Origin of the sequence: Methanooceanicella nereidis (assembly GCF_021023085.1) — an archaeon.
Lineage (GTDB): Archaea > Halobacteriota > Methanocellia > Methanocellales > Methanocellaceae > Methanooceanicella > Methanooceanicella nereidis.
Map to the genome: position 1 here is coordinate 1 of NZ_PGCK01000007.1, position 114,150 is coordinate 114,150.

The 114,150-nt window shown below is 45.6% G+C and carries 120 protein-coding genes and 1 tRNA gene (1 of these 121 only partly in view); 58 read left to right on the plus strand and 63 right to left on the minus strand.

Annotated elements, in window-relative coordinates; translation table 11 throughout:
* Positions 1-969 precede the first annotated feature (969 nt).
* Positions 970-1,854: a hypothetical protein gene (locus CUJ83_RS08980; protein WP_230741967.1), complete on the minus strand. Its 885-nt coding sequence runs from the start codon at positions 1,852-1,854 to the stop codon at positions 970-972.
* Positions 1,855-2,026: 172 nt separating this feature from the next.
* Between CUJ83_RS08980 and CUJ83_RS08985 the strand changes: the two genes are divergently transcribed.
* The 3 genes from CUJ83_RS08985 (at position 2,027) to CUJ83_RS08995 (ending at position 4,165) form a co-directional block, all read left to right on the plus strand.
* Positions 2,027-2,317: a DUF211 domain-containing protein gene (locus tag CUJ83_RS08985; RefSeq protein WP_230742163.1), complete on the plus strand. Its 291-nt coding sequence runs from the start codon at positions 2,027-2,029 to the stop codon at positions 2,315-2,317.
* Positions 2,318-2,357: 40 nt separating this feature from the next.
* Positions 2,358-2,888, plus strand: a complete 531-nt coding sequence (locus tag CUJ83_RS08990; RefSeq protein ID WP_230741968.1) for a VIT1/CCC1 transporter family protein — start codon at positions 2,358-2,360, stop codon at positions 2,886-2,888.
* A 314-nt stretch (positions 2,889-3,202) separates the two neighbouring features.
* A complete protein-coding gene (locus tag CUJ83_RS08995; protein WP_230741969.1) occupies positions 3,203-4,165 on the plus strand; it encodes a replication factor C small subunit in 963 nt (320 codons plus the stop codon).
* A gap of 87 nt (positions 4,166-4,252) precedes the next feature.
* Here the strand turns inward: CUJ83_RS08995 and CUJ83_RS09000 are convergent, their stop codons facing one another.
* Together CUJ83_RS09000 and CUJ83_RS09005 are read right to left on the minus strand one after the other, a co-directional pair.
* A complete protein-coding gene (locus CUJ83_RS09000) occupies positions 4,253-6,184 on the minus strand; it encodes a transglutaminase domain-containing protein (protein WP_230741970.1) in 1,932 nt (643 codons plus the stop codon).
* Positions 6,185-6,222: 38 nt separating this feature from the next.
* Positions 6,223-6,708, minus strand: a complete 486-nt coding sequence (locus CUJ83_RS09005; protein ID WP_230741971.1) for a hypothetical protein — start codon at positions 6,706-6,708, stop codon at positions 6,223-6,225.
* Positions 6,709-6,928: 220 nt separating this feature from the next.
* Between CUJ83_RS09005 and CUJ83_RS09010 the strand changes: the two genes are divergently transcribed.
* Together CUJ83_RS09010 and CUJ83_RS09015 are read left to right on the plus strand one after the other, a co-directional pair.
* Complete coding sequence (locus CUJ83_RS09010; protein WP_230741972.1) at positions 6,929-7,183, plus strand: hypothetical protein; 255 nt, start codon at positions 6,929-6,931, stop codon at positions 7,181-7,183.
* Between the two features lie 265 nt (positions 7,184-7,448).
* On the plus strand, positions 7,449-7,826 hold the full coding sequence (locus tag CUJ83_RS09015) for a 30S ribosomal protein S8e (RefSeq protein WP_230741973.1): 378 nt from the start codon (positions 7,449-7,451) through the stop codon (positions 7,824-7,826).
* Between the two features lie 94 nt (positions 7,827-7,920).
* On the opposite strand, the gene CUJ83_RS09020 is transcribed toward CUJ83_RS09015, so the two are convergent.
* Entirely contained in the window at positions 7,921-8,748 is an 828-nt protein-coding gene (locus CUJ83_RS09020) for a hypothetical protein (protein ID WP_230741974.1), read from the minus strand.
* A gap of 81 nt (positions 8,749-8,829) precedes the next feature.
* Positions 8,830-9,699 (minus strand): archaeosortase A, encoded by an 870-nt coding sequence (gene artA, locus CUJ83_RS09025; protein WP_230741975.1) that lies wholly within the window; start codon positions 9,697-9,699, stop codon positions 8,830-8,832.
* A 201-nt stretch (positions 9,700-9,900) separates the two neighbouring features.
* Here artA and CUJ83_RS09030 point away from each other — a divergent pair, with 201 nt between their 5' ends.
* Positions 9,901-12,078, plus strand: a complete 2,178-nt coding sequence (locus tag CUJ83_RS09030; RefSeq protein WP_230741976.1) for a PAS domain S-box protein — start codon at positions 9,901-9,903, stop codon at positions 12,076-12,078.
* Position 12,079: 1 nt separating this feature from the next.
* Here the strand turns inward: CUJ83_RS09030 and thiE are convergent, their stop codons facing one another.
* The 3 genes from thiE to CUJ83_RS09045 all read right to left on the minus strand — a co-directional run bounded on the left by thiE (position 12,080) and on the right by CUJ83_RS09045 (position 14,967).
* Positions 12,080-12,706: a thiamine phosphate synthase gene (gene thiE / locus CUJ83_RS09035; protein ID WP_230741977.1), complete on the minus strand. Its 627-nt coding sequence runs from the start codon at positions 12,704-12,706 to the stop codon at positions 12,080-12,082.
* 3 nt (positions 12,707-12,709) lie between these two features.
* Positions 12,710-13,510 (minus strand): hydroxyethylthiazole kinase, encoded by an 801-nt coding sequence (thiM, locus tag CUJ83_RS09040; RefSeq protein WP_230741978.1) that lies wholly within the window; start codon positions 13,508-13,510, stop codon positions 12,710-12,712.
* Positions 13,511-13,608: 98 nt separating this feature from the next.
* A complete protein-coding gene (locus CUJ83_RS09045) occupies positions 13,609-14,967 on the minus strand; it encodes a glycerate kinase type-2 family protein (protein ID WP_230741979.1) in 1,359 nt (452 codons plus the stop codon).
* Between the two features lie 118 nt (positions 14,968-15,085).
* Here CUJ83_RS09045 and CUJ83_RS09050 point away from each other — a divergent pair, with 118 nt between their 5' ends.
* A complete protein-coding gene (locus CUJ83_RS09050; protein WP_230741980.1) occupies positions 15,086-16,402 on the plus strand; it encodes an alkaline phosphatase family protein in 1,317 nt (438 codons plus the stop codon).
* An 8-nt stretch (positions 16,403-16,410) separates the two neighbouring features.
* Here the strand turns inward: CUJ83_RS09050 and CUJ83_RS09055 are convergent, their stop codons facing one another.
* Entirely contained in the window at positions 16,411-17,244 is an 834-nt protein-coding gene (locus tag CUJ83_RS09055; RefSeq protein WP_230741981.1) for a 2-amino-3,7-dideoxy-D-threo-hept-6-ulosonate synthase, read from the minus strand.
* A gap of 365 nt (positions 17,245-17,609) precedes the next feature.
* On the opposite strand from CUJ83_RS09055, the gene CUJ83_RS09060 reads away from it, so the two are divergent.
* Complete coding sequence (locus CUJ83_RS09060; protein WP_230741982.1) at positions 17,610-18,992, plus strand: rhodanese-like domain-containing protein; 1,383 nt, start codon at positions 17,610-17,612, stop codon at positions 18,990-18,992.
* A 336-nt stretch (positions 18,993-19,328) separates the two neighbouring features.
* On the opposite strand, the gene CUJ83_RS09065 is transcribed toward CUJ83_RS09060, so the two are convergent.
* Both CUJ83_RS09065 and CUJ83_RS09070 read right to left on the minus strand, forming a co-directional pair.
* Complete coding sequence (locus CUJ83_RS09065) at positions 19,329-19,616, minus strand: phosphoribosyl-ATP diphosphatase (protein ID WP_230741983.1); 288 nt, start codon at positions 19,614-19,616, stop codon at positions 19,329-19,331.
* A 1-nt stretch (position 19,617) separates the two neighbouring features.
* Positions 19,618-20,457, minus strand: a complete 840-nt coding sequence (locus CUJ83_RS09070; protein WP_230741984.1) for a CBS domain-containing ParB/RepB/Spo0J family partition protein — start codon at positions 20,455-20,457, stop codon at positions 19,618-19,620.
* A 99-nt stretch (positions 20,458-20,556) separates the two neighbouring features.
* Here CUJ83_RS09070 and CUJ83_RS09075 point away from each other — a divergent pair, with 99 nt between their 5' ends.
* A complete protein-coding gene (locus tag CUJ83_RS09075) occupies positions 20,557-20,823 on the plus strand; it encodes a YhbY family RNA-binding protein (RefSeq protein ID WP_230741985.1) in 267 nt (88 codons plus the stop codon).
* 1,129 nt (positions 20,824-21,952) lie between these two features.
* Here CUJ83_RS09075 and CUJ83_RS09080 read toward each other — a convergent pair.
* The 3 genes from CUJ83_RS09080 to CUJ83_RS09090 all read right to left on the minus strand — a co-directional run bounded on the left by CUJ83_RS09080 (position 21,953) and on the right by CUJ83_RS09090 (position 23,934).
* Complete coding sequence (locus CUJ83_RS09080) at positions 21,953-22,567, minus strand: cyclase family protein (protein WP_230741986.1); 615 nt, start codon at positions 22,565-22,567, stop codon at positions 21,953-21,955.
* Entirely contained in the window at positions 22,568-23,518 is a 951-nt protein-coding gene (locus tag CUJ83_RS09085) for a carbohydrate kinase family protein (protein WP_230741987.1), read from the minus strand.
* 245 nt (positions 23,519-23,763) lie between these two features.
* Positions 23,764-23,934, minus strand: coding sequence for a hypothetical protein (locus tag CUJ83_RS09090; RefSeq protein ID WP_230741988.1), 171 nt, complete (start codon positions 23,932-23,934; stop codon positions 23,764-23,766).
* A gap of 225 nt (positions 23,935-24,159) precedes the next feature.
* On the opposite strand from CUJ83_RS09090, the gene CUJ83_RS09095 reads away from it, so the two are divergent.
* Positions 24,160-24,789, plus strand: a complete 630-nt coding sequence (locus tag CUJ83_RS09095; protein ID WP_230741989.1) for a hypothetical protein — start codon at positions 24,160-24,162, stop codon at positions 24,787-24,789.
* Positions 24,790-24,792: 3 nt separating this feature from the next.
* On the opposite strand, the gene CUJ83_RS09100 is transcribed toward CUJ83_RS09095, so the two are convergent.
* The 3 genes from CUJ83_RS09100 to CUJ83_RS15705 form a co-directional block, all read right to left on the minus strand.
* Positions 24,793-25,002, minus strand: a complete 210-nt coding sequence (locus CUJ83_RS09100; RefSeq protein ID WP_230741990.1) for a hypothetical protein — start codon at positions 25,000-25,002, stop codon at positions 24,793-24,795.
* Between the two features lie 341 nt (positions 25,003-25,343).
* Complete coding sequence (locus CUJ83_RS09105) at positions 25,344-26,375, minus strand: Coenzyme F420 hydrogenase/dehydrogenase, beta subunit C-terminal domain (protein ID WP_230741991.1); 1,032 nt, start codon at positions 26,373-26,375, stop codon at positions 25,344-25,346.
* Between the two features lie 314 nt (positions 26,376-26,689).
* Entirely contained in the window at positions 26,690-26,821 is a 132-nt protein-coding gene (locus CUJ83_RS15705; protein ID WP_255668461.1) for a hypothetical protein, read from the minus strand.
* Between the two features lie 343 nt (positions 26,822-27,164).
* Between CUJ83_RS15705 and CUJ83_RS09110 the strand changes: the two genes are divergently transcribed.
* The 11 genes from CUJ83_RS09110 (at position 27,165) to CUJ83_RS09160 (ending at position 36,479) form a co-directional block, all read left to right on the plus strand.
* A complete protein-coding gene (locus CUJ83_RS09110; protein ID WP_230741992.1) occupies positions 27,165-27,815 on the plus strand; it encodes a LysE family translocator in 651 nt (216 codons plus the stop codon).
* A gap of 82 nt (positions 27,816-27,897) precedes the next feature.
* Complete coding sequence (locus CUJ83_RS09115) at positions 27,898-28,533, plus strand: class I SAM-dependent methyltransferase (protein ID WP_230741993.1); 636 nt, start codon at positions 27,898-27,900, stop codon at positions 28,531-28,533.
* Between the two features lie 68 nt (positions 28,534-28,601).
* The gene (locus CUJ83_RS09120; RefSeq protein ID WP_230742164.1) at positions 28,602-29,492 is read left to right on the plus strand and encodes a PhzF family phenazine biosynthesis protein; all 891 of its coding nucleotides are present in this window, start codon (positions 28,602-28,604) and stop codon (positions 29,490-29,492) included.
* On the plus strand, positions 29,492-29,947 hold the full coding sequence (locus tag CUJ83_RS09125) for a C-GCAxxG-C-C family protein (RefSeq protein WP_230741994.1): 456 nt from the start codon (positions 29,492-29,494) through the stop codon (positions 29,945-29,947). The genes CUJ83_RS09120 and CUJ83_RS09125 overlap by 1 nt, the downstream gene beginning before the upstream one ends.
* An 88-nt stretch (positions 29,948-30,035) precedes the next feature.
* Complete coding sequence (locus CUJ83_RS09130) at positions 30,036-30,725, plus strand: type 1 glutamine amidotransferase (RefSeq protein WP_230741995.1); 690 nt, start codon at positions 30,036-30,038, stop codon at positions 30,723-30,725.
* A gap of 171 nt (positions 30,726-30,896) precedes the next feature.
* The gene (locus CUJ83_RS09135) at positions 30,897-32,078 is read left to right on the plus strand and encodes an aminotransferase-like domain-containing protein (RefSeq protein WP_230741996.1); all 1,182 of its coding nucleotides are present in this window, start codon (positions 30,897-30,899) and stop codon (positions 32,076-32,078) included.
* Positions 32,079-32,141: 63 nt separating this feature from the next.
* Entirely contained in the window at positions 32,142-32,747 is a 606-nt protein-coding gene (locus CUJ83_RS09140; RefSeq protein WP_230741997.1) for a transglutaminase-like domain-containing protein, read from the plus strand.
* A gap of 185 nt (positions 32,748-32,932) precedes the next feature.
* Positions 32,933-33,469: a hypothetical protein gene (locus CUJ83_RS09145; RefSeq protein WP_230741998.1), complete on the plus strand. Its 537-nt coding sequence runs from the start codon at positions 32,933-32,935 to the stop codon at positions 33,467-33,469.
* Between the two features lie 682 nt (positions 33,470-34,151).
* On the plus strand, positions 34,152-34,538 hold the full coding sequence (locus tag CUJ83_RS09150) for an ACT domain-containing protein (protein ID WP_230741999.1): 387 nt from the start codon (positions 34,152-34,154) through the stop codon (positions 34,536-34,538).
* A gap of 100 nt (positions 34,539-34,638) precedes the next feature.
* Complete coding sequence (locus CUJ83_RS09155) at positions 34,639-35,811, plus strand: amidohydrolase (protein WP_230742000.1); 1,173 nt, start codon at positions 34,639-34,641, stop codon at positions 35,809-35,811.
* Positions 35,808-36,479, plus strand: coding sequence for a diphthine--ammonia ligase (locus CUJ83_RS09160; protein WP_230742001.1), 672 nt, complete (start codon positions 35,808-35,810; stop codon positions 36,477-36,479). The genes CUJ83_RS09155 and CUJ83_RS09160 overlap by 4 nt, the downstream gene beginning before the upstream one ends.
* A 93-nt stretch (positions 36,480-36,572) precedes the next feature.
* Here the strand turns inward: CUJ83_RS09160 and CUJ83_RS09165 are convergent, their stop codons facing one another.
* The 4 genes from CUJ83_RS09165 to CUJ83_RS09180 form a co-directional block, all read right to left on the minus strand.
* A complete protein-coding gene (locus CUJ83_RS09165; protein ID WP_230742002.1) occupies positions 36,573-36,752 on the minus strand; it encodes a hypothetical protein in 180 nt (59 codons plus the stop codon).
* Positions 36,753-36,849: 97 nt separating this feature from the next.
* Entirely contained in the window at positions 36,850-37,728 is an 879-nt protein-coding gene (gene map / locus CUJ83_RS09170; protein WP_230742003.1) for a type II methionyl aminopeptidase, read from the minus strand.
* 5 nt (positions 37,729-37,733) lie between these two features.
* A complete protein-coding gene (locus tag CUJ83_RS09175; protein ID WP_230742004.1) occupies positions 37,734-38,891 on the minus strand; it encodes a M24 family metallopeptidase in 1,158 nt (385 codons plus the stop codon).
* 92 nt (positions 38,892-38,983) lie between these two features.
* The gene (locus CUJ83_RS09180) at positions 38,984-40,084 is read right to left on the minus strand and encodes a DUF7345 domain-containing protein (RefSeq protein WP_230742005.1); all 1,101 of its coding nucleotides are present in this window, start codon (positions 40,082-40,084) and stop codon (positions 38,984-38,986) included.
* Positions 40,085-40,264: 180 nt separating this feature from the next.
* Here CUJ83_RS09180 and CUJ83_RS09185 point away from each other — a divergent pair, with 180 nt between their 5' ends.
* Positions 40,265-41,863 (plus strand): tRNA uridine(34) 5-carboxymethylaminomethyl modification radical SAM/GNAT enzyme Elp3, encoded by a 1,599-nt coding sequence (locus tag CUJ83_RS09185; protein WP_230742006.1) that lies wholly within the window; start codon positions 40,265-40,267, stop codon positions 41,861-41,863.
* 67 nt (positions 41,864-41,930) lie between these two features.
* On the plus strand, positions 41,931-43,856 hold the full coding sequence (locus tag CUJ83_RS09190; RefSeq protein WP_230742007.1) for a tetratricopeptide repeat protein: 1,926 nt from the start codon (positions 41,931-41,933) through the stop codon (positions 43,854-43,856).
* 273 nt (positions 43,857-44,129) lie between these two features.
* Here the strand turns inward: CUJ83_RS09190 and CUJ83_RS09195 are convergent, their stop codons facing one another.
* Positions 44,130-44,549 carry a secondary thiamine-phosphate synthase enzyme YjbQ gene (locus tag CUJ83_RS09195; protein WP_230742008.1) on the minus strand — a complete coding sequence of 140 codons (420 nt, stop codon included), beginning with the start codon at positions 44,547-44,549 and terminating at the stop codon, positions 44,130-44,132.
* 439 nt (positions 44,550-44,988) lie between these two features.
* On the opposite strand from CUJ83_RS09195, the gene CUJ83_RS09200 reads away from it, so the two are divergent.
* Positions 44,989-46,947 (plus strand): phosphoadenosine phosphosulfate reductase domain-containing protein, encoded by a 1,959-nt coding sequence (locus CUJ83_RS09200; RefSeq protein WP_230742009.1) that lies wholly within the window; start codon positions 44,989-44,991, stop codon positions 46,945-46,947.
* Between the two features lie 195 nt (positions 46,948-47,142).
* Here CUJ83_RS09200 and CUJ83_RS09205 read toward each other — a convergent pair whose 3' ends face one another.
* Entirely contained in the window at positions 47,143-47,334 is a 192-nt protein-coding gene (locus CUJ83_RS09205; protein ID WP_230742010.1) for a hypothetical protein, read from the minus strand.
* 72 nt (positions 47,335-47,406) lie between these two features.
* Between CUJ83_RS09205 and CUJ83_RS09210 the strand changes: the two genes are divergently transcribed.
* On the plus strand, positions 47,407-47,907 hold the full coding sequence (locus CUJ83_RS09210; protein ID WP_230742011.1) for a pyruvoyl-dependent arginine decarboxylase: 501 nt from the start codon (positions 47,407-47,409) through the stop codon (positions 47,905-47,907).
* 15 nt (positions 47,908-47,922) lie between these two features.
* Positions 47,923-48,429: a hypothetical protein gene (locus CUJ83_RS09215; RefSeq protein WP_230742012.1), complete on the plus strand. Its 507-nt coding sequence runs from the start codon at positions 47,923-47,925 to the stop codon at positions 48,427-48,429.
* 107 nt (positions 48,430-48,536) lie between these two features.
* Here CUJ83_RS09215 and CUJ83_RS15710 read toward each other — a convergent pair whose 3' ends face one another.
* Both CUJ83_RS15710 and CUJ83_RS09225 read right to left on the minus strand, forming a co-directional pair.
* Positions 48,537-49,472, minus strand: a complete 936-nt coding sequence (locus CUJ83_RS15710) for a phosphatase PAP2 family protein (RefSeq protein WP_255668462.1) — start codon at positions 49,470-49,472, stop codon at positions 48,537-48,539.
* Positions 49,473-49,795: 323 nt separating this feature from the next.
* Complete coding sequence (locus CUJ83_RS09225) at positions 49,796-50,509, minus strand: dihydromethanopterin reductase (acceptor) (RefSeq protein ID WP_230742013.1); 714 nt, start codon at positions 50,507-50,509, stop codon at positions 49,796-49,798.
* A 125-nt stretch (positions 50,510-50,634) separates the two neighbouring features.
* Between CUJ83_RS09225 and CUJ83_RS09230 the strand changes: the two genes are divergently transcribed.
* Entirely contained in the window at positions 50,635-51,369 is a 735-nt protein-coding gene (locus tag CUJ83_RS09230; protein ID WP_230742014.1) for a hypothetical protein, read from the plus strand.
* Positions 51,370-51,399: 30 nt separating this feature from the next.
* On the opposite strand, the gene CUJ83_RS09235 is transcribed toward CUJ83_RS09230, so the two are convergent.
* From CUJ83_RS09235 to ahcY, 5 genes are read right to left on the minus strand one after another with little or no spacing between them, the layout of a single operon-like run.
* Positions 51,400-52,209 carry an inositol monophosphatase family protein gene (locus CUJ83_RS09235; protein WP_230742015.1) on the minus strand — a complete coding sequence of 270 codons (810 nt, stop codon included), beginning with the start codon at positions 52,207-52,209 and terminating at the stop codon, positions 51,400-51,402.
* Positions 52,196-52,753 (minus strand): adenylyl-sulfate kinase, encoded by a 558-nt coding sequence (locus CUJ83_RS09240; protein WP_230742016.1) that lies wholly within the window; start codon positions 52,751-52,753, stop codon positions 52,196-52,198. The genes CUJ83_RS09235 and CUJ83_RS09240 overlap by 14 nt, the downstream gene beginning before the upstream one ends.
* 1 nt (position 52,754) lies before the next feature.
* Complete coding sequence (locus CUJ83_RS09245) at positions 52,755-53,846, minus strand: phosphotransferase (RefSeq protein WP_230742017.1); 1,092 nt, start codon at positions 53,844-53,846, stop codon at positions 52,755-52,757.
* A gap of 30 nt (positions 53,847-53,876) precedes the next feature.
* On the minus strand, positions 53,877-54,782 hold the full coding sequence (locus CUJ83_RS09250) for a PfkB family carbohydrate kinase (protein ID WP_230742018.1): 906 nt from the start codon (positions 54,780-54,782) through the stop codon (positions 53,877-53,879).
* Between the two features lie 16 nt (positions 54,783-54,798).
* Complete coding sequence (gene ahcY / locus CUJ83_RS09255; RefSeq protein WP_230742019.1) at positions 54,799-56,061, minus strand: adenosylhomocysteinase; 1,263 nt, start codon at positions 56,059-56,061, stop codon at positions 54,799-54,801.
* Positions 56,062-56,298: 237 nt separating this feature from the next.
* On the opposite strand from ahcY, the gene CUJ83_RS09260 reads away from it, so the two are divergent.
* Positions 56,299-56,772 (plus strand): Lrp/AsnC family transcriptional regulator, encoded by a 474-nt coding sequence (locus CUJ83_RS09260; RefSeq protein WP_230742020.1) that lies wholly within the window; start codon positions 56,299-56,301, stop codon positions 56,770-56,772.
* Positions 56,773-56,797: 25 nt separating this feature from the next.
* Here the strand turns inward: CUJ83_RS09260 and CUJ83_RS09265 are convergent, their stop codons facing one another.
* The 4 genes from CUJ83_RS09265 to CUJ83_RS09280 form a co-directional block, all read right to left on the minus strand.
* Positions 56,798-57,478: a metal-dependent hydrolase gene (locus CUJ83_RS09265; protein WP_230742021.1), complete on the minus strand. Its 681-nt coding sequence runs from the start codon at positions 57,476-57,478 to the stop codon at positions 56,798-56,800.
* Between the two features lie 70 nt (positions 57,479-57,548).
* The gene (locus CUJ83_RS09270) at positions 57,549-58,739 is read right to left on the minus strand and encodes a DUF362 domain-containing protein (RefSeq protein WP_230742022.1); all 1,191 of its coding nucleotides are present in this window, start codon (positions 58,737-58,739) and stop codon (positions 57,549-57,551) included.
* Positions 58,736-58,948 (minus strand): hypothetical protein, encoded by a 213-nt coding sequence (locus tag CUJ83_RS09275; protein WP_230742023.1) that lies wholly within the window; start codon positions 58,946-58,948, stop codon positions 58,736-58,738. Before CUJ83_RS09275 ends, CUJ83_RS09270 begins: the two co-directional genes overlap by 4 nt.
* A 647-nt stretch (positions 58,949-59,595) precedes the next feature.
* A complete protein-coding gene (locus CUJ83_RS09280; RefSeq protein WP_230742024.1) occupies positions 59,596-60,297 on the minus strand; it encodes an RAD55 family ATPase in 702 nt (233 codons plus the stop codon).
* Positions 60,298-60,607: 310 nt separating this feature from the next.
* Here CUJ83_RS09280 and CUJ83_RS09285 point away from each other — a divergent pair, with 310 nt between their 5' ends.
* From CUJ83_RS09285 to CUJ83_RS09315, 7 genes are all read left to right on the plus strand, one after another.
* Positions 60,608-61,750 (plus strand): pyridoxal-phosphate-dependent aminotransferase family protein, encoded by a 1,143-nt coding sequence (locus CUJ83_RS09285; protein ID WP_230742025.1) that lies wholly within the window; start codon positions 60,608-60,610, stop codon positions 61,748-61,750.
* A 36-nt stretch (positions 61,751-61,786) separates the two neighbouring features.
* Entirely contained in the window at positions 61,787-62,251 is a 465-nt protein-coding gene (ribC, locus tag CUJ83_RS09290; RefSeq protein ID WP_230742026.1) for a riboflavin synthase, read from the plus strand.
* 44 nt (positions 62,252-62,295) lie between these two features.
* The gene (gene ribH / locus CUJ83_RS09295) at positions 62,296-62,724 is read left to right on the plus strand and encodes a 6,7-dimethyl-8-ribityllumazine synthase (protein ID WP_230742027.1); all 429 of its coding nucleotides are present in this window, start codon (positions 62,296-62,298) and stop codon (positions 62,722-62,724) included.
* Between the two features lie 14 nt (positions 62,725-62,738).
* A complete protein-coding gene (locus tag CUJ83_RS09300) occupies positions 62,739-63,866 on the plus strand; it encodes a pyridoxal phosphate-dependent aminotransferase (protein ID WP_230742028.1) in 1,128 nt (375 codons plus the stop codon).
* A gap of 65 nt (positions 63,867-63,931) precedes the next feature.
* Positions 63,932-64,552, plus strand: a complete 621-nt coding sequence (locus CUJ83_RS09305; RefSeq protein ID WP_230742029.1) for an endonuclease III domain-containing protein — start codon at positions 63,932-63,934, stop codon at positions 64,550-64,552.
* A 524-nt stretch (positions 64,553-65,076) separates the two neighbouring features.
* Positions 65,077-66,297 (plus strand): MFS transporter, encoded by a 1,221-nt coding sequence (locus tag CUJ83_RS09310; RefSeq protein ID WP_230742030.1) that lies wholly within the window; start codon positions 65,077-65,079, stop codon positions 66,295-66,297.
* A gap of 62 nt (positions 66,298-66,359) precedes the next feature.
* Positions 66,360-66,875, plus strand: coding sequence for a Mut7-C RNAse domain-containing protein (locus CUJ83_RS09315; protein ID WP_230742031.1), 516 nt, complete (start codon positions 66,360-66,362; stop codon positions 66,873-66,875).
* A 43-nt stretch (positions 66,876-66,918) separates the two neighbouring features.
* Here CUJ83_RS09315 and CUJ83_RS09320 read toward each other — a convergent pair whose 3' ends face one another.
* A complete protein-coding gene (locus tag CUJ83_RS09320; RefSeq protein ID WP_230742032.1) occupies positions 66,919-67,431 on the minus strand; it encodes a PadR family transcriptional regulator in 513 nt (170 codons plus the stop codon).
* Between the two features lie 235 nt (positions 67,432-67,666).
* Between CUJ83_RS09320 and CUJ83_RS09325 the strand changes: the two genes are divergently transcribed.
* Genes CUJ83_RS09325 through CUJ83_RS09340 form a run of 4 tightly spaced genes read left to right on the plus strand, consistent with a single transcriptional unit; the run spans position 67,667 to position 71,394 of the window.
* Positions 67,667-68,461 (plus strand): 2-amino-3,7-dideoxy-D-threo-hept-6-ulosonate synthase, encoded by a 795-nt coding sequence (locus CUJ83_RS09325; RefSeq protein WP_230742033.1) that lies wholly within the window; start codon positions 67,667-67,669, stop codon positions 68,459-68,461.
* The gene (locus tag CUJ83_RS09330; protein WP_230742034.1) at positions 68,458-69,588 is read left to right on the plus strand and encodes a 3-dehydroquinate synthase II; all 1,131 of its coding nucleotides are present in this window, start codon (positions 68,458-68,460) and stop codon (positions 69,586-69,588) included. Before CUJ83_RS09325 ends, CUJ83_RS09330 begins: the two co-directional genes overlap by 4 nt.
* Positions 69,589-69,632: 44 nt before the next feature.
* Entirely contained in the window at positions 69,633-70,592 is a 960-nt protein-coding gene (locus tag CUJ83_RS09335) for an alpha/beta hydrolase (protein ID WP_230742035.1), read from the plus strand.
* 4 nt (positions 70,593-70,596) lie between these two features.
* Positions 70,597-71,394, plus strand: a complete 798-nt coding sequence (locus CUJ83_RS09340) for a prenyltransferase/squalene oxidase repeat-containing protein (protein ID WP_230742036.1) — start codon at positions 70,597-70,599, stop codon at positions 71,392-71,394.
* A 232-nt stretch (positions 71,395-71,626) separates the two neighbouring features.
* Here CUJ83_RS09340 and CUJ83_RS09345 read toward each other — a convergent pair.
* A tRNA-Gln gene (locus tag CUJ83_RS09345) sits at positions 71,627-71,699 on the minus strand.
* Between the two features lie 280 nt (positions 71,700-71,979).
* Here CUJ83_RS09345 and lipA point away from each other — a divergent pair.
* The 5 genes from lipA to CUJ83_RS09370 are packed head-to-tail and all read left to right on the plus strand — an operon-like array spanning position 71,980 to position 77,726.
* Positions 71,980-72,876, plus strand: a complete 897-nt coding sequence (gene lipA, locus CUJ83_RS09350; protein WP_230742037.1) for a lipoyl synthase — start codon at positions 71,980-71,982, stop codon at positions 72,874-72,876.
* Between the two features lie 3 nt (positions 72,877-72,879).
* The gene (gene pdhA / locus CUJ83_RS09355; protein ID WP_230742038.1) at positions 72,880-73,962 is read left to right on the plus strand and encodes a pyruvate dehydrogenase (acetyl-transferring) E1 component subunit alpha; all 1,083 of its coding nucleotides are present in this window, start codon (positions 72,880-72,882) and stop codon (positions 73,960-73,962) included.
* 1 nt (position 73,963) lies between these two features.
* On the plus strand, positions 73,964-74,941 hold the full coding sequence (locus CUJ83_RS09360) for an alpha-ketoacid dehydrogenase subunit beta (RefSeq protein ID WP_230742039.1): 978 nt from the start codon (positions 73,964-73,966) through the stop codon (positions 74,939-74,941).
* A 15-nt stretch (positions 74,942-74,956) separates the two neighbouring features.
* Complete coding sequence (locus tag CUJ83_RS09365; protein ID WP_230742040.1) at positions 74,957-76,321, plus strand: dihydrolipoamide acetyltransferase family protein; 1,365 nt, start codon at positions 74,957-74,959, stop codon at positions 76,319-76,321.
* 1 nt (position 76,322) lies between these two features.
* The gene (locus CUJ83_RS09370; protein ID WP_230742041.1) at positions 76,323-77,726 is read left to right on the plus strand and encodes a dihydrolipoyl dehydrogenase family protein; all 1,404 of its coding nucleotides are present in this window, start codon (positions 76,323-76,325) and stop codon (positions 77,724-77,726) included.
* A gap of 20 nt (positions 77,727-77,746) precedes the next feature.
* On the opposite strand, the gene CUJ83_RS09375 is transcribed toward CUJ83_RS09370, so the two are convergent.
* From CUJ83_RS09375 to CUJ83_RS09385, 3 genes are read right to left on the minus strand one after another with little or no spacing between them, the layout of a single operon-like run.
* Positions 77,747-78,442, minus strand: coding sequence for a lipoate--protein ligase family protein (locus tag CUJ83_RS09375; RefSeq protein WP_230742042.1), 696 nt, complete (start codon positions 78,440-78,442; stop codon positions 77,747-77,749).
* A 22-nt stretch (positions 78,443-78,464) separates the two neighbouring features.
* Positions 78,465-78,758, minus strand: a complete 294-nt coding sequence (locus CUJ83_RS09380) for a hypothetical protein (protein ID WP_230742043.1) — start codon at positions 78,756-78,758, stop codon at positions 78,465-78,467.
* A gap of 10 nt (positions 78,759-78,768) precedes the next feature.
* Positions 78,769-79,122, minus strand: coding sequence for a rhodanese-like domain-containing protein (locus tag CUJ83_RS09385; RefSeq protein ID WP_230742044.1), 354 nt, complete (start codon positions 79,120-79,122; stop codon positions 78,769-78,771).
* Positions 79,123-79,409: 287 nt separating this feature from the next.
* On the opposite strand from CUJ83_RS09385, the gene CUJ83_RS09390 reads away from it, so the two are divergent.
* Positions 79,410-79,871 (plus strand): hypothetical protein, encoded by a 462-nt coding sequence (locus CUJ83_RS09390; RefSeq protein WP_230742045.1) that lies wholly within the window; start codon positions 79,410-79,412, stop codon positions 79,869-79,871.
* A gap of 56 nt (positions 79,872-79,927) precedes the next feature.
* On the opposite strand, the gene CUJ83_RS09395 is transcribed toward CUJ83_RS09390, so the two are convergent.
* Positions 79,928-81,637: an AMP-binding protein gene (locus CUJ83_RS09395; RefSeq protein WP_230742046.1), complete on the minus strand. Its 1,710-nt coding sequence runs from the start codon at positions 81,635-81,637 to the stop codon at positions 79,928-79,930.
* Between the two features lie 464 nt (positions 81,638-82,101).
* On the opposite strand from CUJ83_RS09395, the gene CUJ83_RS09400 reads away from it, so the two are divergent.
* A complete protein-coding gene (locus tag CUJ83_RS09400) occupies positions 82,102-83,466 on the plus strand; it encodes a phenylacetate--CoA ligase family protein (protein WP_230742047.1) in 1,365 nt (454 codons plus the stop codon).
* Between the two features lie 66 nt (positions 83,467-83,532).
* Here CUJ83_RS09400 and CUJ83_RS09405 read toward each other — a convergent pair whose 3' ends face one another.
* From CUJ83_RS09405 to CUJ83_RS09430, 6 genes are all read right to left on the minus strand, one after another.
* Positions 83,533-83,928 (minus strand): hypothetical protein, encoded by a 396-nt coding sequence (locus CUJ83_RS09405; RefSeq protein ID WP_230742048.1) that lies wholly within the window; start codon positions 83,926-83,928, stop codon positions 83,533-83,535.
* A 716-nt stretch (positions 83,929-84,644) separates the two neighbouring features.
* Complete coding sequence (locus CUJ83_RS09410; protein WP_369424099.1) at positions 84,645-84,881, minus strand: 4Fe-4S binding protein; 237 nt, start codon at positions 84,879-84,881, stop codon at positions 84,645-84,647.
* A 74-nt stretch (positions 84,882-84,955) separates the two neighbouring features.
* Entirely contained in the window at positions 84,956-85,489 is a 534-nt protein-coding gene (locus CUJ83_RS09415; RefSeq protein WP_230742050.1) for a 2-oxoacid:acceptor oxidoreductase subunit gamma family protein, read from the minus strand.
* Positions 85,489-86,586, minus strand: a complete 1,098-nt coding sequence (gene porA / locus CUJ83_RS09420; RefSeq protein WP_230742051.1) for a pyruvate ferredoxin oxidoreductase — start codon at positions 86,584-86,586, stop codon at positions 85,489-85,491. The genes CUJ83_RS09415 and porA overlap by 1 nt, the downstream gene beginning before the upstream one ends.
* Positions 86,586-87,443 (minus strand): thiamine pyrophosphate-dependent enzyme, encoded by an 858-nt coding sequence (locus CUJ83_RS09425; RefSeq protein ID WP_230742052.1) that lies wholly within the window; start codon positions 87,441-87,443, stop codon positions 86,586-86,588. Before CUJ83_RS09425 ends, porA begins: the two co-directional genes overlap by 1 nt.
* 362 nt (positions 87,444-87,805) lie before the next feature.
* Positions 87,806-88,102 (minus strand): nucleoside triphosphate pyrophosphohydrolase, encoded by a 297-nt coding sequence (locus CUJ83_RS09430; protein WP_230742053.1) that lies wholly within the window; start codon positions 88,100-88,102, stop codon positions 87,806-87,808.
* A 115-nt stretch (positions 88,103-88,217) separates the two neighbouring features.
* Here CUJ83_RS09430 and CUJ83_RS09435 point away from each other — a divergent pair, with 115 nt between their 5' ends.
* The 3 genes from CUJ83_RS09435 to CUJ83_RS09445 all read left to right on the plus strand — a co-directional run bounded on the left by CUJ83_RS09435 (position 88,218) and on the right by CUJ83_RS09445 (position 89,376).
* Positions 88,218-88,676 (plus strand): flavodoxin domain-containing protein, encoded by a 459-nt coding sequence (locus CUJ83_RS09435; protein WP_230742054.1) that lies wholly within the window; start codon positions 88,218-88,220, stop codon positions 88,674-88,676.
* 67 nt (positions 88,677-88,743) lie between these two features.
* Positions 88,744-88,977 carry an LSM domain-containing protein gene (locus tag CUJ83_RS09440; RefSeq protein WP_230742055.1) on the plus strand — a complete coding sequence of 78 codons (234 nt, stop codon included), beginning with the start codon at positions 88,744-88,746 and terminating at the stop codon, positions 88,975-88,977.
* A 24-nt stretch (positions 88,978-89,001) separates the two neighbouring features.
* Positions 89,002-89,376: a helix-turn-helix transcriptional regulator gene (locus CUJ83_RS09445; protein ID WP_230742056.1), complete on the plus strand. Its 375-nt coding sequence runs from the start codon at positions 89,002-89,004 to the stop codon at positions 89,374-89,376.
* Between the two features lie 336 nt (positions 89,377-89,712).
* Here CUJ83_RS09445 and CUJ83_RS09450 read toward each other — a convergent pair whose 3' ends face one another.
* The 9 genes from CUJ83_RS09450 to CUJ83_RS09490 form a co-directional block, all read right to left on the minus strand.
* Positions 89,713-90,069 (minus strand): hypothetical protein, encoded by a 357-nt coding sequence (locus tag CUJ83_RS09450; protein ID WP_230742057.1) that lies wholly within the window; start codon positions 90,067-90,069, stop codon positions 89,713-89,715.
* Positions 90,066-90,413, minus strand: a complete 348-nt coding sequence (locus CUJ83_RS09455; protein ID WP_230742058.1) for a hypothetical protein — start codon at positions 90,411-90,413, stop codon at positions 90,066-90,068. The genes CUJ83_RS09450 and CUJ83_RS09455 overlap by 4 nt, the downstream gene beginning before the upstream one ends.
* Before the next feature lie 122 nt (positions 90,414-90,535).
* The gene (locus CUJ83_RS09460) at positions 90,536-92,107 is read right to left on the minus strand and encodes an ATP-binding protein (RefSeq protein WP_230742059.1); all 1,572 of its coding nucleotides are present in this window, start codon (positions 92,105-92,107) and stop codon (positions 90,536-90,538) included.
* Positions 92,104-92,643 carry a DUF8166 family protein gene (locus CUJ83_RS09465; protein ID WP_230742060.1) on the minus strand — a complete coding sequence of 180 codons (540 nt, stop codon included), beginning with the start codon at positions 92,641-92,643 and terminating at the stop codon, positions 92,104-92,106. Before CUJ83_RS09465 ends, CUJ83_RS09460 begins: the two co-directional genes overlap by 4 nt.
* Positions 92,640-93,692 (minus strand): DNA double-strand break repair nuclease NurA, encoded by a 1,053-nt coding sequence (locus CUJ83_RS09470; protein WP_230742061.1) that lies wholly within the window; start codon positions 93,690-93,692, stop codon positions 92,640-92,642. Before CUJ83_RS09470 ends, CUJ83_RS09465 begins: the two co-directional genes overlap by 4 nt.
* A 110-nt stretch (positions 93,693-93,802) precedes the next feature.
* Entirely contained in the window at positions 93,803-96,160 is a 2,358-nt protein-coding gene (locus CUJ83_RS09475; protein WP_230742062.1) for an AAA family ATPase, read from the minus strand.
* Complete coding sequence (locus tag CUJ83_RS09480; protein WP_230742063.1) at positions 96,136-97,470, minus strand: metallophosphoesterase family protein; 1,335 nt, start codon at positions 97,468-97,470, stop codon at positions 96,136-96,138. Before CUJ83_RS09480 ends, CUJ83_RS09475 begins: the two co-directional genes overlap by 25 nt.
* Before the next feature lie 68 nt (positions 97,471-97,538).
* Entirely contained in the window at positions 97,539-98,090 is a 552-nt protein-coding gene (locus CUJ83_RS09485) for a hypothetical protein (protein ID WP_230742064.1), read from the minus strand.
* A 10-nt stretch (positions 98,091-98,100) separates the two neighbouring features.
* Positions 98,101-98,667, minus strand: a complete 567-nt coding sequence (locus CUJ83_RS09490) for a hypothetical protein (protein ID WP_230742065.1) — start codon at positions 98,665-98,667, stop codon at positions 98,101-98,103.
* A gap of 125 nt (positions 98,668-98,792) precedes the next feature.
* Between CUJ83_RS09490 and CUJ83_RS09495 the strand changes: the two genes are divergently transcribed.
* The 3 genes from CUJ83_RS09495 (at position 98,793) to CUJ83_RS09505 (ending at position 100,575) form a co-directional block, all read left to right on the plus strand.
* Positions 98,793-99,830 carry a hypothetical protein gene (locus CUJ83_RS09495; RefSeq protein ID WP_230742066.1) on the plus strand — a complete coding sequence of 346 codons (1,038 nt, stop codon included), beginning with the start codon at positions 98,793-98,795 and terminating at the stop codon, positions 99,828-99,830.
* A gap of 114 nt (positions 99,831-99,944) precedes the next feature.
* Positions 99,945-100,250 (plus strand): hypothetical protein, encoded by a 306-nt coding sequence (locus tag CUJ83_RS09500; RefSeq protein WP_230742067.1) that lies wholly within the window; start codon positions 99,945-99,947, stop codon positions 100,248-100,250.
* 178 nt (positions 100,251-100,428) lie between these two features.
* The gene (locus CUJ83_RS09505) at positions 100,429-100,575 is read left to right on the plus strand and encodes a hypothetical protein (protein WP_230742068.1); all 147 of its coding nucleotides are present in this window, start codon (positions 100,429-100,431) and stop codon (positions 100,573-100,575) included.
* A gap of 45 nt (positions 100,576-100,620) precedes the next feature.
* On the opposite strand, the gene CUJ83_RS09510 is transcribed toward CUJ83_RS09505, so the two are convergent.
* Together CUJ83_RS09510 and CUJ83_RS09515 are read right to left on the minus strand one after the other, a co-directional pair.
* A complete protein-coding gene (locus CUJ83_RS09510; RefSeq protein WP_230742069.1) occupies positions 100,621-101,199 on the minus strand; it encodes a DUF998 domain-containing protein in 579 nt (192 codons plus the stop codon).
* Between the two features lie 164 nt (positions 101,200-101,363).
* On the minus strand, positions 101,364-101,921 hold the full coding sequence (locus tag CUJ83_RS09515; RefSeq protein WP_230742070.1) for a DJ-1/PfpI family protein: 558 nt from the start codon (positions 101,919-101,921) through the stop codon (positions 101,364-101,366).
* Between the two features lie 128 nt (positions 101,922-102,049).
* Here CUJ83_RS09515 and CUJ83_RS09520 point away from each other — a divergent pair, with 128 nt between their 5' ends.
* The 3 genes from CUJ83_RS09520 to CUJ83_RS09530 all read left to right on the plus strand — a co-directional run bounded on the left by CUJ83_RS09520 (position 102,050) and on the right by CUJ83_RS09530 (position 105,317).
* Positions 102,050-102,619, plus strand: coding sequence for a flavodoxin family protein (locus CUJ83_RS09520; protein ID WP_230742071.1), 570 nt, complete (start codon positions 102,050-102,052; stop codon positions 102,617-102,619).
* 89 nt (positions 102,620-102,708) lie between these two features.
* Entirely contained in the window at positions 102,709-104,397 is a 1,689-nt protein-coding gene (gene ade, locus CUJ83_RS09525; RefSeq protein WP_230742072.1) for an adenine deaminase, read from the plus strand.
* A gap of 38 nt (positions 104,398-104,435) precedes the next feature.
* A complete protein-coding gene (locus CUJ83_RS09530; RefSeq protein WP_230742073.1) occupies positions 104,436-105,317 on the plus strand; it encodes a methionine synthase in 882 nt (293 codons plus the stop codon).
* A gap of 75 nt (positions 105,318-105,392) precedes the next feature.
* On the opposite strand, the gene CUJ83_RS09535 is transcribed toward CUJ83_RS09530, so the two are convergent.
* The 3 genes from CUJ83_RS09535 to CUJ83_RS09545 are packed head-to-tail and all read right to left on the minus strand — an operon-like array spanning position 105,393 to position 110,220.
* Positions 105,393-107,285 (minus strand): PAS domain S-box protein, encoded by a 1,893-nt coding sequence (locus tag CUJ83_RS09535; RefSeq protein WP_230742074.1) that lies wholly within the window; start codon positions 107,283-107,285, stop codon positions 105,393-105,395.
* A gap of 49 nt (positions 107,286-107,334) precedes the next feature.
* On the minus strand, positions 107,335-109,638 hold the full coding sequence (locus CUJ83_RS09540; RefSeq protein ID WP_230742075.1) for a CheR family methyltransferase: 2,304 nt from the start codon (positions 109,636-109,638) through the stop codon (positions 107,335-107,337).
* On the minus strand, positions 109,639-110,220 hold the full coding sequence (locus tag CUJ83_RS09545) for a chemotaxis protein CheB (protein WP_230742076.1): 582 nt from the start codon (positions 110,218-110,220) through the stop codon (positions 109,639-109,641). It lies immediately after the preceding gene.
* Positions 110,221-110,535: 315 nt separating this feature from the next.
* Here CUJ83_RS09545 and CUJ83_RS09550 point away from each other — a divergent pair, with 315 nt between their 5' ends.
* Both CUJ83_RS09550 and CUJ83_RS15715 read left to right on the plus strand, forming a co-directional pair.
* Positions 110,536-110,967, plus strand: coding sequence for a YbaN family protein (locus CUJ83_RS09550; RefSeq protein ID WP_230742077.1), 432 nt, complete (start codon positions 110,536-110,538; stop codon positions 110,965-110,967).
* A gap of 37 nt (positions 110,968-111,004) precedes the next feature.
* Entirely contained in the window at positions 111,005-111,139 is a 135-nt protein-coding gene (locus tag CUJ83_RS15715) for a hypothetical protein (RefSeq protein ID WP_255668473.1), read from the plus strand.
* Positions 111,140-111,201: 62 nt separating this feature from the next.
* On the opposite strand, the gene CUJ83_RS09555 is transcribed toward CUJ83_RS15715, so the two are convergent.
* The 3 genes from CUJ83_RS09555 to CUJ83_RS09560 all read right to left on the minus strand — a co-directional run bounded on the left by CUJ83_RS09555 (position 111,202) and on the right by CUJ83_RS09560 (position 113,434).
* Positions 111,202-111,759 (minus strand): hypothetical protein, encoded by a 558-nt coding sequence (locus CUJ83_RS09555; RefSeq protein WP_230742078.1) that lies wholly within the window; start codon positions 111,757-111,759, stop codon positions 111,202-111,204.
* Positions 111,756-111,878, minus strand: coding sequence for a hypothetical protein (locus tag CUJ83_RS15720; RefSeq protein ID WP_255668474.1), 123 nt, complete (start codon positions 111,876-111,878; stop codon positions 111,756-111,758). The genes CUJ83_RS09555 and CUJ83_RS15720 overlap by 4 nt, the downstream gene beginning before the upstream one ends.
* Positions 111,879-112,009: 131 nt before the next feature.
* Positions 112,010-113,434 carry an NCS2 family permease gene (locus CUJ83_RS09560; protein WP_369424101.1) on the minus strand — a complete coding sequence of 475 codons (1,425 nt, stop codon included), beginning with the start codon at positions 113,432-113,434 and terminating at the stop codon, positions 112,010-112,012.
* Between the two features lie 412 nt (positions 113,435-113,846).
* Here CUJ83_RS09560 and CUJ83_RS09565 point away from each other — a divergent pair, with 412 nt between their 5' ends.
* Positions 113,847-114,150, plus strand: the 5' portion of a protein-coding gene (locus CUJ83_RS09565; RefSeq protein ID WP_230742080.1) for a DUF5683 domain-containing protein. The gene runs 5 nt beyond the window's last position; only the first 304 of its 309 coding nucleotides appear in the window; its start codon is at positions 113,847-113,849; its stop codon lies off the right edge, out of view.

Sequence of the window (114,150 nt, forward strand, 5' to 3'; positions counted from 1 at the left end):
GGAAGGCAAACCCTCAGAGATATAAACACTTTTTAATCCCATAAAAAGAAAAATATCTCAACACAAGAGGAAAACGCCTTCCAACAAAAACACCGAACAACCACTCACACACCAACGGAACTACTGGAGCCCCTTGTGCGTGCCCATGGAAAACTTATGGATGGTCTTTTTAAAAATTATCATATAACATCCGTTCTGAGATCGATGTTCTGGTGTTGTGCTTTTCGGATGGCAGGTAGACACATAACCTCACAGAATCACAGAAACACAAAAATTTTTATATGATTTTTTAAGGTCACGAAAACCCTAAGAATTTACTCACTAAATCACGAAGGGCTCCAGTATCACCGTCAACGCGCTAAAGTCTCAAATGCTCGGCTTAATGCTCGAAGTGCCCTAATCCACTAACGCTAAAACAAGACCCGAACATTCTCCAAGGGCACGAAGGTTTAATATCCCGGTTTGTGTATCCCTGATCCATCAACAAGAGTATATCGATCATGTAAGCGTCAACCGTGCAATCAGACCTTCGTGCCCCTTGGAGAATGTTCGGGTCTTGTTTTAGCGTTGGTGACTTAGAGAGGTTAGTGCGTTGGGCCGAGCGTTAGAGGTGTTAGAGCGTTGACGGTGATACTGGAGCCTTTGTGATTTAGTGAGTAAATTCTTAGTGCTTTTTGAGCTCTTAAAATATCATATAAAAAAATTTTTGTGTTTCCGTGTTTCTGTGAGGTTATGTGTCTACCTGCCATCCGACAGGCACAACCATAAAAAACTTCATCTCAAAGACCGGGTAGTTACGACACGTTCTTTCATTATTAAAACCTGAGCAAGAACCCGCTCATCAAAGATTTCATGGTGAAAGTTCAGCGGTCCTTATTCGACTTTGTGCGCTTTGTGGTGAAAGCTAGTGTTCTATTGTGTCCTTTCGTGATGAATAAGTGAACAGGATCTTTAACTTCAATCGCATCCTCATCGGAACATTTTTCTATATACCTTTAATCCGGCATATGCCACCGTCACTATCGCTATGACGATCAGCACGGTGTTAGTCATAGGGGTGGGCATCGGTACCGATTCTTTTTCGGTATTATCAGAAGGCTGCACTGTAGCTCCGGAATTTGTCATCCCCGTGACGTACGGGACAGGCGTGGCAGCATCATCTATAAAATCACGTATTATGATGTCCCTGGTCAGCTCTTTTTCTATGCCATTAAATACGATGCTGCCAGTGTAACCATTCTTCTCGGCCACTATGTCGAATTTGCCTGTGCCGAGCGGGATGCCTTCTATAGAATATGTGCCCATGGGGGCGTTCGTGCCGTTACTTGAGTAAAACGGCTCTCCGTCACCTATATAGGAAGCCCATGTGCCGTCCTGAGAGTATACCTTAATGCTGGCATTAAGGATAGTATTCGATCTGTCGTCTATGACATAACCGTTTATTGATCCCATATCTGTGATATTGATGTTCGTGCTTGTCATATGACGATCGGCAGAAGCCGTGATCTGTATAAGCAGTGGCAGATCTTTTCCAGAAATCTCATATCCGTCGGCAAGTTTCACAGATGCAAACGCCGAGCCGGTATCATCCGTTATGATCATCAGCCTGTCGACCGAAATGGCATTTTCGTCCTTAAGCACTTTTAAAAAGATAGGCACATCGGCCATATTTACCCTTTCGTTTCCGTTCATCAGGGTCACTGTGATCGTAAGGTTGTCATCCATGCCAGCCCTCAGGCAGGGCTGAGACGTATGGATGGCTAATTTATTATAGGCATTATCATCAGCTATGGCATTGGCGCTTAGTATAAGGATGGCCAAAAAACCAATTATTACCGGTACCGACTTATTCATTCTATCCCCTGCACTGACTCCATAAGTTATTAACTTTCTGACTCTTAAATTTAAGTATGGATTTTTGGATTTTTTATTAGAATAATTACTAGTTCATAGCAAAAGTGATATACTGTCATAATCAAGTATAAAGAATATAAATTAAATTCTAAAATTAAATGAATTGATAGATATGACGGGTATAAAGAGACTTGTCCTTGATGTTCTTAAGCCGCACCAGCCAACGATACTGGAACTGGCAAAGTCTTTGTCAAAATTGAACCATGTCACTGGCGTCAATCTTAGCCTCTATGAGGTCGACTCGCAGACCGAGAACATTAAGATTACTATAGAGGGAACGAACATAGATTTTGACGAGATCGAAAAGACTATCGAGGACATGGGTGCAGTGATACACAGCGTCGATGAGGTGGCCGCCGGAATAAAGCTGGTGGAAGAGGTTGAGACGCTTCAGGATAGATAGGCCATTATTTTATCCGGATAAACTATAAACCAGGATAGACATGAATGATGATAGTGAGATAGGCAGGTACTTTATTCTGGGGAGCATTGACGGGCTGCTTGCCGTCCTCGGTATTATCGTAGGCGTGTCCACGACCAGCGCAAATGCTACCATAATAATAAAAGCAGCCCTCGGAGGCGGCATAGCATTATGCCTGACCAATGGCATCGGAACATACCTTGCGGAAACTGCAGTTCAGTATGGTAAGATATCTGCAGTGGAAAAGGCCATTTTACAGGACCTGAGACATACTAAGATCGAACAGATCGCGAGGCGCAAGATCATCCGGGACTCTATTATCCATGGCGGCGCCAGCCTTATAGGGGCTATCGTCCCGATAACTCCTTTTTTACTCTTAGACAGGGGAATAGCGGTTTATGTGTCGGTAATATTGTCGCTTCTGGCACTGGTATTTTTAGGGGGATATTCAGGCAGGATATCAAAACAGAGTTATCTTAGGTCGATAATTCGTATGGTGTCTCTGGGTGCGTTGATCGTGCTGATCTGCAGCCTTCTCGGGGTAAGCGGATGATAATATCCATGCGCGATCTCATCTTTTAATGCTGTGCGTCATAGGCCTATCTGTTTATAATGTGAATAGGATCATGTCATGTTTTCCCTATCAGCGCATCATATCACTTTACAGCGTGCCTGATAGTCATCGTTCGCGATCATATGCGGCAATTTTCATGGGATCAAACGAGCTAATGACCTGCTGTTCTTCTCATTTTTTTATTAATTTTCGGGACAAACTAAAATCATGGACTGGAAAAATTTCATAGAAGATGAGATATAAAATAAGATATAAAACGTAGTACCGCTATATACAACGTGGAAGTATCATAGATGGCAGAAGATGAGATTTGGACGGAAAAGTATAGGCCCAAAACGCTCGATGAAGTGGTCGGGCATGAACAGATCGTAAAAAGGCTAAAATCATATGTCAAGTCCGGAAATCTGCCTCACTTATTGTTCTCCGGTCCTCCCGGCGTGGGTAAGACCGCGTGCTCTATCGCTATCGCGAAAGAGCTATTCGGCGATACGTGGCAAAGCAATTTTACAGAGCTGAACGCATCGGATGAAAGAGGCATTGACGTAGTACGAAATAATATTAAGAATTTCGCCAGGACAGCTCCGCTGGGATCGGCAAGTTTCAAGATAATATTCCTCGATGAGGCGGACGCCCTGACGTCAGACGCCCAATCCGCGTTAAGGCGTACCATGGAGAGATATACGGCGACTTGCCGGTTTATCATATCCTGTAACTATTCATCCAAGATAATCGAACCTATCCAGTCAAGGTGCGCAGTCTACCGATTCGGGGCCCTATCCTCAAAAGACATAGAAACCGGCTTAAAGAATATCGCAAAGAACGAAAACCTTGAGATAACAAAAGACGGCATGGAAGCTCTTATTTACATCTCAAAAGGCGATATGAGGCGGGCTATCAACGCCCTGCAGTCTTCGGCCACGGTCTCCTCCCGGATCACTTCCGAAGTCGTATATCAGACAACGAGCACGGCCAGGCCGGAAGAGATCAACGAGATGTTAAAGCTGGCGCTAAACGGCCAGTTCATGGACGCGCGGAACCGCCTTGATGACCTGCTGGTTACATATGGCCTTTCCGGAAGCGATATTATCGATCAGATCTACCGGGCCACTTTTGAGCTTGGACTTGACGAGGACGTTCTCGTAGCTCTCGTAGACCGTATCGGCGAGGCCGATTTCCGTCTTACGGAGGGGGCCCACGAAAGGATCCAGATAGAGGCGCTGCTCGCCCATTATAAACTGCACGGAAAAAGTAAGTAAGATGCGGATAAAGCCTTTTAAACAAGCAGGTTAAAACACCCGTTCATGACGGGCAAATATCCGGCATCTTTTTTTCTTATTGCTAATTTATCGAACTATTTTTTGTCTCCTGTAGCCCGCTATCATTATAGATAGCATCGCCATCAAGACCTCGAAACCCGGGATACTGACATTGAATTTGCCATCCGTGGATACCGGCGCACCATTGTTCTGCTTTTCCATGTTGATGATAATATCTAAATCATTGCCGTTAACCGACAGATCCTTATTATGGTCTCCATATCCTTCAGCTACGACCTTTATGACATATGTGCCGTTGTTCACGCTAAAATTGAACGAACCCGAATTGTCCGTAGTGAAAGACATATTGTCAAGGTAAATCACCGCGTTCATAATAGGGCCATTGTTCACCGAATCCATGACAAAGCCTGATATTGAGTATTTGCTTATCCCGTTTTCAGGGACATTGCTCTGCCCGCCTGTGTAAGAATTATTGTCTTGAGATGCCGGATCAGGCGTAGCGGTCGGGGATACTGAAACGTCAGGCGTCGGGCAGGGAGTCGGCGTCGCAGTACGATTGATGACCGTCAGCAATATGTTCTGGCTTTCCGAGCCCGGATACCCTCCTGCTCCGCTCCACGATGCCTTAAAGTATTTTTGCCCCGGCTCATTCTGGGCATAGGAATAGGTATAGCGCCCCAATGACGGGCTGCCCGATGCGATCTCATCCCATGAGATGCCGTCAGCGCTCGATCTTATTGTTATCACTCCATCGGAGCGGGCGGGTGTGATAGATGCTGTTATTGATACTGGCGAGTTCACATACGTCCTATCGTTAGATAATGATAATGAAATGCCGGATTCCTTTATCGCCGAACTTTGCAGATCCCTGGATATCATGAACCCGCCTTCTGGCGATGTCTTTGTAGACACATACTGTAATCGAGGATCATCCTGCAGATCACTGATCGTCAATGAATTGCCGATGGATGCCTGCGCTCCCGGATTTATGTTTGTGACCAATAGTAAGCCCGGCTCGCCGTGTGTGGCAGTATTCTGGATGTTCCCGTCAACGCTCACGCCATATTTTATATGGCGGTTGTCTACGAACCCCTTGGTAAGATATGGATCATATGGTACCCATACGCCTTTTTCCGCATAATATACCTCGATCCATGCATGCGGCCCGTGGTCCCAGTTAAATGTTCTCTGTGCGAGCCCTTCAGGCACTCTATACCATATCTCTATCGTATTATCGTATATCTGTCCGGATACGTATCTTGCAGGTATCCCGGCGCTTCTGATCAGCGCCAGCGCAAGGTGTGCCCTGTTGACACAATTGCCTCTATTGTCGTTCAGGGACGAGACTGCGTCCTTCGGACGGGTACTGTCATGAACGGGGATGTTTATCTTGACAAAATCAATTATCCTCTCCACGGCCTCCGCCTGGGTTGATGCCCCTGCAAGCAGCTCATTCTTTTTACTTATAATGGCAGGATCGTTAGACTGCACCATAGCGGTCGGAACAGTGAACTGAGAATACGCCGAAGTCCCGATACTGTCTTTCATATCGACCGGGCTCGCATCCCCTGTGAGTATCGCATTGAACGATGTCGTGATCACAAACGTCATGCTTGACCCGGAGCCTGTGCCTATGTCCCACTCATAATGCCTGTAGCCGTTCCCGTAACTGTCCGTCATGTCCTGGTACCTTGATGGTGCCGGGCTTGCTGTCATGCCGAATCCCGAAACTGATTGGGAGAACCCGTTTACCTGGTATGACGTATAGATTGGAGCATTATACGTGACCCTGGATCCGTTTGATAGGCCGGCAAGGTCTAAGCCGGATAATGTTATGGTCGTTCTTTCCGTGACGTGATTGTTTGCCGTGATAGATCCGTCGACAACGATCGTTTCGGCGTTCGCGTTTATATTAGACAGCGTAAAAAAAGGGAATATTAATATTATCAATATCAGTGCGCTTAATGATCTTATATTGTATCCGAGGAACTTCCGCATATCTTAAACTCCTTACCCGTTCCCCCCGCCGGCTCTTTTTATCCATGGTATGATTGTAGCTGTGTCTCTATAGTATTCGCTATCTCCTCGGGCAGCGTCCTGCCGTGGCCGTCAACAAGCTTGACCTGTATGGTCAGGTCATCGCCCAGTATGGTGCGCACGAGGAAAACATCGCTCTTTAAGGTCATTTTTTGAAAATTCTCATCATAGTAAGAGTATCTTACCGTAACCCGGTAGTCGACAGTCCCGTCCTGCTCCAGCGTCGGCAGGACCCTGGTCAGGTTTTCCTGTGTCAATGGAATAAAGTCAATCTTTTTTTCTGTGACCTCCACGACAACATCCCTTCTTGCCTTTACTGTCCTGACATGCACATTTACGTTCGGGGCTACTGTCTCGAATTCCATCGACCCTGATCCACCGTGAATGCTTGCCATTACCTTCATCAGGTATCTCATATCAGCATTAAAGCCATAATGGCGCTCAAAATCTATCTCCCTTGGGAAGTGATAATAGACCCTGCTCATGAACTATACTCCTATTACTATGCGATTTTATAGTAGATTGAACGGATTGATTCGAGAAATAGTTTACGTACAATGGGATTGATTTTATACACTTAATGGCTAAAAGGCGTGATAACCAGTTAATATACATGGCGTTATTACCGATTTTTTTGAATATTTTCGCTATAAACTCAGGTTGCTTTCTAGTACTTTAATGAATATTTGCATTTGAGGTACTGATATGATAAAAGTTGTGGAGTTAATGCTTGACGACGAGTTCGACGATGTCAATAAATTAAAAATGTGCTATCTCCACGGGTTAGAACAATACCTGTCCGAACGCGGCTACGAATTGATCCCTATCGACCATACTGAGTGGTATAGCTTCGAAAGGAAGATACTGGTCGATACTGACGCGCCTTCTAACATGATAGACACGGCTCTTGACATGGAGAACAAAAAGCAAAAAAGCGCTATGGGCGTGCTTGTAAGCTAGATTACCGGCAACCGGTCTTACATTAGTGATCGCATCGATCCATTATCATATTTTGTCTATCTTATTGATGATTACGGGAGCCGTATGTCCGGGTTCTGTCTCTTCCCTTAATAAACATCCAATACTTATTTATACATCTTTTATACATTAACGGATATACTCTAGCGGATACTACCCGGATAAATCCTAAGTTTTATATGTTATGAAGGCATCTCTTGGGTGGTACATCGAGCAATGGTATCTTAAAATCATTGAGGTTAAAATTATGAAGTATCAGGGAAAATCTATCAGGAAGGTCACCGGCGGCAGACTTAAACTGAACCGCGGAAAGAGGAAATTCGAGCTTGGAAGGGACGTAACCCAGCCGATCCTCGGTGCCTCAAAGAATAAGGTCGTAAACGCCATGGGCAATGGCATCAAGGTCAAGATCCTGAAAGAGGAGTTCGCGAACGTAACCGACCCGAAGACCGGAAAGACCCAGAAGGTCAAGATGCAGACCGTTACCGGAAACCCGGCAAACAAGAACTACGTCAGGCGTAACATCCTTACCAAGGGCGCAGTCGTCAACACCGAGCTCGGTAAGGCCAGGATCACAAGCAGGCCAGGCCAGCACGGCGAAGTTAACGCAGTGCTCGTAGACTGAATTTTTTGATCAAGTGACTCTGTCACTTGACATTAATCATTTGTTTTCAGGTCTTTTTTAAAGATCATTTTAATCTGTATTCTTTAAATCCATCTTAGATCAGTGCACTTATTGCCGAATATATCCCTGCGATGACCGCAAGGAGTATGGCCAGCGCTATGATGAAAAATAGCAGGCTGTATGCCGGAAGGAATAAAGAGCTTAATATGGATTTGATGAACCTGTTCTTGATATAATTATCACGGCTTTTATCGTATGCAAGCGGCAGGGGATCTTCAAGCTCTTTAAGGCTGAACACATCCAGCACCTTACCCCCTGCATAATAGCTTCCCACATCATTCGTATACCTGTATGCCTCGAGTATGCAAAGTATGCCTGGGATGTGTCTTCTTCCGGTCAGGATGACATATCTTTCGTGAGTTATGCCTGAGTCTTTCAGGGATCTCATAAGATCGATGAATTTTCCGGCCATATACTCGTCCCTCTCATAGATATACCTCCTTGTGTCATCTTCCGACCATCCGAACGTATAAAACCGGCCCGGAAATAATCTGTTATAAAGCCCGTGTAAATGGTCATATGATAAACTGGATGCAATGTTAAGGGGTAAACACGCGTATCTCATTATCTCTTCCCTTAAGAACACGCCCGGATCAGTCCCGCCCAGGTATCTTTTTACAGTGATGTCGATCGGCCTGTCTATGCCAAAAATCTTAGGATAGTACATACGCCTTATGTTTTCGATCTCGTGCGAGGTTGACTCCTGGTTCCTGTCGATCAATTCGATCGCAATGTAGCCTGGAGAAAAACGCTCGATCTCGTCAATTACACCGGGCACGTTCCTGTATAACGTATGGACGCTTCCGATGAGCAAGATGCCCATGTCCTCGACCGCAACCGTAACAACGGGGCGCTCTCTCATGATCAATAATATGCGCGGCGTGATTTTTAAATTACACCCGGCAAGAACCTAAAATATAAAAAAGAATGTTCGGATAACCCATTATTTTTCACGCGGTATGGGTATAGCCTCGGCGATCTCCTGCCCTTTTAACGATCTTTTCACATTTTCTATATTTATTAATTTGAAGATATCCCTTATGTACGTTATAGTCTCAGGAAGCAGAGTGATGACCGCGTACGATATGAATATAAGTGCAATTATTGACCCAAGCTCAGCAAGCACGTTATGCGCCCAGAAAAAGCTTGCATAGCTTGCGGGCTCACCGGTCCATCCCACGATAGTCTCCGGTATTATCTGGAACCATTGGTTGCCGTATGCGGATATGACGAACGTGTTCCTCACGAAGTTTAACAGATAGATGACCGGCACCGATATCATGAAAGCCTTGACTTTTCTATCCAGCGGCGCTTTTATGCATCCTACGACACCGACGAACAGTGCCATGCTCTGTATGGCCGTGCATGCGAGTATTATCTGTACGGGAAAACCGTTAAGCATTATCATATCAAAGTCTGTCCTTAGCGCTCCCTGCCCAAACGCGTTTACCGATGCGATAGTGACGGATGTCGTGAAGTCTATCAGCCATCTGTTCAATTCAGGAATATTTGCGAAAGGGAAATAGAATATACTACTGATAGCGGCGCTTCTTGTAAGGATCATGAGCGACTCGCGCTCATATCTTACCATTATGTATGCCATGTACAGTGTGACAGGTATAGCAAGGGCACATGCTATTGTATATAGGATATTATGCTCGTTAAAGTAAAAATCCGGCGTAAGCACGCCCCACCTGAAGCCGAACAATATCCAGCCTGCGGCCGCCACTTTAAATCCCTTGTCCTTTGGTAACAAAGCGCCTATGACAAAAAGTAGTAGCGAGGCCCACAGCATAATGTCAATGAATTCCATTTATCGTTCACCAGATATGATAGGTATGGTTAATGGCGCGACAGTTCATAGACTTTTCGATATTCTGATAAAATCATTTCTATGGCAGAATATTCCCAATTCTGATACTATTAAAATATACACGTAATTATCACAACAATGTTTATTAATTTATTATTTTAATTTTATATTATGCGTTTAAAATCGATCCGGACCCGCACTATGGCACTACTTATTCTCATATCTCTTCTCACGGTCTTAGTGCTTGGCGGTATCTGGCTCTATCAATCGCAAAAGAACATAAAGAATAATGTAGAGTTATCCAGCCTTCAGGATGCCCGGTTTGTCGCAAATTATGTTTACATGTACACGGAAAACATCAGTACTACCGTAGATGTAGTATCTACTGACTATGAAACTGTAAAAGGCGTCCGCGAAAAAAATATTTCAATTTTGGAGAGGATCGCTGAAAACCTGTATATGAACGTGCCTCAGGTCCGGTTTATCCAGATAGTTGACGTTGACGGCAATATAATTTACACGACAAAACCCGCCGATATTAAGAATTTAAATGTATATGACTGGTTTAAAGATACGGAGAATAAAAACGTGTCTATTGTAACAGGGCTTTATTACAGCTATGTGGAAGATGATTACGTATTCGCAATTGCATCACCTGTAAAAGAAAAAGATGATATATTGGGGCATATGGTAGTCACCGTGCTACCTGCTATGTTACAGGATAGCATTCAAAGCCAAAAGATAGACCCGAAGAGTAATCTCTTTCTTGTGGATAATAATGGCAGGATAATATCACACGATAACAAGACCTATGTGGAAACACATGCCGATTTTTCACCGTATTTACCGGTACAGAATGTATTAAGGGGTGAGGAAGGGGTTATCGAGACCAGTAATACGTTCGATGAGCAATTGCGTATCGTTGCTTATTCCCCTGTCCCCGAGAACTTTTGGGGTATACTTATTTCAACACCTGTATACATCGCTTATGAGCAATTGACAAAAGAGCTTGAACTGATATTCAAGGTCCTTTTACTGTTCATTGCCGGCATATTATTGTTCGGATATCAATTTTCGAAATATCTGACCGACCCCATAATCAGCCTGTCGGATACAATGCGAAAGTCCCCAAAGACCAACTATACTGTTAAGACCGACATCTCGCGTGATGATGAGATAGGCGACCTGGCTAACACATTCAATAATATGATATCAGAGATAAAAACAAGAGAAGAACGGCTCAGGGTACTTGCATCTATTGTGGAGTCATCGGATGACGCCATAATAAGCGAAGATATGGACGGGATAGTGACAAGCTGGAACCGCGGTGCAGAAAAGATCTATGGGTTTAGGGCGGATGAAATTATCGGGAATTCCATATTTATGATCATACCGCCGGGTCTTAAAGATGAAACCGCCAAAATACTTGAGACAATTAAAAATGGCGGGCACATAGAGCATTATGAGACTGTCAGAAAAAGAAAGGACGGTAAAGAGCTTTTCGTTTCATTGACAATATCCCCAATAATGGACTCGGACGGCAACATTATCGGCGCATCCGCTATAGCAAGGGACATCACCGAAAGCAAGCGTGCCGAGGAATCTATCCGAAAAGCGCGCGACGAGCTCGAGATCCGTGTCCAGGAACGGACATCCGAGCTTAAAATAGCTAACGAAGAGTTGAAAGAGGCTAAAGCACAGGCAGAGCTCTATCTGGACCTCATGTGCCATGACATAAACAATATGAACCAGATCGGTATGGGATTCATAGAGCTGGCATTAAACACGCTGCACCTGGACGATTATGGTAAAGAGCTGATATCCAAGCCTTTAGTCGCTCTCGAAAGCAGCAGGGACCTGATCAATAACGTGAAAAAGCTGCGGCAGGTGAAGGATAAGAGCGTAAGGTTCCATCCCATAGAGGTCTGCCAGATGATGGAGGAGATCGTACCCAGGTATTCCGAAATTATCAACAGGGACATTACGATCGACAAGAAATGCCCGAGTGTGTGCTATGTCAACGCTAACGACCTGCTATACGATGTCTTCTCGAACGTCCTAGGTAATTCGATCAAGCATAGCAAAGGCGGCCTTATCATAAGGATCGTGATCGATCAGATCACGATGGAAGAAAAGGAATTTTGCATGGTGTCTATAGAGGATAACGGTCCCGGTATACCCGATGAATTAAAGGATAAGCTATTCACACTCTATCCAAAAGGAAAACCGAGGGTGAGCGGAAAAGGGCTTGGGATATATCTGATAAAAACACTGGTGGATGACTTTGGCGGCAAAATATCGATCGAAGACCGGGTTCCCGGGGATCATACTAAAGGAGTAAGATTCATAATATTTATTCCTTCAATAAAAATAGAATAGTTCATGCATTGATATTCTGGATTAAGGCTTTCAGTTCTTTTGTGGCTTTTTCAACATCTTCCTGGCTTACGACGGCCGATATGACCGCTACGCCGTCAACTCCTGTATCCAGAGTCTCTGTTAGATTATTCTTATTAATTCCGCCTATGGCCACTACAGGTATGGATACTCTGGACTTGATCTCTTTTAAAAGCCCGATGCCGCATACCGGGCCTGCGTCGATCTTGGATGAAGTCGTATACACCGGCCCGACGCCAATATAGTCCGCGCCATCCTGTTCAGCTTTTATGGCTTCTTCGACCGTGCCTGTCGACACTCCTATGATAAATCCCGGCGGTGCTATCTTCCTGGCCAAAACCGCAGGAATGTCATCCTGTCCCAGGTGCACGCCGCCGGCGCCGCTGATCAACGCTATGTCCAGCCTGTCATTTACGATAAATAGCACTCCGGCCTTTTTTGCGATGCGGCTTATCTCAAGGGCGTATCCCGTCAGTTCTTTTCCGCTTTTTTCTTTGTCTCTTAGCTGGATCACGTCTGCGCCGCCTGCTATGGCACGGCGGGCCAGCTCTACGTGGGATAACCCTCTTGATAATCTTTCATCCGTTATCACGTACAGGCCGTATATCATAACTTATATTACCCTCACTCTGGCATATTTTTCCAGGTCTTCCGGCGACAGCTTATATACCTCGTCGAAAAGGGATGTCTTGAACGAGAACGGGGCATAATTGTTAACGCCTGCTTTCTCACCTGCGATGCCAAATGCTGTCAGGGCTGCCGCTGTGGATGTGACGCTATCTTCAGTTACCGATGAAAAAGCGCCGCATATCGAGGCCGCCATGCATCCCGTGCCCGATATTTTTCCCATGAGCTCATGCCCGTTATCGATGAATATCGATTTTTTACCATCCGTGACGATGTCAGTCGCCCCGCTCATGGCAACCGTCAGGCCCAGGCTTGACGCCAGGCTTTTTGCAATGCTTAGCGGGTCGCCTTTCACTCCATGCGAGTCCACGCCTTTTACAATGCCTTCTTCGCCCGCGAGTATCGCGATCTCCCCTGCATTCCCTTTTATGACCGATATCTTCAGGTCATGCAAAAGGCGATTAGCACACTCTGTCCTTAACCTGGTCGCCCCTGCGCCTACAGGATCAAGTATGATCGGAATGTTTAACTGGTTCGCTCTTTTTCCTGCTATGAGCATTGACTCTATCTGAGATTTGTCAAGCGTACCTATATTCAGCACTAAAGCTCCTGCCATCGAGACCATCTCGGCGACTTCCTCATGGGCATGTGCCATGACCGGTGCCGCTCCAATGCAAAGCGTGATGTTGGCGCAATCATTTACGGTCACATAGTTGGTGATGTGATGGACCAGCGGCCTCTTCTCTCTCAGGTTTGATAAAAGGCTGGAAAATGTCTTACAGTTCATATTTTTCCCTTCAATGCTACACCTTAACACACTTTGATTCTTAATAAACGTTTCGAACTATAATTATTATTAGTGATTTTTTCAGCCATAAAAAATGCTTATCTACCGTATACAAGCACCAACCGGATATCACTGACATTGGTCCCGGTAGGCCCTGTAAATATCAGGTCATCCATTTTCTTGAAAAATTCATAGGAATTGTTATCGGATAAAAAAGAACTTATGGATAATCCTTCTTTTAGGGCGCGGTCAAGGGTCGTCTCGTCGGCTATGGCTCCGGCCGCATCGGTATCCCCGTCAATGCCATCTGTATCCATTGACACTACAGTGATCCCGTCCCTGTACTCGCGTAAAAAGCCAAGCACAAATTCCTGGTTTCTCCCCCCTTTACCGCTTCCGCTTATGGTCACCGTCGTCTCCCCTCCTGAGATGATAGCCGACGGTATCTTTACCGGATTACCCGAGTTTAAACATTCTTCGGCTATTCCGGCATGTACGAGCGCTACCTCTTTGCTTTCCCCTGTTATGCATGATCCCAGTATCACGGGATTGTATCCAAGCTCTTTAGCTTTAGACGAAGCTGCTTTAAGGGCGACTATGTTGCTTGAGATGATGATGTTAGTGACCTTGTTGAATAACGGGTCCCCGGTCTTTAGAGTATCGGGTATATCTCCTCTTATCCCCGCTTCAAGGTGCCTGATTATGCTCTTTGGCGATAGTTCTTCCAGTTTATGTTTTTTAATGATATTCATAGCATCCCTGTAAGTGGTATCATCGGGCGCTGTGGGTCCGGAAGCTATAAAGCTAACATTATCTCCTACCACGTCAGATACGATCAGGCTCAATACCCTTGAGCCGTTGACGTATCTTAAAAGCCTTCCTCCCTTTATCATTGAGATATGCTTACGAACAGTGTTTATTTCAGAGATCTTTGCACCGCACTTGAGAAGAAGGTCGGTCATCTTTATCTTATCGTCAAGGCTGATACCCGGACCAGGGTAAGGAAGAAGCGAGGAGCCTCCGCCCGATATGAGAAATATTATAAGATCCCTTTCGGTAGTGTTTGATAGCATTTCGATCATGTCAAGTACGCCGCGGAAGCCTTCCTCTGTCGGGAGCGGATGCCCTGCGCAGTTGACCTTTATTATGTTCGAGCATGATCTTGTCCCATACCTGTCGTTAACCAATCCAGAAGTTATCCTGTCCCCCAAAATGTTCTCTATCTCAACCGCCATCGTCGCAGATGCTTTTCCTCCTCCGGCGACGTAAATATTATCATATTTTGACAGATCTATATTATGTCCTTTAATGACCAGCCTGTTCCCTGTAAGGCTGACCATGTTCTTTATGACGTTGCCGGGAAGGACCGCTTCTATACCCGATTCTATTATTTCAAGAGCATCTCGCCTTCTTCCGTGTCCTCTTACAAGCTCTTCCCTGTTCTTTATGTCCATCATACTGAGACTTTTTTTGCGGCTGATAAATCTTTCCTGTTAAAAATCTGGTCGCAAAAAATAGATTTAATTTCAAATATTTGATAAATATTAAATATCAATAAAATGAAATAAAGTATTCATGAATTATCGGGTATATATTCTAGTATTTATTTTTACCATCATTCTGCTACCAGCAGAAAGCTGCTCCCTTAGCAATACTGTTGTGATCATCATAGACGGGCTGGGGTCTTCATACATTTACCCTGAAAGAACGGCCTATTATGCCGATGGCGGACTTATTGACCCTGTCGAGCTTATATCTCTTCAAAATGCTCAGGCAAAGTATGAGCTAAAAGCGCCGGTCCCGAAGACCGAGATCGGCCATGCCGTGCTTGTGACCGGATATTCCGAAGCTACGTCTGAAGTAGTATCATATTATGACGCTACGATATTTGATGCGGCCAAAAAGAACGGATATATCAATATCGCTATAATGGAAAAAGGTGATAGCGACGAGATACTGGGCGAGCAGGATATTGCGGTCAGGGAAAAGAATAACTCTGTATTTAAGCCGCTTGTCGAATATGTTGAAAACGGCGGTAATGTTCCCGTTGAGTTATCCTATTTTATGAAAGGGTATCCGTATCTCGATAACGTCAGGCCAGGAAAGGACCCGTATTTTGCCTATGTTAGATATAATTCCTGGGCATTACAATTCGGAGCCGATGTTGTGGCATTTATGAATGAGACGCTTCAAGACCAAAAGTATCTTCTTACGATCAATGCAGGCGGACTTGATTCAGCAGGACACAGCCTGGGATCCGACGGGTATCGTGCTGTCATCAGCGGCATGGACATTGATATTCAGCGTCTTGTCGATATTTGTAAAAAGACAGATACCATACTTATCATAACCGGGGATCATGGTATGAGCTTTAAGCACGAAAGCTCAAAGGGGTCACATTCCTCGTTCGAAGTATGCTCAAGGGATGAAAGCGTTCTCGTCCCGTTCATTGTTTGTTCCGGCGGGGCATCGCCATGTATTGGGAATAAGCCTTACGGACAGGAATGCTTTGCACCTGCGATATTATCGCTGATGGGATGTCCGGATACCTTAAGCTTAAGTGATGGTGAAAAAATACCAGTCCTAAAAAGTCCTTCCATTTTTATCAATTCAAGGAGACCGGTTGAAATTACGGTCACGGGTCAGGATTATAGTAACACGGCTATTGTAGAGGGCATACATCGATTCGGCCCTCTCGAAAAAGGGATCTATACTATCCGGTATGGCGATGGACCGATCGTCATTGACCTGGCAAGCGATGAGCTTATCGATCTCGACAAGGTAAATACGGCTGAATACATTGAATCTCCATTGCCGGATTATCTGATACCTGCGATATTTTCCGGGATAGGTATCTTTATCGCCTTATTGGTGATACGTAAAAGGAAATGACGCGCCTATCATCTTAACGCCTCAATTTCTGCCCTGTGCATGCTCAAGACCGGGCCTATCAAATTTTCTTTTAGTATCTCGGATGCATCTTCGACAGACACTCCGTCAACGATCAAAGACCTTAACGCCGCTGTCATAAGGTCCGGTGTCTCATGCTGGAAAATATTCCTTCCCAGCGATATGCCGATAGCTCCCGCCGTCATGGCATCATCTACCATACGTAATACGTCGATGTCGTCCTCACACTTAGGCCCGCCAGCTATCACCACGGGGACCGGGCATGAATCCACAACCAGCTTCATGGACTTGATGTCTCCCGTGTACGGGCACTTAACGATATCCGCTCCAAGCTCTCCCGCTACCCTTGCCGCATGTGCTATTTCGAGCGGTGACGACGTTACGTTTTTCCCCCTGGCATAAGCCATTACCAGCAGAGGCATACCTGTCGCGTCGCAATCATCCGCGATCTTTCCCAGCTCTTCCATCATATCCGGCTCGGAGGCGGACCCGCCTATATTGACATGCACCGAAAGCGCATCGGCTCCCAGCCTCACGGCCTGGTCCACGCACGATACTATCACTTTTTTATTTTTATCCTCGGCATATTTTGTGCCCGCCGATATATGCATTATCATGCCGCACGAAGGCGGTGTCTTAAGGGACCTTATTATGCCTTTATGTACCAGCACAGCACTCGCGCCACCCCTTTCCACCAGGGATACCGCTCTATTCATATCAATTATGCCTGCGATAGGGCCTTCGCTTACGCCATGGTCCATAGGGACGATGACGGCTTTACCCGATCGCAATATTCTGTTCATTCTTACTGTCTTACCATCCATACCTGTCACTCCTATCAGTTATGGCATGGCTGGCGCTGTACATTTTCAAAACATGAGGAACATGGCACGCAGGTCATGAAGACTTCGAAAATGAGAGCGCAGGAAGCCATGCTCCTTATCAGAAGCTAAACCAATAGCTAAAGCTAAAGTTAAAAGCAAATGCATTGTTCGCTTTTAGTGCTATTGGATACATCTATTACCAGATATCCTGCACCATCATTATAAAGATTACTACCTTGTTGTATGAACATTGACGTAGTCCGCATGATGTGAATGCCGTATAATTCCACATAAGCCCGAAGTATTAATGTGAAAAAGGCGAGGCATCGATTTTAATGTCCCGATATTTTATTTATTTGATATTTATGATCTTTGAGAGGATAAAGTCCGAAGGTCTCGCCCACAACTCTTATTTCATCAGTTCAGGCAATGAGGCGGCAGTGATCGACCCCCGGCGTGATATTGACATTTACACGGATATTGCCCGTCGAAATTGTACTTCTATTAAATATATTTTCGAAACACATCGTAACGAGGACTATGTGATCGGCTCCACAGAGCTTAAAGCGGTGACGGGAGCAGCTATTTGCCACGGTAAAGGTCTTGATTTCAAATATGGTGACATATCGGTCAAAGAAGGAGATACTTTTGAGGTCGGAAGCTTAATGTTCAGATCCCTGGAAACACCAGGGCATACCCCCGAAAGCATAACCTATGTCCTTTATGAAAAGAGCGCTCCGAACTATCCGTTCATGGCCTTTACGGGTGACGTATTGTTTATCGGTAGTGTCGGAAGGACCGATCTCTGGAAGGATAAAGAGACCGCGTCCGGCATATTATATGATAGCATCATGAATAAGGTCCTACCGCTCGGGGACAGTGTCATAGTATGCCCTGCTCACGGGGCCGGATCAGTGTGCGGGCCGGGAATAAGCTCCCGCGAGCAAAGCACTGTCGGCTATGAAAAAGCTACTAACCCGTACCTGAAACTGAGCCGTGAGGAGTTCGTGGCAAAAAAGGTCGCAGAGCCTCTTGACGTGCCATATTACTTCAAGCGTATGGAGGCCTATAATAAAGACGGGCCTCCCGTAACAGGAGGGCCGCCTGCATGCGCCCCGATGGGCCCGGAAGAATTTAAGAGTCTATCTTCCGAAGGCATTATCATCGATACGCGAATGCCGCATGACTATGCCGCCCATATAGCCGGATCCTATAATATATGGCTTAAAGGCATGGCTTTATTCCCCGGCTGGATCGTCGATCATGTTAAGCCGATTTATCTCGTGACCGGGAGAGACGATGACGTTTTTGAGGCTGTTAAATATCTTTACAGGATAGGGCTCGAAAATGTAAAAGGATACCTGTGCGGCGGATTTACTGAATGGGTCGAAAAAGGCTATGATATTGAGTATGTGGGACTATTATCGGTCGACTCGCTGGCCGTGATGCTGGGCAAAGGAGATGTCGGGCTGCTAGATGTCCGTAGCGATATAGAATGGAATACAGGGCATATTAGGGAAGCCAGGCATATCTTCGTGGGAGAACTTGAGAGCAGGATCGGAGAAGTGCCTAAAGAAAAGCCGATAGCCTGTCTTTGCAGCACCGGCAGGCGTGCAAGCCTCGGCTCCAGTATCCTGAAAAGATCTGGCATCGGATCCGTCTATACGGTACTTGGCAGCATGAAGGCGTGGATGAATAAAGACTACCCTGTTGTCAACGAAAAACTAATGGAAAGAAAAGGCAAATGACAGGCTAAGCGGGGTGTCCCGTTTATTTGTTGGTTTAAATGATCATTGCCTTATCCGATAGTATGTGATATGACATGCTGTGCCTGAATGCGATGCATTCTCATCTCAAAGACTTAAAGAACACCTCAAAGAACTCAACGTTTCTCTTAAAATGCTTTGAGTCTTTTAGATGAACGTTAATTACACCAATGTACTGCCCGCTGGATCATATCCTTAACTACCTGTCGTATGATCTACGATCGAATTTATGGGATACACAACTAAAAAAGGATTAAAAAACGTGCTCAGGAAATAAAATAATAAAAAAAATATTGGCGCTGTTAATTCTTCGCCACCTTATTTTTTTCTCCTTTCAAACTCTTCGCGTATCTTCGCCAGAGGAATATCCTTTGAAGCTAACAGTATCATAGTATGGAATATAAGGTCCGCGCATTCGCTCACTATCTCTTCCTCTTTGCCGTTCTTGGCAGCTATGATGACTTCCGTCGCCTCTTCCCCTATCTTTTCAAGCACCTTATCCAGGCCTTTCCTGTGGTTGTATATAGACGATACGTATGAGCCTTCCTTCGGGTTCACCTTACGGTCATATATCACGGAGTATACTTCATCAAGGACATCGGACATCTTATCCACTTTCCACGCTCTTCTTTTCTATTTCCTCTAATGACCCTTTACTCTCTCTCATCATGAGCCTTTCCGTTATCTCGATGAGCGGATGCTTCGCATAGTCAAGTATCTCTATATCGTCCAGAGTCTTTAATCCTGCGTCCCTGGCAGACCTTTCCATGCCTAAAGGTATCTCTTTCGAAAGCTCAAGTATATAAGCGTCGATCTTTTTTACGCCTATCCGCTTTGCAGCGACGACCCTGTGATGCCCGTCGGCCAGTATCAAAACGTTACTTGGCTTCCGTATGACAATTATAGGCTCTGCAAGTCCCTTCTTAAGCTCGTATATCCTTCCTTCAAGCTCATCTGCGAAGACTTTGGATTGTGTCGGCTTGAGATCGTTGATGTCGACCTCTCCGCGAGTTACGGTGATACTTATATTATGCAGTGTCTCCAGCGTCTTTTTAAGCTTCCAGACCTTCTGCGGGTCCGCCCTCTCGATCTGTGAGCGTATGACGTCCGAGTTGGTTATGATCCCTACTAGCACCCCCGAGTCGTCTACGACAGGTAATTTACTTACACCAAGCCTGAATATGACCCTGGCCACTTCGTTGATCTCCATGCTGGGATGCGCTACAATTAGATTTTTGCTCATTACGTTCTTTATGAGCTCATCCGACTCACAAAGAAGCATGTCCAGAGAAGAGATGTATCCTTCGACCTTTCCGTCCCTTGTAACTGGAAAACCGTCATGGCCCGTCTCTCTTGTCAGTTTTATGACGTCCATTACCGTGTCATCAGGGGAGACGGTGATGACCTTGCCGGTCATATAGTCGCCTACTCTGAGTTTATCAGTCATGTTTTACCAGCATACTAATTGTTCTTATATGACATAATCTTATTGACAATTTTCACCGTAAATAATATCATAATGCCACCAGATATTATAAGCGGTAATATGTTAGATAAAAAGAGAGTTTTGGAGATGAGGGGACAGGCAGCAAACATTGAACCTGTTACCCAGATAGGCAAAAACGGCATCACCCCCTCTATCATCGAAGAGATCACGCGTCAGCTAAAGGATAACAAGCTCATCAAGATCAAGTTGTTAAAGAGCGCGGTCGAAGCGATGCCGCGTGAGGAGATCGCAAAGGAACTGGCGGAAAAGGCCGGTGCCGAGCTTATAGAGGTAAAGGGCAACACGGTCGTGCTGTTCAGAAGATAAAACCGTGTAAGGATACAAAAACGTTAAGGACAGACCATGTTGTCTGTCCCCAAATAATACTTCTATTTTGGGAAATGAATGGGGCAGAAATTTTTTTGATTACCATATAAAATATCTGAAATAAAAGTCCATACTTTTATTGCCACGAAGGCTACAAAGGGTCCACTATTTTTCACCACGAAATCTTTGATGAGCGGGTTCTTGCTCAGGTTTTAAGAATGAAAGAACGTGTCGTACCTACCGGTCTTTGAGATGAAGTTTTTTATGGTTGTGCCTGTCGGATGGCAGGTAGGCACGTAACCTCACAGAAACACGGAAACACAAATATTTTTTTATATGATATTTTAAGAGCTCAAAAAGCACTAAGAATTTACTCACTAAATCACAAAGGGCTCTAGTATCACCGTCAACGCTCTAACACCTCTAACGCTCGGCTCAACGCACTAACCTCTCTAAGTCACCAACGCTAAAACAAGACCCGAACATTCTCCAAGGGGCACGAAGGTCTGATTGCACGGTTGACGCTTACATGATCGATATACTCTTGTTGATGGATCAGGGATACACAAACCGGGATATTAAACCTTCGTGCCCTTGGAGAATGTTCGGGTCTTGTTTTAGCGTTAGTGACTTAGAGCACTTCGAGCATTAAGCCGAGCATTTGAGACTTTAGCGCGTTGACGGTGATACTAGAGCCCTTTGTGATTTGGTGAGCATTTTTTGTGATTTAGAGACCTTAAAAAATCATATAAAAAATTTTTGTGTTTCCGTGTTTCTGTGAGGTTATGTGTCCACCTGCCATCCGACAGGCACAACGCCAGAACTCGATCACAGAACAGATGTAATATGTCCATTTTAACTGAGACCATCTAAAAGTTTTTCATGGGAGCGCTCTATGGGCTCGAGGGTCCACTATTTTTCACCACGAAGCGCTCTATGGGCTCGAGGGTCCACAAATTTTTTTTAAAAATATGATAGCATTTAAAAAGAAGTCCTTTGTGAACCCTCGAGCCCGTCGCGCCCTTCGTGGTGGAAGCTGGTGGTCCTTGTTCGCCTTTGTAGTAGACAGGTTCTTGCAACTCGATTCTCCTGATAAGAAATTAGGATCGTTTTAAAAATATGGACTATATCACTCTTTTACCAGTATCGCTCTCGCAGGCGCCCCGTCACCGTACTGTATCTTTAATGGCAGGCATGCGAGAGTATACTCCCCCGGCTCGATGTCAGTCAGGTTCAATCCTTCGATCACCGTTACTTTTCCGCCCAGCAGGATCTTATGCACGGGCTCACCTGACTCAAAGCCGGCTATCGACAGATAATCAATGCCTACTGTCTTCACGCCATTATCGACCAGCCATGTTGCAGCGCTTTCATCGATATAGACATAATCTTTTACGAATTCCTGAGACTTCCAGAGCCCGGAATTTTTTGTCTTGAGGAGAATGATCTTTGACCGCGTATCACGGAGGTCATCTTTAGATATCACTTTATCGATATGTGTCAGATCGACCACTTCGGCTTTTCCGTACAGGTGGTCGAGGGGTATATCGTCAACTGTATATCCCCCGTGTATAAAATGTATCGGGGGGTCCACATGCGTCCCGGTATGGGTGCCCATGCACATCATGGATACGTTCGCCGGATCATCGGGCATCGACAGTATCCTTTTTATGTCGGGTGGCGGATCGCCCGGAAATACCGGCATCCCGTTATAATAGCTTACGGAGATGTCATAGATCTTCATCTATAATCCCTCATATCCCCTTTCCTTAAGGAATGCGTTAACCTGGTCTCTTGTCGCGTATGTAGACCATCCTACGCCGCCGACCTTTAAGGCTGCAGTGGCGCTGCCTATTATCGCGCACATCCTGAGGTCTTTTCCGCTGATATATGCGCTTATGAACCCTGCGTTAAAGTTATCTCCCGCACCGGTCGTATCAACCACTTTAACATCGAATGCAGGCACCATCTCCATCATGTCCTTACTGGCTATGAGGCTTCCGTTCCTCCCCATCTTGATGGCGGCGACCTTGATCCCCATACCAAGAAGTATATCGGCGACTTTCTCCGGCTTCATCGTCTCTTTTACGCCCAGTATCTTTCTGGCTTCATCGATATTCGGCACGAATATGTCCGTCTTTGGAAGAATATCAAATAACGGCTCCGTAGTCTCCTTAATAAATCCCATGGGGTCCCATCCCGTATCAAAAGACACCTTTATGCCTGCCCTGTGAAGCACATCTATAAGGCTGCTATAGTCCGGCCTCAGGCTTTCGAGCAAATAGTATGAGGGCAGATGGACAATGTCCGCCTCTATTTTTGAAATGTCTATGTCGTTTATGTTAAAAGTGCTGTTCTCTCCCCTGAAACTGATAAACGATCTTTCGATACCCTCGACGATCGCTACAGTGACGCCAGTCTTATTATTTGTGAGCTTGACGTTCTTTGTGTTAACCTTGTTATCCTCTAATTCAATGAGGACATAGGAGCCGAAGACATCGTCGCCTACTTTTCCGAAAAGCCGGATGTCCATACCAAGCCTTGCACAGGATAATGCAAAGTTCGCAGAACAGCCTCCTCCGTGCACCTCAAAGTTGTCGGTCACGACCTGCTTTCCAAGAGCGGGCATTTTATCTATTCTGGTTATAAGGTCGACGTTAACGTCGCCTATAGTGGCTATCCTGGGTTTTGGCACGTTTAATAATATATATTAAAAGAAAATAAATTTACCTGTGTTATTGTGATGATAAAATCAAAGAGATTATTCATTCATCTCTATAATTTTTGGTTTTGCAAAAAGATCTTAACTCCCCATAAGGCCATCGCGCCTTCGACCCTCCCAAATCTCCGACGCTTTATTCGCATAAAAGGCCTTATGAGGAGTTCTTATAATGGTGATAAGGCGAATTGCTCTTTGAATATAGATCTATACCGGGAACATTATGTCTTAATGAATCTTACGACATAGAATGCTTCGCATTTACACTGGCACTTACAGTTCTCATCAGTGTTGCTGACACAATATGATCCGTCAATAAGTGGCACTATAGGCGAACTTATGGTCGCCGTCCTTATCCTGCCGCAGTCCCTGCACTGGATCTCCAATTCCATTGAAACCATCTGATCAATTCCTCTATAACGACATACTATTAAGTAGTAATTAATTATGTTGGTCTTAAGTTAATTATAAAAGCTGTATATATGGGAATTATCCTGCCGGGCCAGCGGATGATGATACGGCCGATCCTTAAATGTGCAAATAAGTAGCCCTTACTCACTTATGGCTAACACTAATATATGGGCACTGACAATTATTGCGCTTATAAGGTGTTAAAAATGGAGTATAATGTCTTACTATTATATCTATTAGGGTTCCTGGGCCCGTTATTGATATATCTTACACGGTATGTCGCAAGGGGCAGGACGAAAGACATGACAAGGCTTTGGTTTGTCACGTTCTTCGCGTTCATCATTTTCTACTGGCTTGCCGGAAATGACTATATCATCAGTAACGTTGAGCCTATAGGATATGCGCTTTTATGGCCTGTAGTAGCGATATTGTCCTTCTGGGCCGTATTCAAGCTCACGGAAAAAGAGCCGTCTCCCATACCTTTCTTTGACTGGATGGTATCTTTCCTGATCGCCGCTCTGTTCGCTTTCCTGCTTGACGGCATCGCCGGAGCTATGGGATGGTACACGTATAATCCGGCCATGATAGACGCCACGGCCATTATGAACCCGATCAGCGGCACAAAAACGCCTGCTGTGATCCCGTTAATGCTTGGAATATTATTAATGGGCGTCCACTTCCTTGCGATGAAATTCCATACGATCCTTAAGGAAAAGATGAAAGTAAGCGAATCCTCGACAACATTACTTCTCTCAGGACTGGCAGTCATCCTCGGAGGGCTGTTGTGGATCGTTACGGAATTTGTGATGGGTGTGGCAAAAGAGATTTTCTTATAGGTATCAATAAACCTCAGGAAAGTCTTTTTTTCTTTTATTATTATCATCATCTAATCGCTGTTTTCTGAATTTGTGTTTACCTGTTCCTGAAAAAACTTCAGCTAAGTGCTGTGTTCCGTAATTTCTATAGCATATATGTAATTCATCTATGGTCAAATCCAATAAAAAGGCACCATGGGGCATTATATTCTCACCACGAAGTGCTCTAAGCAACTACTGGGCTCGAAGGTCCACTATTTTTCACCACGAAGCGCACGAAGGCGAGTAAGATGCACAAATTTTTTTATGTATATGCTAATCCTCCTGAAAAAGTCCTTTGTGTTCCCTTGTGCTCCTTTGTGCGCTTTGTGGTGGAAGCTGGTGGTCCTTGCTCGCCTTTGTGCGCTTTGTGGTGGAAGAGACGATAAAATAAAACTATGAACTAATAGGACACTTAACTAAGAACATTATCAAAGAAGCCAAAGACTAAAAGAGATTAGATAAATTATCTGAAGATAGGAAGAACAATAAAATTAAAAGAAAGCCATGAGTTCCATACTATGGCTCAAAGCTATCTATGCGATGTTATTTCTTTTTAGCTTTAATTTCCCGACCTTCTCGACGTCCTTCATGCTGACGCCTTCCTGCGTCTCGACAAGGCCGACATCAACTGCCGCGTTGAACAACCCTTTTCCTTCCACGGTCCTTATTATGACAGTGCTCGAGCCGGGTTTGCTGCCGACGCTACCGACAGATATGTCAGAATACTTTGAAGTGAAATCGGCACATGCGTGGCATCCGGGTTTTATATGGTATGCAAGACTCTGTAATGGTATCGACTTCACGTCCCCGCCTCGTAAGGTGACGGTAAGCTTACCTTCGCCTGCATTCATTTTCTCGATGTCCCACGATGATATGCCAAGCTTCGAAACTACTTCCGAGACCATTGAATCGCTGAATGACTCGAAACAGAATAAGCCGATAGTGAACCTTAGTTTTTTAGAGAACTTTTGAGCGTATTCATTTCCGGACTTTCTTAAAAGTCCCATCGCTTCTATCGCGCACGGTGTTCCCACTAACGCCACGTTCCTTATGGACGGGTCTTCTGCTATCTCTTTAAATGATTCAATGACAGCGTTGCTGTCATATTTGCTTCCTGCGGACCTTAAGACGTCATCTGCATCGTAGGCGACCATGGGATATGCTTTCTGCGCCCACCTGTCGCTTCCCATTACCAGGGCGCAGTCAATGAAATCCTCCTCAAGGGCCGTTATCAATAAGGACGATACTACTCCGCCGTTTTGTGAACGCGAGTTCTCCAACAGGGACCTGGCGCTTAAAATATCGATATGATCCCCTATGATCTCCGGTGACCTTAATGCTGTCATGTTTGCCGGTGTTCTCGGGCATATGTCCATGCATACCTTACAGTCAACGCACGGGGTGATCTGATACGGCCTGTTCAGCTCTTCATCGTATGCGATCGTGTTTGATGGACATATGGTTAAACATGCACGGCATCCCGCGCACACATCCTTGTTCCATACAGTGTTCTCTAATTCCTGGACCGGGAGGATCACCGGTTTTGAAGAAGCATTTTCTAGCATTTGCGCCACCTTTAAATATGAATACCGTAGGTAGTTCTATTCCTACTTGACTGTGTTGGTATATAATTCTTCGTATCATCAATGACCGTGTATTTTTAACTTATATGATCCGATGGGATACTGATTCGGAAAACGCTCTCAGATAGTTCTCGGTAACTTGAAGTTACTTGATATGGCCTTTAATCATGATCGTTAATCTAAAATTAGCATTAAATGAGCAATTATTTATGATCCTATTAATGTCAGCCCTTTCATTAGTAATAAATAGCGCACCAGGCCGGTCAGCGACCCGGTGCCCGTATCCTCATACCTCTTTATTTGCTTCTGCAAACCTCAAGCTTTGCTCCGCAAATGTTGCATGTTCCCTGTTCAGTGCAGGATGGCTGATGCGGTACTTCTTTGCCACATATGCCACATTTTTCCATTGAACCTTTTCTCTCTTTCATATTGCTCACACTCACCATAAATAGCCACAATTATGCTAATAAAACTTTAACACGATAATTTACGGGTTGTTTTTTTGTTTTACGTTGATTTATATGTTTAATTCAGGGCGTAATGATATAACAAAAATGAAGCGGGAATAATGGCCGGTGAGGCATGTATTAAGTGGAGTTATCCTCTCGGGCTTGACTCGAGGTTTGCTCTTCTTGTAAAATACCTATGGTATTATGACAATAACTGTTTATACTATTAGCCATTATGACCTTAATAATTGCCCGTCGCTAACATAAATGGCTACAGGAAAAGCCATTATCATGTTTACCGGGTGATCGGCAGGTAAAGTGTATGGCAATGATGTTTGATCTTCTGGTGATAGGTGTCCTTGTCGGGTTTTTCATAGCGGCGCCGCTCGGGCCCATAAGCATAATCTGTATCCGCCGTACCCTTGCCGAAGGAAGGCTTTCGGGATTTGCGGCAGGACTTGGGGTGGCTACTGCAGATACTATCTATGGCTGTATAGCCGGGTTCGGGATTACATTCATATCCGATCTTATTGTCACCGGGCACAGCGTACTCTATCTGATAAGCGCGATATTGCTATGCTATGTCGGGATAAGGATATTCACTTCATCACCGCCGGATATGGAAGCCGAGGTCAAGGGTAAAGGGCTGGCCAACGCTTATCTGTCGACGTTCTTGATAACGATCGTAAACCCCGTGACGATCATCGCTTTTCTGGCCGTGTTCGCCGGTATGGGGATTATCAATTCAAGTATGGACCATATATCCACGGCCATGATATTAGCAGGGATCTTTATTGGTTCTTTATCGTGGTGGCTTATATTGAGCCTGCTCGTAGGATACTTCCGGACAAGGCTTGATACCGGATGGCTTTTTAAATTAAACCGGCTGGCGGGCATGATAATCATAGGGTTCGGTATCGTCGCTTTCATCAGCATGTTCAACATTATGCCTCAACTTTCAAACCTTATTTAGGGTATAAGTTCTTTAGCGGCATGGAACTCATTAGCATGAAATCAACGGCAGCGATGTTGCCGGGGTCAATGGAACGATCTTTATGGATATGGAGAATTACTGGGATGACAGGTTTTCCGGCGAAGGGAAAATATGGGGCGATACCCCCAGCAGGACGGCTGTCTATGCAAGAGATCTATTCATTAACGATGATGTGAAAAGCGTTTTGGTACCGGGGGCGGGATATGGCAGGAACGCTTCTCTTTTCTATAATTCGGGATTTGACGTCACATGTATAGAGATCTCAAAAGAAGCCATAAATATGGGAAAAGAGGCATCTCCTGATCTTAAATTCATCCACGGCTCTGTGCTTGATATGCCTTGTTATGGCGTGCAATATGACGCGATATATTGCTTTAACGTATTGCATCTTCTATACAGAGATGACCGGATGGCGTTTATTAGAAAATGCCTCGACACTTTAAACGATGGCGGTTCGGTATTCTTTACTGTGTTTTCCGAGAAAGAAGGGAGCTATGGAAAAGGGGCGGAGATCGAGCCGGACACTTTTGAAAGTAAGCCGGGAAGGCCGGTACATTATTTTACCGACGACGACCTCAGGTCGCATTTTAAGGATTTCCGGGTATTAGAGACCGGCGTTATGGAAGACCATGAGGATCATGGCGAGGAAGGGCCTCATACTCATATACTAAGATATATCTATGCAAAGAGATCATAGTTTAATATCTTAAGGGCCGACTTTTAAAAATGCCCTCAACGTACTATGGAGTGTCTGTTTTGAACGATATGGCCGGAAAGTATCCTTTATACATTGTCGATGTGTTCGCCGAGAAAAAATATGCCGGTAACCAGCTGGCCGTCATCAGGAACGCAGGAACGCTTTCCGATGATATTATGCAGCGTATTGCGCAGGAGACAGGGTTTTCGGAGACTACCTTCATATTGTCGGATAAAAAAGAAAACGGCGGTTATAACGTGAGAATTTTTACCCCGGAAGAAGAGCTTCAGTTCGCAGGCCATCCGACGCTGGGAACTGCTTATATCATACGGGAACTCATCGAGGACGGCAAAACAGACCGTATATCGTTAAATATTAAAGTGGGGCAGATACCTGTCACTTTTATCCGGGATGATAATGGAGAAGAAATACTGTGGATGAAACAGATAGAGCCGGTGTTCGGCCAAAAATTCGCCCATAAAGTAATGAGCGAAGTACTGGGGCTAGATGAAGTAGAATTTGACGGGCGTTTTCCCGCAGAGGCTGTCTCGACCGGTTTACCGGTCATAATAGTCCCGCTTAAGACGCTGGATGCGGTAAGGAAAACAAAGATCAATAAGGAAAAATATCGCGAGCTAATCGGTGATAATTGTCCCTGTCTTATACTTGTGTTCGCGCCGGAAACATATGCCAGCTCGAATCACCTCAACGTTCGTGTATTGACCGTATTCGAAAAGATACCTGAAGACCCTGCCACGGGAAGCGCTAACGGATGCCTTGCCGGTTATCTGGTAAAGCATGAATATTTTGGTAAAGAAAAGATCGACATCCGTGTGGAACAGGGATATGAGATAGGCCGGCCTTCATTGTTGTATTTACGCTCGGAACGTGCCATGGAAAAAATTGATGTTAATGTAGGCGGAAAAGTAATATTCATCCTGAAAGGAGAATTGGTATAATGTCATATATTGCAGATAAAAATTGTCCGGAAGAAGCAGTCTCTACGTTTAATAACGGGTTTAATTGTGCCCAGGCAGTGATCTCCACGTACAGCGAGCGATACGGCCTTGAGAAGGAACTTGCTTTTAAGGTCTCATGCGCCTTCGGAGGCGGCATCTGCAGGACTGGGGATACATGCGGCGCAGTCACCGGCGCATTAATGGTACTGGGATTACAGTACGGCATGTCAAAAGCCGGGGACGATCAGAAGAAACAGGAAACCTATGCCCGGGCCGCAGAATTTATCGACCGGTTCAGGTCGCGGAACGGCTCAATAGTATGCAGGGATCTGCTGGGATGTGACATAAGCAAGCCTGAAGGGTCTAAAGCCGCAAAAGAGAACCGCCTGTTCGAGACGATATGCCCGAAAATGGTCAGGGACGCGGCCGAGATACTTGACGATATGCTCAAATGATCTTTTAATTTTTAAGATTTACATTTTTGTAATAAATCAGTATATATCATATTATTTACTAATAACCAGGTAAACACAGGTGTTATTGATGAGGTTACACTGTATACAGCATGTGCCTTTCGAAGGCCCCGCCAATCTTGAGCAATGGGCAAAAGCAAACGGTCATACATTCACAAAGACCGTACTGTATTATGACGAGGATTTCCCTAAGATGAACGAGTTCGACGTGCTGGCGATCCTCGGCGGTCCGCTTAACGTTTATGAGGAAAAGGATTATCCATGGCTGAAGAGGGAGAAAAAATTCATCAAGGACGCGATCGAATCGAAAAAGGCCGTTCTGGGAATATGCCTTGGAGCGCAGCTAATAGCCGATGCCCTGGGAGGAAAGATCACCGCCAATAAAGAAAAAGAGATCGGATGGTATCCTGTAACGCTTACCCCGGAGGCTAAAAAGTCGAAGGTATTCGGCAAGTTCCCGGAAAAGTTCATGGCGTTTCACTGGCATGGAGACACCTTCAGCATCCCGCCCGGCGCTGTCAGGATGGCACGGAGCGAAGCTTGCGAAAACCAGGCATTCGAGTATGGGGGTCATGTGTACGCTGTACAGTTCCACCTGGAGTCTTCGGATGACAGCATTAACAGGCTTGCGAAGAATTGCAGCGATGAGCTGGTGGACGGCAAATACATCCAGAAGAAAGAGGAAATGCTTTCGCAGGATAAATATCTTGAAGGAATATACGGTCTTATGAAAGTCCTGCTGGAAAATATATCAAAGTAAAATCCCTGGCCCGGCATCAATGTCGCAAAGCAAAGGATATTGATGTTGCCTGATTTTTTTAAACTTTTATCGGGTCGGATACTTTTACGAGGCTCTTTTTTATACCTCTCACCGAACTGGTTCGGCTAAATTTTTAATTCAACATATTTAATCATTATGTTGGTAATTCAAATGGGTAACATATTCGCGGACAGGATGTCAACGGTCCATAAGTCATTCATAAGGGAGATACTGAAGGTCACAGAAGACCCGGAGATAATTTCTTTTGCGGGAGGGCTGCCGAACCCTGCGTCCTTTCCTGTAAAAGCAGTATCTGACGCCGCAATAAAGGTGCTGAAAGAGAGCGGAGAATCGGCTTTGCAGTATAGCACCACTGAAGGCCACTATCCGTTAAGGCAGTATATCTCTGAAAGATATGCTAAAAAAGGCGTAGAGGTCACTCCCGAGAATATCATGATCATCAGCGGCTCGCAGCAGGGCCTTGACCTTATCGCCAAGATCATGATCGATAAAGGCGATAAGATACTTGTCGAGCGCCCGACTTACCTGGCCGCGCTACAATCCTTCGGGATGTTCCAGCCCGAATTCCGCTCCGTGACATTGAACGAGGACGGCGTCGATACAGCGATGCTTGAAAAAGAGCTGAATGAGAACAGGATAAAGCTCTTTTACTCTGTCCCGAACTTCCAGAACCCGACCGGCATAACATACTCACGGCAAAAAAGGGAAGAAGTTGCCCGTATAATGCAAAGCCATGACACAATATTCGTCGAGGATAACCCTTACGGGGAGATCAGGTTCATGGGCGAGGACCAGCCTTCAATGAAAACTTACCTGAAAGAAAAGACGATCCTGCTCGGCTCCTTCTCAAAGATAGTATCGCCAGGCATGAGGCTTGGATGGATATGCGCAGAAAAAGATATCATGGATAAGCTTGTCACTGCAAAACAGGCATCAGACCTTCATACTAACTATTTCACGCAAAGAGTGGTCTATCAATACCTTATCGATAATGATGTCGAAAGCCATATACAGATGATAAGGGGCCTATATAAAAAGCAAAGGGATTGCATGGTCTCCATGATAGAGAAATATTTCCCCGGGGACGTTAAGATCACAAGGCCCGAAGGCGGAATGTTCATATGGGCGACGCTTCCGGAAGGGATATCCTCAATGGAGCTTTTTGACATCGCTATCAAGGAAAAGGTCGCGTTCGTACCCGGAAGAGCATTCTTCGCAGATGGTACCGGGGACAATACGATGCGCTTAAATTACTCCAGCTCTAGCGAAGACAGGATAGAGGAAGGCGTTAAAAGGCTCGGCCTTTCAATTGAGCGTTTGCTGGCAAATTAAAATGGTCAGGCCTCATCTGCTTCTATCCTGATGAGGCATGTATCTTTATTTTTGGGGTCAAGAATGGAACTAATGGTAGAAAGCGATGACCTTAACGATTATCTTGCTTCATCGGATGTCGTCGATCATGACGATCGGGAGATACAGGCCCTGGCAAATATCCTTTCAAAAGGGTTGTCAGAGGATGAAGAGATAGTAAGATCCATTTATGGGCATATTCAGGAAAATATCTTACATTCTTTTGACATTCATGGAAAGGAAGTTACATGCAAAGCTTCCGAGGTCTTAAGGTCCGGGCACGGTACCTGCTATGCAAAGGCGGATCTATTTGCCGCGCTTTTACGATACCTCGGCATACCTGTGGGGTTTTGTTACCAAAAATTCGTGATGGATGATGAAGATCCGTCAAGATATGTTTTACACGGGCTGAATGCCGTATATTATAAAAGTACTAAAAAGTGGCTGCGAGTCGATGTCCGGAACAGGAAAGACGGTGTCGACCCGAAGTTTTATCCTGATATGGATTCCGGCATATATCCTTCCGATAAAGAGGCGGGCGAGTTCGATTATCCTTATGTTCAAGTCCATCCTTCCGATAAAGTGATCCGCGCTCTCAACACTTACAGAGACCCGATAGAACTGGAAAATAACCTGCCGGAAGAGCTTTGAATTATTTACGCAGCCATATTCTGTCGGATAAAGATCATTAGATCCTAACGGATACATTCGCGGATGCGAGCGATAGAACCAATCTTCACGGCATCATCAAACCGATTTTTCTTTTACTTTTCGATGATGGATTTTCGTTTAAAATATATGTAACTTTAATTTTCAGGCGGGTCGAATCAACAATTATGACAGATGCCGAAGGAGAGCCTTCGCAGCCCGGTATAGTTGAGCGCATAGCGAACATCATCTCAGATATCCTTTTCTATATTATATCGGCATTATTTACTCTGTTAGCCCTATTTTTGATATTCTTAGCATTTTATCGCCTGTATTATACAATAATCTCGTTACCGGAAATCATGCTGGACGCATTATTCGAGAGCATAGGATTTACAACAGTGGCAGCTGCCGTATTTGAGCTCGCGAAAACCATCTATGAGGAGGACATACAGAGCAAGGTAAAAATGATAGCTCCCCGAAAGATACGCCGTTTCATTTCAAGGTTTATGACAGTCATCATAATCTCTCTGTCCATTGAGTTTTTAGCCATGGTCTTCAGGTATGCCCATAAGCCGGACGAGTTTGCCTATCTGACGAATTCCGCCGCGGTAGCCATAGGCATAGCGGCCATCTTTATCGCATGGTCTTATTATAACAAGACGTCGCTACCGGCCGAAGTCATGGAGCATGAAATATTTGAAAAGGGGTCTTCTGAAAAATAGTATCATTTTATTTCGGTTTTTATTTTTTTCATAGCTGTTATCAAAATGTATTTATCATGAATACTTTAGCAGGGCTTGTGATGTATCCCGGACATTAAGATCGAGCTTATGGAGGATCCCGACCGGGATCAAGTATCAAGGGATCTATCTTGAAGGCATTGTCACGGGCAATGCGACTTTCGAGCATGAAGTCCACTCGCAGGAAAAGTGAGCAGCAGGGCACATTAAGGAATGTAGTATAGTTGCCCGTCACGAGGATACCATCTACGGATGGGCTTCGTTGAGCCCTGTATTCCAGCAGGCGCGTCTATTCCTGCGTAGTCGAGATCAGCATATAGTCTGAAGTGAATTTCGCGGTATGGGGATCGGTTCCATGTTGCCGGATTCTCTGATCAATATCTCCGAGCGTCACGGGATATAGACTCTTCAGGCAGGCATATTCCCGGAGAACGTCGCCAGTGTATCACTGCATAAAAAGTGCGGTTTCCGCGAGGCGGGCAGGAGGGAACGCCCTGGAAAGCTGAATGGCATCTGGCGGGATATCGTGCTTCTCAAGAGGAGAAGTGCTAAGGCAGGCATGGATTAAAACTATCGAGCAAGCGTCGCCTGCTTATTATTTTCTACCAGAATGGCCGATTATATTTATCTACTATTGCGTACACCATATTATGGGTATTGACAAATGAAACTATCACTATCGATCCTGGATGAAACATTCGCCATATGCACCTTTCCGAAGGGTACGCCGATACCTGAATGGGTGATAGGAAGCGAATTTTATTCCGTGACAAAGACATATGACGAACTCTCCGTAGTCTGTCCTCAGAGAAACATCCCGGAGGGAGTGAAGTACAATAAGGGCTGGAGATGTTTAAAGGTCCAGGGGCCGCTAGATTTCTCGCTTACGGGTATACTTGCCTCGCTGGCCATGCCGCTAGCATCAGCAGGGGTAAGCATTTTCGTATTTTCATCTTATGATACTGACCATATCATGGTCAAAGGGTATGACCTGGATAATGCAGTAAAAGTATTGGCCGACGCAGGCCATACTATCGTAAGACAAAGCTGATCCATGAATTTTTTTATTCATGGTTTTCATACTCTTTTTTAATGGCCGTGCTCAAACCAGGTAAAAATATATTATTCATGAATCCTTTAGGCTTTAGTGTATGCTCATTAAGAACGCCACATACTATGACGGCCAGAACATAAAAAAAGGCGACTTCAGGCATGGCCTTTCGGACGAGGAGTTCGACGCCTCCGGGAAATTTGCCTTTCACGCTTTCCACAACGGTCACACTCACCTTCCGATGACGCTTATGAGAGGCGCAGGAGAGGGCGAGAAACTGCATGACTGGCTTAACAGGACCATATTCCCGATGGAAAAAAGGCTGACAGCCGATATAGTGTATAAGGGCGCAATGTTCGGATTGCTGGAAATGATCAAGACCGGCACGTCATCCTTCATAGACATGTACTATTTTACTGATGAAGTGGCGAGAGCTGTCGAGAGATCGGGGATCAGAGGCCTTCTCGGTACGCCTATCACCGATTTCGGGACTGCATATTATAAAGACGCATATGACGCGCTTAACATCACTGAACAGCGGTTAAAAGACCGCAGGAGCGGCAGGGTAGATCTCTGTATCGCGCCTCACTCGATATATACCTGCTCAGAAGACGTGTTAATAAGATCAAAGGAACTTGCAAAAAGATATGGTGTCAGGTGGACGACACATATCTCCGAGACTAGAAAAGAATGTGTTGACTGTCATAAAAAGACCGGTATGTGGCCAGTCGAATACCTGGAAAGCGCAGGGCTTCTCGATAAAAACACGATACTATTTCACGCGTCCTGGCTTACGAAAATGGAGATAAAGATACTGGCCGATAGCGGCGCTTCTGTCGTCCATTGCCCTGCATCCAATATGAAACTGGCTTCCGGTGGCGTCATGCCCTTGCCAGAGCTTCTTAGCGCAGGCGTTCCCGTAATGCTGGGGACCGACGGCGTATCGAGCAATAATTCGCTTGACATGATGCAGGAGATGAAATTCGGCTCCCTGCTGCAGAAGTCTCACAGGTGGGATGCAACCGTGGCAAACGCCTATACTATGATGGGCATAGCGACAGCGGGAAGCAAAGACCTTGCTTTTGTAGAGCTTGACGATTTCCGGATGCTGCCGCATCACGACCTCATTGCCAACCTGGTATATTCGGGCGGCACAGTCACCGACATGATAGTCGATGACCGGCTGATAATGAAAGATCGCAATATACTCACTTTTGACGAGGGAGAGGTCAAGGAGGAATTTATGGAGGCAGCGGCGGAGCTATTAGGATGAGAATAGCAGCGCTATTTTCCGGGGGCAAGGACTCGAACTATGCACTGTTCTGTGCCCGTCATTTCGGATGGGATGTGACCCATCTTGTTACAGTGTTCTCGCGATCTCAGGAGTCTTACATGTACCATGTACCTGCCATAGAGCTTACAAGGCTTGCAGCAAGTTCTATCGGCATCCCTCTTGTGGAAGTCGTCACTCCGCCGGAAAGGGAGGTCGAACTGATACCGCTCCGGGATACTCTCGCAAGCCTCAATGTGGACGGCATAGTATCAGGCGCCCTGGCGTCCGAATACCAGCGGAGGAGGCTTGACCAGATATGCGAGGATATAGGCATAAAGTCATTTTCTCCGATCTGGCATAAAAACCCGCGGGATATGGTTCGAGAAATGGTTGACGAGGGCTTTGAGATCATGATAGCGGGATGTTATGCGGAGGGACTTGACGAGAGGTGGCTGGGCAGGATACTCGATGAAAAAGCTCTGGACGCACTCGACAGGCTGCATGACCGTTACGGGATACATGTCGCCGGCGAGGGCGGAGAGTATGAGTCCGTCGTACTATATGGCCCGCATATGAGGCAGCGTATATGTGTGGATTATGAAAAGGACTGGAAGATCCATTCCGGCAAGATCATAGTAAAACGGGCATGGCTGGAAGATGCGAAATAAAACTATAGAAGGTCTTATAGATCTTTCTATCAACGAGATAAAAACCGTTTTCTAAATTTGCATTATATGCCCGATCCTGTCACATTAAAAAATTTAATATCCCTGCAGCTCTCTTTCGCCCGACAGTATGATATTCCTGAACCTGTCCGGCAGCTGTTCTAAGGACTCGGCATGCTCCACGGCGTTCTCGAATTTTTGTCTTTCGACCTTGCTAAGGTTCAAAAAAGCATCGGTCCGTGAAATGCGTTTAACTCTTTTGTCCAGTTTCGACACTATATTACCTCCTCTTTACGGTCGTATAGTGAAGGAGATTAATAAATTAAAAGTTTATAAACTATATATGGCGAAAATAAATAAAAAAAATATGGTTTTAACGAGTAGTGACCTCGCAGCCGTCCTCGGTCACGATCATTGTATGCTCTGCCTGGGACACCAGACCTTTATCATGCTCGATCAGGACCGGATAAGAGTGTATAATGCCCTGTCTCATTAATGAGTATAGCGTCGTATCGAGCCTTTTTATGTCCGAAAGCCATCTTCTGGCAAAGGGAAGGCCCTGGAATTTTTCTATGGACTTTAACAGGTCTCTCTCGGCTGGCATACGCACAGGCTTTACTCTTGAAACGCCAAATATCTCGGCCGACTGACCCTCCATGACAAGCCCGAGACCGTTAGTGGCAAAAGGCTCTATGGCGATGACCTGGCCTGCAGTCAATATATGGCCCTGGCTTATTTTTTTATTGGGTATGGGCGGAGGAGCATGCTGCACATACCTGTCAAGCCCGTGTCCCGTAAGGTTCGTTATAGGCTTCATTCCATAGCCCGTTATAGTCTCCTCGATGATCTCCCCGATCACTTCGGTGGAAACGCCCGCTTTTACTACCTTTATGGCTTCTTCCAGCGCGGCCTCGGATGCTTTTACTATATCCGGGTTACCGGAAAGGTCAATGGTGATGGCGGTATCTGCTATATAGCCGTCAATATGCACGCCTATGTCCAGTTTCACCATGTCCTCGCCGAATACTCTCTCGTCGTCGGGCGCGGCCGTGTCATGCGCCGCAGCCTCGTTCATGGATATATTCACCGGGAAAGCCGGTTTACCGCCCTTCCTGACAATGTTCGCCTCTATGGCCTCCGCGACGTCCAATATCCTTACGTCCTTTTTAACCATCAATGCCGCTTCTTTTCTAACTTCGCTAAGTATGGCGCCTGCCTGCCTGTATTTTTCTATTACGCTATCGTCGACCATGATATTCAAACCACCAGAAACTTCGGGAACTTTGTCAGATTTTCACATCCCTTTTCCGTCACGACCACTATGTCCTCGATCCTGACGCCTCCAATTTCGGGATCATATAGCCCGGGCTCAACCGTCACGACATTACCCGGTACCAGCGGCTCGGTACCAGCATCGCTGATCCCCGGGCCTTCATGTATCTCGAGCCCGACACCATGTCCGGTCGAATGGATAAAACCTGTCTTAGATCTCTGCCTAAGCGTACCATAGCCGTGCCTTTCAAAACAATCGCTTACCATGTCGTTGATCTCTTTCCCGGTAACACCTGCCTTTATGGCTTTTAGGGCTCTATCCTGGGCTTCCAGGACGACATTGTACATGTTGAGCATTTCCTGGGTAGGCCGGCCTTTGACCACTGTCCTTGTCATATCAGCGAAATATCGCTCTTTCTTACTATACGGGAATATGTCGATGACTATCAATTGATTCGGGCCGATGACACCTTCTCCCGCATAATGCGGGTCCGCCGATCTCGGGCCTGCGGCTACGATCGTATCGTTCGCATCGCAGCCGTTCTTGATGAAAATCAGCTCTATCTCACGCTGCAGCCTTTCGGACGTCAGCGGCTCTCCGTCAAAGTACAGGGAATTACCTCTGGTCTCGGAACTTTTTATGATATCGATGGCCCTTTGCATTGCCTTTTCGTTGACATCCTGGGCGTGCCTGATCTTCTCTATCTCTTCCGCTGTCTTGACCTCTCTGTTCTTTTCGAATAATTTAGGGGCTACGTCGATCTCAAACCCTCTTCCCCTGAGATCATCTGCCATGAATACCGGGAAGTCCTTAGGCACTTTCAGGCTTTTTATACCCATCCCTGATAGTACTGACGATACTGTATCACAGTATGCCCTGTCGGGGTTTTTAGTCTGCTGAAGCCTTTCAGTGTACCCGTGATCATCCAGTGATAAGATATTTTCGACCTTTGATTCTTTTCTTGCCCTTTCAAACTCCATCCGGGACACTAATATGTATTCCTTGCCGCCGGCACGGATATATGCGAACATGTCCGGCGCAAGAAAACCGGTCACATAATACATGTTGGCATTATGATAACTTTCGCCCACCATCAGGATAGGCTCATCGAATGCCAGTTTTGATAAATCGTTATCTGTCATTTCTATCATTTCCTGAGCTATAAACAATAAATAATAAGATCGTCCTGTATTTTATTCCGTATATCTTAATCAGGCCTGTGTATGATATATTTTTACTCTTTTTCAGGCTCATCAGAATTCCTGTTTAGCCTGATGAGATTTTCTTTTCCTTTCTTTATCTTGATGATGACACCCTTTTCCTTAAGGTCGGAAAGCACCATGCTGAGCTTCGACTTAGAAAATGCCGTCTTTTTGACCAGGTCTGACTGGAACATTTGCCCTCCCGATTCTTCGAGATATTTAATGATCTTCTCTTCATCCGACATATATCTCTCGTTATCTATCGGGCTTACCGTTGCCGGGGTTTCCTCTTCTTCCCGGGAATCGTTATAGTCGTGATCGAAATGCCTGTCTTCTATTTCTGGTATCTCGACGACGATGGGTTTTCTTTTCCCACGGAATAACATATAAGCGGAACCGAATCCGGCGGCGCAGAATATCAGTGCCACGGGTATCAATACCCACCAGTCAAAGCTGAAAACAGATGGCGATACTTTATTACGCATAGTGATGGACGGCTCTTCCGTTGAAAATAGCCTTATCATTGAGTTGGTGTTATTTTTCGAATTACCGTTCCAGATCAACTGGGGGCGGTACGTATCCTTAAATTCGTCACATTGTGGCGAGACATGTGTTATATCGTATCCCTGTGGCAATATGAACTTTAACGAATCATTACGGCTTAATAAAAAGCCGTCCACAAAAGCGTCCCCGATCTCGATCATATCATTTTCGACAAGCGCGAACCCTGTCCATACGAACTCATATTTCAGCACTCCGTAAGTGACTGAATAATTACCGATTATCGCATAAGGCTGCGTCTTATCAAGCGTGACGTTAACGTTCTTTACCGTCATCTTCCTGCCGGTATAGTTACTGATCTTATCCACGTACTCTTTCATGCGCTTTTCAAAATCCACACGATATTGCTCAGTGCCATAGGATGCACTAAGGTCCCATGCGTCAATATCATCCTGGGTGTTCAATGGTATCGATTTTTCTGTTATCCACAGCGCGTCTCCATTCGGCTCGACCTCGACCCTTATCACCGTAGAGGATGGATCACTCTCCTGTGCCATGGCGGCAAATACGCCTGACAGGCACAATAGAACAGCTAAAATGATTATGATACATCTCGCATGGAAATTTTTCATTGTCTTGCACCACTATATGAGATTTTTCTCTCTCCTATTTGAAGGTCGTTTATTTATTCATATATCTTTTGTTGATATTTAGATTATATGGCATGCACTAAGACTTAGATTTATGTATCTTTTAGCGTCAGATGCATATGGAAAAATAGAATATCTAACAGGATGTTAATGGTACAGGACATGAACGAGATGCAAATAGCCTGCCGGGAACTTGTGGAACTAATTATTTCCGGGGATGTGACGACTCAGGATGGTCTTAACAGCGCAAAGAAACAGGTTAGCATTGCGTATCATCTTCCCAAGCTTCCCAGAAATTCTGATATACTTGCGGCAGCGACAGACATTGAGCGGGAGACTATCATTAGCCTGCTCCAAAAGCGGCCTGTCAGGACGATATCCGGCGTCGCGGTCGTGGCAGTCATGACGTCTCCTTATAAGTGCCCGCATGGAAAATGCATACCATGCCCGGGCGGAGTCGATTCGGTATTTAACTCCCCGCAAAGCTATACGGGCGCCGAGCCTGCCGCGTTAAGGGCCATACAGGAGAATTACGACCCCTACAGGCAGGTCACTGCCAGGCTGACCCAGTTAAAACAGATCGGCCATGAGCTTGATAAGGTAGAGCTTATAATCATGGGCGGCACGATGACCGCCCGGTCGATAGATTATCAGGAATGGTTCGTCCGCAGGTGTTTCGAGGCGATGAACGATTTCGGCCTGCCCGGGCCTGTGGAACATACGGGCTTTATCGAGGATGCGCAGAAGATCAACGAGGACGCAGCAGTGAGGAACGTGGCGATGACGTTCGAGACGAGGCCTGACTGGTGTAAAGAGCATCATATCGATAGAATGCTGAACATGGGCGGCACAAAGGTCGAGGTCGGAGTACAGTCGATCTATGATTTTATACTAAAAAGGATCGAAAGGGGACATACTGTGGCTGATACTGCCGAGGCGAACCGCGCCCTCAGGGACTCAGGATTTAAGGTCGGGTTCCATATGATGCCGGGACTGCCCGGTTCGAGCTTTGAAAGGGACCTTCATATGTTCAGGGACCTTTTTAAGGACGAGCGTTTTTGCCCGGACTATTTAAAGATATATCCCACTCTGGTCACGCAGGGGACGAGGCTATACGAAATGTGGGAGAGAGGGGAGTATAAGCCATATTCCAGCGAAGAGGCGGCCAGGCTGATAGCGGGTATAAAGGAATCGCTTCCTAAGTGGGTCAGGCTGCAGCGCATACAGCGCGATATACCTGTCAAGCATATAGTCGACGGCGTCGTGAAAAGTAACATAAGGCAGATATCAGAGGAAATCCTGAAAAGCGAAGGCAAAAAATGCAGGTGTATAAGATGCAGGGAGATAGGGCATAAATTGTTAAAAGGGTATAAAGCCGACCCTGGGTCCATCGTGATGGATATTGAAAGGTCCAGTGTCTGCGGCGGAACGGAGCATTTTATTTCCTTCGAGGACCGCAACATAGACGCTCTGATCGGCTTTTTAAGGCTCAGGTTCCCCTGTAAGCCGCATCGCCCCGAATTACAGAACGCCGCGATAGTCAGGGAACTCCATGTATATGGAAAAATGGTACCCATAGGAGAAAAAGGCGAATCATGGCAGCACAAGGGCTACGGGCTTGATCTTTTAAGAAAGGCCGAAGAGCTGTCCCGCGAGGCAGGATACGGAAAGATCGCGGTCATCAGCGGCGTCGGCGCAAGAAAGTATTACATGAAGCTTGGATATGGCTATGACGGGCCTTATATGTCCAGGCGTCTATAACATAATTCAATAAAAACTAATTAATTATATAATAAGTATTAAATATATTTAATTTAATTTTATTAATATGCGAATATTAGAGGATGCCAGAGGATACTATAACGGGATCGTTTCATCGACCACTCTTCTAAATTTCCGCGAAGCATTTGTCATAACAGTTTTGGGCGGCTTGCTCGCCGTATCCGTCTATGAGATGTATACGTTCAGGACCTCCCTGGACCCGGCTGAAGCTAACGCTCTTTTAAATACTCTACTGATATGCGATATCCTCATTTTCTGTTTATCTTTTATCGCAATAATACTATCATGGCGAATATCATCCGCTAAAGGGATAGGTGTCCAGGCCAGTATATTCGGCTCCTTGAAATTCATTTTATTCGTCATAGTGATGCTTTCTCCGATCATATTTATAGGATGCCAGCTTTCATTTAAACCTGGATTTTTTAGCGAAGGTATGGAAGTTGACATCGCTATTGCTTTATCTGCCATCGGGGTAATTTCGCTTATGCCTTTGACCATCCTCATCATAAAGGGCATGAGCTCGCTGCAGAACATCAAAGCATTTATCCGCGATATGAAAAGCGAGTATCTGGGTTCCGGAGAAGAATGCTCTCTTGAAGACCTTTCTATGTTAAAGCAAGTTTACAGGGGGACGATAGAGACCCGTCTCCTTTCGCAGCTTGCTCGCCTTTCCACTTCCGGGGATAGTATAACGCTTGAACTCGCTCTTGATGATCTAAAGGATACTTGCATTGACGCTAAGTCGGACGACCCACGGTCTATCGCTCTTGCATCGGGCATGGCCGGCTTACTTGCGGAAGCAGGCATAAACGCGGCAAAAGACGGTAACATTACAGTCGTCAGGATGGTCATAGACCGGTTATCAGAAATAACAAAACGATCCGGTAAGCCCGGAGTATCGTCGCTTGCGCTCCGGGGTATGGGTGCGATATACTTATCGTGCGAATCGAATATGGGCGAACAGGTCCCCAGGGTACAGATAAAGCTTGCCAGCACATACGCATCATTATATGACTCTACGGGAAAGCGCGAATGCCTTGAGCTTGCTATGAAAATGTCCGAGAAAGCTGTGGCGGCTTACGGGGAAAGCCAGCATTCTGACGAACTTATAGACGCGCTATTTGTTTCCGGCAGGATATACCGCATGGCTGCGGAACTTGAAAGCGATGAGTCCAGTGCCAGTATATCCATCGCCCGCCTTACCGAGGCGTTATCTTTGAAAAACGGTATCGCAAGCCCGTTAGACCAGGCTTTTATAAAGAATGAGCTCGGCAAAGCCTTTATTGCAATGGCCAAGATCCGAAACCCGATCAAAAGCTATAAAAGCGCCGTGTCGGCTTTTTCGGAAGCATCTGACCTGGTCACTCCCGGAATATCGAAATGGGACCATTCCCTGATACTGGCAAACTCGGGCTATGCTTATACTATGCTGGCCGATGAATACTTTAAGATACGGAAATTCGATGAGGCGATAAGCTCGGCCCGAAGCGCAATATCCTCCTATTCCCTTCCTGTACAGTTTTTTACTTTGAACCGGTCAGCAGAGGATCACGCAAGTATTATGTCCAATCTCGGCCTTGCACACACCGTCATAAGCGAGATATACTCGAAATCAAGGATGTTCGAAGAGGCGCTAAAACATGCGCATCAAGCCCTGGACTCCTATACTGACTCGATGTCCGCTTATTCAAAAATAAGCACTTCAAATGACCTCGCATCAATTAAGACCAGCATAGGCCTTACTTATATGACCATCGCCGATATATGTTTCAGAGAAAAGAGGTACCAGGAGGCGATCTCTGCATGCGATAATGCCATAGCCGCGTATAACGAGGCTGTGCGCATATATGATGAATCTGGAAGAGAAAAGCCTGCCAGCACGGTCAGGAAGTACCTTAAAGACGCTAATGACCTCTTCGGGACAATGATGAGGATAGGCAGCGGAGGCAAGAGCGGGAATATCATCGAGTGATACTTTTTATTATACGGGACGACAAAAAAGATAGCGCAAGTATACCACGAAGCGCACGAAGGCGATTAAGGTACACTAATTTTGTTAACCACGAAGCGCACGAAGGCGATTAAGGTACACAAAGGACTTTTTTAGAAGGTTAGCAAATATTTTAAAAAAGTTTAATGTTCCTTGTTTGCCTTTGTGCGCTTTGTGGTTAGCAGTTTAGTATTCCTTGCAGCCTTTGTGCCCCTTTGTGGTTACTAAGCGGTTGAATAATACTATGCTCCCGGATCATTCTCCCATGACCTGTACTACTAGCTGCCTGTTCCTGGGCCTGACGTCAAAATCCAGCAGAACGATCTGCTGCCACGTTCCCAGCATCAGGCGCTTATCCTGGAACGGCACAACGATGCCCGGCCCCATCAGCGAGGCGCGTACATGTGAATGTCCGTTCCCGTCACCCCATGTCATGTCATGGTCATAGCTTGCGTTCGACGGCGCGATCTTTTCGAGCGCGCGCGGGAAGTCTTTAATTAGCCCGGGCTCATATTCTATCGTAGTTACCGAAGCCGTGCTTCCCGGAACGAATACGGTGACTATGCCATTGGATACATTTGCGGAAGAGACGATGCCCTGGACGTGGGATGTAATGTCTATCATCTGGCTTTTTCCCTGCGTCTCAAGGGAGAATTTTTGCGTGATGACGGCCATGATAATAACACCTTGACTGGATCATATACAATAATAATCCATTATTAAAGATATTATAAAAATGCTTTTGCGACACTTGTTTTATAAGAAATAAAAAAATAAGAGCAAAATCTTAATGGAGGAAAAAGTCTTTTATTTCGGGCAACTGCTTTAGGTTTCAAACATCACCTCCGTGGAAAAGCATATTCCTCTTAATTATGGGGGTCTTATAGCTTAACAATTATATTATCGATATAATATAATTTAACTATTATACATTCATATTGCGTAAATCAATAAGCACTTTCGTTAAGATAGCGACCAATTATTATCTAATATATAATGCCTGAATGATTTGACATACCTGATGCCATTTTTTATGACGCTGATCATATCAGGGATAGATATCTAAGGCACCTCGCATAAGGTATTTAGCTTAACCGCGTTACTTTACTACAGGATGAGCGGGAGGAGACCTTTCGAGAACGCCCTCGACCATATTTTCTGGTGCGACGGGTGTAATGTGCCATTAATATCAGAAAACTGTGATACGTGCAAAGGTACTGGCAGGAAGGTACTTTTGTCCCCTCCCGGGGATGTACGCTTCTGTTCCCCTTACGAAAGAGAACTTATCAGGGATCTTTTTACAGGCACATATGGGTGCGATCCTGTAAAGGGCCGATTAATACTTTTAAATAAGATCCCCGGGGACGATAAGACTGACGAAGTGATAATTGACGGCCATACCATTGCTGTCGTTTCATATGACCTGAAGGACTCATGTTATAAGCTTGACCTCAGGCTTGAGGGAGCAAAGATCCTGATGCCATTGACGAACGCAAAGACTGTGGTCTTAGACGTTCCGAGAGGAAAGCACCTGAATGGCAAAGGCGTTAGCGGAAGGTCTGTCGTGTCGGCCTCGCCCGATATTAAAAAGGATGATATTATACTGCTCCGTGTCAGCGACACATTTAACGGCTACGGCGTGGCAAGGACAGACAGCGATGGCCTGAAGGACCCTTCCGAAAACACTATAAAGATCAGGAAGATCAGCAGCAACAATGTCATATTGAACGATAAGGCTAGTGATATACAGGATGCGGTCAACGCTAACCGGTCAAGGATAAGGGCGATGGAAAAGGACGCTGTCAATATCCTGAAGGGAATAACCTGCCAGGGAAAGAACCGCGAGCTTCCCGTCACCGTATCGTTCAGCGGAGGTAAAGATAGCCTGGTCGTCTTGAACCTTACCCGAAAAGCCGTTAAGAACTACGAGACATTTTTCATAGACACAGGCCTGGAATTTCCGGAAACCGTAAAATTCGTCGAGGATTTTGCAGCCTCAAACGGAATAAACATCCAGATAGAAAAGGCCGGCAATGCTTTCCAGGAAAATTTCCCGGCATTCGGTCCTCCTGCAAAGGACTTCAGATGGTGCTGTAAGGTCTGTAAGCTCGGCCCGATAACCAGGATATTGTCCGAACGTAAAAAGGGCTGTATAACCATCGACGGTAAACGCCGCTACGAATCCTTCCAGCGCGGCAACATAGGCACAATAGAGCGAAATCCATTCGTGCCGGGCCAGATGGGCATCTTCCCGATAAAGGACTGGAGGGCTATCGAGGTATGGCTGTACATACATCTTGAAAAGCTGCCATATAACGAACTTTACGATATGGGCTTTGAAAGGATAGGCTGCTGGCTATGTCCTGCGGCGCTTCAGGCAGAATATGTGAGAATGAAAGAGATACACCCGGATAAATTCGAGGAATGGCAGGATAAGCTTTACGAATGGGCGGGTAGGTCGGGGCTTTCCAGAGAATATGTGGACCTGGGGTTCTGGAGATGGAAATCCCATCCGAATAAGATGCTGAACATCGCAAAGGAAAAGGGCATAAGCTTAAAGGCTGAGGCTACCGGGGACAGCATGTCATTGAAGATCATACGGGGCATAAGTCCGTGCGTCAGCGGAGGCTTTAGCATCGAAGGCGTGCTCCGCCTGCCAGAACGCGCCCCTGTCGAGCATGTTTTAGAGATGCTAAAAACCATCGGCTCGCCCGTATACTCTGAAGACCTGGACGTGACTCTGGTCAAGGCAGCCCGGGGCACAAGCAAATTATTCGCAGCCGGCCAGGTTTATGCATCCTCGGACGATAAGATGTATGCCCAGAGGCTTTTTGAGGACACTGTCAAACAGGTATTGCGCGCAGCCATGTGCACAAGGTGCGGTATCTGTGTAAAAGCATGCCCCAGAAGGGCCGTCAAGCTGGATAAACACGTTAAGGTAGACTCAAACCGCTGTGACCAGTGCGGCCGCTGCACAGATGCATGCGTTGTCGCAAGGTACTATAATAAATTAACTTCCGAAATTAAAAATACTCCAAATAAACAGTTTATTTATGGTAAAAAGTCAAAATAAATTTATAATTTATTAACTATACACTTAATACCACAGATTATTGCATTCGAAAGATTTAAAAACGGTATGGATATAATAAGGACTAACACATTAAAGAATAACGGGAAAGATTATCTTTAATGAGTCCGTGATGATTTATATCGCATAAAACCGTAAGTATTAAGGCGGACGAAAAAATAAAATCAGTAAAAATGTTCAGTAGGACTTTGAGGCTACCTTAAAGCCTATGAAACACATAATGACCGTAAAGGCCAATAATATCGCTACATATGCTATGTTCGCCGATTCTCCAAAGATGTCCTTTGCAAGGGCCATGGATGCGATGAATATCAACAGGACCAAGAACGATAAGCCGACCTCGATAAACTTAATGTTAGCATTGCTCAAATTATACACCATATCCTACTGGTGATTAATAAGACATATGCTTTACGATTAGCAAATGGGAGAAACAAAAAAATGAGACAGGCATTAGTACCAAAGAAAGTGTTTTTCACTTGCGGATCCGGGACTCATAAGGAAATGCTCGAATCGTTCGAAATGGCGTTGAGAGACGCAGGGATCGAAAAATTTAACCTGGTGACCGTAAGTTCGATACTTCCTCCAAAATGTGAAATACTGGAGCGGGAGGAAGGATTAAAGGAGCTTACGCCTGGTGAGATCGTATTTACAGTAATGTCACGAAATTGCTCAAACGAGCCAAGCAGACGGATATCCGCTTCTATCGGCTGTGCCATCCCAAAGGACCAGCAAAAGAACTTTGGTTATCTGTCGGAGCATCATTCTTATGGCGAAACTGAAAAATATGCCGGAATGTATGCTGAAAAACTTGCGGAAAACATGCTTTTCACATGGACCAAGGAAAAACCAGAGAAAACTATGAATATATCAAAGACAGCAGAAGTTGATGATGAAGGTAACTGGACGACAGTTATTTCTGCTGCAGTGTTTATACTATAAATGGTGATACAAAATATGCGTTGCCCAGGATGCGGTGAAGAGACATTCGAAGAGGAACTGATAATGGGCAAGTGTCCGCTATGTGGCACGAAAATAAAGGACGCGCCCGAGAGCGTTACCAGCTCTGCGTCCGAGCCCTTCATACGCTGTACTTCCGAGTATGAGGAGTTACCGTTCGACATGATGGGCGCATCTGTCCGGGACATGATAACGGATATATTTGGAGATATTTTCAGCGGGGTGGAGAGAACTCTTCTCATAAGCTATATGGCCTATGATATATCCCAGAATACCGGACTTGAGTTAAAACAGGCGCGTAATGTTGCGCGTCAGGTGGTCGACCAGGAAGAGGCCACGTTCGAATTTGATATCACCCCTGCATGGTATGACGAGTTCAAGATAAAGAAATGCGCCCGCTGCGGTAGACTGCACTTAATGGTCGGAAAGAAACTATTGAAGGGCAGGATCGAGGAAGGGATCGGCGAATATGATGTAGATTACGTCTGCCGCCGATGCATTTAATTTTTTTCTTATTTTCATAAATTTTATTAAAACAATCTATAATTCCAGTTGCTCTTTTAATATGGTCATTATAATTCATGACCGGGGCCCTGTCCTTAAACCTATCTTTAAATATTTTTATCCAAGGCCATTTGGATCTTTCTATCCTTCGATAATGTCAGAGCTGCCAGATATATGATGGCGACTATCATCAATGAGCTAATATATTGTTCAAGTATCAGTGTCGATATCGATGCGACCAAACCCATCGATATTAATGATATAAATGCTAATATGGTCGTTTTTTTATCCGTCATCATATCTTTGGCAGCTATAATGATCACAATGAAAAGCATGGTCAGTATCGTTATGATCATTCCGTATTCGTCTATCATGGACATTATCATGGACATTATTATTCCTGTACCTAAAAGAAGATAGGTCAGTCCGAATTTATGGTATATATACCGGTCATCCGATCCGGCTATCGGCTCGTCGCCATCTCTGGATCCATTCTTGAATAACGCTTTACGCATCCGTGTTTCTTTCCCGTGTATGCCCAGGGAATATATCAAATGATTCACCATCAGCCCCATCACTATACCCAGTAACGCTCCCGCGATCACGTCTGACGGGTAATGGACTCCGAGATGTATCCTGCTAATGCCTACAATGGAGGCCAGGCCATAACCGATCAACCGATACCTTGTTTCCAGGAACGATCCTATAATGACGGCTATTAAAAACGATGCCTGAGAATGGCCGCTGGGGAAGGAATAGCCTGAGGAGAACAGAAACAGGGAATTATAGCTTCCTTCCGGCCGGGGCCGTTCTATAGCCTCTTTAATATCGTCGACAACGACAATGCTGAATATCAAAGATATGGCCAGGATCGCTGCTATCTTCTTTTTATCGCCGAATATCAGGTAGACCGCTGTAATGAATAACCATACATAAGGGTTACCAAGCTGGGTGAGAATTAAAAAGAATGACCTTGAGTCGGTTGTAGCAATATCAGTTATTGCTGTAAACAAATACTGGTCATAAGAGCTTAGCCCCTGCATATTAAGAATCGACTCTCCGTTTCCAAGTTTTTAACACAATAATGATAAATATATCCGATATATTATCCAGTACGCTGACCATACTTAATTCTGTTATTATTAACTAAAGGTAATGAAATTATATGATAAAAGATTAGTGTTATATAGAAAGTTTTATATGTCGGAAGATAATATCCTACTTCCGGTAGTAATTACACCAGGACCTACCAGGTGATGAAATAATTAAATGGCACCCCCGTGCGAAGTGCGAAAGATGGTTTCACCAAACACATCCTTTTTAGCGCGGGGGCGTCACACCACTTATTTTTAATAAGCCTGAAACATTACTCAATTTTACTTAATATCTCTTTTGGCCGCCTGAATATTATGACTGATTCCATCTCAGAGAGCATCTTAGTATTTCTTGAGTCCACTTTCCTTATCTTTAAGGGGACCGCTTCCCCGCCTGATATCGCTCCGTTCCTGCATAGTTCGACGCAAGATCCGCATCCCTTACATCTCAGAAGGTCTATCTGGTCGGTTATTGCTTCATTCGGGCAGGAATCCCCTGGCGGGCAGTCCTCACAGGACAGGCATTTTGACCTGTCTATCGTATACGGCATCTCGGAAGTGACATCGCTGTCCCAGTCTACCGGCACGACATATGTCGGGACGCCGCTTTTCATTGCCTGGGCGGCACAGTTCGTGACCAGCGTATCTGCTATCCCGAATACTATCTTTGCCACAGTATTAGAAGTGGCCGGAGTCAGTATAAAAAGGTCATATCGTCCGACGTTGAACCTTCCTATCTTCGGGAAGCTTGAGCCCTGGTTGGAGTCCAGGTATATCTCGTTCAGGTAGCTGCCGTCGGATATCTCGTTCAGTGAATCGAACAGCCCGTACATCTTCGATACTTCTTCACCTGCTCTCGACAGGAACGTCGTAATGGAGTGGCCTCTGTCCTTTAGCTCTTTCATTACGCCATATGATTCCCTGAGGTAATGTCCTGCTCCGGTTATCCCCCATGCTATGCGAAGATATCTGTCATTCGGGCTCATGCTCAACACAAAATGATTTTATTGTATTTGCATCTTGTAGTTTATATCTTTATTGATAAGGCTGCATCTCCCGCTTAAATTTCAGAATCATTAAATATGGATAAAAATATAATTAATATTTTGCAATGAAAATATTCGACACCGTCAACGTGAAAATAATCAGGAAGGAGAATTCAGTCGTAATATGTTTACCCTTAGAGTACGCCTCTCTTGAAAACTTTGACGCGGTACTGTCCGCGGGCGTTGACGGTGATGACTTTGTTTTTATGGTCAAGCCCGACATTAAGCCCGTCGTTAAGGATACGATCAATTCGCTCTGGAGCGACATGCGCGTATTGTTCTCAAAGATCAATGACATCGGCGAGACTCCGCCATGGGATGACATCGATCTTGTATGGCAATCACCGCATTCCTATGAAAAAAAGATACCTATCTCTTCGGAAGAGGTACTTGAATACTGGAGGATAAGGTCTGCAGTTGAAGAAAAAGGGTATATGGAAGGCAGTGAGGAAGACGTGCGAAAGGGCATTCACGATACTTTCACAAAACTCTGCGAAATGGCTTCGAGGAAGCTTGGTTTTAAGGATAAGTTTTTCCAGGCGGCTTTTGGGGATGCCGTTGCCAATAAATATTCACTGATAAGCTGTATGTATGGCACTTACGACGTCGTCTGCGAAATATTCTCGGAAGAGTTCGTAAAGGTCAACGATGACCGGTTCTGGTCATTGACATCGGAAAAGGCGCAGGATGCTGTACAGGCCGCATTCGAACGGATAAAATACCTGGAATCCGACAGGGAGGAGTTTGAAAAAGAAAGAGCACGGGTGCAGGAAAAATGGGGGTTTCCCTTGAGGGCATAATAGAATGTTATTTTGGGCTCGATAAAAAGCTTATTTGACGTTTATCTTTTTTAATAATCTTTCATGAAATCTATCGCTGGCGGACCCGGCTATAGATATGCCTCCAATGGTGACTGGCAGATCATCCAGGGACTCTCCTGATATTCGTGATATGACTCCGCCTGCCTCCTGAAGTATCAGGCCCGACGCAATGATATCATATGCGCTTACTTTGTTCCTGGAGTCTATCACGGCATCAAATGAGCCGCAAGCTACCATGCAGATGTCCAGTGCGATACTTCCGATAGTCCTGACGACACAATTTTCTTCCTGAATAGCGACGATACTGTTCGGTATTTTACCCGAACCATAAGCATATATTGCGTATCTTGGCTTTGCCTCGCTTACTGTAGTGCTGATCTTTTTACCGTCATGGAATGCGCCTTCACCCCTTGCAGCATAAAAAGTTCCCGATGAAACGCTGGCTACGGCCCCGGCGTCGATATCCTTAAAAGTAGCGTTGTATGCTTTTTTAGAAATGGCCAGGGATGCGCAAAAATAGGGTATTCCCATTATTACATTATTAGAGCCGTCGACGGGGTCGAAAACAAGGGTATGGTCAGGGACCTTACCTTCCGGAAGTATCCTTTCCCCGAGCTCTTCAGATATCACTCTCGCAGCGATGCCTTCTCTTAAAATAGCCTCGTTAAGCGCTTCTTCGGCGACCATATCTATCTTTCGGGTAGTGTCGGTCAGGCGGTATTTCAATATTTCACTATAGTCTTCATGTGAGGCGATATATTCTTTTGTGGCGTGCATGACACTTTCCGCCATTCGCCTGACAAGATCATGATCGCTCATCAGTCATCCCGAACCTTTTAATAATTGCTTCCGCGGCGACGATGCCTGCTTTATTGGGCTTCATGATCTCCGTATCCACGGTCACTATAGGATCCGCCGGCTCCTCATAAGGGACGTTCACACCGGGTACGGTGGCGCTTTTACCTGTAAGTCCTTTTTTGTATATGTCGCGGGGCGCATACTTAGCATGCCTGACCTTTTCCCTTTCCATGCATATCTCGATGGGGCATTTAATATAGACCTCGCCAAACTGCGGTATCAGCTTCCTGGCAGCATCACGGTATTTTCTCAAATTCGCCGTCGCGTCGATGATAACGTTGACATTCTCTTCTACAAGGAGCTTTGCCATATAAGCGAGAGCCGCGTAGGCCATGTCCCGCTCCTCCTGTGTATATTTCGGTTCCGGCGTCATTACCTTTCTTACTTTGTCAAGCTCCAGCACCTTCACACGAATACCTTCGGCCGATAATCTCTTCGCCGTCTGGCGCGCCACAGAAGTCTTTCCGCTTCCGGGCAGTCCCGTCATCCATACTGCCCATGCCACGTTACTTCCTCATAAAGTACTGGTTCACGTTCTTATGGTCGAATCTATCGCCAGCAAGCACGTTATCTATAAAATTGAATAGCTTGATCCGGACTTCCGGGTCCAGGTTCGGATACCATAGCGGGCTGGCCACAACCAGGGCCCTGAAAGCATAAAAAGGCTGTATACAGCTTAGTATATACTCATCTTCGGTCCTGTCCAGGTAATTCTGCATGAAGCTGTCATAGAGCTTTTTAAAATTACCCTGAAGCCTGCCGTGTTTTTGAAGCGAGTAAAAGATATAGTTCAGGCTCATGCATGATACGTCATCCGCAGCTTCTCCGTATTCGCCCCTGCTCCTGTCCAGCACCGAAAAATCGATACCGTTCCTGAACATGATGTTCCACGGGTGGAAGTCTCCGTGGACGACGCAAAGCCTTTTTACGTTAGGGCGGATCTTCCAGCGCCATTTTACGCATTCCTTTTCCATTCTCTCAAGATCATCACGGGAATAATACTCAAAATCTTCGGGATAGCTATCAGCGAGCCCCATTATGCACTCGCCGGAGCCTATAAGCTCCCTTATTCTCCGGTGGTAAAGGACGGGGTCATCATGTTTCCTTGAATGGATCTCAACAAGATAATCCGATAACGCCACAGCCCGGTCTATGTCGAGCCTGCTGAATATGTCCGCATCCCTGATACGGTTCAGGTCCCGGAAATATTCGGTGCCGCTGATAAGCTCCATTAAAATAAAATATTCGTCGGCATCTCCGGCACTCTTGAGTTTTCCGGACTTTGTAAAGTATCCGACGTCCAGCGAACGCGCATGTCGCGGCAGCCTTTCATACGCATAGTTCTGCCAGAGCATCAACGCTGCCCTATCCGCAAAAGTATCGTGCCCGAAACCTTTCTGGACACGCATCGATGACAGGACGGCCGACCTTTCTTCCCCGCCCAAAATGAAGTCTATAAGGTATGGCTTACCGTATCCGAACCCCTTTAGCTCCGTTTCTTCTCCGTCGCCTCCAAGTTCGACAACTCTTATTACCGATACAGGCTTCCCATAGACTTCTTCAAGGTAACTCTCAACGTTTTGGATACTATCCGTCATTTTGATGCCCGATTATTTGTTAAACTCCCATCAAAATGAAACTATGTCCTGGAACATCATATATCTATTGAAGATGTCGTCTTTTGTAATGTTCCTGAGCTTGTTAAGGCTGAAATCCTCAGCGTTATACGATGCTATGGCGCTTCCGAACACGACCGCCTTACGCATGTTTCTCTGGCTCATGTCGCCTGTCTTCGCCAGCCATCCAATAAAACCGCCCGCGAACGAGTCTCCGGCTCCCGTCGGGTCGACGACCGCCTCAAGCGGGAATCCCGGCGCGCTAAAGCAGGAATCCCTGGTGAACAGTAAAGCGCCATGCTCGCCTTTCTTGATGATCGCTGCCTTCGGGCCCATATCAAGGAATGAGCGCCCTGCTTTGATCAGGTTCGGCGTCTCGAAAAACTGGCGGGCCTCGCCCTCGTTTGTAAGGACGACGTCCACCTTCTCGATCATCTTTTCAAGGGAGTCTCTTTTACTCTCTATCCAAAAGTTCATCGTGTCCATCATGACGAGCTTAGGCTTGCGCATCTGCCTGAACACGTTCATCTGTATTTCCGGGTCGGTGTTAGCCAGGAACACGTATTCGCTGTCCCGGTAAGCATCGGGTATGGTGGGGTTGAACTCGGCAAGCACGTTAAGCTTTGTATCGAGCGTGTGCGCCTGGTTCATATCGTACTCGTAATAGCCTTTCCACCTGAACGTCTCGCCGTTCTCTTTGACTTCAAGACCTTCCGTGTCGACGCCTCTTTGCCTTAAAAAGTCGATATGGTGATCAGGGAAGTCTTTTCCGACGACCCCTACTATACCCACTTTCGAGAAGTTGCTCGCGGCGATGGATGAGTATACCGCCGAGCCTCCAAGAGTTTCGACTACCTCGCCGAATGGCGTCCTTACCGTATCAAGCGCTACCGTACCTACGACTATAAGATCTACCATACCCTTCACCTGGTAATTATGTACCCATGCTCCAGGAGCTCAAGTATTTCTCCTGTTCTTTGGTCAGCTTTTCCAGCTTGATGCCCATGGATTCCAGCTTCATCTCGGCCACTCTGGTGTCGATCTCTTCCGGTACCTTATAGACATCATTCTTAAGCTTCTTGTGATTCTCGGCTATATACTTTACACATAAAGCCTGGTTCGCGAAGCTCATGTCCATGACCTCGGGCGGGTGACCGAAAGCACAGGCCAGGTTTACAAGCCTGCCTTCTCCCAGGACATATATCCTGTTACCGCCCTTGAGCAGATACTCGTCTACATCCGCCTTAACGGTCGTTACGCTCTTTGACATCTTCTTTAGCTCGTCCAGCGCAAGCTCGACGTTGAAGTGTCCGGAGTTGCAGACTATCGCCTGGTCTTTCATAAGCTTGAAGTGCTCGCCGCGAATGACCGCTATGTCCCCGGTGACGGTAATGAAGATGTCTCCGACCTTTGCAGCCTCTTTCATGTCCATGACCTGGAAACCATCCATTGCGGCTTCTAGAGCTTTGCGTGCGTTGATCTCTACCACGACGACGTTCGATCCCATTCCCTTCGCTCTTGAAGCGCAGCCGCGTCCGCACCATCCGTAGCCTACTACGACCACAGTCTTTCCGGCAAGCAGTACGTTAGTCGCGTTGATTATGCCGTGAAGGGTGCTCTGTCCGGTGCCATACCTGTTGTCGAACATCATTTTGGTTTCCGCATCGTTGACCGCTACTACCGGGTACTTTAACGCCTTGTCCTTTGCCATGGCCCTGAGGCGTATAACGCCGGTGGTTGTCTCTTCGCATCCTCCGTATATGGACTTAAGATATTCCTTGTGCTTTGAGTGCACCGTAGCTATGACGTCTGCGCCGTCGTCAAGGGTGATGTTCGGCTTAATCTTTAATGCGGACTCGATGTTCTCATAGTACTGTTTCTCGTCCTCTCCCCTGATAGCGTATACCTTGACCCCTTTCTTTGCGAGGGCTGCGGCAACGTCGTCCTGCGTGGATAACGGGTTGGAAGCAGTCAAAGCGACATTCGCGCCTCCTGCTATCAATGCCTCGATCAGGTTCGCAGTCTCTACTGTGACGTGTAAGCATGCGATGACATTGACGCCTTTCAAAGGCTTTGCCTTCTCGAACTCTTCCTTGATCTTACCAAGTACGGGCATATGCCTTCTTGCCCACTCTATCCTTTCCTGGCCCTGCTTTGCCAGCTTTATATCCTTGACCGCGTAATCTTTCTCTTTCATGGTATCACCATATAAGCATGATGTAAAATATTTTTTATCTTTACTTTACATAATTGACAAAAATAGTATTTGTATTTTTCTTATTGTTATCAAATTGAGTGAAATTATATCTATTTTGTTAACACGATGGAAAAGGTATATAGCGGAAAAACGCCAACGATATTGTCGGAGGTTTTACCCCGAGTTATGTTTCGGTAAAAATATCTCTGAGATATTTAACCCGGTGTAAAATTGACAATGGCCGAGCGAGCGATCGATGAAATAGATATGAAAATAATATCGGAGCTGTCGAGAGACTCTAACATCTCTCATACTGAACTGGCATCTTTATGCGGGATAACCCGCCAGACAGTAGCTTCGCGGATAAAGAACCTGGAAAGGGAAGGGGTCATAAAAAATTTCCGGGCTGTAATAGACTATACTAAAATAGGCTTCGGAGCGTTCTTTTTATTGTTCCTTAAGCTTGACGTCACTGATCAAAAGCTGACCCGCGAGTTCATAAATAAATTAAAGGATGATCCGAACGTGCTGATGGACGTCTCTATTACGGGAGAGTGGGACGTCATGCTGTTGCTGGCATTCCACGATGTCCGGGAATATGAGACCTATATCAATGAAATGAGGATACGGATGGGCCCGATATTAAAAGATACCAAGAGCCATGTCATATTGAATTTCTATAAAAGCCTGGACGATTACGTGCCCCGGTGATCCCGGCGTTCAAAAAAATGATATCCTAAACCTCTACAGGCACTCCGCTTTCAAGGATTATCACTTCAGCGTCGGTCTGGTCTTCCACCATTCTCTGGAATTTACCGACGTCAGCCTTGATCACGTCAAATGTGTTATAGTGCATAGGAATCACTAGTTGCGGCTTGATCAATTTCACAGCCAGAAGAGCACCTTCTATGTCCATTGTAAACCTGCCTCCGATGGGCAGCATCGCTACTTTAGGCCTGTAAAGCTCATGTATGAGGGTCATATCGTTAAATATGGCTGTATCCCCTGCATGGTATATTGACACTCCGTCCCTGACCACTATGCCCGCAGGGCTACCTGCGTCCCACCCGAAACCAGCCTCATCGATGCCGTTCGAATGCATCGCGGGTACAAAAGTATATTTCGTATCCTCGATCTCTATGGTGCCGCCGATATTCGCTCCGATGGCGTCGATGCCTCGTGTCTGCAAATATTTCGCCAGCTCGTTCACCGCGACGACTTTACATTCTGTCGACTTCGCGATGCTTATCGTATCTCCCAGGTGGTCCGAATGTCCGTGGGTGACGGCTATCACGTCAGGGTCGATGTCTTCCCATTTGATCTCAGCCATCCTGTTACCCAGAATGAACGGGTCAATAAATGTCAAAAGGCTATCCTCTATCTCAAAAGCCGAATGGCCATGCCAGGTTATTCTCATTTAAGACCTCATATAAATATTGACTTTATGATATTTATATTTTTAATGACAGTGCCTTGATTTTTACTTATCACGCAGCGGCTTCGACCCTGAACTGATGGCCGCCATCAGGTATCTTTTCATACATAGGAGTATTCGCTGCATACTTTACGAATGTAGGAAGCTCAAAGACCGGGCCTCTCCTTAACAGCCCTAAATTTTCACCGGGGATAATCTCTTCAACTTTTGAGCTTATAGCAAAGACATCAAAACCCCTTATCTTTCCCATGCCATCCTCTTCCCCGAGCTTTAAGAAATACTGGTCTGCGTATGAATCAAGGAACTCTTCGTCAGGGATATGATCCAGTTCCATCAGGCGGTATTCCGCATAGCTCCTTAAGAAGTCGGGCGAAAATCCCATATAATAGCTCTCGGCGGCATCGATAGTCGCAGGGTTGTTTACCGACGCCATTATGATGTTCTCCTGCCTTGGCATTGCAGGCTTATAAAGCGGTCCGTCACCCTCACCTGAAATGATCCCTTCAATGACACATATCTCGTCTATTCCTATGTGCCTGAAAACCGCGTCATGTACCTGCACGAACGTCTCGCATAACAGCTTATATCCCCTGGCCATGTCACGCCTTGATATATCCGCCCACAGTGGATCTGCGCAATAGTGTCCTTCGGATCTTCTGTTGGCAGGCTCCAGCGCACCGTACATGTTCTTTATGCATCCCGTGACAAGGGAATTACTGTGCGACTTCAATTTTGCCATGTTTATGATCACGTTGACTTCCGTGTATTTTTTATTCACTTCGATCTCCGCGAAATCCTCATTCCAGACCCTGGACGGATAGACAACGGCACGCTCTTCCTGAGAATTCGTAAGCAGGTCAAATAGCTTAACGTCGATCTCCTCAAGCAGCGTCTCACACCCCTGGTGAAGAAAAACGCCCTGCGTCTCCCCGGGCCATTTTGTGCTCTCTGCGACAAATACTTCCCCTCCATGCTCCAGAATAAAGTCGCAGGCGGCTTTTATGGAGAAAGGGTCGGTACATACGTGATTATGTACTGTAAGGTCTGTCTTTCTTGGCCCGAATTTAAGAGACGGGTTCGGAGGCTGTGTGAAATTTGGCTTTATCATCACTTTACCGTCCAGCATCAAGTTATCCAGCTGCCCGTCCTGTTCAAGCATTATTAACGCTTCCATAGTGTTATTATAAGCAGCGGTACCAAGCTTCGGGTACTCCTTACTTATCGCGACCACGTCGAATTTCATTTTAAGCCCCCGGGGATCTCTTTACTGACATCACATCCTTTTGAACGGTACTGAAAAGTAAGCTCTTCATAATGTTTTGGACAGTAATTTTTGCCTCTGATCGTCCTTATCTCCTCATGGCAGAGCTGCTTACCGCATACCTCGCATTTTATATTTTCGTCTATGGCCCTGTCACATACTGAGCATTTTTTAGGGTCGATGTTTTCCATCCCTGATAGGTTCATTATGTCTTTATATTAATTTTAGGCGCGAAGCGGGCGGATAATTTGCTAATTTTGATATGTGTCTGATTATCTTTTAGAATAAGTGGACATTTTACCACAAAGGCTACTAAGGTACACTATTTTTCACCACTAAGTACACGAGGGTAACTAAGGAACACTAGCTTAACCACTAAGTACACGAGGGTAACTAAGGAACACTAGCTTAACCACTAAGTACACAAGGGCAACCAAGTAACACAATATACTTTTCGATAATGGATTATCCTATTTTCTATTATTTAACCATCCATATCTATGTATAATTGTCATCATTTTAGATTTATAAAAAATGATAACATCAAGAAAATATAAATTTAAAAAATTGTGTTACTTAGTTACCCTTGTGTACTTAGTGGTTAAGCTAGTGTACCTTGGTTATCCTTGTGTACTTTGTGGTTGAGCTTGTGTTACCTGGTTGCCTTTGTGTGTTTTATATTGTGGATTGGCGACCATCGATTTATTGACCGGATTTAAACTAAACAGCGATAAAGACCGGCTCGAATAACAAGCTATAAGGTACGATCAATGTTTTTCAATGTAAAAGAGCCAGTTTTATCGCCGGCAATAAAAAAGAAGAGATCGGTTAAGATATTTTAACCGCTAAGGAATGGCTTCAGGTTTGTAACGATGATGCCGTTTTCCTGTATCTCTATGGCCCGCTTGTTCATATCGTGGCTTGTGCCGCGCATCTTCTTGACCTGGATGTACCTGACGACATCCTCCCTGGTCTCGATTATGCCGAGCTCTAGGACACCGTCGACCACGAACTCCATGAAGTCGGTCGGCTCGAATACCTGGTTCTCGAATATCAGTATTGTGGTGCATCCGAGGCTCTCGAGTATTCCTATAAGGTTATTGAGCTCTCTTCTAAGCGGCTTTTTGTTCTCATATTGCTGTACGAAGGCAGTTATGGAGTCAAATACCACTCTCTTTATGCCTTTGTTTTTAACGTAATGCTTAACTAGATAGATGAGGCCGCCAAGATCGAACTTTTCGCTCTCGACGACTATTTCGTCAGGCTGAGGCCTGGTACTGAACGGGACGATGTCGCCCTTGTCTATGTACTCTTTTAAGTCCCAGAAAGGCATTTGCTTTATAAGCTTATCCACGGACACCTCACTGGAAATGTAAAGTCCCTTCTCGCCTATCTGAGCGCCCTTGACAAGGAATTCCATGGAAAATATACTTTTTCCGGAGCCCGGGCCGCCGGTAACGCCGTACGTCTGTCCTGCGAAGAACCCGCCGTCAAGTATCTCATCAAGCCCCGATATCCCTGATCTTACCCTTTCGCTCATTGTTTACACCTCGATAATCGTCATAGTAATGCCAAAATGCGGCGGTACTTCCGGGCAATTCACCTGCCTGGATCATACTCCTGATTAATTGCGTTAGACGTATGTATACTTGTCCATGGTAGTAAATTAATCTATCGCAATATGTGCAAGCTGTTAATACTAATCGATACCCGATCATATCCTAAAGCCCGAAACATCCGGTAAAGGAAATAGGGCTTCGTGTAGTTTTATTCTCCGCATATTCGCAATCTCCGAAAGTAATATAAACAATTAAAAAACTAAGTGATTTACCTACTACAGGAGATAATAAATGGCAAATGAACCGTTACTAATGATACCGGGACCGGTATTGTTGCACCCAAGAGTGCTGCAGGCAATGTCCAAGCAGATGATCAGCCACAGGGATAAGGCATTCTCTGCCATATACGACGAATGCAGATTTACTGTCAAAGACATCTTAAACACGAAAAATGATACCTATGTTATCTCCGGTTCAGGCTCTTCGGGAATGGAGGCGGCGATCTCAAATCTCGTAAAAGGGGACAGGATTATCACCATCGTCAGCGGCAAGTTCGGAGAAAGGTTCAGGGACATCGGAAAGCGCTACGGCCAGGTCACCAGCCTTGAGTTCGAGTGGGGTACGCCCTTAGACCTCGGTAAGATCGAGGAAGAGCTCGCGAAAGGTGCTAAGGTCATCGCAATGGTCCACAACGAGACCTCTGCGGGTGTCAAGAACCCTGCCGAAGAAGTAGGCAAGCTGGCAAAGAAATATGATGCTTTATTCGTCATGGATACGGTCACTTCCGCGGGCGGAGACCTTGTGGAAGTCGATAAGTGGGGCGTGGACATAGCTGTCACCGGATCCCAGAAGTGCCTCGGTGCTCCGTCAGGACTTGCGACGGTCTCCGTCAGCCAGAAGGCATGGGACAGCATGGTAAGCAACCCGCCATACTACCTTGACCTGAAGAAGTACAAGAAGTCGGCGGAAAAGGAAAGGGCAGAGACACCGTACACCCCTGCCATAACCTTATTCTACGGTATGCAGGAAGCTATGAAGATCATCAAGGAAGAAGGAATGGAGAACCGCATAGCAAGGCACGTGCAGGGCGCAAAGGCGGTCCGCGCGGCAGCCGCTGCGATAGACCTTGAGCTGTTCCCGGTCACGGACAAGTACACGGTACTCTCCAACACTGTCACCGCGATAAAGACCCCGGCAGGTATCACCGATAAGGACCTTCGCGGAACGATGAAAGCAAAAGGCGTCCAGATATCCGGCGGCCAGGACAGGCTCGACGGTAAGATCTTCAGGATACCCACGATGAACGCTTTCACGCAGGAACAGCTTGAAAAGACGTTCGACGTGCTTGAAGAGACGCTGATACAGTTCAACGTCCTCGACGCCTCAAAGAAGGGCGCCGGAGTCGAAGCATTAAGAAAAGTTTATAAAAATTGAGGCTATACAGGGTGTAATACACCCTGTGTGATTTTAATGGCTAAAGTTGGAATAGCTGATACGGCATTCGCGCGCTACGACATGGGCAAGGCCGCGATCGATGAGCTTAAGAGGCATTCTTCTGTAAAGATAGAGCGATACACAGTGCCTGGCATAAAAGACCTGCCCGTCGCATGCAAGAAACTTTTTGACGAGCATAAATGTGACATAGTCATGGCTCTCGGCATGCCCGGAAGCAAGCCGACTGACAAGACATGCGCTCATGAGGCGAGCATGGGTATCATTTATTGCCAGCTAATGACTAACAAGCATATAATCGAGGTATTCGTCCATGAGGACGAAGCCCCGGATGGCAAAGAGCTTGCATGGCTCATGGACAGGCGTGCGAGAGAGCATGCCCAGAATGTGATAAAATTATTATTCACGCCGAAAGTGTTAGAGCGAGAGGCGGGAACAGGCCAGAGACAGGGATACGAGGACGTAGGTCCTGCAAGGCAGTGAACAAGATCTATGATTGATATTGATCGTTCAACAGGTTTGATATTATGGCAGCAGCAAAGCAAGAAATAAACATCGGTTTCGTTGTCGCGGAGTTTAACCGTGACCTGACATGGCAGATGGAATTACTCGGAAAGGAACATGCGTCGTTCCTGGGTGCAAAGGTTACAAAGGTATTTTACGTCCCGGGAGTCTATGACATGCCCCTTGCCGTAAAAAAGATGGCCGAGGACAAGAGCATCGATGCTATTGTTACCATAGGAAGCGTTATCGAAGGCTCCACGGACCATGACCAGGTAGTTGTGGCTCAGGCGACCAGGAAGATAACCGACCTTTCCCTCGAGTATAATAAGCCCATCGCGCTGGGCATAGCAGGCCCGGGCATGACCAGGCTTGAAGCCCACGATCGTATCGACTACTCTAAGAGAGCGGTCGAAGCAGTCGTCAAAATGGTACGCAGGATCAGAGAATACTGATACGAAAGATAGTTATGTCCTCAAGGCTGGATCAGGTCGAGGAGTCGGCAACTCTGCGCATAGCCGACCTCACTAACGAGCTAAAAAAGCAGGGCAAGGACATCATCAGCTTCAGTCTGGGCGAGCCGGACTTCGACACTCCGAAGCATATCATAGATGCGGCGAAGAAGGCGATGGACTCTGGCAAGACACATTATGCCCCTTCACTGGGCATACCCGAGCTAAGGGATGCTATCGCCGAGAAGCTGAGGACCGAGAATAAGATAGACGTTAAAGGTAAAGATATAATCGTGACGCCAGGAGCCAAGCATGCTGTCTTCGAAGCATGCTTTGGCATGCTTGAGGAAGGCGACGAGGCGATCCTTCTTGAGCCGGCATGGGTGTCCTATGACGCGTGCATCAAGATGAGCGGCGCAAAGACCGTATGGGTAAAATCGAACGAGGACGGCTCGATACCCGAAGACCTTTCTTCACGCATAACGAAAAAGACAAAACTTATAATAATCAACAGCCCGAATAACCCGTCCGGCACAGTCCTCGGGGCCAAAGACCTGAAAAAGGTGGCTGACATCGCCGTCGATAATGACCTCTACGTACTGTCGGATGAGATCTATGAAAAGATAATCTACGGCGTAAAGCATATCAGCATAGGCTCGATGATACCCGAGAGAACCATAACCATCAATGGATTCTCTAAGGCATACGCGATGGCCGGATGGAGGATCGGTTATATCACCGGCCCGAAGGAAATATTCCAGAAAATGGTCAAGGTACAGCAGCATACGATCTCAAGCCCGACCACATTCGTCCAGTACGGAGCCCTTGAGGCTTTAAGGGGCCCGCAGGACTGTGTGGAAGAGATGAGAAAGCAGTTCGAGGCCAGAAGGGAAGTCGTGATAAAAGGCTTTAAGGATATGGGACTTCACTGCCCGACACCTGAAGGCGCTTTCTATGCGTATCCCCGGGTCGAGGGCAATTCCGAGATCATCGCGGAAAAGCTGCTTGAGGCAGGCGTAGGCCTTACGCCGGGCTCGGCTTTCGGACCGGAGAGCAATGACCATCTCAGGATGTCATACGCTTCTTCCATGAAAGACATTGAAACTGGTCTTGAGCGTATGAAGAAGGTATTCGGAGGAGTCTGACGGCACGCGATAAAAAAACAGAGGAAATAACGCGCCGTTTAATAAAACGTTATGGCGAATATGACGTGACCAGGGGCAGCCCTTTTAACGTCCTTATCGCCACCATCCTTTCTCAAAACACTAATGACAGAAACTCTTCTCAGGCTTTTAACAGCCTGTACTCTGTTTATGACACTCCTGAAAAACTGGCGAACGCTCCCGAGGAGAAGATTGCCGACCTGATCAAGTACGGCGGCCTTCACAGGATCAAGGCCAGGCGTATAAAGGACACAGCCCTTGTCGTAATGGAAAAATATGGCGGTGACCTGGATCTTGTATGTGACGCGGATCCTGCTTCGGCCAGAAAAGAATTGATGTCCATCGAGGGCATAGGGCCAAAGACCGCCGACTGCGTGCTTTTGTTCTCATGCGGTAAAGATGTTATCCCGGTCGATACACATGTTTTCAGGGTATCAAAACGGCTTGGTATAGTGCCGGAAAAAGCAGACCATGAACAGGCTCACAGGATATTGACAGAAAAGGTCCCGGAAGGAAAAAGGGGCTCGGTCCATGTAGCCTTAATACGCCTGGGCAGGGAGATCTGTAAGGCTCAAAATCCGAAGCATGAAAATTGTCCGCTTATCGACATTTGCGATTATGCAAGGACAGTCGGAGCTTATCCTCCAAAAAAGGATGTATCAAAATAGTAAGTTGAGTCTCCTCTTATTTCGAGTTTTACATTTTCATTTTCAATATGCGTGGCACGAAGTCACACAAAGGTACACTAAGTTGTTAACCACGAAGCGCACGAAGGCGATTAAGGTACACTAAGTTGTTAACCACGAAGCGCACGAAGGCGATTAAGGTACACTAAGTTGTTAACCACGAAGCGCACGAAGGCGATTAAGGTACACAAAAATTTTTTTTAAATATATGTTCATCTTCTAAAAGAGGTCCTTTGTGTTCCTTGTTCGCTTTTGTGCGCTTTGTGGTTAGCAGTTTCGTGGTCCTTTGAGCCCTTTGTGGTGACTTATTGAATGATGCACTGTTACATAAATGAAATCACCAATCAAAGTATGGGGGATAAAACTCTTTTTAACATTAAAAGTTTAAAGTGGAATGTTTTTAATATCTTTCTCGTTTACATAACAGGATATTTCCGTCAATGAACATTTAATAAATATCATTTCACGGAAAGTATATTTATTAACTAATTCTTTATCATCGTCGGATGTCTTTTAAAAAGATAAGCGTACTTGACGTGTTTCTTATCGCTTTTATCCTGATGTATTACGGCAGGCTCAGCGTAGTGCTATTTATTCCCCAGTACGCCATCGATAACGGCATTCCGTCTCCTTACTACGGATTACATTTCGCGATGGTCAGCATCGGCTCCGCAGTATCTAATATCCTGAGCATAATCCTGCTCCGGCATATAAACACAAAGAATCTATTCCTGGGTATAGGGGTGATCTCCGCTCTGTATGAAATATTATTATACTTTTACCCGACGCCGGAAATGCTTTTGATCGCAGGTCTTTTGATAGGGCTTGCAGCGGGGTCCTTCTGGAGCCTGACATTCCTGGTAGTATGCGAAATAATCGATACTCATAAGACATCTACGATAGAATCGTTCTCGAAATATAACATAGTCACCACGGTCATGGGTGCGATAACGCCTCTGGCAGCGGGTTTCATAGTCCATTTATATGGCTATGGCACATGGCTATTGTCTGCGCTGGCGTTCCTCATTCTATCCACCGTCGTGATATATATGCTAAAGGACCCTGTGTACTATAAGACGTACGGGCAATATCCAATAAAGGAAGACCTTAGCACGGTCCTCAAAGATAAGCATACGGTCGTGACGTTCCTGCTCGTTATGCTGTTATCGACACTGACCGTGAATACCTGGTCTTCGATATCAAGGGTATTTTTTGCCAACGTTGGCATCAGGGATTACTGGCTCGGCATTATGAGCGTAGTGGTAAGCATAGTCACGATCATCATTTATTATCTATTATCTAAAAGGAAGGTCACGTCCAGAAAGATGCTGGGGACGCTTGGCATATTGATATTCGGCGCAGAGCTTGTGCTGATTATCTTTACGTCCGACCCTCTGATAGTATTTATCCTCGAGGGCGTGGTAGGGACGGCGGGGATAGCGATGGTCGGGTTTGCGACACAGTCAATAATAAAGAATACGTTCAGAGAACGGATCTACATAGGGCGGCCTGTATTCGCGCTTGGCATGCATATAGCAAACTCTATCTGGTTCGCAGGCTGCGGTTATATAATCGCCATGTACGGCGGCTACGAGTCTATCGGCAGCATTTTAGGAATAGATGTGGACCAGTATGGCCTGCGCGTGATGCTGGTAATATTGGCCGGGCTGACCTTCATGTGGGCGTTATCCATGTGGAAATACGAGGGCAGGATGGTTGATGGTTGACCTGCTTTGAAATTTTTTATCTTTCCCAATATTTTTCTATTAATAAGTCAAATCCTTTAGAGATGGAACGTTCCGAATACCGCTTTATTGTGGACAGGATGCTGGGCAGGCTCATATCCTGGCTGAGGATCTTCGGATATGATACGAAAAGCGCTCTTGAGCTTGACCCGTCCCCCAAAGAGGATACGATGCTGATAGAGATTGCGCTTGGCGAAGGCAGGATACTTGTATCCCGGGACCGCGTGCTCGTGAACCGGGCTAAAAAAGCCGGCGTACAAGCCGTTTTAATGTATTCCGACGATGTGCGTGATCAGCTAGAGGCCCTTATGCAGCATTATGGCCTGGACATCGACCCGAATATGACAAGATGCACGGTATGTAACTCGACGCTGAGGGAAGCGGGGCCGTCTGACTTCGAGAATATTAAAAAGCATGAGGAAGTCCCTGAACATCTGTTAAAGAACGGCACATTGTTCTGGATATGCGACAGGTGCGGCAAGGTATACTGGCAGGGAAGCCACTGGCGAAATATATTGAGGACCGCCGAAGAGGTAAAGAATAATCATCAAAACATATAAGTATGAATTTAAGGGGGGATTATCCCCCATGTTTTTATGATAATTAATCAGTTTTTTTAAGGCTTTCCAGCTCCCTGTTCACGCGCAATGATTCCGTGTCAAGGAAAATTTTCAGCTTATTCAGTATCTTATACCTTCTTTCAGGATCAAGGCCATTCATTAGCGCCTTACCTTTCTTTGTAAGCAGCACAGTAAGATGGTCGGGGTTCACACGCTCAGCTTCGACAATAGAAGAAATAAAAGCGTTAATGAACGACTCAAAATCCTGTTCGCTCTCCTGGAGCAGCTTTAGGCCCTCTTCGGAGATCTGGTATACTTTCCGCGCTCTTTCCCCGTCTTTTTCTTCCCATGAAAAGATATACCCACTGGCTTCGAGACCATTCAGAAGTTTATAGATGGCAGAGTGGGATGGTTTCCATTTGCCCTGGGTATGTCTTTCAATATCCTGCATGAGCATGTATCCGTGCTTCGGTGAATTTCTCAGAAGCATGAGCACGAAATAGTTAAGGCTCGCCCTTGTCGGATTCTCGAAAAACGTAGGGACAGTCACGGACATAATATCAAATATATATTCTGTTAATTTATATTTTGCCAGCACATGTTTTGACGAAACATATATAAAATAATTTTTTTCACAGGTTTCGATCAAGTGATAACTCTTCTACCTTCTGGTATTTTTATTCGAATGCCTGCTAATTTACAAACTGTTCTTTTGACTGCTTAGTTATTACGAGCGATAGATTTATAAATGTGAGTGTGCTACTATGTAACATACTAGCACGGTGGTAAACATGAACGTTGGTAAACAGATCCGTATGGAAAGAATGAAGGATAGAAAAAGTGGAAATAGCCTTATCGTACCCCTTGACCACGGTATATCGATCGGTCCTGTAAAAGGCATATTCAGCCTTGCAGATACGATCGACAAGGCCGCTGAAGGCGGAGCGAACGCTGTATTAATGCAAAAGGGCATGGTCCCGTACGGCCACCGTGGCTACGGAAGGGATGTGGGGCTTATAGTGCACATGAGCGCCTCGACGTCACTGGGCCCGGACCCCAATAATAAAGTGCAGGTCTGCACGGTGGAGGAAGCGCTGAAGGCGGGAGCCGATGCAGTGAGCGTACATATCAACATTGGCAGCGAGACGGAAAGCGACCAGCTTGAGATACTGGCTTCGGTAGCGGAACGCTGTAGTTTCTGGGGTATGCCTCTTATCGCAATGATGTACCCGAGAGGGAATTCTATCAAGGACCCTCACAGCCCTGACGTCGTAGCGCATGCGGCGCGTGCAGGTGCGGAACTTGGCGCGGACATCATAAAGACAAATTACACCGGCGATATCGACACATTCAAAGATGTCGTAAAGGGGTGCCCTATTCCGATCATTATCGCGGGCGGCCCGAAGATCAACTCCGATCAAGACCTTCTTGTCATGATAGACGGGGCGATGGAAGCAGGCGCGAAGGGAGTTGCGATTGGCAGAAACATATTTCAACACGAATTTCCAACAAAGATAACGAGGGCCATATCCCGGATCGTACACGAGAACCGTTCTGCGGCTGAAGCCCTTGAGGAACTTAAATGAGCGACAATAAGCTTGTCTGGATCGACATATTCAACGACCCATGGGTCAAGGCAAAAGAGAAAGTGACCAACGCGCTGGAATCGGGAGCTTATGCCGTTCTCGTCCGGGGGGATAACATCCCGCGAGTAAGAGAACTTGGAAAGATAACGGCAGCGTCCAATACGGATGCCCCTGACATATTTGTTATCGGCATAGGTTCCGAAGGTGACGGCACTTTATTCTTACCGGACGACCTTGAGCGGTCGGAGGACATCGCCCGCATAAGGGAATTGAAGTCCAAGGGCCATATAGTGGCCGAATATGTACGTCTGGAAGGCAAGCAATATGAAAGGCTTGCAGCGATGGCCGGAAAGCTTTGCGACTACCTTATAGTCGAGGGGACCGACTGGAAGGTCATCCCGCTGGAAAACCTGATAGCCGAACTTAGCGGCTCGGACGTTAAGATCATAGCTAAGGCGAGGAACATAGACGAAGCTTCCGTTGCGCTGCAGACGCTGGAAAAAGGCGCAGACGGCGTATTACTGGAGGAAGAGGACCCCTCGAAGATAAGGGAGATAACCAGGGCGATATCGTCAAAGCAGGGAAGGATAGAATTAGTACCGGCGATGGTGACCGCTGTAAAGGATGCAGGTACCGGCGATCGTGTCTGCATAGACACCTGCTCGCTAATGGTGCCCGGCGAGGGTATGCTGATCGGCAACCAGTCAAGCGGATTATTCCTTATACAGTCCGAATCAGAGGAAGGCCCGTACGTGGCAGCCCGCCCGTTCCGGGTAAATGCCGGCGCAGTCCATGAATATTTACTGGTCGGCGAAAAAACGAGATACCTGTCAGAGCTATCTAGCGGGGACACTGCGCTGATCGTGGACAAGGACGGTAATGCGAGAAATGCTACAATCGGCAGGGTCAAGATAGAGCGCAGGCCGCTTCTTTATGTCGAGGCCGAAGTGGACGGCTCAAAAATCACTGCTATCCTTCAGAACGCGGAGACTATCAAACTGGTCGGGGCCGACGGCGGATCGATACCTGTGACACAGCTAAAGGAAGGCGATACGGTCATGGTCAGATTCGAGGCAGTGGCAAGGCATTTCGGCATGAAGATAGAGGAGACCATCATTGAAAAATGAAGTCTCCGTAACACTTATTTTTTTAGCCGTTAACATTAAAGCCTGTGTCTAAGAAAAAAGCTCTTGAAGATAGAAAAGCAAAAGAAAGGAAAAATAATTATTATAAGGCAGCCCTGGCTGTCTTTATCTTTATCGCGGCTATCGCCGTTATCTACTTTGCGTTTTTACAGGGTACGCAGGCTGAGTATAAGCTCTGGGAACTTGACGGCTCAGGACTGTTGAGATTCACTGAAAGGAGTATAGTCGATGCTAATACGACATTGCTTGGATCTACCGGAGATCACACCCTGGAAAAAGTGACCTATAAAAGCTTTGGCGAAAACGTGTACGCACTGCTAAGGATACCGGCTGACGTCTCAAAACTTCCTGTTGTAGTGATCTTACCGGCGGCCTCCATCAATAAGGAAAATGACGCAGCCATGGCATCTGCGTTATGCTCTATGGGATATGCGACGCTCACACTCGACGAAAGGGGAAATCAGGGAGAGACACCCGGACCTTTCGCGGGCGATCTTAACTCCGGATTTGATGCATACATTAACGGCGGGGATCCTGTCCAGTATCGACAGGTCTATGATGCTCTTGCCGGACTTGATTATATTAAGACCAGAAAGGATCTTGACGGTAGTAATGTCGCCATCATGGGAGAAAGTATGGGCGGCAGGTTCGCCATAATCGCAGGCGCTCTTGAGCCGCAGTTTAAAGCTGTTTATGTTGTCAGTTCAAGCGGCTATGGCAACAAAAAATATGACGACCCCGAAGTAAATGCTTTTATAGCATCGATAGAGCCGGCTAATTATTTATCGAGGCTATCTCCAGGGAAACTAATAATGTTCCACTTTAAGAATGACACGATAATACCTGCGGAAATGGGTAAAGAGCTATTTGACGCCGCGTCGGAGCCTAAGGCATTGTATTTATATGATGGCGATGTTCATGGATTGTATAATGATATGTTAGCGGATGACCTGCGCTATGAGCTAAAAGAAACATTTGGGAGATAGACTGATGGAATCATTGTTAAAAAACGCTAAAGAATACTTGATAAGATCTCAGAACCCTGACGGCTCATGGGGAAACGGCGATCCGTATATCTGCGCCCGCATACTGAACGCATTTTCCGAGGAAGACACTCCAAAAGACGTGCTGGATAAGGGCATAGGATACCTGGTAAGCTGCCAGCAAGACGACGGGCATTACGCCGGAAAGACAAATATGTTCACCGACGCAGCTAACACGGCATATCCCATTTTGGTCCTGAACAAGTACGCTTTCCATAAAGCCAGCAAATACATCAGCACCGCGCTCATCTGGCTCATAGAGAACCAGAACGAGGACGGCTCGTGGAGCGGCAGGAATAAGAATAAAAACCTGTATACGACGACTCTCTGTCTCAGGGCACTGCATTTTTACTATTTTTCGGGCATCGCGCGGTATAAGAAGGGTGTGGAATATTCTTTAGAGTACATTGAAAAGATGAACTTCTACCGTGAGCCCGTATCCCACGTATATTCGCCGATAGTGAACCTGAAAAAGATAGACAGGCTCGATAAAAAGACTGAAGAACGGTTCAAATCATACGCGACACGCCTGATACATACTTCTATAATGGGCGGACAGGTCGCCGATATCGCATACTTGCTCGGTACGCTAAAAGCTCTGGATGAAAAAGAGGATAGCGCCATAGCAGAGGAATGGCTGGTATCTGCGGTGAATGAGGATGGCGGATTTGGGAAAGATCTCTATTCGAAAAGTGATCCGGGTACAACGGCTCTTGTGATACTTGCTATAGGGAACGAGTTTTAATTTATTTATATAATTTTTTTACTGAGATCATAAAACATATATAAATATGTGAACTCTTTAGATTTTTCCAAATATCACAATTCATAAGGTAGTTAATATTATCGCGTTATCTGGAAGTTTTTTTTATCTGTCAGAAGTGTGCAAAGATAGCAACAGATAGTCCAATCTCATGAAAAAGTAACAATAAAAAGATAATGATAAATTATAACAATAAAACCTTTGAAAATCGTAGTAGCCCCGTTCGGATTCGAACCGAAGTCAAAGGATCCAGAGTCCCCTATGATTGACCGCTACACTACGGGGCTATTTTGCAACTCTAGTATATCATTCAAGCATATAAAAATTTCGCTCATTGCCGATTATTAGACACTTCGCGTATTATGGATATTAAAGCAATCGCTGAACGCTATATTAATAATTCATCTAATGCTTTGAAATGCATACACAAATATAGGGATACTACCGTTAAAATACCAAATAAATAAACGTAATCCTGATTATCTAACTTATTATCCATCTAACGTCTATTAATCTGGAATAAAATTCGGTAAAATTAATTATACTAATCATTTTATAAATTTTAATATGCAAGAGTCTTCTCTGGAGAAGCCGGACTGGCTTAAAATACGGCCCCCAAAGACCGATAAATTCCAGTATGTCAGGAACATCATCAATGAACTCGGCCTCAACACAATATGTACCAGCTCTAAATGTCCTAATTATTTCGAATGCTGGGATGGCGGGACTGTCACTTTCATGATACTCGGCAATGTCTGTACGCGGCATTGCAGGTTTTGCTCGGTAATTCACGGTAAGCGCGGAGAAAAAGTGGATCCCACAGAACCTGAAAGGCTTGCGGAAGCTGTCAAAAGACTTGGGCTGAACTATGCGGTCATCACATCAGTATCAAGGGATGACCTTGACGATCACGGCTCACAGCATTACGTAGACTGTATCAAGACCATAAGATCATCCTTGCCCGGTGTCAGGATAGAAGTAGTAATTCCTGATTTTGGGGGAAGGGCGGACCTGCTTTTAAAAGTCATAAATGCCGGACCGGATGTCATCACGCATAATCTGGAAACTGTCGAAAGCCTCACACCTGTCATAAGGGATAGAAGGGCCGGATATTACAAGTCTCTTGATTTGTTAAAGAACGTTAAGCGATTTGAGCCCGGGATCGTTACAAAATCATCTGTTCTGCTGGGGCTGGGCGAGAATATCGAAGAAATAAAAGAGACGATAAAACACCTGCATGAGTCACGGGTTAACATCCTTACGATGGGGCAGTATTTGAAGCCGGGCAAAGACTGTTATCCTGTCCAGACCTATGTCAGCCCCGATGTCTTCCAGTCATTAAAAGATTTTGCAGACTCTCTTGATTTTAGCTATGTCGCCTCCGGACCGTTCGTCAGGAGCTCTTACCGGTCTGCCGGGTACTTTTTTGAGGAGGTATTGAGAAAAGGCATAAGGGGGATGTGATCATTGGACGAGAAATATCTTTTTAACGTCAAAAAAGGTGAGACTCTTCACATCGTGGACCAGGACGGTACTTACGACCAGGATCTTGATCCGGGCATTCCTGAAGAAACTCTGTTAAAAATGTACCGTATGATGGTGCTTACAAGAACCTATGACGAAAAGGCGATCAAGCTGCAGCGAGCCGGAAGGATGGGCACGTACCCTCCGTGCAGCGGCCAGGAAGCTACACAGGCCGGGAGTGTCTTCGCATTAAAAAAGGATGACTGGCTTGTGCCTTCATACCGTGATATTTGCTCTATGATAACCCTCGGCATATCGATGAAAGACCTTTTTTTAGTCTGGATGGGCGACGATAACGGGAACAGGATACCAGAAGGTATCAACAGCCTCCCGATAAATATCGTCGTAGGGAGCCAGCTACTTCATGCGACGGGATTCGCGTGGGCCGCCAATATAAAAAAGGAAAACATCGCCGTTTTAACGTATGTTGGAGACGGAGGCACTTCAAGAGGCGATTTCCATACGTCGCTTAATTTTGCAGGGGTCTTCAATGTACCTGCAGTCTACATCATAGAAAATAATGGTTTTGCAATATCGACCAGGAATAAACAGGAAACACATGCAGAAACTCTCGCGCAAAAGGCCTTATCTTACGGTATCCGGGGTTGTCGTGTCGACGGCATGGATGTTATCGCAGTCTATGTAGCGGCAAAAGAAGCACTTGACCGGGCGAGAAAAAAGGAAGGGCCCACTCTTATCGAGTCATTATGTTACCGCTTCGGGCCGCACACCACTTCCGATAACCCTGATCTATACAGGACAAAGGAAGAGCTTGAAAAAATAATGTCAAAGACGGATCCTGTTGTCCGTTTTAAGAATTACCTTATCAAAAAAGGGATCTGGGACGACAAAAAAGAAAGTTCCCTTCAAGAAGAAGCTGGGGATCTGGTGAACAAGGCGGCAAAAGAAGCTGAAGAGACGCCGCCACCTAAATTTGAGGAGCTATTCGAGAACGTCTTCGGCAATATGCCTGACTATCTGCAGGATGAGATCGATCATTACAGGAAAGTCTCGGGAGGGGAATAAGATGCCGATGATGAACAACATACAGGCTGTGAATGACGCTTTAATGTATGAGATGGAGAAAGACAAGAGCGTCATGGTCCTGGGAGAGGATGTGGCGCAGATAGGAGGCGTATTCAGAGGCACAAGCGGCCTTCTTGATAAATTCGGCAGTGAACGCGTCGTCGACACTCCGCTATCGGAGAACGGCATAATCGGAACCTCCGTAGGCCTTGCATTGAACGGAATGAAGCCTGTGGCAGAGATACAGTTCTCCGGCTTTATTTATGCGGGCTATGATCAGCTCGTATCCCATGCGTCAAGGCTAAGGCAGCGGTCTATGGGACGCTTTCATGTTCCCCTGGTGGTGAGGATGCCGAACGGCGGAGGGGTCAGGGCGCTCGAACATCATAGCGAGAGCTATGAGACGATCTTCATTCATGTGCCCGGATTAAAAGTCGTGTATCCATGTACCCCTTCGGATGTGAAAGGACTATTAACATCTTCAATAAGGGATCCGGACCCTGTGGTGTTCCTTGAGCATATCAAACTATACAGGTCTTTCAGGGAAGAGGTCCCCGAAGGCGAATATACTGTGCCTATCGGGAAAGGAAGGATCGCCCGGAAAGGCAAGGACGTGACCATCGTGGCGTGGGGGGCTATGGTAAACGTCTCCCTTGAGGCTGCGAAAAAGCTGGAGCAGAATGATATCGAAGCGGAGGTCATCGACCTCAGGACATTGAAACCTCTCGATAAAGGCATCATACTGGATTCGGTCAAACGAACAGGCCGTGCCGTCATCGTGGAAGAATCTCAGAGGATATCGGGCTACGCTTCTTATCTGAGCGCTATCATAGGCGAACAATGCCTTCTTTATTTGAAGGCGCCTGTATCCAGGGTCTCTGGATATGACATAAAGTTCCCGCTTTACCGGCTTGAAGAGAAGTATCTTCCTGGCCCGGAAAGTGTCATTCATGCAGTTAATAATATCATGAGCTTCTAAAAGGCTGGTGTCGAAATGGCGTATGAGTTTAAACTACCTGATCTCGGGGAAGGTATCAGTACCGGAGAGATAAAAAAGTGGCATGTAAAGAAAGGCGATCCGATAGAAGAAGATGACACTCTTGTCGAGGTGGAGACGGATAAGGCAGTAGTGGAGCTTCCGGCACCGGTAAGCGGGACAGTCCAGGACATAAAGTTCTCCGAAGGCGACATGGTCAACGTAGGCTCTGTAATAGCCGTAATTGGGGAAAAGGCACCCGCCGAAAAAGAAAAAGCAGCTACGGAGCCTGAAAAAGAAGTTAAGAAAGAAGAGAAAAAACCTGAAGAGAAAAAGAAGCCCGAGGCAGCTCCGCCGTCACCGCCAAAGGCCGAGGCTAAAATGCCTGTATTAGCCACTCCTGCTACCAGGATGCTGGCTAAGGAATTGAAGGTCGATCTGGAGACTGTCGAAGGCACAGGTCCCGGCGGGCGGATAACTGACGGGGATGTTAAAAAGGCTGCAGGAAAAGCACCGGAAAAGCCGCCTGAGGCAGCTCCCACGGAAAAGGAAAAGATACCCCCGCCGGCACCGGCGATCACACCTGCTAAGGCCCCTGAAAAGCCGCCCGAGAAGGCCGAAGCTGTGCCAAAAGCAGTCCCTCCGGAAAAAGAAAAGCCTCCATTTAAGCCTGAGGTGGCAGAAAAAGAAGAACGGACCCCGCTTAGGGGCATACGGCGCACCATCTCCGAACACATGATGAAGACGTTCATGAACAGGGCGCAGGTGACGCTGATGGATGACGCCGACGTTACAGAGCTTTACCATATCAGGAATTATGTGAACAGTGTGATCGAAGGGGATGTAAAAGTCAGCTATCTTGCTTACACTATCAAAGCTGTCGTGGCAGCGTTACGTGCATATCCCATGCTGAACGCGAGCATAGACGATGAGAAGAATGAGATCGTGATCAAGCATTATTACAACATCGGGATAGCGGTCGAAACGCCTAGAGGCCTGATAGTCCCGGTCATTAAAGACGCGGATAAAAAGAGCATGATCGAAATATCAAAGGAGATAAAAGAGCTTGCAGAAACCGGCAGGGCCGGCAGCATAAGGGTAGATCAGATGAAGGGCGGTACCTTCACCATAGCGAACATAGGCAGCTATGGAGGGCTGTTCTCGACGCCGGTCATCAACTATCCCGAATCCGCCATACTCGAGATGCAGCAGATACGCGATACGCCCCGGGTCGTGAACGACGAGATATGCATTAGAAAAGTGATGAACCTCAGCCTGACCATAGACCACAGAATAGTCGATGGTGCGGACGGGCAGCTTTTCCTTAACTCTATAAAGCGTTTTCTCGAGGATCCTCAACTTCTATTCGTAGGGATGATCTGAATTGGTAGTCGGAGACATTGAGATAGGGACCGACGTTCTCGTTATCGGCGGCGGTCCGGCCGGATATACTGTCGCTGTGGAATGCGCCCGTTCCGAAATGGACGTTACGCTGGTGAACAACGGCGAACTTGGCGGATTATGCCTTCACAGGGGATGCATCCCGGTAAAAACGATAATGCATGCGCTTGACATTTCTGAAGAATGTAAAAAAGGGGCGCCTTTCGGCGTAGATGCGGGGAACGTCTCGGTTAAATTAAAAAATGTCTACGCCTGGAAGGACGATGTCATAGAAAAGCTGGAATCCCAGATAAAGTGCCTCTGCGATAGGTATGAAGTCCAGATGCTGGAAGGGTTCTGTTCATTCACGTCATCGAACACAGCGATGGTCCAGGGTAGCCGTGGCGAGCAAAGGATAAGGTTTAAACGCGCCGTCATTGCGACGGGCACAAGATATGAGGAGATCCCCGGATTGCCCTACGATGATAAAAGCATACTGAACCAGGATAGCCTTATCCGAAATAAGGACTTGCCCGACGAGGTCGTCATACTGGGCGGCGGATATGGCGGCACGACGATAGGCACGTTAGCCGTTAAACTGGGGATCAGCGTCAGGATCATACATTCTGGCGATAGTCTTTTCCCAGGGATAGATGACGATATTCTTTGTCCTGTGACTAAATGGTTGTGCGAAAACGGGGTGAAGATATATTCGGGTGACTGGTCTGTAGAAAAGAAAGATGATGTTATTTCTATAACGATAAATAAAAACGGCAATGATGATGTCATAAAAACAAAAAAAGTCATCGTTGCTACCGGAATGATCGGGAACACGGAAAAGCTCGGCCTTGAGAATACGGAGGTAAAAATTAACGATAAAGGCTTTATCGAGGTCGATGGCGATTTTCTTACCTCGGATCCGAATATCTATGCCATAGGGGATGCCAACAATAAGCCTTATAAGAACGCGAGCAAGGCGTTTCGCGAAGGAAAGTCTTTGGCCAGGATATTGAAAGGGGGTACGGGCTTTCCCGATTATCAGGTCATGCCCCTTACCTTATCAAGCGAGCCTAAGATATCATGCGCAGGGATGTCCGAAAAACAGGCAAAGGACGCAGGCATTGACATCCTGACCGGAATAAGCTGTTTTTCCTCGAATGGAAAAGCCGTATCATTAGGTAAGACTGATGGTTTCGTTAAAGTGATAGCTGAAAAGGGATCCCACAGGATACTCGGCGTACATATAGTCGGTCCTGCCGCGTTCGATATCGCCGACGAATCTTATCTGGCGATAGAGACGGGAGCGCGCCTTGAGGACATCGTTCTGACAGTCCATCCGCATCCTACTCTATGCGAGACACTGCAAGGGGCATGTGAAGCCGCATTGAAGAGATCAGATGGCTGGTAATATAGTTGATATATTGCGGCTTATCTGGAAAAGTTCCATGACCGGCTCACATATTTGGATATAAGCTCATTTACTCTCTGTATCTCTTCTTCATTTAAACGGCCAAAATAGTGTTCTTTTTCTTCCGTGAACCTGTGAAGCAAGGCATAGTAAAGTTCCTGCCCTGTCACATCACATATTTCACTTACGCTGGTGATACCGTCTTTAAAGGACTTTACAGGCTTATCGGATAATTTCAGCCCGGAAGGCTTCAGGACAGAGAACATTGTATCCCTGTCGGCTTTATACAGTATGGTGCCGTGCTGGGTGATCACGCCGTTCCTCCTCGTCTGCGCGCTTCCTGATATCTTTTTCCCATTGACAATGACATCGTTAATCGGCCTGAACTCCGAGCCTATGCCTATGTCCGATAATGCGGAAACGATATATGAACAGATCTGGCGGTATGACATGCCTATGTCTTTAGAAAAATACTCTTCCGGACATATCACGCTATAGGTGATCTCGCCTTCGCTGTCATGATATACGGCACCGCCTCCCGTCCTTCTTCTCACATATTCGATGCCCAGCCTCTCGCAGGTCCCTGTATCCACTTCGTCATTCATGCCCTGAAAACATCCTATGGATACAGCCGACGGATTCCATTTATAAAAGCGGATAGTAGGAGACGATGCTTTTTTTGATATGGATCCGGATATTGCCTCATCTATGGCCATGTTCTCAGCGGCCGTATGAGTTTCAAGACTTATTATTCTCCACAAGCAAAGCACCTATGTATAAACCTATGATCGACGGCCCGTCCACTCCCAGCAGCTGAATGCAGTTAACTTCAAGAGCTTCGGAAAGTATTTTTTCCATATCAGATCGCTTCTCATCGCCTTTAAGCGCGGATAGCGTCTCTTCGATGATCGAGATGCCTTCTTCAGGATAGATAAAAAAATCGCCGGTAATCAATACCTTATTTACCGGTCCTTTTGTGACCTCTAACCTGACGAATTTCCCGCCATTCACTTTTTTCTCTGCTACCGGCATTATCGTTCCTTTATGATCCGGTCTCGGTCGGATAACCTGCCTGCTTCCATTCCCTCAGGCCGCCTTTGTAATCCTTTACGTTCTTGAAACCCTGCTTTACTAATATCTTGGCGCCGCTTGTGCTTGAAGAGCAAACGAAGCTATCGCAATAAGTGATGATATTCTCGTCCTTATCCAGCATATTTCCGGCCTTTTTCTCCAGTTCATCCAGGGGCATAGACTGGGCTCCTTTAATATGCTCTTTTTGAAAATCCGCCCTGCTCCTTACGTCTAACAGGCGGACTTTTTCACCGTTATCCAGCGACCTTTTCAAATGCTCTATACCTATGGATTTTACGTGCTCCGAATACAGTATGACCACCATTTTAGATTATTTTACAGGCATTAATAAACTCATTTAAAAGAAATAGCGTATTTTTTTATGAATATCTCATGCGGTATCGCAAAAATCGGCTAATTGCCATACAGTTCTACCGCATTCCATACTCCTGTATTTTTAACCGATAATAGAGAAAAATTTTGGCTTAAAAGCCAAAAATATGCTAATAAGCTAAAAAATGAATAAATATATAATATTCATCATAATTATTGCCGGTAATAGTGTATCTAAAAAGTACGCTATTGGCAAGTGGGTAATGAGGAGGTAATAAAATGAAAAGATTGAGGGTAGTGTTGGTTCTTTCAGTGCTGCTTGCCTTTTTAAGTGTCGCGACCGCTCCCATGGTCTATGCAGCCATATCCGTGCCGGGTAAAGACACCGGATTGACCGTGTCAGGTAATATGCCTGACCTTGGGCTCAAAGAATCCTTTAAAAATCTTTTAGGATCTGGCGTAAAGAGCCCCCTGGACGCTAAAAAGGCTGCCGAGGAAGGCAAAATGAAGTCGGACAAAATTATTGAGAATACCAATCAGGCTATAGCTGCCGGAATGGAAAGGCCCTCGGGGAAATACCTTATGCCGCTTGAGAGCAGTGTAAGCCCTCCCGGTGTCAGCCTTATAAAAGACATTCCTGCCTTTAGCAGCACAAAGAGACCGGGTTCGGACCTCATCGGGCCGATGCCAAAGATCGAGAAAAAAGACATACTTTCTCAAATCGAGAACTTTAAAAAATAATGACGATGGGAGGCTGAAAACAACTTTGCGGAATTTCACCCAAAGTTGTTTTCGGTTCATGCCGTCTTTATACGGGCAGCATTATCAAGGCCAAGTTCCTTGATGGATATTTCCCTCATCTTGTACTTCTGTATCTTTCCTGTGACAGTCATGGGGAACTCGTCCACGAACTTGATGTAGCGCGGTATCTTGTAATGGGCGATCTTTCCGCGGCAGAACTCCTTGATCTCGTCTTCGGTAATCGCGATGCCGTTCTTGACCTTGACCCATGCCATAAGCTCTTCGCCGTATTTTACATCGGGAACGCCTATGACCTGGGCGTCGCTTATTTCCGGATGAGTGTATAAGAACTCCTCTACCTCTCTCGGGTATATGTTCTCTCCGCCCCTGATGACCATATCCTTGATACGGCCCGTGATCTTACAGTAATCCTCTTCGTCAAGTATTCCAAGGTCGCCGGTATGGATCCATCCGTCATCGTCGATGACCAGTCCGGTCGCATCAGGGTTTTTATAATAACCTCTCATGACGGCGTACCCTCTTGCGCATATCTCGCCCGGTTCTCCTCTCGGGACTATCTCACCGTTCTTGGGGTCCACGATCTTTAATTCTGTATATGGCATCGGCTTCCCGACGGTTGTGACTCTTTTCTCAAGAGAGTCATATACAGAGGACATTGTCAGGCCCGGAGACGTCTCGGTCTGGCCGTACACTATTACGATGTCGCTCATGTTCATCTGAGTGTTAACTCTCTTCATGACCTCTATCGGGCAGGGAGAGCCTGCCATTATGCCTGTCCTGAGCGTGCTGAGGTCAAATCTGGAGAATTCGGGATGCTCGAGCTCTGCGATGAACATCGTCGGTACACCGTGCACTGCCGTGCATCTCTCTTTCTCGATGGCCTCGAGCGTTTTTAGCGGGTCGAAATGTTCGGCCGGCAGGACCATCGTCGATCCATGCGTCATGGATGCGAGATTGGACAGCACCATGCCGAAGCAATGATAAAACGGTACCGGTATGCAGAGCCTGTCCTTTTCGGTGAATTTCATATAGTCGCCGATAAAGAAGCCGTTATTAAGAACGTTATGATGTGTCAGCACTACGCCTTTCGGGAAACCTGTAGTGCCTGAAGTATATTGTATGTTGATGGGCTCGTCAAAACTGAGCGTCCCCTGCGTCGCGCAAACTACGGCGTCAGGCATCTCGTCGCCCATCTTCATGACCTCGTCCCATGTGAACATGCCTTCCTTCTTTTCTCCGCGTATAAGCACTACGTTCTTAAGGAACGGCAGGTTCTCAGATACGATCTGCCCCGGCTTACAGTTCTTTGCTTCCGGGCACACCTCGTAGAACATTTTGATATAATCCGATGTCTTAAAGCTATCAATGAGTATGAGAGTCTGCGTCTCGGACTGCTGAAGTACGTATTCCAGCTCATGTGTCCTGTATGCGGGATTGATATTGACCATTATGACGCCTATCTTTGCCGTCGCGAACTGGGTCACGACCCATTCGGCAATGTTCGTGGCCCATATGGCTACACGGTCGCCTTTCTTTATGCCTAAGCTTAATAATCCCTTGGCAGCACGACAAACCTCTCTTTGTAGCTCACCATAGGTATACCTGGTGCCCTGGTGCAGCGATACAATCGCATCATTATCGGGATACTTTTCTGCGATATCATCGAACATATCGCAGATGGTCTTGCCTATTAAAGACTTATCATACCCCATATGTGCATAGCTTAGGGATCTTCCTTTTGGCATATTTATCCATCCTTTAGTACGGGCAAGATATCCATTAATGCATAAATAACTTACTTAATGAATATCTTTGTTCATTGAGCACTTTCTTTGTAATCTACTGTTCAGCATTCGATTGCTTTACCTTTAAACACTGGCATAGTGTGCCAATATGTGGCAATGTATGAGTGGTTTTACCACTATTTAAGCTTACCCCTGAAAATGTGAATATTTGGGTCGTTTAAGAATCGTATATATATTCACAGGTGGGCGCCATAATCTATGAAATTGGATGGACTTAAATATATTTCGGTCGTAACACAAAAACATGAATAATTATTTATTGATATTATAACTATTAATTATTAACAACTTAATAAATTCTACTAATTTTCAATTATATATTTATCTACCATGCGCTGTGTCAGCCTAACGCACGGAATGATTTAAATATCGGTTCTATACTCACACTAATAGGTGAATCCGCAATGCATACACATGACAAAAAATACTGGAATAAAGAACAGGAAACTATGCGGCCCGAAGACAGGGAAAAAAAGATACTGAAACAAATGAAGCATCAACTGGACTATGTGTATAACAATATTCCATTTTACAGAAAACTATACGATTCAAAAGGGTTTAAACCGGAAATGGTCAAGTCCCTGAAAGACTTTACCGAAAAGGTGCCCATCATCAAGAAGAGCATGCTAAGGGAGAGCCAGGCACACTATCCGCCATACGGGGATTACTGGGGCAACACTGACGTATACAGGATACACGGCTCATCAGGTACGACCGGGACCCCGACATTATATTCGATATCTAAAAAGGACTGGGATTACATCGCTGAAGTTCAGGCCATGTGCTATTACAGCACGGGTATCAGGGCACATGATACCGTCCAGGTATCCATGTTATTAAGCTTATTCATGGGCGGCTGGGGAGCCATCCTGGCAGGCGAAAGGATCGGCGCCAGGACATTCCCGATAGGCGCGGGCAATACGGAACAGCAGGTGACCCTTATGAAGATACTAAAGCCGACGGTGCTTACCTGCACTCCTACCTATGCGATCCACATGGGCATGGTAGCGCAAGAAATGGGTATAGACCCCCGCTCGTTAGGATTGAAGAAAGGTATTTTCCTGGGTGAGCCGGGAGCAGGCATACCGAGCATTAAACGCAAGATCGAGGACTTATGGGACATTAAATCATATGACTGCGGATCCACCTCTGAGATGACCCCGTGGGCCACGAACTGCGAATGCGAGGAACAGGCAGGTATGCATTGCTATACGGATGAGATATACACTGAAATAGTAGACGTGAACGACCCCTATAAAGGAATGGCATATGGCGAAGAAGGGGCCCTTATCTACACATCCCTGTACAGGGAGTCACAGCCGATGATCAGGTTCTGGTCGGGGGACAAGTCTGTCCTTACTGACGAGCAGTGTAATTGTGGCAGGACTTACCCGAGAATGCCCAGGGGTATTTTCGGCAGGCTTGACGATATGCTCATCATAAGGGGCGTCAACACTTTCCCGAGCGCTATCGAGGAAGCGATCAGGCAGTGTAAGGATGTCGGCGCTGAATTCCAGATAATCGTCACAAGGCCGAAAGACATGGATGTCGTGGCGCTTCAGGTCGAGCACCGGGACGGGCTTTTCGAGGGCAGGTCCGGTAATGAGATAGAGCGTATGAAGCAAAGCCTGATGAGGGAGATAGCCCATAACGTCAAGGCTAACTGCGGCATTAATATCTCCGTCGAGATCGTAGGCCCGCACACGCTGCCGGTCGCACAGGTCAAGGCCAAGCGTGTCGTCGATAAAAGAAGCGGTGTTTGGAGCTGAGCTCAGCAGCGTCCAAACACTTTTTGTGTTTTTTATTATACCTGTTCAGCAAACTTTTTGGTCTTTTTACCTTACAATGGCAATGCCTTTGCCGCCGTAGCCGCCGTAGCCGCCGTAGCCTCCATAGCTCTTATAGCCGGAATAGCCAAATGGGGATCCATAGCTGCCATATCCGTATCCGTAGCCATATGGCTTGTAGCCGCCATAATATCCGCCATAGCTGCCATAGCCGGGACTGCCGTAGCCTATGCCGCCATAGCCGAGTCCGCCATAGCTGCCATAGCCGAGTCCGCCATATCCGCCATAGCCCAGGGAACTGCCGGTATACCCGCCTTTGAATCCAGAATAGCTTCCGTATCCGCTGCTATATGAAAAAGCAGAAGCGGTGGTCGCTATCACACCGATACAAACTGCGAATATGATCAGCAGTGTAATAATTGCTCCAATACCTCTAACGCTCATTTTTAAACACCAAAAGTAAATAAATACCGTTCATGTAAAACTTGACTCTTATTAAGGATTACCAATTGTATGTTTCGTCAATTATTGTTCGAATCGAGGCGTAAAAATTTGCGGAAATTACAACATTCGCACAATAGTCTTGTGTACAAACATGTTCGTTATGGTATAACTTATTACGTCACTGTTCTATTGTTTAGTAATTATGCACCTTTTTTAATCGTAGAATATACAAAAATAAATGCTTAACAAATAAGCGCTTTTATCTTTTGGAATGTTCTAAACGATTTCCTTTTAATGATCTACGGGCCCGTTAAGAATTTTTTGTATTTCGTGTTTTTTTGAAATTAGTGGTGTGTCCCGATAATTCTTGGTATTATAATATCTCTTTTTCACCATAAAATGCACAAAGGCGAACAAGGAACACCAAACTGCCAACCACGAAGCGCACAAAGGCGAACAAGGTACACAAATTTTTTTAGTATGCGATAACCTTCTGAAAAATTCCTTTGTGTTCCTTGTTCGCCTTTGTGCGCTTTGTGTTGAAAAAGTAGTGTACCTTCGTCGTCTTTGTGATAGACTTGATAAAAAATGAACTTAGATTAAGAGCTTAAGGGATAGAGCAACTAGTGTTTACCTGTGCCCTAAAAATTATCCGAATAAAAATTTCACTAAAAAAGCAGATGGCCTAAAATAATAAAAAAAGTATATGGAAGGGATCACTCCCTTTCCATCTTAATGGATTTTGTCGGGCATTCGTTGGCGCAGATGCCGCATCCCTTGCAATACTCGTAGTCTATCTCGAGTTCCTTATCGATACAGGCTTCAGGGCAATACAGGATACAAAGCCCGCATTTTTTACATGATTCCTTCTCGATCACCGGCTTGAACGTTCTCCATGTGCCCGTCTTGCCAGCCGCACCGTTAACAGGTTTTGAAGCCGGTGTTATCGGCATATCACTTTTCTCCGTAGCCGTACTGCCGGGCTTATTTTCTGTCTCTGCCATTTTTTTGCTTTTAACCGATCCGTTCATACGACCACCTTCTCATATGCCGCCTTTGCAGCCTGGACGTTTCTTTCGTCGTCGAATGTCTCTTTGATGGCGGCAAGTGCAGACTCAAGTTTAATGACTCCCAGTTTGGCCATAGCTCCAAGTATGGGCGTGTTCAGTATGGGATTACCCGATAACACGAGCCCGAGCGACAGCGCGATGTCCGTGACGTTCACGGTCGCAACATTGAAGTTGCCTTTTGGAAGTTTATCAATGTCCTTAGTATTAACGACCAGGAGGCCTCCCGGTTTTAATCCCTGTGTGACGTCGACGAGGTCCATGATGGAATCATCGAGTACGATGACTATGTCAGGATTATAGATCTGGCTGGATATCTTGATCTCATCGTCCGATATTCTTGTAAAGGACATAACAGGCGCTCCTCTGCGTTCAGCGCCGTAGAGCGGGAATGCCGTGCTCTGCTTGCCCTCTATAAAAGCGGCCTGTGCAAGAAGCTTTGAAGCTGTAACGCCTCCCTGCCCCCCTCTTGAATGTATGCGTATTTCCAGCATTAATCCACCCCCAGCCAGAATTCTCCTTCGTCCTTTGATTTTCTTACTATGTCGGCTATAGTGTTATAGCTAACATCCTGGCCTCCCAGGCCTGCGATGACATTATAGATCGGCACATCGTTCCTCATCCTGATCTCCTGTGCCAGAATTCCGCCCGCGCCGAATGAGTAATCCCTGTCAAACACTATGACTTTCTTGCCGTCGAGGTCAAGTTTCGGGAAAGGCCTGAACTGGCGGATGCGGATCGATCCCGCCTTTATACCTTCTTTTCTTAAAAGGTCGACAGCGACTTCAGTCTCTCTGGCGAGCGTGCCCATTCCCAGGATGACTATCTCGGCGTCGTCAGTACGATATTCCATGACCGGCCCGTACTGCCTTCCAAAGCGCTCGGCAAACTCCTTCTCAATACTTCTGGCTTCTTTATCCGCTCTTTGCATGGCGGTATGGATCATGTGCCTGAACTTGTAGTAGTCGGCAGGCGTTGTAAGGTTGCCGTAAGTCACCGGGTCATCCGTGTTCAGCGCGTGAGGCATGTCTATAGGGGGTATAAAGTCGCCTGTGTCCGTAATATCAAGCGGCTGTATAGAATGGCTTAAAATAAAACCGTCGAGGTTCACCATCGCAGGGAGGTATACTTTCTCGGCCAGCTTATAGGACATCAGCACCGTATCATAGACTTCCTGCACCGTTGCCGCATAGAACTGCATCCATCCCGTATCTCTCTGTGACAGCGCGTCGGTGTGCTCTGCCCATATGTTCCAGGCCGGGCCGACCGCACGGTTGATGTTGGCCATTACTATGGGCAGCCTTGCGCCTGCGGCCCAGTGGATCATCTCGTGCATGTATAATAATCCGTGGCTCGACGTTGCCGTGAACGCTCTTGCGCCGGATGCCGAGGCCCCTATGCATGCCGCAAGGGCGGAATGCTCGCTTTCGACGCGGATATATGCGCATTTCATCGTGTTCTTCTCGACCATTGAAGCGATGGTCTCTACTACTTCGGTCTGGGGCGTTATGGGGTACGCAGCGACAACTTCAACGTCCGACTCTTTTACCGCCAGCGCGACTGCCTGGTTACCTGTGGACATCTTTTTCATCAGACCATCTCCTTTATCCTGGCGATGCCTTCTTCGACCTCTGACCTGATAGCATCAATGTTAGCTCCTTTGAACCTGCCCTGTGACTTTATATAGTCATCTATCGGAGCAGGCTTCTTTAATGCAGCCACTGTGGGCGGGTTAAGCTTGATCTTACCGTCCTCGTACTCGTAGAGGAACCACATGCCTGTCTTGACCGCCATCTTACCCAGCTCTATGGATCTCTCCGTCGGGTATCTCCAGCCTGACGGGCACGGGCAGTGAATATGAATGAACTTGGTCCCTTCTATGGACAGGGCTTTTTGCACCTTCTTATAGATGTCTTTCGGATATGCCGAAGACGCTGTGGCCATATAGACCGGCCTGTGAGCCATTACTATGAAATCAATATCTTTCTTAGAGTCTTTTCTGCCGGTAGGTGTCGTGGTCGTTATAGCGCCTTTTGGCGTCGATCCGCTTTTCTGCATGCCTGTGTTTGAATAAGCCTCGTTATCGTAACAAACGTAAAGAATATTCGCATTTCGCTCTATGGCGCCGGATAACGCCTGTATACCGATGTCGACAGTTCCTCCGTCACCTGCGAAAACTATGATATTTTTGCCCTTGTTCCTCTCCGCCGAAGCTATACCGTCAGCGGTCGCGGCCGCAGCGGCGAACGCGATATTAAGGACTGGTACTCCGTATGCTGATTTCGGGTACGGCCCCTGGCAAACTGTAGAACAGCATGCCGGGTTGACTATCATTGAGTTCGGTCCGGCAGCCTTTAATATGTATCTCAGTGCCAGCATGGCAGTACAGCCAGCGCATGCCGTATTGCCTTTATAGAGATATTCTTCCTCCGGGATGTCATCTAGCATTTTACTCCACCTTGTGGTCCGTAATTATTTATCATTTAAAACTGTTTAGGTTCTATAGTATTGACTACACTTATTTAAATCCTTATGGTATAAGCTAGCATGTGTCTAAGTGATTATTATCCGATATAAAAGATCTCAAGCTTATATTAACGCATATTTTAGACAATAATTATTTTTAAAAGCTTACTATATAGTAAGGAAATATATTTATTTGATTAAACTATAAGGGAATATTATGGTATTAGAACATATAAACATTATTTTTTTGGCGCTATATGTTCTAGGCATGATCTATGCAGTCTACGTGTTTTGCATGATCATAAATCTCAGGAACCGTTCTGATAAAACATGATATCGTAAGGTCATCCCATAAGAAAATAACCTTCCTTAAAGCCTCCCTTTTCACGGCGCTTCATATCTTTTATCCGCTCTATCTCATTTATATCCAGCGAATAGTTCTCCATTATCGCATCCAGGACCTCAAGCACGTCGGCAAGTTCCTCTTTTATGTTCTCCGCATCCTTCAGTTCGATTGCCTCTTCCACAAGTTTTTCTTTCAGCGCTTTTTTTAATCCAGGTCCATCCAATCGTTTTACATGCGGCGATTTTCCAGATGCGCGCATTATTTCCGGTATCCTGTCCCTTACTAATTTATTCATTATTAGACATCTTCGTGTTTTTCGTATATCTAGATTAAGGGGTAGTGTATAGAATGGTAACAAGGAAATAATATATTTTATTTATTATAAAAGTAATATTACATATGGGAATTCTATGTCAAAATTTGTTATTGTATATCTAAGCACTTCCGGTAATACGAAAATGATGGCGGAGGCTATAGCAGAGGGAGCGAGATCGAGAGGTCTTGACGCGGATGCGATAAGCTTCTATGACGTTGACGTTGATACATTAAAGAACGCCGATGCTGTCGGGCTGGGCTGCTCAACGTTCTGGTATAAGATGCATGATGCCATGGAAAGGTTCCTTGATAAGCTTAGCAAAGAGCATCTCGAGGGGAAAGTGGGAGTATCCTTTGGCTCATATGGGTGGAGCGGAGAGGCGCCAGTCCAGATCGCGACCAGGATGAGAGAGATGGGGATGCATGTCCTTGACCCCGTATTACGCATCATGTACACGCCGAATGAAAAGGATCTCGAAGAATGTAAACGGCTTGGTAAGGATGTGGCCATGGAGCTAAAAAAGCATAAACCATCCGAAATGGCAGTGACTTGATAAAAAAATACAAATAGGAAGTACGTGGATATTAATCTATCTTAATTTGTTAAAGGAGGTTTATTTTTTGTTCCCCAATAAAAAAGTACAGACACTTATAGGTCAAAAGATCCAGGTAGAAATGAAAGGTGAAAAGAATATTCTGGAGGGTACGCTGATCAGCGCCGACGATTATTTGAACCTTCACCTTATCGACACTACGGAGATCTCCAACGGTGAACGCTTAAGGAGCCTTGGATCAGTCGTTTTAAGAGGAAATAATATAATCTTGTTAAACCCTGTAAAAGAGCAGCTTAGTTAGATCCTGTAAAGGAGTAATCTGAGTTTGAATGCGAATCTAGAAGAAAAAGCACTTGACCTCGTAAGGTCTAGTGAAAAAGGCGTTCTACAAAGCGACCTATGGAAGGATCTTGGCATTGATAGCAGAAAATGCTCGCGGATCGTAGCGAAGCTTGAAGCCGATGGTAAGATAAAAAGGGTATGGGAGACTATCAACGGCACAAGGACATATAGGCTGACCTATATACCCCAGAAAATGGAAGAGCCTGTAAAGGAGTATAGGTTCGATCTCGTGATGGCCGAAGATGAAGTAGCCCCATGCATAGGATGTACGTATGAATGTGAGCCAGATTACTGTCCTGATCTGGGTAACTGGATAGAACTTCTCGCCAAGGAAGAGGCAGCCAGGAATAAGTCATAAGCCTGGCAATATTTTTATTTTTATAGTCCGATGCCCATTAGATATTTGATCCTTTTATTATTCTATGGGCAATATTCCTGTAAATAAGAATTATTACAACCAGTAATGAAGCTGAGTGATGTATCCCTTTAATTCATTAGTTTATATTATCATTGTCGAATAAGATGGTGACGTGATATATTGTATGTGGAAATGCATTACCCTAATGTACTGCTTTCAAGATAACTATCCTTGAAACCCTGTCCGGCAATAAACATTCGAATATACTGTATAGAGCACTTAGACTTTAAAAATAGCATGAGCGATTTTAATATCTCTCTTAAAGATTATTCTAGCTCATTCCTTATTTTTACTTTTTAATATCATGTTCAGCTGGTTCATCTCATTCTCGAAGCCGAACGTATCGCTGATGCTCTTGATCCTGGACGCGGAGGTGATCAATAGCGCGAATGCCAGTAATGACATTATCACTATCGATAAGAGCAATACTTCGTCGACTATCAGGGACGAGAATAACACCATCACCATCTGAAGGACCAGAATGAAGACGGCGAAGTAAAGTATTGACTTAAAAATATCTTTGATGACACCGTCGGATAAAGGCCTGATTGATTTGAACATTATCACGATGGCCGATAACAATATCATCGTTGTGAACAGCCTCAGGAAGATCAACATTTCATACGGGATCATGATACATCAAACCCCACTTCAACGCTCTTACAATACATGTTATATGCTACATAAAGAAGTGTCAGGTTCGCGACAAGCGCCATTAAGATCGAAAAGAGATCGATGATGTCTATGCTTATGTATTTTTCAAGTTCACTGCCTAAGGATATGAACCAGAGGTCGAGGAACGTCAGAGTAAATACGACGACCATGCCCAGGATGTTCGTGATCAGGTTTCTCGTGAAATCGTCTTTTATGATGAATTTTGCTTTATAATATCTTGATAGATTGTAAATAAAAAGGAATACAAGTACGACATCAAGTATGAATGAAATGAGCACTACTAAATTTACATTTTCAATCAAGAAATTACCATCCTGATACAATCGGACTAATTATTTGTATGAATTTTACAAATGTTAGTAGAAATAATAGATATATAAATTTATACTACCTTAGTGTATGTACAATTTATACAAATTTTTCCTTAAAATAACTTGTAATCTTTCCTGTTCAATGCAGGTATCTTGCCATTTTCCATTTTTTTCTTCCATTGCGCCGCCCATTCTTCCGGGGCATCCCTGCTTATCCCGCCATGGTCCGTGATCCTTTGCCTTATGCGTACCAGGACCGGAGTATTTATCGCAACTCCCGATACTATGGCCTCGCCTTTTGACAGTGCGGGAAGGTCGTTCAATATTTCGCTGCTCATACTCTCGATGCTTGACGCTATCTGGTTCTGGTCAACCGGGTTGATGATCTTCATCGTGACCTGTGTCATGCATTGCGATAGCGAGTCGCTGTCAAGTTTTGAAGGCCTCTGTGAGACCATGCATACGCCAATGCCGAATTTACGGCCTTCGGATAGTATCGTCTTAAGTATCGACTTTGATTTCGCCTCTCCGTTCTGCGGAGCGAACCTGTGGGCTTCTTCGAGTACGACGAACACAGGATATGGAAGGTATTTTTCCTTCTCTTTGCCTTCTTCGTAATGCTGGTTCACTGTGCCTTCTCTCGCGTCGAACAGCCTGCGAAGCAGCACCGATGTTATCAGCTGCTGCTCCCCCTGGCCAAGGCCGCTGACGTCAAGTATGGATAATTGCCCGACGTTAAATAGCTCCTGAAGAGGGGTATGCTGGTAATCGTCAAAAATGGAGCTTCTCATCGCCCTTTCGAATCTCCATATTATTCCCTTTATCGTGGACTCGTTCGTGCTGTCTGCCAGCATCTCGATCTCGCGTTTAAGGTCTGTCTTTTTAAAGTTCCTGTTATCAGGCAGGTTGTAGTATGCCTTTACGAAAAAAGCCTCCATTTTTTCTGTAAGGCCTAGCATACCTAAAAAGTCCTCAATGTCAAGCTCGCTTACCTTCAGCCTGATATTATTTTTCCTGAATATCTTTACTGACGGCCGGTAATCATCCTGCCTGAACTCCTGCGAGTTTTGCATACCTGAAAGGGTCGTATACTCTCCGTGAGGGTCGACTACCATCACTGCCGCTCTGTTGTCCGGCTTCATCAGCTCTTCCAGGATGACGCCTACGGTATAGCTTTTACCGCTCCCGGTGGCCGCTATGACGCTTAAATGCTGGCTTACGACGTCCTTAACGCTGATCGCGACCGGCACGTCTGAGCCCGGAATGGTCCCGATGAACGCCGAGCCTTTTGATCCGTACCCTATCTTGCAAATGTCCTTTAGTGAGTTATTATCTGCAGGATATATCGATTCGCCGCTATCCGGCATAGTGCGCGGATGCCTGAACTCTTTGAAAGCCTCGTTAAAATAACCTATGACAGATGCCGTTATAAGGTATTTGCTATAGTCGTCGGCATCCATCCCGCTAAACTCCAGTATTTGCGCGGGGCTGATATCGCTGTTCATAATGAACTCGTCAGGGTATGTCCTCAGCGATCTCGCATAGTTTACCCTGCATAGCACCGGGCGTTCATTATCCACCCATCTATCCCTGTATATGACAAAATCGCCTGACTTTAGTTTTATGGATGAGATGAAGTTAACGTCGTTCTCTTCAACGTCGCGTACGATGCCTATGGGTTTCATTTTTGGTTCTCCGTATGCTTTTTTAACGCCTTTAGGAGCGGTAGGCATTCAGGCATTGCACATGCCACCCTGTCGATCGCCCCGGTAACAATTTCGGGGTCCATACTGGTTGATAATTTCCTGTAGTAAGAAAATGTGGGCTTTCCGTCCCCTGAAGTATGGAATGCCCTGATCTCCGCGGTCTCCATGATCCTGACAGGATCGTTGATCCTCGGGGCAAAGACAAGGCTGTGGCTGGCATTTCCTTCCTGTATGTTGCCTATGCCTTTTATTAAAAGGTAAGAGTTCCTGTAATCGCTTGTGTAAGGTATGAAAATATCCTGTTTGTCGCCCGCCATAAATGGCAGGTAGTCTTCTTTAACGCTGTGCAGAACATCCGTAACGATCCCTATGATCTCTCCGTCATCCGAACTTACGGAAACGTATGTGCCTGCCGTAACTTTCGAGACCGGGATATATCCTTCGTCGGTGTCCACCGGCACCTTCACCACATAGTCAGAGAACGACTTGACCTGTACGACCGAACCTACCTTCATCGCTTCATCCCCAGTTGCTTATTAAATTCTTTAGCGCTTCTATATAACCTTATATCATTCTGTGCCGCGAACGATTCCAGCATGCCATTGAATAGCTCGTTCTCGCTCTGGCTGATTTTCGCGAATTCATGTGCCCTGTGGATGATGTCCGGGTATCCGGGGCGTATTATGGATTCGGCCCGTACGATGTCTGCTATACTGTCGGTCAGCCCTTCCCTGCAGCACCATTCGGGGATCTCGACCTTCGACGGAAGCTCTCCGCTTGTCTGTAAGTAGAAGAATGCCACGGAATTACGGTATTCTCCGTAACGGTCAAGGACTGATAGATTATCTTTCCCGGACCTGTCATCACGGTCCGATAAAAACACCCGCGTCCTGTCACCCCACTCCAGCACACGTTTGATGAGGTGAACGTCTTTTAGATACGGGTTATATTGCAGCCGGAAATATTTCTGCATGAACGTGACGATATCCCTGTTCAGCGACAGGTCGGTGAACGCTGCCACTGGTGTCCGCGTCTTTTCGGAAGTATCGAGCACTTTCACCATTGCGCTGATATATCTCTCTCGCAGCCTTTCATCGACCTGGTTGATAAAAGAAAGAACGATCGAGCCGTCCAGAAAGATCAGCGAGCCCGGCTCCGATGTCATGAACTCTGCTATGCGCTCGCATTCGAGCTCGAACCGCTTTAGAGATACGGGTGCCTGCGAATAGGAAAAGTTACTGCCGAGCTTCTCAAAATCGCCCGGAACAACTATCGACATTATTGAGGACAGGTCATAGGCTCCTCCGTCCTTATGCCTGTTCACGACCATGCATGCCTGTGCCAGACCTATCGATATTGATATCTCTCTTGAAGGGAATATCTGGCTGCCGTCGACCGCCGCCACCGCTTTACCCTTAAGAATGCTTAGCGCCCAGTCGGTTGCCTGCTTCCTGTTCTGGAATCTGTTTTCGGACTTCCTTACGAACGGCCCTTCCTCATAGACCCTGCAACCGGAATAACGCGGGAGCCTATCGTTTGCGGACCTGTCGATGTTATCTAGCATCGGAAGCTTATCATAATAATCTTTACTTGCGGACGATATTTCATGTTCCAGCCCGATGATATCATCTTTCCTTAAAAAAAGCTCACGGGAAAGCAGCTTAATGTCAAGCGTCAGGCATTCCCCCTGACCCTGCTTTCACCGTCTATCTTTTCTATCTCTATGACTTTCTCCAGGTTCGAATTGAACGTATCGTCATGCGAAATGATGAACATCTGCGGGAAATCCTTAATGCGCATTATCTCCTGCGCAAGGTTCTGCCTGCGGTTCTCGTCCATGTTCTGTGTCGGCTCGTCCAGGAATACTACGTCGCTGTTGGTGAGTATCTTCAGGATGGCAAGCCTGACGGCCAGCGCCGCGCTCATCTGCTCCCCTCCGGAAAGCTGTTTAAAGACCTTCTCCCGCCCATCCTCGATAAGCGCGATCTCATAGTCATCCTTCCATCTTATCTCTACGCTATGGTCCCCGGCTATTTCGCAATACATCCTGGTCGCTTCTTTTGAGATCAGTTCTATGTAAACCTTAATGATCTCGGGCCCGGCTTCCTTGATAACGCTTCTGACGATATCTATGAACCTCAGGTATTCGACCTCGACGGAACATTTATCCTTCATATCGTCGATCTTTTTGAGATATCCTTCGATCCTCGTTATCTCGGCATTTATCGCTTCAAGCCTTTTGTTCATCGACTCTATCATGGATGATATTGATGCTATCGATGCGGTCAAGGTATCGTATGCCGTCTTTAGCCCGTTATGGACGTCACGGTCATAAGAGCCTTTCTTTGACTCAAGCGTGACATTTATCACTGCAAGGTCTTTTTCATACTTTTCTACCATGGCCTGTGCCGATGTTACGGCTTTTTGCCATTCTTTCTTTGCGCCGGCCTGCTTGATGTTCTGCTGGTATTCTTCGTATGCCGGCTTCAGGTCCCTTAGCTCATCGTTGATCCTCTTCAGCAAAGCATCGACTTCTTCATAGCCTGATAGTGTGGTTCTTATCTCCTCTATCTGCGATCTTACCGAAGCGATGTCAGCAGAGCATTTTTCCCTTTCCTGGAGGATCCTGTCTCGCTTTTTGACGGAATCCTGCATTATTCCGAGCTTTAATCTCGGATCGCCAAGCTCCTTGATCCTTGTGATGATGTCAAGGACTTTATCCTCGAGCGCGGACTTTTCGGAATCCGTCTGCTCTATCATCTTATTGAAATAGCTGGAAAAATCGGATACGGACTTACATTCCACGTCTATAAGTATGGGGCATATGTTCCCTTTATTGTTTTTAAGCGAGCTCATCCTTTCACGAGTCCGCGAGGCCTCTATCTTTTTAGCCGCGATCATCGACATTAACTGGTTCTTTTCTTCTTCCAGCTTTTCCTGCTCTTTCACCGCCGGCCGGATATCTTCCATATCTTTCTCGGAGCGCTCGATCTCCTTAAGGTTATTATCATGCTCAGACAGGCGCCTTTGAAGCTCTTCAGCCCGTGCGTCAAGCGACTTCTGCTTCAGCAATAGTTCGTATTTTTCATTTTTTCTTTTATCGAGGGTTTCTTTCTCTTCCAGCTTAGCCTTATAAAGGTCATACTTATCCTTGTTTTCAATGACTTTTCTTTCCGCGGCCTCGCAAACTTCCATCTGGGAAAGCGACCTCGAGAGAAGCATTTTACTGTTCTTGATCTCTGTGTCTATGACTTTTGATCCGCTCTCCAGCTCTCCTATTTCCTTCTCGATCGTATCCATTCTATTTTTCTTATCTTTAATATCGGCAAGCTCTAACTTTTTCGATTCAAGCCCGGTCTCGTTTATCTTTAATCCGTCGATTATCGTAGCTTTTTCTTCCGTCAGCTTATCCAGTATCGACACTTTCCCTTCAAGAAAGCTGATCTCCTTCTCCATCGATTCTATCCTTTCTTTGACCGAATTTTTTACCGGCAGGAGGTTCTTATGGGCAAGATTATATTCATCGATACGCAGCAGCGGGTCGAATATTGCCTTTCGCTTACTGGCGCTCTCAAGGAATTCCGAGACGAAAGTGCCCTGTAATACGCCGACGGCATTGTCAAAAAGCGACCTTAGCTGGTTAATGTCAAGCACCTTGTAACCGAGGATCTCGCATAGCTTATCGCCTACCTCGTCTTTACCATCTACTTTCATGCCGAAACTGTCCACTATATAATAAGACTGGGTAGAGCCGCATTTTCTGACGACCGTGTAGTCCATTCCGTCAGCGCCTGTTATGTTTACGGCAATATCTCCGGTTTTTTCACCCTTTCTAACGAAATCGGATTGCGTATATGGCAGGTAATCAAAAAGCGCGTAGCCTATCGACTCCAGTATCGTGGATTTTCCAGAGCCGTTCAGGCCTGAGATGCCTATGATGCCTTCCGAGAACCGTATCTCTGCGTTTTTATAGCTCTTGATGTTCTTTAAAGAGACGCTCTTGATCCTCATGCCTTTTTCCTCCAGTCCCATATTCCGCCCTGCTCCTCTTCTATCTCCTCCGGCAGCGTCGGGATATCCATGACTTCCGCTTTTTCCAGCGTGCTCTCCCTCTTCGATTTTCTTTCGATAGATACAGGTTTGCCGTTCTTTATCTCATCGAAAGTCTTCCTTAGCGACCTGTCAATGCTTTCCCCGTCGGCTCCTTTTGCGGCCATGTCCTTTATCTCGGACACGGATGAGGCGAAAAGGTCGCAGAACGGTGACAGCATGCTGTCCGATATAGCAAGCCTTCGTAAAACCTCGCGCTCTATTAACGAGCGGTCTATCCCTTCCGTCTCCAGGTCGGATATACAGAACTCATCATTGGTAAGGTCGAACTTTATGCTCGTATAAAGGGGATTATGTTTCGAAGCGACCATTTCCTTAATTATATCCTGGTCGATATGCGTTTTTGAAAAGTTCAGGCAGCCCTGAAAAATAACGTTTACGATGGGCTGCTTTTCCGTAACGTCTTCCTTATCCAGCCTTGACTGAAGCTCTTTCAGCAGCGAGTCCGCGGATAGATGATCGTCTACGTTAATATTGATCATAATGAACTTACGGGGATCGACAGACCTTAATTCAGGCACGCCGTCCTTTACATGATAAAAGCCTTTATCTCCGCTTACCTCCGAGACGGAGCACGTGTCGGGGCTTCCGGGATTATATACCCACCCGTCCACTTCATACCTATTATGGTAATGGCCTAATGCCAGGTAATCGACCGAACCTTTTAATGCTGCCAGTTCCTCGTAAGTCACTTCCCCTATGATCTTACCTTTCATGTTTCCCTCGACGCCGAGGTGCATCATCAGTATGGTGTACTGCGGACGGTTCGCAGAATTTATGAATTTTATCTCTTCGGCGATACGCGGTATCAACGATGATGTCGACGACCCCGCATAGCATAAGCCGAATATCCTAGTGCCGGCGATGTCGATGTAATTGCACATGATATCGTCAGCGCCCGGTTTGATCAATTTTAAAAGTCCCTGAGCTTCCAGCGTATCCAGCCAGGACATACCGTCCTTCAGGAATGGCCTGTCATGATTTCCTTCAATGGCTATGCAGGGTATCCCTGCATCCTTTAATAACGTGAGCACATGATGCGCCTGGGTATAGGTCGGCGCGTTAATGTTGCGGTTGTGAAAAAGGTCTCCTGAGATCAGCACGAAATCCGATCCGCTCGCTATAGCATATTTAACGATCTCGAGGAATGAGTTCCCGAAGTCCCTGAACCTTTCGTCCAGGTCGTATTGCCTGTATCCCAGGTGTATGTCCGCAGCATGTATGAAGTTCATAGTACACCAGGTGTTTATTTACCATGTGACTATTAACCTTTATCCTGTGCATGCTGAAACTAACCCTGCTATTTTATTTCGGATGCTTCTTCGGCAAGCTCTTCCGGAGTGAACTTTGTTGCAATATATTCGATCCTCTCGTCCATCCGGCGGATAACCGTGTCGAGATCATCGTTACTGTATTTTAGCGCTTCGAGCTTTAAAGATCCCATCTGAGCCCCTATGCTCTTGAATCGCTTGACAAGCCGCCTGACCGCCTTCTCGTCATCCTTCCCTTTCTTGATGGCCTCTTCCAGCGTATCAAGCCTTTTTTCGATCCTGTCCAGGGCTTTTAAGACACCGTCGCCGTTCAGGAGCTTATACAGGGACGATACGATCCTTACGACCTCTTTACCTGACCTGGTCAGTTTAACATACTTTACCCTGCCCTCGTTCACGAACTCGACGAGCCCGTACGACTCGAACTCGGACAGCGTGTTGGTCGTATGCGCGAACGTCGTTTCAGCCTCTTTCATCAAGACCGATACGTAAGGCTTTTTGATATTCGATATCGCAAGCAGGATCAAGCATGGTTTTTTCTGTAAAAATAATTGTTTTAAGTCTTTTGCTTCTTTTGGCATATTTTCATCCTTATATGGTCCGTGTAACTCTGTCTTTACCGCAGGCCCAGTCAAGAAATCTCCTGTCAGGGTATTCGTGAAGTGCCGAAGCGATCACATAGCCTTTGCCGATGCTCTTTTCGACTACGACCGGTTTACCGTCTTCCAGCTCCATTACTATGTCGCCGTCACTTTCCGTGAAATACCCGTCACAATCAAGCATGCCGGGCTCTTTAAGCAATGCGGCCGGGCTGTCAGGCTTTACCAGCCGGACGTTTTTATTTTTGAAATGCATATGATAGCTAAGATTCATCGGCAGCCAGTCATACGTATAATCCGTGAGCATGGCGCCAAAGACGAGCAGGACGCCGCCGTTCTCAATGAACTCCCTGATCTTTTCCACGTTCCTGTCCAGCGCCGGCAACACCTTATAATATTTCGGATCGGCGAAACCCGATGGAATGATCAAAAGCTTACATGGTTGACAGAACGGGGAGCCAAAAGCATGCGGACCTATCTGGTTGCAAACATATCCTTGCTCTTTAAAGTACTCATCGAACACGTTCCCCCTGTCGGATAAGAATGCTGCATCGGTCATGTGCTATAAATTTCGATAACATCATATTTAAGGATTTTCAGTTAGTAGAAATTTCATATTAATGGATATTACCGGAATGGATTAATAGTCAGGTCACTTAATTGATTAGAAGGTTGTTGATTATCATGATATGCCCTTCCTGCGGTAGTGAGGATTGTATAAGGCCGCTCGAGTATGTGCTGGACCGGGCTTCAAGCATATACGCTCCCTGCGGTAAGTGCCGCAACGCGGCTCCGCTGGATAAGACCGCTCCTTTTAACGAACTCGGGCTGACATTTGGGATCGATGCCAAAAGATGTCCCTCCTGCGGAAAAAGGCATATGGACCATATTATGGCGCACGCCCTTGAGATCCTTATAAAGAACAAGAAAAAGGGAAAAAGCTCTGCGCTAAAAGATACAGGGACGCCTCTTATCGAGTATGGGGTCCCGCTGCTCGAACCTCCCCGACTGGGCTCGAGAAGTCTTATCCTGGTCACCGACAACGTCGATAAAAAGACGGCAGGTCAGATCATCGATCAAGTTCCCGAGATCAAGGGGATATTAAAAAGATCGGAAAATCCGTCGAAGAGCGTAGGCTTGCTTGACACTGACCGCAAGCCATATCTATATGAATTGATGGCGGGGTGCGACATGAGGGCGGACCTGGTGTCATCCATGCTTGGCGATCTTCTGTTCTACAGAAATCAAAGCGAGATGCACATCGAGTTCCGGAGGAACGACTCCATAAAGATAAAAATGATCGAAAAACTATTTCTCGAAGGCATGCTCGAAGGCAAGGTCGTCGTGGACGGCCTCGCCAGCGTCGGTACACTGGGGCTTTTTGCGGCGCTGTCGGGCGCTAAAAAGGTAGTCTTAAATGACGCATGGCTTCCGGCGGTCAGGAACATTCTGATAAACATCGATGTTAACTCATCGGCTCTTGGCGTTCGGATGGAAAGAACTTGCGAGCTTGAAGGGCTCCCGCAGATCGCAGGGGTGCCTGTACTGGTGGCAAAAGCCTCGGGGAACGTGGAAATTGAAGTGTATCACGGCGACCTGAGAAAGCTTGACGGTCCCGTACCTTCATGCGATATTTGCATCATCGATACTTTCCCCGGAGTAAGCAACGAAGTATTCCTGCGAAAATGGGAAAAGCTCTCGGGCAGAGTCCTTACGTTATGATATTTATTTTGTGCCGGGACCATTTTTATGATTATTCCTGTTTTATACGTTTTACTCGTAATAAAAATCAAAGAATATTAAATATCTGTGTTATTTAGTAGTTAGGGGGATGATATGGCAACCTGTAATGTTTGCGGAGCCGCATTCTGGGCCGAAGGAGAATCCATGCTCATAGAAGGCAACCGTTATGATGTTTGTAAACGCTGCGCGGCGAGCGTAAGAGAAAATCCTTCTATAGTGACTCAAAAAAAGTCATCGCTACCGTACTGTGATGCTTGCGGAAGGCAGCATTCCAATAAGTGCACTACGGTCAAGTTTGCAGGACAGGACTTTACTGTATGTGGAGAATGTATCCCTCCTGTAAAGGAGAACCCTGCGGATTTCCTGGCCGGCAAAAAGGGGACAGAGCCCGAATCATAATTCAACTTTTTTAAACTGTTTTTATTTTTAATATATATTCTAAATATCCTTAATTAGATTATATGAAGAACTTACTTCTTTTACCGGAAATATACGACTCTTCATGATAATATAAAAATCGCGGACAATTATCTTACCAGTACTATGATCATTTCTCTATGGAAAATTCGGTGATAAGATGATAAGCTTCATAAATGATATAAAAACCGGCAAAAAATATGTTGAAGATAATAGTACCGACATCTTGAGAATGAACGAGGAGTATGATATCGGGAACGCTGTCGACATCGCATTGCTTATGATAGGGTGTCAGGATGAAGCCTAAAATGACGATGATATTTTGTTAATATAGGTCAACATAAAAATCTTTTCATGCTTGATGTACCGATGGCTTACCGATATGAATGTTATAGGCGAGAAGCAGTATCCATATGATCGAAGCGAAGACTGTCAGCCACTCGAGTATCGGCACTTTCATTCCCATGACTTTTGTTACTATAAGGGCAAGGTCCAGCATTATGATGACAAAGGCATAATAGCCGATAGGCTTAAAAAATCCCTTATGTTTCATCAACGTTATGTTCGCCAATATCATAAAAATGATCAATGCCACGAAAAATATCCCTGACCATAGCGTATGTTCTTGCGGGTAGTCTTCGGAGAATATCCCGATCATTATAAGCGAGAACGATGAAAACAGGCCCATGGCAAGTGTCAGTGTCATGTTTCTTTTATTCTTTTCCGTAGTATAATGTCTTTTTAGCCCGATAAAGAATAGCGCCATAGAGATCCCCGTGATCATGCACCCGATATTAAATATCATGGATCCTGACGGATTATACTCAGAATTCCCCAGGTCGCTTATCCAGTTCTCAAAAGGGCTGAACCCATCGGGGAATAAGGCGATAGAGGTGAGCGTAAATACAGAAAATATGAGAAATACTGCCAATCCCGCTATTATTGTAATATCCTGTCTTATTGTTTCTCCCCCTTCTCTTGTTTGTTTAGAAAATATCTAAGATCTATTTGTTCATTACTTTAAATAGCGATTTATTGAATATTGGCATTTATAGTTTTAATGCTTTCCTTAATGTACATTAAAAATGTAAAGAATTAATTTGTTTCTTTGAAATATTTATAAAAGTCTATGGTTTCAACCAGTTCTTTTTGATCTTTAAAGACTCTCATCTTTTTGCCTATCTCGATCGCGAAGTCCACATACCCGTTAGGTTTTGCAGTAATGATATTATCGTCAATTACGACCTTTTCATCTATAAAGATGCCATTTTTAAAATCTTCCTCATGGCCATTGATATCATAGGCAGTGAATCTTTTTCCGTTTAATATTCCCGCTCTGCCGAGGTGCACAGGGCCTGCGCAAATGGCGGCGATGACTTTTTTCTTTTCATTCAACTGCCTCAACGTCCTGTTCAGAAGCTGGCTATCATATATTGCTGCCATGTCGCCGCCAGGTATGATAAACAGATTGACGTCATCGATATTTACGTCCCTGAGCAATTTATGCGGCCTCGTGATAAATCCTTCATAGGATGTCACTTCCCTCTCCTCGAGAGCGACAGTGATGACCTCCCCTTTATGTTTCATGAACAGGCTTGCTATGACTATCTCGAACTGCACGAACCCCTCGTAGACCAATATGAACGTTTTCATGATCTTTCCCCACGTCCAATCAATATTTATTGTTCATAAACATTGTCGTCCTTGCGTAAGGATATAAATATAATAAGCCTAATCACTAATTGCTTAAGTCAAAAACGATCGAAAGGAGATAACAAATAATGTACAAGGTCATCGGCATCGTCGGAAGTCCAAGGTTCAACGGCAATACTGAATATCTCATACGAGAAGCTCTGGAAGTATTAAAGAAAGAAGGATTTGACACAGAGCTTATACACCTGGGAGAAAAGAAGATCGCTCCCTGTGAGGCTTGCTATGCATGTAACATGATGAAGGATTGCCAGATACAGGACGATTTTCAGGAAATATTCGCCAAAATGGAAGAAGCGGACGGGATTATTCTCGGAAGCCCGGTCTATTTCGGCTCGGCAACGCCGCAGATCAAAGCCCTGATCGACAGGGCCGGATTGATAGCATTAAAGAAGGACCGGGCTTTAAACAGGAAGGTCGGGGCTGCGATCGCCGTAGCAAGAAGGGCAGGCGCTAATTTCACTTTCGCCCAGATGAACTATTTCTTTTATATCAACGGCATGATCGTGCCCGGCTCTACATACTGGAACGTAGGCTATGCGATGGACATGGGCGCTGTCGAGTATGACGAAGAGGCTATCAGGACCGTCAGGAACCTGGCAGAAAATATAGCCTGGTTAATAAAGAAGATAAAAGCATAATACATTTTTTCTTTTTACCTTTTTTGAGGGTAAACATTTTCTAATATCTTTTATTAAAAATAAGTACATCATAATAAGGGACCTTATTTATGCTAAAGGATAATATTCAGGCAGCTCTGGGACGATTACCTTTAGACCTTGTCATAAAGGGGAATATGGTGAACACTCTGACGGGGGAAATAGAGGAGACCGGGGTAGCGATATTTAATGGCAATATCGTGGGCATAGGGGACTATGACGCAAATAAGGTCATAAGATGTAACTATTTTTGTCCCGGCTTCATTGACGGCCACGTGCATATTGAAAGCAGCATGCTCAGTCCCGTAGAGTTCTCCCGCGCCGTCGCCCCGAGGGGTACTACTGCTATCGTGGCCGATCCCCATGAGATCGCAAATGCTACCGGATTTGAAGGCTTATGTAACTTTATAGAAGATGCCGGCAGCTCTTATATCAAGATATTTTTCACTGCGCCTTCCTGTGTTCCAGCTTCACCTCTGGAGATGTCTTATAGCATAATCAGCGCTGAGGAGATCAAAAAGCTGTTCGCGTACCCTTCCGTCATCGGTATCGGCGAGATGATGAACTTTAAGGGTTTGCTGGACGGCGAGCAGGATATTCTGGATAAGCTGGGCATATCCCGGATAATTGACGGCCATGCTCCCGGACTTACCGGCAGGGAGCTTAACGCTTATATCTCTGCAGGCGTCGGCTCGGACCATGAGAGCGTAACGCTCGACGAGGGGCTCGAAAAGGTCCGAAAAGGCATGTGGCTGATGGTAAGGGAGGGAGCCTGTACAAAAAACCTGAAGGAAGTCATACATGTAGCGGATAAGATCAAAGATACAAGGCGAATAATGCTCGTAACGGACGACCGCGATTCTCTGGCTATCCTTGCTGAAGGGCATATGGACCATCTGGTCAGAGAGGCCATAAATGAAGGCATAGACCCTGTCAGGGCAATACAGATGGCGACGATCAACCCTGCAGAGAGGTTCGGTCTTCCGCTGGGGGCGATCATGCCGGGCTATCCTGCCGATATCATATTACTGGATGACATTGAAAAATTAAAGATAGAGGATGTTTTAATTAACGGCAGGCCTTTCAGTTCCGCCGGCTTTACGCCCGTATATCCCCGGGAGGCCAGAAAAAACACTGTCCACATCCCTGATATTTCAAAAGATGATATTGCTGTCAGGTGCGATAGGGACAGGCTCATAAGGGTAATAGGCGTGCAGGATAATAGCATATATACCGACGAGATAATGCTTAAAGCCCGATGCTCCGGCTTTAAGATAGCAGCATCTCCGGATAACGATCTTCTGAAGATATGCTCCATAAGGAGATACCCGGGGCCAAAGAAAGTTTCCGCGGCGTTCGTAAAAGGTTTCGGTATCAAGCGCGGTGCCGTCGCCCAGACAATATCCCACGATAGCCATAACGTGATAGCGCTGGGGGCAAATGACGATGATATTATTAACGCTGTGCGGCGCCTGAAAGAGATCAGGGGCGGGATAGTCATTTCTGACGGCGGCAGGATATCCTGCGAGCTTTCATTGCCTTACGGGGGACTAATGGCGGATATGCCTGTAAAAGAAATAGCGCGTATTCAGCTTGATATCAAGGATAAGCTGCATGAGATGGGCTCCGGCCTTGAAAATCCCGCGATGAGGCTAAGCTTCCTGGGGCTTTCGGTGGTGCCAGAGTTAAAATTGACCTGTAACGGTCTTGTCGATGTAAGGTCACAAAAAATAGTAAGTATTTTCGCTGATGAAGATTAAAAACGTGAATGACTAATAATTTTTATGTGGTAAATATCATGATGGTCACTACAGTAGTAGGCAGCTATCCTGCAGGAATAAAGATCAGTAGCGAGGAAGACATAAGGAAAGCTATAGAGATATGCGTCCGGGACCAGGAAAAAGCCGGGGTGTCCGTGATATCTGACGGGCAGGTCCGCGCGGATATGGTGGGGATATTCGCGATGAACCTTAGCGGGTACAAAAAAGAAGATAATCGCTATAAAGTCGTGGGCAGGATAGACGTTCCCGACAGGCCGGCCACTGTGGCGGACTATAAGTTCGCAAAAAAATTGACTAAGGCGAAAGTAAAAGGAATAGTCACCGGGCCTACGACAATGGCAAAGAGCTCCGTCGTTGAAAAAAGCTCGCCATATAAGTCTAACTCCGACCCTGAACTGATATACGACCTGGCATATGCCCAGGCAGCGGAGGCCAGGGCGCTATCCGAAGCCGGCGCGGAGATCATCCAGATAGACGAGCCGTTTTTCAGCGTGAACGCAGACCTGGAGGTCGGCATCAGGGCTGTCAATATCATCGCTAAGAACATAGATACGCCGGTAATGCACGTATGCGGCGACATCCGCCCTATTTTCAAGAAATTGCTCGAAACGAACGTGATGGTCCTCGACCATGAATTCTCTGCTTCCAAAAATCTGGATGCGATGGACAAAGAGCTAATAGAGTCTTATAATAAGATAATAGGATACGGATGTATCGATACATCGATAAACGATATCGAGAGCGTGGAAACGATAGAGCAGAGAATAAAGGCCGGGATCGAAAAGATCGGCATGAAGAACATGTGGATAGATCCTGACTGCGGTATGCGCATGAGGACAAAAGAGGCGGCTTTTACCAAGCTTTCCAACATGGTCGAAGCGGTTAAAAGGATCGGATAACTTAATTTTTTTATTATTTTTCCGGATAGCCGGCTGTTAAAATATTTTTATTTATTAAATGCTCATATGTTCCCGTTAAACGGCATCTTTTACCGCGGGCAATAACACAATGAATTTACAGCCCCGGGAAAAATCGCCTTTTACTCGATCTTCTACCAATATTTTTCCATCAAAACTTTCTATGAGCGCCTTGACCAGATATAGCCCAAGACCTTTTCCTGCTATTTTGGCTTCTCTTTTTCTCATACGATCAAATAAGCGATCCTTAACATCGTCAGGTATGCCCGGGCCATTGTCCTCAATTTCTACCTTACAGTATTCTGTCTCCCCTTCTTGTATTTTAGACATTTGAACTCCGATGGCCAGGGGGCCTGTTGAATGTCTGATAGAGTTACTTATTATGTTAGTGAAAACATCCAGCAACAGTTCATTTGCATTGACAGTGCATCCTTGTTCAGAGCTGTATTCTATCCGGACTTCTCTTCGGGCGATATGCGTATATCGTGAAATTACCTCCTTTAATAATTTTTCCAGGTCAACACTCTCTTTCCTGATCACGCCTTCTCTGGCTTTTTGAAGTTTATTCACGTTCTGTATCAGGTAAGAGCTATTTCTTAGCACATCGAGGGGTTTTAGCAAAAGTTGCTTAACGTTTTCATCAATTCCCTGGGTTTCTAAGGCCAGTTCAAGAAATCCGATCCCTATCTGGTTCATATTGTTTATGTCATGGCTCATCAGGTCCATGTATAGTTCTGCCTGTGTTTTTGCCTTTTCCAGTTCATCCTGGTATCTTTTTAGCTCTGTCGAATCGTTACCCACGCTCAGGATCTCCACGATATCTCCCTTGCTATCCTTTATCGCTTTATTAGTCCATGATATCCAGACTCTTTCGCCGTTTCGAAGAATATTTTCATTTTCCATATGGGGATATTCTTCGATGTGTTGTATGACATACCTGATCTTCGATCTCAGGTCCTCTTTCTTCGAGGAGGTCTCTGGTACGATAGTTTCAAGGATATTCTTCCCGATGATCTCCTCTTTTTTATATCCGAAGAAATTTTGTGCGAACTCATTAAAAAAATTTATATTGCCATTAACATCCATTCGTACGATCATACTATTAGCATTTTCTACAAGTTCGCGATATTTCTCCTCACTTTTGGCAAGCTCATCCATGATCGTTTTTCGCGATGTAATATCGTGAATATTAACGCAAATATACTCTTTATCAAAAAAATTTATGTAATCACATGAGATATCGACCGAGAAAGCTTTTCCTTCCATATTTTGCAATACCGATTCGAATTCAATGTGCTTCTTATCTTTAATGGTTTTCCAGATCTTTGGCCAGTATTCTTCTGAAAAATCAGGTATCAACTTAAAAATTCTCATATTTAGTAATTGATTATACTCATAACCAAGATAGCCGATAGTTGCCCGATTTACATAAAAAGGCCTTCCATTAGGTTTTACCCACAAAACGGCGTCGGAATAATTATTGATCGTATAGTGCACGAGCCTTATTATCTCGTCAATGTGCATCCGCGATGTAATATCATATAATATCAATAGCGTCCCATTCGAAGCAGGGGATATATGTACTTCATACCATTTGTTTTGAGCATGGATATGCTCTACTAATCTTATAAATTTTTTATCTTGTTTCGCTCTAAAATATTCTTTGTAAAAGATCGAAGTGGTCGACTTTGGGTATATCGCCCAGAATATCTCTCCCATGGCCTCATTTCTAATGTTGAATATATGTCTGGCCTCATCATTTATATAGCACAGGCGGTCTTCGGTATCAAGAAGGATCATGGCATCGTGAGATCGGTCCAATACACCGGTAATTAAATTAGCATCTACTTCCTTCTCGATCTCTGTTTGTTCCAGCTTTTTAATGCGGTCACGCAAGAACTCCAGCTCTTCGATAAGGCTTTCCTTTGCCCTGTCCTGATTCTCATCCATATTAAAAGTATACACCTCCGCCGATCTTCTCTTCCTCATAAGTTTTATTTTAATCTCTGACTTTACGCGCTATTGAGGATGCACCTATCACATTGCCTGATGTATCCTTTACCGGGGACATAGTCAATGATACCTTAATGATATTGCCGTCTTTCGTCATTCGTTCCGTTTCAAAATTATCGACGAGTTCTCCATGCTTTATCTTTTCATGGACTTTTGGAACTTCATCGATACGGTTGGGCGGCAAGAGTATAGTAAGAGATCTGCCTAATATCTCCTCTTTTGAATACCCGAATAATTTTTCCGCCCCCGAATTCCAGCTAAGTATCATACCGTCCAGGTTTTCGCCGATTATCGCATCATGTGAGAATTCGACGATGGTTGAAAGCATCATACGGGCCTCTTCGTCTCTCTTCTCTTTTGTCACATCATACATTATCAGCATGACACCGATAGTCGTCCCGTCGTGGATGTCTTTTAGTGGTATGATCCTGAAATTTAAAAACCTCTTTTCACCATTCTTTGTAACGAATTCCTGGCGCCTGCTATATATGGCTTTTTTATTTTCGATCACTTTCTTGATGTTTTGTCTCATATCGTCTCTGTTGATCGCTAACTCAGGGTCAATGTTGTAGAAACTATTGTTGACAGCTTCATCCTCGCTGATATCGAACATTTTTACTGCCGCAGGGTTCCATGTGGTTATTATGCCATACCTGTCCAGCACTATAAGCCCCTGGTTCATGCTTTCCACTATCGCATGGTTATACATGTTGAGGTCTACAAGCTCTTCCGTCCTTTCTTTAAGCTCCTCGTTGGTGGCTTCCAGCTCTTCGTTTATGGACCTCAGCTCTTCATTGCTTGTTTCCAGTTCCTCATTAGTCGACTGAAGCTCCTCGTTGCTTGTCTCCAGCTCCTCTGCAGTCGATTGAAGCTCCTCTGTGGTCGTCTCGAGCTCCTCGTTCGTGGAAATAAGCTCCTCGTTAGTCGTTTCCAGCCGTTCGTTAAGTGCCTGTAATTCCTGGTTCGATTTCATCAGATTATCTTTAAGTATCCTGGTATCGCTCACGTCGTCGGTAATGATTATAACGCCCCTCATCATATTACTGGAGTCGATGAGCGGGGTGATCGTTATGTTAAGGTACTTGTTCTCGCCTTTATAGCTGATTATCTCAATTTCCTCCATCCTGGCCATCTTTTTCGTGCGTATCACTTCGCTTATCCGGTCCTTGATATTCGGGAGACGCTCATCCACCCCCAGGTCAAAGAGATCGCGGCCGATAGCATATTCGGACTTGATATATAATTGCTCTTCCGCGGCCTTATTCCATGTCATCACGATATTATTCCTGTCGATCACTATCAGGCCAAGGTTAATGTTCTGGATTATGGATTGATTATAAAAGTCAATGGACTTGATCTCTCTTCTCGCCTCGACTATCGCCTGGTCTATCATGCTTTCTTCAATTACGGTATGGCGTCTTTCAGCCGGGGTCATTATCTCTATGGCTTCAGGAGATTTCTGGAATACTCTCCATTTTTTATTTGTTATCCTGAATAGCCTTGAGCCTATCAGCATGGATTCGGATTTTCCGAAAAATGCGTAACCATATCTCTCAAGAGCATAATGGAACCTTAGCAGGAGCTTGTTCTGAAGGTCAATATTAAAGTATATTAAGACATTTCTACAGAGAATAAGGTCCAGATGGGATATCGGGGCGTCCACCACAAGGTTCTGTCTCCCGAAAACGACCATGTGGCGGATCAGCTTGCTTATCCTGTAGAGGCCATTCTCGTATGTAAAATATCTTTCAATAAGGCCTTCGCTGACATTCTTGAGCTTCTCGGCTTTATACAGGCCCCTTCTGGCATCAGTGAGCGCATTCTCATCAATATCCGTGGCATATATGCGGATCTCATAATCACTTATAGAGTCACCCAGTATCTCCGCCAGCAATATTCCAACAGTATATGGCTCTTCTCCGGTAGCGCATCCTGCGCTCCAGAACCTGATGGTGTCTCCTTTCTTTTTCTTTGAAAGTATCTCCGGCAGCACTTCTTTTTTTAAGACTTCCCATGCTTCCGGGTCCCTGAAGAACTCGGTCACATTAATAAGCAGCGTATCGAATAGCTTTGTATATTCATCCGGGTTCTTATCCAGTAAATTCATGTACTGCGCGTATGACGTTAAATGATATTCATCAAGCCGCTTTTGTATGCGGCGTTTAATGCTGGCCTTTTTATAATCCCTGAAATCCATTCCGCGCTGGTCAAATATTTTTTGTAATAATGCATTGAGCTCTTTTTCTTCCAAATCTGTGATTTCCATATCGTTTTGTCTTTCTTCCGGCATTTATTGCTCACCTGGTTCTATAGTAACGAGTTTCACTAAGGCGCCCGCAATTTCATTTAGCGGTAAGATGAAATCGATGGATCCTGTTTTTATCGCCGTATCCGGCATTGAGAAGTATTCGGATGTCCTGCTATCCTGTGCTATTGTTGTTCCGCCATTTTCCTTTATCGCTTTGATGCCTATCGCTCCATCCATCCCGGAACCAGTAAGTATGACTGCGATCGCTCTGTCTTTATAATCGGCTGCCACCGAATCAAATAATAGGTCTATGGACGGACGGGAAAAATGGACGAATTCAGTTTTTGTGAGCTCTATCTTTTTATCGGTTGTCAGCATATGTCTGTTAGGCGGAGCAATGTATACCGTCGAATTTTTTATATCTTCACCGTCTTCCGCTTCTTTTATATTCATATCACTGTGTCTCTGTAATATCTCGGCCATAAGGCTTTTATGGCGCGGGTCAAGATGTTGTACGATAAGTATCGGGACAGGAAAATCCTTCGGTAAATTTGATAATACTTCCGTTAACGCTTTTAGGCCTCCGGCCGATGTCCCTATCGCGACGATGTCAAATTGGCTCATTGTATCACTTAAACCTTGACCTTACTTATAATTAATATTATTATAATTTTATATTTACATATTTATGTTAAATATACTTAGTAATTGCTCATTTTAATTATAATCAGTATAATTAAACGTTTTACATATGTATGGTATTAGATATTAAATTTACTAAAATTATTTAAAATGTGTCAGGCATTTTGATAGTAAAGGGTGGCTTTTTTATAGCTTTTTATATATTAAGGTATATTTGGTGTAGAACCGAACATTTTTAAATATAATGATAAAAAGATTTTTATAAATATATTCTTATTAGTTTTTGGTGGGTACTCTTTGGATAACTATGGTGTTGAAGGCGATAAGGGTATTATAAAAAATATGCGCGGATTGCTCAATAATATTGCACGGGGGGCATTGATAGTCGCCGGCACTTTTTTTCTATTCGTCGGGATTATAGGCGTGATATTGCCTGTACTTCCTACGACGCCATTTCTTCTGCTCGCCGCCGCCTGTTATGCGGTAAGTTCAAAAAGGTTCTATGACTGGCTGATCAACAATAAGGTCTTCGGGAACTATATAAAGAATTATCGGGAAGGTAAAGGTATCGCATTAAATGCGAAAATATTAACAATTGGGATGCTATGGTCCACAATGGCGATATCCCTATTCATTGTTATGGAAAATCTATTACTTGTAATGTTTTTGATATTGATAGCGACTGGAGTATCGGCCCATATAATGTTGATACCGACATTAAAAAAATAAGTTTACGTTTTTAAGATCTTATCCTTCTCGTCTATTGATGATATTCATGATAGCCAGTATTGACATGAATGCTATCGAGCCCGATATCAAACCGAAACCCGGTGTGGCGGCAGGCGTAGGTGCGGTTGAAACAATGACCTCGGAAGCCTGTGTCTCTACCGGCGGCACGTAAGGGGTGTCTGCCGGTGTCGGCTGGGGTGTCGGGATCAGTGACGGGGCGTGTATGATCTTTACTTAACCATCATCGAACTTTTCGGTGTATGTAGCCGACATTGCGTAATACTGGCCGTCGTCGTTCAGCCTGAACGCCTTTATCTCTTTATACATCTCAAACGGCGCTGACCTCAGTATCGTAGTGAACATACCGTTCTTATCTGTATATCCGTAAGGCATGTCCGTATATCCCGAATTCGTGTATGTTGTTATGAACCATCCTGCGCCGACCTTGTCTCCGTAATGGTCATAGACCGTTATCGTAACGTTCGTCTTAGCGTCGCTATACGATAGCGATATGGGCTTTGCATGAATGTTCACTCCATACGGTCTAGGCCTGACAAGTATGGCACAGGACGACGTGCTGTCATTCGACACCACCAGTCTGTTAGAATATCCATAAGCGACGTGATCTCCGTATAAGTATACTTTATATTCGCCGGACGGGAGGTTTATGAATACAAAATTACCGTCCATGTCCACGGTCGTGTTAGCGTAAAAATAGTCTTCGGGAACAGACGAGTTAAGGATACTTACAGCCACGGTAACGTCTTCGGGCACGCCGCCCGTATCTTTCATGACCTTCCCAGGATACTGCCCGTACTGGTCGCCCTTGCCCGTGCCCGCTCTGCGAAGACCGGAAATGTGAATGATATCACTAATAACCCTATCATTATAGTAATTATCATGGACCTCATAGTGATCTCTCTTAGATTTAGATGAGTGTCTTATAGGGTTTATGTCACGATCCGTTAACAGGTAAAAATGTCAAAAAATTAAAATAAACTGTAAAAAAGAAAAGTGGAGGCCATCTCTCCACTATTTTTTCTTATATGATGCTCGATACGAAGATGAAGTATACGGCGAATATTGCGGAAACTATCCACATTACCGGGTGTACGTCTCTCCATTTGCCAGAGAACAGCTTTATTACGCAATATGCGATAAAACCGAACCCGATACCCTTCGCTATGCTGAACGTGAACGTCATAGCCACAATGGTAAGGAACGCCGGAAGCGCATCTTCGAGTATGTCGAACGGTATCTCTTTTATCGAGGTCATCATCAGGAAACCGACGATTATTAAAGCCGGTGCTGCTGCCGCTCCCGGTATAAAGTATGCCAGGGGCACCAGGAGCATGGCTATCAGGAATAATACCGCCACTACGACGGATGTCAGGCCTGTACGTCCTCCTGTCGCCACCCCTGATGAACTTTCTACGTATGTCGTTACTGAGCTAGCCCCGAACAAGCCTCCCAGCATCGCTGCGACCGAATCGACGAGCAGGACGTTCTTAAGCCCCGGAAGCTTGCCGTTCTTATCGAGCATTTTGCCCTGTCCGCCTACTGCGACGACCGTTCCCATAGTGTCGAAGAAATCCACCATCATGAAAGCGAATATGACCGGGATGATGCCCCATGATAAAGCGCCCATGATGTCTAACTGGCCTATTGTGGATAAGGTCGCTGCGTTAGGTAATTCGACAATGCCGGAATAGCCTGAAGGCATGTTACTCGCACCTGCCGGTAGCGCTTCTATGGTGCCGGGAAGTGCCGGATTCGCATAAGCATTGAACGCGAACCCTACCGTATCTCCTGCAAGGCAGATACCGACCGTTAATATTGTCGTTAAAAGTATGCCATAAAGAATGCTGCCTTTTACCCTGAAGGCCATAAGCGCGATAATAATAAAAAGACCTATAAGTGAAATTATTACAGTCGGGTTCGCAATGTTGCCGAATGCTATGTATGTCGCGGGGTTAGCTACCATCAGTCCGGCATCCTTGAACCCAAGGAACGCTATGAATATACCTATCGCAACGCCTATGGCTACCTTAAGCGACTTAGGGATCGCATCCATGACGAGCTCACGAAGGTTCGTCAGAACAAGCAGCGTTATCAATACGCCTTCGATGAATATGATGCCCATAGCTGTCTGCCAGCTAAGTCCCAGCCCTATGACGACTCCATATGTCACTACTGCGTTAAGGCCCATCCCTGAAGCCAGTGCGAACGGATATTTCGCCACCAGCCCCATCAATAGGGTCGCTATCGCCGCGGCAAGACATGTTGCCACAAATACTGCCTTAAAGTCCATACCTGCGCCGGATAATATTATCGGGTTCACGATAATGATATATGCCATTGTCATGAACGTTGTTATTCCGGCGAGCACCTCAGTCTTAACGTTAGAGTTCCTTTCCGTGATATGGAAATAGTCATCAAGGAAGGAACCTGAAGATACTTTCTTCATACTTTCCTGTTCGTACAAAGGTAACCACCTCTTTTTTAAAATCGGTTGCTTAAGCTTATAATGATTTCCTTTAATAAAAAAATAATTATGTACTAAACTATTATGCAATAATATTTCTAAAAATTAAATAATGTATATATTCAATTATTTTTTTAAAATATAAGGATCTCAAGCAAATTTTCCCTTCCGGCATGATAATGACAAAATTTATTTAATCATGAGCTAACATACTAAGGCTTTAAAGATTTGGCTTGATAGCTCGAAAATTTTAATGATGTGAAATAAACAGGCTCGATGGTGGGGAAGATAGATCAATGTATTTATCGTTCTTTATCCTCAAAATACGATCTGTCAAGTGATCCATGACGAATGATTGCCTGTAAAAACGGGCATTAAGTGTGGAGGGTGAAATATGGTAGATTATGTAAAAAGAAAATCACCGTTCCTTGCAGCGGTATTATCATTCCTGATCCCGGGACTGGGACAGGCTTATGACGGTAAAATATTAAAAGGCGCAATTTTCTTCATAGGCTACATTATCCTGTGGGGAGTGATAACGGCAGTATATCTTTTCGGTGGCATAATAACGGCTATGTTCACAGCAGGCTTCGGGCTTTTATGCTGGCTTCCGATATTCTTCATCCCCCTCATAGTGAACCTGTGGGCGGCATATGATGCGCATAAGATAGCAGAAAGAATAAACATGGGAATCTATT

Excerpts from the sequence above, each read along its gene's own strand:
- lipA (WP_230742037.1), top strand. The coding sequence starts at position 71,980 with ATGCAAGAGTCTTCTCTGGAGAAGCCGGACTGGCTTAAAATACGGCCC.
- CUJ83_RS09235 (WP_230742015.1), bottom strand. The coding sequence starts at position 52,209 with ATGAGCGATCATGATCTTGTCAGGCGAATGGCGGAAAGTGTCATGCAC.
- CUJ83_RS09555 (WP_230742078.1), bottom strand. The coding sequence starts at position 111,759 with ATGAAAGATACGGGCGGCGTGCCCGAAGACGTTACCGTGGCTGTAAGT.
- thiM (WP_230741978.1), bottom strand. The coding sequence starts at position 13,510 with ATGAACTGTAAGACATTTTCCAGCCTTTTATCAAACCTGAGAGAGAAG.
- CUJ83_RS09190 (WP_230742007.1), top strand. The coding sequence starts at position 41,931 with ATGCGAATATTAGAGGATGCCAGAGGATACTATAACGGGATCGTTTCA.
- CUJ83_RS09230 (WP_230742014.1), top strand. The coding sequence starts at position 50,635 with ATGAAAATATTCGACACCGTCAACGTGAAAATAATCAGGAAGGAGAAT.
- CUJ83_RS09065 (WP_230741983.1), bottom strand. The coding sequence starts at position 19,616 with ATGTCCGATGTCCTTGATGAAGTATACTCCGTGATATATGACCGTAAG.
- CUJ83_RS09460 (WP_230742059.1), bottom strand. The coding sequence starts at position 92,107 with ATGAAACCCATAGGCATCGTACGCGACGTTGAAGAGAACGACGTTAAC.
- CUJ83_RS09185 (WP_230742006.1), top strand. The coding sequence starts at position 40,265 with ATGAACGAGATGCAAATAGCCTGCCGGGAACTTGTGGAACTAATTATT.
- CUJ83_RS09545 (WP_230742076.1), bottom strand. The coding sequence starts at position 110,220 with ATGAGCCAATTTGACATCGTCGCGATAGGGACATCGGCCGGAGGCCTA.
- CUJ83_RS15710 (WP_255668462.1), bottom strand. The coding sequence starts at position 49,472 with ATGCAGGGGCTAAGCTCTTATGACCAGTATTTGTTTACAGCAATAACT.
- CUJ83_RS09155 (WP_230742000.1), top strand. The coding sequence starts at position 34,639 with ATGCTCATTAAGAACGCCACATACTATGACGGCCAGAACATAAAAAAA.
- artA (WP_230741975.1), bottom strand. The coding sequence starts at position 9,699 with ATGGAATTCATTGACATTATGCTGTGGGCCTCGCTACTACTTTTTGTC.
- CUJ83_RS09280 (WP_230742024.1), bottom strand. The coding sequence starts at position 60,297 with ATGAGCGAAAGGGTAAGATCAGGGATATCGGGGCTTGATGAGATACTT.
- CUJ83_RS09095 (WP_230741989.1), top strand. The coding sequence starts at position 24,160 with ATGGAGTATAATGTCTTACTATTATATCTATTAGGGTTCCTGGGCCCG.
- CUJ83_RS09245 (WP_230742017.1), bottom strand. The coding sequence starts at position 53,846 with ATGACGGATAGTATCCAAAACGTTGAGAGTTACCTTGAAGAAGTCTAT.
- CUJ83_RS15720 (WP_255668474.1), bottom strand. The coding sequence starts at position 111,878 with ATGAGGTCCATGATAATTACTATAATGATAGGGTTATTAGTGATATCA.
- CUJ83_RS09005 (WP_230741971.1), bottom strand. The coding sequence starts at position 6,708 with ATGAGCAGGGTCTATTATCACTTCCCAAGGGAGATAGATTTTGAGCGC.
- CUJ83_RS09450 (WP_230742057.1), bottom strand. The coding sequence starts at position 90,069 with ATGATCCCGTATGAAATGTTGATCTTCCTGAGGCTGTTCACAACGATG.
- CUJ83_RS09285 (WP_230742025.1), top strand. The coding sequence starts at position 60,608 with ATGGCAAATGAACCGTTACTAATGATACCGGGACCGGTATTGTTGCAC.
- CUJ83_RS09515 (WP_230742070.1), bottom strand. The coding sequence starts at position 101,921 with ATGAAAACGTTCATATTGGTCTACGAGGGGTTCGTGCAGTTCGAGATA.
- CUJ83_RS09325 (WP_230742033.1), top strand. The coding sequence starts at position 67,667 with ATGAACGTTGGTAAACAGATCCGTATGGAAAGAATGAAGGATAGAAAA.
- CUJ83_RS09430 (WP_230742053.1), bottom strand. The coding sequence starts at position 88,102 with ATGAATAAATTAGTAAGGGACAGGATACCGGAAATAATGCGCGCATCT.
- CUJ83_RS09500 (WP_230742067.1), top strand. The coding sequence starts at position 99,945 with ATGGCAACCTGTAATGTTTGCGGAGCCGCATTCTGGGCCGAAGGAGAA.
- CUJ83_RS09465 (WP_230742060.1), bottom strand. The coding sequence starts at position 92,643 with ATGAAGGTAGGTTCGGTCGTACAGGTCAAGTCGTTCTCTGACTATGTG.
- CUJ83_RS09045 (WP_230741979.1), bottom strand. The coding sequence starts at position 14,967 with ATGATGGACATAAAGAACAGGGAAGAGCTTGTAAGAGGACACGGAAGA.
- CUJ83_RS15705 (WP_255668461.1), bottom strand. The coding sequence starts at position 26,821 with ATGAAAGAGAGAAAAGGTTCAATGGAAAAATGTGGCATATGTGGCAAA.
- CUJ83_RS09000 (WP_230741970.1), bottom strand. The coding sequence starts at position 6,184 with ATGCGGAAGTTCCTCGGATACAATATAAGATCATTAAGCGCACTGATA.
- ribH (WP_230742027.1), top strand. The coding sequence starts at position 62,296 with ATGGCAGCAGCAAAGCAAGAAATAAACATCGGTTTCGTTGTCGCGGAG.
- CUJ83_RS09030 (WP_230741976.1), top strand. The coding sequence starts at position 9,901 with ATGGCACTACTTATTCTCATATCTCTTCTCACGGTCTTAGTGCTTGGC.
- CUJ83_RS09530 (WP_230742073.1), top strand. The coding sequence starts at position 104,436 with ATGATGGTCACTACAGTAGTAGGCAGCTATCCTGCAGGAATAAAGATC.
- CUJ83_RS09140 (WP_230741997.1), top strand. The coding sequence starts at position 32,142 with ATGGAACTAATGGTAGAAAGCGATGACCTTAACGATTATCTTGCTTCA.
- CUJ83_RS09060 (WP_230741982.1), top strand. The coding sequence starts at position 17,610 with ATGATCTTTGAGAGGATAAAGTCCGAAGGTCTCGCCCACAACTCTTAT.
- map (WP_230742003.1), bottom strand. The coding sequence starts at position 37,728 with ATGGTCGACGATAGCGTAATAGAAAAATACAGGCAGGCAGGCGCCATA.
- CUJ83_RS09090 (WP_230741988.1), bottom strand. The coding sequence starts at position 23,934 with ATGGAATTGGAGATCCAGTGCAGGGACTGCGGCAGGATAAGGACGGCG.
- CUJ83_RS09330 (WP_230742034.1), top strand. The coding sequence starts at position 68,458 with ATGAGCGACAATAAGCTTGTCTGGATCGACATATTCAACGACCCATGG.
- CUJ83_RS09375 (WP_230742042.1), bottom strand. The coding sequence starts at position 78,442 with ATGGCCATAGATGAGGCAATATCCGGATCCATATCAAAAAAAGCATCG.
- CUJ83_RS09400 (WP_230742047.1), top strand. The coding sequence starts at position 82,102 with ATGCATACACATGACAAAAAATACTGGAATAAAGAACAGGAAACTATG.
- ahcY (WP_230742019.1), bottom strand. The coding sequence starts at position 56,061 with ATGAAAGAGAAAGATTACGCGGTCAAGGATATAAAGCTGGCAAAGCAG.
- CUJ83_RS09080 (WP_230741986.1), bottom strand. The coding sequence starts at position 22,567 with ATGAAGATCTATGACATCTCCGTAAGCTATTATAACGGGATGCCGGTA.
- CUJ83_RS08980 (WP_230741967.1), bottom strand. The coding sequence starts at position 1,854 with ATGAATAAGTCGGTACCGGTAATAATTGGTTTTTTGGCCATCCTTATA.
- CUJ83_RS09120 (WP_230742164.1), top strand. The coding sequence starts at position 28,602 with ATGGCCGGAAAGTATCCTTTATACATTGTCGATGTGTTCGCCGAGAAA.
- CUJ83_RS09385 (WP_230742044.1), bottom strand. The coding sequence starts at position 79,122 with ATGGTGGTCATACTGTATTCGGAGCACGTAAAATCCATAGGTATAGAG.
- CUJ83_RS09175 (WP_230742004.1), bottom strand. The coding sequence starts at position 38,891 with ATGACAGATAACGATTTATCAAAACTGGCATTCGATGAGCCTATCCTG.
- CUJ83_RS09260 (WP_230742020.1), top strand. The coding sequence starts at position 56,299 with ATGGCCGAGCGAGCGATCGATGAAATAGATATGAAAATAATATCGGAG.
- CUJ83_RS08995 (WP_230741969.1), top strand. The coding sequence starts at position 3,203 with ATGGCAGAAGATGAGATTTGGACGGAAAAGTATAGGCCCAAAACGCTC.
- CUJ83_RS09130 (WP_230741995.1), top strand. The coding sequence starts at position 30,036 with ATGAGGTTACACTGTATACAGCATGTGCCTTTCGAAGGCCCCGCCAAT.
- CUJ83_RS09270 (WP_230742022.1), bottom strand. The coding sequence starts at position 58,739 with ATGAAATTCGACGTGGTCGCGATAAGTAAGGAGTACCCGAAGCTTGGT.
- CUJ83_RS09160 (WP_230742001.1), top strand. The coding sequence starts at position 35,808 with ATGAGAATAGCAGCGCTATTTTCCGGGGGCAAGGACTCGAACTATGCA.
- CUJ83_RS09310 (WP_230742030.1), top strand. The coding sequence starts at position 65,077 with ATGTCTTTTAAAAAGATAAGCGTACTTGACGTGTTTCTTATCGCTTTT.
- CUJ83_RS09050 (WP_230741980.1), top strand. The coding sequence starts at position 15,086 with ATGAATTATCGGGTATATATTCTAGTATTTATTTTTACCATCATTCTG.
- CUJ83_RS09360 (WP_230742039.1), top strand. The coding sequence starts at position 73,964 with ATGCCGATGATGAACAACATACAGGCTGTGAATGACGCTTTAATGTAT.
- CUJ83_RS09475 (WP_230742062.1), bottom strand. The coding sequence starts at position 96,160 with ATGGGACTGGAGGAAAAAGGCATGAGGATCAAGAGCGTCTCTTTAAAG.
- CUJ83_RS09210 (WP_230742011.1), top strand. The coding sequence starts at position 47,407 with ATGAGACAGGCATTAGTACCAAAGAAAGTGTTTTTCACTTGCGGATCC.
- CUJ83_RS09380 (WP_230742043.1), bottom strand. The coding sequence starts at position 78,758 with ATGCCGGTAGCAGAGAAAAAAGTGAATGGCGGGAAATTCGTCAGGTTA.
- CUJ83_RS09070 (WP_230741984.1), bottom strand. The coding sequence starts at position 20,457 with ATGACTGATAAACTCAGAGTAGGCGACTATATGACCGGCAAGGTCATC.
- ade (WP_230742072.1), top strand. The coding sequence starts at position 102,709 with ATGCTAAAGGATAATATTCAGGCAGCTCTGGGACGATTACCTTTAGAC.
- CUJ83_RS09110 (WP_230741992.1), top strand. The coding sequence starts at position 27,165 with ATGGCAATGATGTTTGATCTTCTGGTGATAGGTGTCCTTGTCGGGTTT.
- CUJ83_RS09275 (WP_230742023.1), bottom strand. The coding sequence starts at position 58,948 with ATGGAAAACATCGACCCTAAAAAATGCTCAGTATGTGACAGGGCCATA.
- CUJ83_RS09015 (WP_230741973.1), top strand. The coding sequence starts at position 7,449 with ATGAAGTATCAGGGAAAATCTATCAGGAAGGTCACCGGCGGCAGACTT.
- CUJ83_RS09390 (WP_230742045.1), top strand. The coding sequence starts at position 79,410 with ATGAAAAGATTGAGGGTAGTGTTGGTTCTTTCAGTGCTGCTTGCCTTT.
- CUJ83_RS09435 (WP_230742054.1), top strand. The coding sequence starts at position 88,218 with ATGTCAAAATTTGTTATTGTATATCTAAGCACTTCCGGTAATACGAAA.
- CUJ83_RS09415 (WP_230742050.1), bottom strand. The coding sequence starts at position 85,489 with ATGCTGGAAATACGCATACATTCAAGAGGGGGGCAGGGAGGCGTTACA.
- CUJ83_RS09560 (WP_369424101.1), bottom strand. The coding sequence starts at position 113,434 with ATGAAGAAAGTATCTTCAGGTTCCTTCCTTGATGACTATTTCCATATC.
- CUJ83_RS09425 (WP_230742052.1), bottom strand. The coding sequence starts at position 87,443 with ATGCTAGATGACATCCCGGAGGAAGAATATCTCTATAAAGGCAATACG.
- CUJ83_RS09535 (WP_230742074.1), bottom strand. The coding sequence starts at position 107,285 with ATGGATGAGAATCAGGACAGGGCAAAGGAAAGCCTTATCGAAGAGCTG.
- CUJ83_RS09125 (WP_230741994.1), top strand. The coding sequence starts at position 29,492 with ATGTCATATATTGCAGATAAAAATTGTCCGGAAGAAGCAGTCTCTACG.
- CUJ83_RS09200 (WP_230742009.1), top strand. The coding sequence starts at position 44,989 with ATGAGCGGGAGGAGACCTTTCGAGAACGCCCTCGACCATATTTTCTGG.
- ribC (WP_230742026.1), top strand. The coding sequence starts at position 61,787 with ATGGCTAAAGTTGGAATAGCTGATACGGCATTCGCGCGCTACGACATG.
- CUJ83_RS09320 (WP_230742032.1), bottom strand. The coding sequence starts at position 67,431 with ATGTCCGTGACTGTCCCTACGTTTTTCGAGAATCCGACAAGGGCGAGC.
- CUJ83_RS09020 (WP_230741974.1), bottom strand. The coding sequence starts at position 8,748 with ATGAGAGAGCGCCCCGTTGTTACGGTTGCGGTCGAGGACATGGGCATC.
- CUJ83_RS09505 (WP_230742068.1), top strand. The coding sequence starts at position 100,429 with ATGATAAGCTTCATAAATGATATAAAAACCGGCAAAAAATATGTTGAA.
- CUJ83_RS09485 (WP_230742064.1), bottom strand. The coding sequence starts at position 98,090 with ATGCCAAAAGAAGCAAAAGACTTAAAACAATTATTTTTACAGAAAAAA.
- CUJ83_RS09225 (WP_230742013.1), bottom strand. The coding sequence starts at position 50,509 with ATGAGCCCGAATGACAGATATCTTCGCATAGCATGGGGGATAACCGGA.
- CUJ83_RS09150 (WP_230741999.1), top strand. The coding sequence starts at position 34,152 with ATGAAACTATCACTATCGATCCTGGATGAAACATTCGCCATATGCACC.
- CUJ83_RS09300 (WP_230742028.1), top strand. The coding sequence starts at position 62,739 with ATGTCCTCAAGGCTGGATCAGGTCGAGGAGTCGGCAACTCTGCGCATA.
- CUJ83_RS09135 (WP_230741996.1), top strand. The coding sequence starts at position 30,897 with ATGGGTAACATATTCGCGGACAGGATGTCAACGGTCCATAAGTCATTC.
- CUJ83_RS08985 (WP_230742163.1), top strand. The coding sequence starts at position 2,027 with ATGACGGGTATAAAGAGACTTGTCCTTGATGTTCTTAAGCCGCACCAG.
- CUJ83_RS09195 (WP_230742008.1), bottom strand. The coding sequence starts at position 44,549 with ATGGCCGTCATCACGCAAAAATTCTCCCTTGAGACGCAGGGAAAAAGC.
- CUJ83_RS09395 (WP_230742046.1), bottom strand. The coding sequence starts at position 81,637 with ATGCCAAAAGGAAGATCCCTAAGCTATGCACATATGGGGTATGATAAG.
- CUJ83_RS09340 (WP_230742036.1), top strand. The coding sequence starts at position 70,597 with ATGGAATCATTGTTAAAAAACGCTAAAGAATACTTGATAAGATCTCAG.
- CUJ83_RS09410 (WP_369424099.1), bottom strand. The coding sequence starts at position 84,881 with ATGCCGATAACACCGGCTTCAAAACCTGTTAACGGTGCGGCTGGCAAG.
- CUJ83_RS09115 (WP_230741993.1), top strand. The coding sequence starts at position 27,898 with ATGGATATGGAGAATTACTGGGATGACAGGTTTTCCGGCGAAGGGAAA.
- CUJ83_RS09315 (WP_230742031.1), top strand. The coding sequence starts at position 66,360 with ATGGAACGTTCCGAATACCGCTTTATTGTGGACAGGATGCTGGGCAGG.
- CUJ83_RS09265 (WP_230742021.1), bottom strand. The coding sequence starts at position 57,478 with ATGAGAATAACCTGGCATGGCCATTCGGCTTTTGAGATAGAGGATAGC.
- CUJ83_RS09540 (WP_230742075.1), bottom strand. The coding sequence starts at position 109,638 with ATGCCGGAAGAAAGACAAAACGATATGGAAATCACAGATTTGGAAGAA.
- CUJ83_RS09105 (WP_230741991.1), bottom strand. The coding sequence starts at position 26,375 with ATGCTAGAAAATGCTTCTTCAAAACCGGTGATCCTCCCGGTCCAGGAA.
- CUJ83_RS09215 (WP_230742012.1), top strand. The coding sequence starts at position 47,923 with ATGCGTTGCCCAGGATGCGGTGAAGAGACATTCGAAGAGGAACTGATA.
- CUJ83_RS09495 (WP_230742066.1), top strand. The coding sequence starts at position 98,793 with ATGATATGCCCTTCCTGCGGTAGTGAGGATTGTATAAGGCCGCTCGAG.
- CUJ83_RS09180 (WP_230742005.1), bottom strand. The coding sequence starts at position 40,084 with ATGAAAAATTTCCATGCGAGATGTATCATAATCATTTTAGCTGTTCTA.
- CUJ83_RS09075 (WP_230741985.1), top strand. The coding sequence starts at position 20,557 with ATGTTAGATAAAAAGAGAGTTTTGGAGATGAGGGGACAGGCAGCAAAC.
- CUJ83_RS09490 (WP_230742065.1), bottom strand. The coding sequence starts at position 98,667 with ATGACCGATGCAGCATTCTTATCCGACAGGGGGAACGTGTTCGATGAG.
- CUJ83_RS09010 (WP_230741972.1), top strand. The coding sequence starts at position 6,929 with ATGATAAAAGTTGTGGAGTTAATGCTTGACGACGAGTTCGACGATGTC.
- CUJ83_RS09055 (WP_230741981.1), bottom strand. The coding sequence starts at position 17,244 with ATGGATGGTAAGACAGTAAGAATGAACAGAATATTGCGATCGGGTAAA.
- porA (WP_230742051.1), bottom strand. The coding sequence starts at position 86,586 with ATGAAAAAGATGTCCACAGGTAACCAGGCAGTCGCGCTGGCGGTAAAA.
- CUJ83_RS09145 (WP_230741998.1), top strand. The coding sequence starts at position 32,933 with ATGACAGATGCCGAAGGAGAGCCTTCGCAGCCCGGTATAGTTGAGCGC.
- CUJ83_RS09250 (WP_230742018.1), bottom strand. The coding sequence starts at position 54,782 with ATGGTAGATCTTATAGTCGTAGGTACGGTAGCGCTTGATACGGTAAGG.
- CUJ83_RS09480 (WP_230742063.1), bottom strand. The coding sequence starts at position 97,470 with ATGAACTTCATACATGCTGCGGACATACACCTGGGATACAGGCAATAC.
- CUJ83_RS09520 (WP_230742071.1), top strand. The coding sequence starts at position 102,050 with ATGTACAAGGTCATCGGCATCGTCGGAAGTCCAAGGTTCAACGGCAAT.
- CUJ83_RS09470 (WP_230742061.1), bottom strand. The coding sequence starts at position 93,692 with ATGCTAGATAACATCGACAGGTCCGCAAACGATAGGCTCCCGCGTTAT.
- CUJ83_RS08990 (WP_230741968.1), top strand. The coding sequence starts at position 2,358 with ATGAATGATGATAGTGAGATAGGCAGGTACTTTATTCTGGGGAGCATT.
- CUJ83_RS09405 (WP_230742048.1), bottom strand. The coding sequence starts at position 83,928 with ATGAGCGTTAGAGGTATTGGAGCAATTATTACACTGCTGATCATATTC.
- thiE (WP_230741977.1), bottom strand. The coding sequence starts at position 12,706 with ATGATATACGGCCTGTACGTGATAACGGATGAAAGATTATCAAGAGGG.
- CUJ83_RS15715 (WP_255668473.1), top strand. The coding sequence starts at position 111,005 with ATGATATTCATGATAGCCAGTATTGACATGAATGCTATCGAGCCCGAT.
- CUJ83_RS09365 (WP_230742040.1), top strand. The coding sequence starts at position 74,957 with ATGGCGTATGAGTTTAAACTACCTGATCTCGGGGAAGGTATCAGTACC.